The 115,343-nt window shown below is 47.3% G+C and carries 92 protein-coding genes, 1 tRNA gene and 1 riboswitch (2 of these 94 cut by a window edge); of the genes, 61 read left to right on the top strand and 32 right to left on the bottom strand.

Annotated elements, in window-relative coordinates; genetic code table 11:
• The 15 genes in view from gmd to DXN05_RS15320 are tightly spaced (at most 27 nt apart) and all read left to right on the top strand, a layout consistent with a single transcriptional unit that may run on beyond the window.
• A protein-coding gene (gene gmd, locus DXN05_RS15390) for a GDP-mannose 4,6-dehydratase (protein WP_116848160.1) crosses the window boundary here: on the top strand, positions 1-623 show its 3' portion. It extends 475 nt beyond the left edge of the window; only the last 623 of its 1,098 coding nucleotides appear in the window; the start codon falls outside the window, past its left edge; its stop codon occupies positions 621-623.
• Between the two features lie 19 nt (positions 624-642).
• A complete protein-coding gene (locus tag DXN05_RS15385; RefSeq protein WP_116848159.1) occupies positions 643-1,773 on the top strand; it encodes a glycosyltransferase family 4 protein in 1,131 nt (376 codons plus the stop codon).
• A 10-nt stretch (positions 1,774-1,783) separates the two neighbouring features.
• On the top strand, positions 1,784-2,959 hold the full coding sequence (locus DXN05_RS15380) for a glycosyltransferase family 4 protein (protein ID WP_116848158.1): 1,176 nt from the start codon (positions 1,784-1,786) through the stop codon (positions 2,957-2,959).
• Positions 2,960-2,981: 22 nt separating this feature from the next.
• A complete protein-coding gene (locus DXN05_RS15375; protein ID WP_116848157.1) occupies positions 2,982-4,067 on the top strand; it encodes a CgeB family protein in 1,086 nt (361 codons plus the stop codon).
• A gap of 10 nt (positions 4,068-4,077) precedes the next feature.
• Entirely contained in the window at positions 4,078-5,034 is a 957-nt protein-coding gene (locus DXN05_RS15370) for a glycosyltransferase (RefSeq protein ID WP_116848156.1), read from the top strand.
• 2 nt (positions 5,035-5,036) lie between these two features.
• Positions 5,037-6,104, top strand: coding sequence for an acyltransferase family protein (locus DXN05_RS15365; protein ID WP_116848155.1), 1,068 nt, complete (start codon positions 5,037-5,039; stop codon positions 6,102-6,104).
• A gap of 13 nt (positions 6,105-6,117) precedes the next feature.
• Positions 6,118-7,101: a glycosyltransferase family 2 protein gene (locus tag DXN05_RS15360; protein ID WP_116848154.1), complete on the top strand. Its 984-nt coding sequence runs from the start codon at positions 6,118-6,120 to the stop codon at positions 7,099-7,101.
• Between the two features lie 10 nt (positions 7,102-7,111).
• The gene (locus DXN05_RS15355) at positions 7,112-8,614 is read left to right on the top strand and encodes an MATE family efflux transporter (RefSeq protein ID WP_158559270.1); all 1,503 of its coding nucleotides are present in this window, start codon (positions 7,112-7,114) and stop codon (positions 8,612-8,614) included.
• 3 nt (positions 8,615-8,617) lie between these two features.
• Complete coding sequence (locus DXN05_RS15350; protein ID WP_116848152.1) at positions 8,618-9,169, top strand: putative colanic acid biosynthesis acetyltransferase; 552 nt, start codon at positions 8,618-8,620, stop codon at positions 9,167-9,169.
• Between the two features lie 19 nt (positions 9,170-9,188).
• Positions 9,189-10,172 carry an acyltransferase gene (locus DXN05_RS15345; RefSeq protein WP_147313934.1) on the top strand — a complete coding sequence of 328 codons (984 nt, stop codon included), beginning with the start codon at positions 9,189-9,191 and terminating at the stop codon, positions 10,170-10,172.
• A 4-nt stretch (positions 10,173-10,176) separates the two neighbouring features.
• Entirely contained in the window at positions 10,177-11,622 is a 1,446-nt protein-coding gene (locus DXN05_RS15340; protein ID WP_116848150.1) for a hypothetical protein, read from the top strand.
• A 26-nt stretch (positions 11,623-11,648) separates the two neighbouring features.
• Positions 11,649-12,779 carry an XrtY-associated glycosyltransferase XYAG1 gene (locus DXN05_RS15335; RefSeq protein WP_116848149.1) on the top strand — a complete coding sequence of 377 codons (1,131 nt, stop codon included), beginning with the start codon at positions 11,649-11,651 and terminating at the stop codon, positions 12,777-12,779.
• Between the two features lie 27 nt (positions 12,780-12,806).
• Entirely contained in the window at positions 12,807-13,676 is an 870-nt protein-coding gene (locus DXN05_RS15330; protein ID WP_116848148.1) for a glycosyltransferase family 2 protein, read from the top strand.
• A gap of 3 nt (positions 13,677-13,679) precedes the next feature.
• Complete coding sequence (locus DXN05_RS15325; RefSeq protein WP_116848147.1) at positions 13,680-14,822, top strand: acyltransferase family protein; 1,143 nt, start codon at positions 13,680-13,682, stop codon at positions 14,820-14,822.
• A gap of 24 nt (positions 14,823-14,846) precedes the next feature.
• Entirely contained in the window at positions 14,847-15,962 is a 1,116-nt protein-coding gene (locus tag DXN05_RS15320; protein WP_116848146.1) for an acyltransferase family protein, read from the top strand.
• On the opposite strand, the gene DXN05_RS15315 is transcribed toward DXN05_RS15320, so the two are convergent.
• Complete coding sequence (locus tag DXN05_RS15315) at positions 15,955-17,580, bottom strand: DUF1800 domain-containing protein (RefSeq protein ID WP_116848145.1); 1,626 nt, start codon at positions 17,578-17,580, stop codon at positions 15,955-15,957. The two genes, DXN05_RS15320 and DXN05_RS15315, sit on opposite strands and share 8 nt — an antisense overlap.
• 312 nt (positions 17,581-17,892) lie before the next feature.
• Between DXN05_RS15315 and DXN05_RS15310 the strand changes: the two genes are divergently transcribed.
• From DXN05_RS15310 to DXN05_RS15295, 4 genes are all read left to right on the top strand, one after another.
• Positions 17,893-19,134 carry a WcaI family glycosyltransferase gene (locus tag DXN05_RS15310; protein WP_116848144.1) on the top strand — a complete coding sequence of 414 codons (1,242 nt, stop codon included), beginning with the start codon at positions 17,893-17,895 and terminating at the stop codon, positions 19,132-19,134.
• A 450-nt stretch (positions 19,135-19,584) separates the two neighbouring features.
• On the top strand, positions 19,585-22,440 hold the full coding sequence (locus DXN05_RS15305; protein WP_116848143.1) for an Ig-like domain-containing protein: 2,856 nt from the start codon (positions 19,585-19,587) through the stop codon (positions 22,438-22,440).
• Positions 22,441-22,474: 34 nt separating this feature from the next.
• Positions 22,475-23,440, top strand: coding sequence for a type IX secretion system membrane protein PorP/SprF (locus tag DXN05_RS15300; RefSeq protein ID WP_116848142.1), 966 nt, complete (start codon positions 22,475-22,477; stop codon positions 23,438-23,440).
• A gap of 33 nt (positions 23,441-23,473) precedes the next feature.
• Positions 23,474-24,667 carry an OmpA family protein gene (locus DXN05_RS15295; RefSeq protein WP_158559268.1) on the top strand — a complete coding sequence of 398 codons (1,194 nt, stop codon included), beginning with the start codon at positions 23,474-23,476 and terminating at the stop codon, positions 24,665-24,667.
• A 113-nt stretch (positions 24,668-24,780) separates the two neighbouring features.
• Here DXN05_RS15295 and DXN05_RS15290 read toward each other — a convergent pair whose 3' ends face one another.
• The gene (locus DXN05_RS15290) at positions 24,781-27,606 is read right to left on the bottom strand and encodes a TonB-dependent receptor (RefSeq protein WP_116848140.1); all 2,826 of its coding nucleotides are present in this window, start codon (positions 27,604-27,606) and stop codon (positions 24,781-24,783) included.
• Between the two features lie 152 nt (positions 27,607-27,758).
• Between DXN05_RS15290 and DXN05_RS15285 the strand changes: the two genes are divergently transcribed.
• Positions 27,759-29,114, top strand: coding sequence for a PQQ-dependent sugar dehydrogenase (locus DXN05_RS15285; RefSeq protein WP_116848139.1), 1,356 nt, complete (start codon positions 27,759-27,761; stop codon positions 29,112-29,114).
• Between the two features lie 498 nt (positions 29,115-29,612).
• Here the strand turns inward: DXN05_RS15285 and DXN05_RS15280 are convergent, their stop codons facing one another.
• The gene (locus DXN05_RS15280) at positions 29,613-30,737 is read right to left on the bottom strand and encodes an epoxide hydrolase family protein (protein ID WP_116848138.1); all 1,125 of its coding nucleotides are present in this window, start codon (positions 30,735-30,737) and stop codon (positions 29,613-29,615) included.
• A 326-nt stretch (positions 30,738-31,063) separates the two neighbouring features.
• Here DXN05_RS15280 and DXN05_RS15275 point away from each other — a divergent pair, with 326 nt between their 5' ends.
• From DXN05_RS15275 to DXN05_RS15240, 8 genes are all read left to right on the top strand, one after another.
• Positions 31,064-31,636: an RNA polymerase sigma-70 factor gene (locus DXN05_RS15275; protein ID WP_116848137.1), complete on the top strand. Its 573-nt coding sequence runs from the start codon at positions 31,064-31,066 to the stop codon at positions 31,634-31,636.
• A gap of 16 nt (positions 31,637-31,652) precedes the next feature.
• Positions 31,653-32,636, top strand: coding sequence for a FecR domain-containing protein (locus tag DXN05_RS15270; protein WP_116848136.1), 984 nt, complete (start codon positions 31,653-31,655; stop codon positions 32,634-32,636).
• Positions 32,637-32,643: 7 nt separating this feature from the next.
• Positions 32,644-34,368, top strand: a complete 1,725-nt coding sequence (locus tag DXN05_RS15265) for a carboxypeptidase-like regulatory domain-containing protein (RefSeq protein WP_116848135.1) — start codon at positions 32,644-32,646, stop codon at positions 34,366-34,368.
• A gap of 139 nt (positions 34,369-34,507) precedes the next feature.
• A complete protein-coding gene (locus tag DXN05_RS15260) occupies positions 34,508-35,581 on the top strand; it encodes a hypothetical protein (RefSeq protein WP_116848134.1) in 1,074 nt (357 codons plus the stop codon).
• Between the two features lie 87 nt (positions 35,582-35,668).
• Entirely contained in the window at positions 35,669-37,951 is a 2,283-nt protein-coding gene (locus DXN05_RS15255) for a TonB-dependent receptor (protein WP_245975221.1), read from the top strand.
• Between the two features lie 4 nt (positions 37,952-37,955).
• Positions 37,956-38,753 carry a DUF4249 domain-containing protein gene (locus DXN05_RS15250; protein WP_147313933.1) on the top strand — a complete coding sequence of 266 codons (798 nt, stop codon included), beginning with the start codon at positions 37,956-37,958 and terminating at the stop codon, positions 38,751-38,753.
• Positions 38,754-39,090: 337 nt separating this feature from the next.
• Positions 39,091-40,857, top strand: a complete 1,767-nt coding sequence (locus DXN05_RS15245) for an ABC transporter ATP-binding protein (protein ID WP_116848131.1) — start codon at positions 39,091-39,093, stop codon at positions 40,855-40,857.
• Positions 40,858-40,867: 10 nt separating this feature from the next.
• Positions 40,868-42,640, top strand: coding sequence for an ABC transporter ATP-binding protein (locus tag DXN05_RS15240; protein ID WP_116848130.1), 1,773 nt, complete (start codon positions 40,868-40,870; stop codon positions 42,638-42,640).
• A 164-nt stretch (positions 42,641-42,804) separates the two neighbouring features.
• On the opposite strand, the gene DXN05_RS15235 is transcribed toward DXN05_RS15240, so the two are convergent.
• The 3 genes from DXN05_RS15235 to DXN05_RS15220 all read right to left on the bottom strand — a co-directional run bounded on the left by DXN05_RS15235 (position 42,805) and on the right by DXN05_RS15220 (position 46,286).
• On the bottom strand, positions 42,805-43,356 hold the full coding sequence (locus DXN05_RS15235; RefSeq protein ID WP_116848129.1) for a ferritin: 552 nt from the start codon (positions 43,354-43,356) through the stop codon (positions 42,805-42,807).
• A gap of 742 nt (positions 43,357-44,098) precedes the next feature.
• The gene (locus DXN05_RS15225) at positions 44,099-44,725 is read right to left on the bottom strand and encodes an SRPBCC family protein (protein WP_116848127.1); all 627 of its coding nucleotides are present in this window, start codon (positions 44,723-44,725) and stop codon (positions 44,099-44,101) included.
• Positions 44,726-45,041: 316 nt separating this feature from the next.
• Entirely contained in the window at positions 45,042-46,286 is a 1,245-nt protein-coding gene (locus DXN05_RS15220) for a DEAD/DEAH box helicase (RefSeq protein ID WP_116848126.1), read from the bottom strand.
• Positions 46,287-46,474: 188 nt separating this feature from the next.
• On the opposite strand from DXN05_RS15220, the gene DXN05_RS15215 reads away from it, so the two are divergent.
• From DXN05_RS15215 to DXN05_RS15205, 3 genes are all read left to right on the top strand, one after another.
• Positions 46,475-49,123, top strand: a complete 2,649-nt coding sequence (locus tag DXN05_RS15215; RefSeq protein ID WP_116848125.1) for a zinc-dependent metalloprotease — start codon at positions 46,475-46,477, stop codon at positions 49,121-49,123.
• Positions 49,124-49,472: 349 nt separating this feature from the next.
• A complete protein-coding gene (locus DXN05_RS15210) occupies positions 49,473-50,804 on the top strand; it encodes a sensor histidine kinase (RefSeq protein ID WP_116848124.1) in 1,332 nt (443 codons plus the stop codon).
• A 46-nt stretch (positions 50,805-50,850) separates the two neighbouring features.
• A complete protein-coding gene (locus DXN05_RS15205; RefSeq protein ID WP_147313932.1) occupies positions 50,851-51,285 on the top strand; it encodes a c-type cytochrome in 435 nt (144 codons plus the stop codon).
• Between the two features lie 301 nt (positions 51,286-51,586).
• Here the strand turns inward: DXN05_RS15205 and DXN05_RS15200 are convergent, their stop codons facing one another.
• Positions 51,587-51,832, bottom strand: a complete 246-nt coding sequence (locus DXN05_RS15200) for a YtxH domain-containing protein (RefSeq protein ID WP_116848122.1) — start codon at positions 51,830-51,832, stop codon at positions 51,587-51,589.
• A gap of 240 nt (positions 51,833-52,072) precedes the next feature.
• Between DXN05_RS15200 and DXN05_RS15195 the strand changes: the two genes are divergently transcribed.
• Positions 52,073-52,348, top strand: a complete 276-nt coding sequence (locus DXN05_RS15195; protein WP_116848121.1) for a PLDc N-terminal domain-containing protein — start codon at positions 52,073-52,075, stop codon at positions 52,346-52,348.
• Positions 52,349-52,523: 175 nt separating this feature from the next.
• Here the strand turns inward: DXN05_RS15195 and DXN05_RS15190 are convergent, their stop codons facing one another.
• Together DXN05_RS15190 and DXN05_RS15180 are read right to left on the bottom strand one after the other, a co-directional pair.
• Positions 52,524-53,741 (bottom strand): BamA/TamA family outer membrane protein, encoded by a 1,218-nt coding sequence (locus DXN05_RS15190; protein WP_116848120.1) that lies wholly within the window; start codon positions 53,739-53,741, stop codon positions 52,524-52,526.
• Between the two features lie 828 nt (positions 53,742-54,569).
• A complete protein-coding gene (locus tag DXN05_RS15180) occupies positions 54,570-55,436 on the bottom strand; it encodes a helix-turn-helix domain-containing protein (RefSeq protein WP_116848118.1) in 867 nt (288 codons plus the stop codon).
• 156 nt (positions 55,437-55,592) lie between these two features.
• Between DXN05_RS15180 and DXN05_RS15175 the strand changes: the two genes are divergently transcribed.
• The 3 genes from DXN05_RS15175 (at position 55,593) to DXN05_RS15165 (ending at position 58,922) form a co-directional block, all read left to right on the top strand.
• Entirely contained in the window at positions 55,593-56,846 is a 1,254-nt protein-coding gene (locus tag DXN05_RS15175) for a family 16 glycosylhydrolase (protein ID WP_262511510.1), read from the top strand.
• A 272-nt stretch (positions 56,847-57,118) separates the two neighbouring features.
• Positions 57,119-58,015 (top strand): omptin family outer membrane protease, encoded by an 897-nt coding sequence (locus DXN05_RS15170; RefSeq protein ID WP_116848116.1) that lies wholly within the window; start codon positions 57,119-57,121, stop codon positions 58,013-58,015.
• A 19-nt stretch (positions 58,016-58,034) separates the two neighbouring features.
• Entirely contained in the window at positions 58,035-58,922 is an 888-nt protein-coding gene (locus DXN05_RS15165) for a glutamate--tRNA ligase family protein (protein WP_116848115.1), read from the top strand.
• Positions 58,923-59,100: 178 nt separating this feature from the next.
• Here DXN05_RS15165 and DXN05_RS15155 read toward each other — a convergent pair whose 3' ends face one another.
• The 5 genes from DXN05_RS15155 to DXN05_RS15135 form a co-directional block, all read right to left on the bottom strand.
• On the bottom strand, positions 59,101-60,114 hold the full coding sequence (locus tag DXN05_RS15155) for an amidohydrolase family protein (protein WP_211330066.1): 1,014 nt from the start codon (positions 60,112-60,114) through the stop codon (positions 59,101-59,103).
• A 142-nt stretch (positions 60,115-60,256) separates the two neighbouring features.
• Positions 60,257-61,747: a DUF1254 domain-containing protein gene (locus DXN05_RS15150; RefSeq protein WP_116848114.1), complete on the bottom strand. Its 1,491-nt coding sequence runs from the start codon at positions 61,745-61,747 to the stop codon at positions 60,257-60,259.
• A gap of 39 nt (positions 61,748-61,786) precedes the next feature.
• Positions 61,787-64,198, bottom strand: a complete 2,412-nt coding sequence (locus tag DXN05_RS15145; RefSeq protein ID WP_211330065.1) for an arylsulfatase — start codon at positions 64,196-64,198, stop codon at positions 61,787-61,789.
• 261 nt (positions 64,199-64,459) lie between these two features.
• Entirely contained in the window at positions 64,460-64,795 is a 336-nt protein-coding gene (locus DXN05_RS15140) for a DHCW motif cupin fold protein (RefSeq protein ID WP_116848113.1), read from the bottom strand.
• A 410-nt stretch (positions 64,796-65,205) separates the two neighbouring features.
• Positions 65,206-65,279: transfer RNA gene (locus tag DXN05_RS15135), tRNA-Asp, on the bottom strand.
• A 442-nt stretch (positions 65,280-65,721) separates the two neighbouring features.
• Here DXN05_RS15135 and DXN05_RS15130 point away from each other — a divergent pair.
• The 3 genes from DXN05_RS15130 to DXN05_RS15120 all read left to right on the top strand — a co-directional run bounded on the left by DXN05_RS15130 (position 65,722) and on the right by DXN05_RS15120 (position 69,127).
• On the top strand, positions 65,722-67,020 hold the full coding sequence (locus tag DXN05_RS15130) for a Gfo/Idh/MocA family protein (protein ID WP_116848112.1): 1,299 nt from the start codon (positions 65,722-65,724) through the stop codon (positions 67,018-67,020).
• Between the two features lie 63 nt (positions 67,021-67,083).
• Positions 67,084-67,974 (top strand): sugar phosphate isomerase/epimerase family protein, encoded by an 891-nt coding sequence (locus DXN05_RS15125; RefSeq protein ID WP_211330064.1) that lies wholly within the window; start codon positions 67,084-67,086, stop codon positions 67,972-67,974.
• A gap of 130 nt (positions 67,975-68,104) precedes the next feature.
• Positions 68,105-69,127 carry a glycoside hydrolase family 43 protein gene (locus DXN05_RS15120; RefSeq protein ID WP_158559267.1) on the top strand — a complete coding sequence of 341 codons (1,023 nt, stop codon included), beginning with the start codon at positions 68,105-68,107 and terminating at the stop codon, positions 69,125-69,127.
• 7 nt (positions 69,128-69,134) lie between these two features.
• Here DXN05_RS15120 and DXN05_RS15115 read toward each other — a convergent pair whose 3' ends face one another.
• Positions 69,135-70,031: a pirin family protein gene (locus DXN05_RS15115; RefSeq protein WP_116848110.1), complete on the bottom strand. Its 897-nt coding sequence runs from the start codon at positions 70,029-70,031 to the stop codon at positions 69,135-69,137.
• Positions 70,032-70,482: 451 nt separating this feature from the next.
• On the opposite strand from DXN05_RS15115, the gene DXN05_RS15105 reads away from it, so the two are divergent.
• Positions 70,483-70,734 (top strand): hypothetical protein, encoded by a 252-nt coding sequence (locus DXN05_RS15105; protein WP_116848109.1) that lies wholly within the window; start codon positions 70,483-70,485, stop codon positions 70,732-70,734.
• 68 nt (positions 70,735-70,802) lie between these two features.
• Here the strand turns inward: DXN05_RS15105 and DXN05_RS15100 are convergent, their stop codons facing one another.
• The 3 genes from DXN05_RS15100 to DXN05_RS15090 all read right to left on the bottom strand — a co-directional run bounded on the left by DXN05_RS15100 (position 70,803) and on the right by DXN05_RS15090 (position 73,800).
• A complete protein-coding gene (locus tag DXN05_RS15100) occupies positions 70,803-73,187 on the bottom strand; it encodes an ABC transporter permease (protein WP_116848273.1) in 2,385 nt (794 codons plus the stop codon).
• 105 nt (positions 73,188-73,292) lie between these two features.
• Complete coding sequence (locus tag DXN05_RS15095) at positions 73,293-73,454, bottom strand: hypothetical protein (protein WP_211330063.1); 162 nt, start codon at positions 73,452-73,454, stop codon at positions 73,293-73,295.
• Between the two features lie 67 nt (positions 73,455-73,521).
• Positions 73,522-73,800 (bottom strand): hypothetical protein, encoded by a 279-nt coding sequence (locus tag DXN05_RS15090; protein WP_116848108.1) that lies wholly within the window; start codon positions 73,798-73,800, stop codon positions 73,522-73,524.
• An 82-nt stretch (positions 73,801-73,882) separates the two neighbouring features.
• Between DXN05_RS15090 and DXN05_RS15085 the strand changes: the two genes are divergently transcribed.
• The 5 genes from DXN05_RS15085 (at position 73,883) to DXN05_RS15065 (ending at position 79,237) form a co-directional block, all read left to right on the top strand.
• Positions 73,883-74,761 carry a hypothetical protein gene (locus tag DXN05_RS15085; RefSeq protein WP_147313931.1) on the top strand — a complete coding sequence of 293 codons (879 nt, stop codon included), beginning with the start codon at positions 73,883-73,885 and terminating at the stop codon, positions 74,759-74,761.
• Positions 74,762-74,763: 2 nt separating this feature from the next.
• Positions 74,764-75,465 carry a hypothetical protein gene (locus tag DXN05_RS15080; protein ID WP_116848106.1) on the top strand — a complete coding sequence of 234 codons (702 nt, stop codon included), beginning with the start codon at positions 74,764-74,766 and terminating at the stop codon, positions 75,463-75,465.
• Between the two features lie 229 nt (positions 75,466-75,694).
• A complete protein-coding gene (locus DXN05_RS15075; RefSeq protein ID WP_116848105.1) occupies positions 75,695-76,372 on the top strand; it encodes an HD domain-containing protein in 678 nt (225 codons plus the stop codon).
• A complete protein-coding gene (locus DXN05_RS15070; protein ID WP_116848104.1) occupies positions 76,338-76,880 on the top strand; it encodes a Pycsar system effector family protein in 543 nt (180 codons plus the stop codon). Before DXN05_RS15075 ends, DXN05_RS15070 begins: the two co-directional genes overlap by 35 nt.
• A gap of 32 nt (positions 76,881-76,912) precedes the next feature.
• Positions 76,913-79,237 carry a tetratricopeptide repeat-containing sensor histidine kinase gene (locus DXN05_RS15065; protein ID WP_147313930.1) on the top strand — a complete coding sequence of 775 codons (2,325 nt, stop codon included), beginning with the start codon at positions 76,913-76,915 and terminating at the stop codon, positions 79,235-79,237.
• Between the two features lie 40 nt (positions 79,238-79,277).
• Here DXN05_RS15065 and DXN05_RS15060 read toward each other — a convergent pair whose 3' ends face one another.
• Positions 79,278-79,958 carry a metal-dependent hydrolase gene (locus DXN05_RS15060; protein ID WP_116848102.1) on the bottom strand — a complete coding sequence of 227 codons (681 nt, stop codon included), beginning with the start codon at positions 79,956-79,958 and terminating at the stop codon, positions 79,278-79,280.
• Positions 79,959-80,145: 187 nt separating this feature from the next.
• Positions 80,146-80,547, bottom strand: coding sequence for a winged helix-turn-helix transcriptional regulator (locus DXN05_RS15055; protein WP_116848101.1), 402 nt, complete (start codon positions 80,545-80,547; stop codon positions 80,146-80,148).
• A gap of 72 nt (positions 80,548-80,619) precedes the next feature.
• Between DXN05_RS15055 and DXN05_RS15050 the strand changes: the two genes are divergently transcribed.
• Positions 80,620-81,258, top strand: a complete 639-nt coding sequence (locus tag DXN05_RS15050; protein WP_116848100.1) for a short chain dehydrogenase — start codon at positions 80,620-80,622, stop codon at positions 81,256-81,258.
• Positions 81,259-81,459: 201 nt separating this feature from the next.
• Here DXN05_RS15050 and DXN05_RS15045 read toward each other — a convergent pair whose 3' ends face one another.
• The gene (locus DXN05_RS15045; protein ID WP_116848099.1) at positions 81,460-81,861 is read right to left on the bottom strand and encodes a winged helix-turn-helix transcriptional regulator; all 402 of its coding nucleotides are present in this window, start codon (positions 81,859-81,861) and stop codon (positions 81,460-81,462) included.
• A 260-nt stretch (positions 81,862-82,121) separates the two neighbouring features.
• Here DXN05_RS15045 and DXN05_RS15035 point away from each other — a divergent pair, with 260 nt between their 5' ends.
• Positions 82,122-82,934, top strand: a complete 813-nt coding sequence (locus tag DXN05_RS15035; RefSeq protein ID WP_116848097.1) for an MBL fold metallo-hydrolase — start codon at positions 82,122-82,124, stop codon at positions 82,932-82,934.
• Between the two features lie 476 nt (positions 82,935-83,410).
• Here the strand turns inward: DXN05_RS15035 and DXN05_RS15030 are convergent, their stop codons facing one another.
• Positions 83,411-84,418, bottom strand: coding sequence for a DUF481 domain-containing protein (locus DXN05_RS15030; RefSeq protein WP_116848096.1), 1,008 nt, complete (start codon positions 84,416-84,418; stop codon positions 83,411-83,413).
• A 236-nt stretch (positions 84,419-84,654) separates the two neighbouring features.
• On the opposite strand from DXN05_RS15030, the gene DXN05_RS15025 reads away from it, so the two are divergent.
• Both DXN05_RS15025 and DXN05_RS15020 read left to right on the top strand, forming a co-directional pair.
• On the top strand, positions 84,655-85,050 hold the full coding sequence (locus tag DXN05_RS15025) for a hypothetical protein (protein WP_116848095.1): 396 nt from the start codon (positions 84,655-84,657) through the stop codon (positions 85,048-85,050).
• Positions 85,051-85,307: 257 nt separating this feature from the next.
• On the top strand, positions 85,308-85,556 hold the full coding sequence (locus tag DXN05_RS15020) for a hypothetical protein (RefSeq protein WP_116848094.1): 249 nt from the start codon (positions 85,308-85,310) through the stop codon (positions 85,554-85,556).
• 49 nt (positions 85,557-85,605) lie between these two features.
• Here DXN05_RS15020 and DXN05_RS15015 read toward each other — a convergent pair whose 3' ends face one another.
• Entirely contained in the window at positions 85,606-85,986 is a 381-nt protein-coding gene (locus tag DXN05_RS15015; RefSeq protein ID WP_116848272.1) for an acyl-CoA thioesterase, read from the bottom strand.
• 67 nt (positions 85,987-86,053) lie between these two features.
• Positions 86,054-88,378: a 5-methyltetrahydropteroyltriglutamate--homocysteine S-methyltransferase gene (gene metE, locus DXN05_RS15010; RefSeq protein ID WP_116848093.1), complete on the bottom strand. Its 2,325-nt coding sequence runs from the start codon at positions 88,376-88,378 to the stop codon at positions 86,054-86,056.
• A 174-nt stretch (positions 88,379-88,552) separates the two neighbouring features.
• Positions 88,553-88,748: riboswitch (cobalamin riboswitch) on the bottom strand.
• 206 nt (positions 88,749-88,954) lie between these two features.
• Here metE and DXN05_RS15005 point away from each other — a divergent pair.
• The 3 genes from DXN05_RS15005 (at position 88,955) to DXN05_RS14995 (ending at position 93,551) form a co-directional block, all read left to right on the top strand.
• The gene (locus DXN05_RS15005) at positions 88,955-89,590 is read left to right on the top strand and encodes an alpha-ketoglutarate-dependent dioxygenase AlkB family protein (protein WP_116848092.1); all 636 of its coding nucleotides are present in this window, start codon (positions 88,955-88,957) and stop codon (positions 89,588-89,590) included.
• 134 nt (positions 89,591-89,724) lie between these two features.
• A complete protein-coding gene (gene katE / locus DXN05_RS15000) occupies positions 89,725-91,908 on the top strand; it encodes a catalase HPII (RefSeq protein ID WP_116848091.1) in 2,184 nt (727 codons plus the stop codon).
• Between the two features lie 185 nt (positions 91,909-92,093).
• Entirely contained in the window at positions 92,094-93,551 is a 1,458-nt protein-coding gene (locus tag DXN05_RS14995) for a DUF3943 domain-containing protein (protein WP_116848090.1), read from the top strand.
• A 158-nt stretch (positions 93,552-93,709) separates the two neighbouring features.
• Here DXN05_RS14995 and DXN05_RS14990 read toward each other — a convergent pair whose 3' ends face one another.
• From DXN05_RS14990 to DXN05_RS14970, 5 genes are all read right to left on the bottom strand, one after another.
• Positions 93,710-95,878, bottom strand: coding sequence for a TonB-dependent receptor (locus DXN05_RS14990; RefSeq protein ID WP_211330061.1), 2,169 nt, complete (start codon positions 95,876-95,878; stop codon positions 93,710-93,712).
• Between the two features lie 74 nt (positions 95,879-95,952).
• Complete coding sequence (locus tag DXN05_RS24495) at positions 95,953-96,276, bottom strand: hypothetical protein (RefSeq protein ID WP_147313929.1); 324 nt, start codon at positions 96,274-96,276, stop codon at positions 95,953-95,955.
• A gap of 176 nt (positions 96,277-96,452) precedes the next feature.
• Entirely contained in the window at positions 96,453-97,676 is a 1,224-nt protein-coding gene (locus DXN05_RS14980) for an OprO/OprP family phosphate-selective porin (protein WP_116848088.1), read from the bottom strand.
• Positions 97,669-98,256, bottom strand: a complete 588-nt coding sequence (locus tag DXN05_RS14975; RefSeq protein ID WP_147313928.1) for a hypothetical protein — start codon at positions 98,254-98,256, stop codon at positions 97,669-97,671. Before DXN05_RS14975 ends, DXN05_RS14980 begins: the two co-directional genes overlap by 8 nt.
• Before the next feature lie 401 nt (positions 98,257-98,657).
• Positions 98,658-100,268 (bottom strand): arylsulfatase, encoded by a 1,611-nt coding sequence (locus DXN05_RS14970; protein WP_211330060.1) that lies wholly within the window; start codon positions 100,266-100,268, stop codon positions 98,658-98,660.
• 404 nt (positions 100,269-100,672) lie between these two features.
• On the opposite strand from DXN05_RS14970, the gene DXN05_RS14965 reads away from it, so the two are divergent.
• From DXN05_RS14965 to DXN05_RS14925, 8 genes are all read left to right on the top strand, one after another.
• Positions 100,673-101,440 (top strand): OmpA/MotB family protein, encoded by a 768-nt coding sequence (locus tag DXN05_RS14965; protein ID WP_116848086.1) that lies wholly within the window; start codon positions 100,673-100,675, stop codon positions 101,438-101,440.
• 238 nt (positions 101,441-101,678) lie between these two features.
• Entirely contained in the window at positions 101,679-102,590 is a 912-nt protein-coding gene (locus DXN05_RS14960; RefSeq protein ID WP_116848085.1) for a DUF6515 family protein, read from the top strand.
• Positions 102,591-102,633: 43 nt separating this feature from the next.
• Entirely contained in the window at positions 102,634-103,068 is a 435-nt protein-coding gene (locus DXN05_RS14955; RefSeq protein WP_147313927.1) for a hypothetical protein, read from the top strand.
• A gap of 40 nt (positions 103,069-103,108) precedes the next feature.
• Positions 103,109-103,705 carry a hypothetical protein gene (locus tag DXN05_RS14950; RefSeq protein WP_116848083.1) on the top strand — a complete coding sequence of 199 codons (597 nt, stop codon included), beginning with the start codon at positions 103,109-103,111 and terminating at the stop codon, positions 103,703-103,705.
• Between the two features lie 284 nt (positions 103,706-103,989).
• Entirely contained in the window at positions 103,990-105,831 is a 1,842-nt protein-coding gene (locus tag DXN05_RS14945) for a mechanosensitive ion channel family protein (protein ID WP_116848082.1), read from the top strand.
• Between the two features lie 867 nt (positions 105,832-106,698).
• Positions 106,699-107,739, top strand: coding sequence for an HAD family hydrolase (locus tag DXN05_RS14935; protein ID WP_116848080.1), 1,041 nt, complete (start codon positions 106,699-106,701; stop codon positions 107,737-107,739).
• A 104-nt stretch (positions 107,740-107,843) separates the two neighbouring features.
• The gene (locus DXN05_RS14930; RefSeq protein ID WP_116848079.1) at positions 107,844-108,320 is read left to right on the top strand and encodes a hypothetical protein; all 477 of its coding nucleotides are present in this window, start codon (positions 107,844-107,846) and stop codon (positions 108,318-108,320) included.
• Positions 108,321-108,537: 217 nt separating this feature from the next.
• On the top strand, positions 108,538-108,834 hold the full coding sequence (locus tag DXN05_RS14925) for a hypothetical protein (RefSeq protein ID WP_116848078.1): 297 nt from the start codon (positions 108,538-108,540) through the stop codon (positions 108,832-108,834).
• Between the two features lie 156 nt (positions 108,835-108,990).
• Here DXN05_RS14925 and DXN05_RS14920 read toward each other — a convergent pair whose 3' ends face one another.
• The 3 genes from DXN05_RS14920 to DXN05_RS14910 are packed head-to-tail and all read right to left on the bottom strand — an operon-like array spanning position 108,991 to position 112,453.
• On the bottom strand, positions 108,991-109,716 hold the full coding sequence (locus DXN05_RS14920) for a DUF2490 domain-containing protein (RefSeq protein WP_116848077.1): 726 nt from the start codon (positions 109,714-109,716) through the stop codon (positions 108,991-108,993).
• A 14-nt stretch (positions 109,717-109,730) separates the two neighbouring features.
• The gene (locus DXN05_RS14915) at positions 109,731-111,002 is read right to left on the bottom strand and encodes a BamA/TamA family outer membrane protein (RefSeq protein WP_116848076.1); all 1,272 of its coding nucleotides are present in this window, start codon (positions 111,000-111,002) and stop codon (positions 109,731-109,733) included.
• Positions 110,999-112,453 (bottom strand): hypothetical protein, encoded by a 1,455-nt coding sequence (locus DXN05_RS14910; protein WP_116848075.1) that lies wholly within the window; start codon positions 112,451-112,453, stop codon positions 110,999-111,001. The genes DXN05_RS14915 and DXN05_RS14910 overlap by 4 nt, the downstream gene beginning before the upstream one ends.
• Before the next feature lie 559 nt (positions 112,454-113,012).
• Here DXN05_RS14910 and DXN05_RS14905 point away from each other — a divergent pair.
• Complete coding sequence (locus tag DXN05_RS14905; RefSeq protein ID WP_116848074.1) at positions 113,013-114,545, top strand: arylsulfatase; 1,533 nt, start codon at positions 113,013-113,015, stop codon at positions 114,543-114,545.
• Between the two features lie 137 nt (positions 114,546-114,682).
• Positions 114,683-115,343, top strand: the 5' portion of a protein-coding gene (locus tag DXN05_RS14900; RefSeq protein WP_116848073.1) for an AAA family ATPase. The gene runs 299 nt beyond the window's last position; the window shows 661 of its 960 coding nt (coding positions 1-661); it begins with the start codon at positions 114,683-114,685; the stop codon falls past the right edge of the window.

The following is a 115,343-nucleotide window of genomic DNA, read 5'->3' as shown; positions in this document are numbered from 1 at the left end:
CAAAATTATATGCCTACTGGATTGTGGTGAACTATCGCGAAGCCTACGGCATGTACGCATGCAACGGCATCCTGTTTAACCATGAAAGCCCGTTGCGCGGTGAAACTTTTGTTACCAGGAAAATTACCAGGGCAGTGGCTGCCATTGCGCTGGGCATGCAGGATAAACTTTACCTGGGTAACATGGATGCTAAACGCGATTGGGGACATGCCAAGGATTATGTGAGGGCTATGTGGATGATTTTGCAGCAGGAGAAGCCGGAAGATTTTGTGATAGCAACCGGTATTACTACCTCGGTGCGCGATTTTGTAAAAATGGCTTTTGCTGAAGCCGGAATTGAAGTAGCATTCAAGGGCGAAGGCGTAAATGAACGCGGTTATGTAGTATCATGCAGCAATAGCGAGTTTATGCTTGAGCCGGGTAAGGAAGTGGTATCTGTTGATGCTGCATACTTCAGGCCAACTGAAGTTGATCTTTTGATCGGTGACCCGTCAAAAGCGAAACAAAAGCTGGGATGGGAACCTGAGTATGATCTGGCTGCAATGGTTAAAGAAATGGTTGCTGCAGATATCATTACATTCAGGAAGTCAGGAATAACACAAATGGAACATTTAATCGGATAGTTCCGGGATAAACAGCGCAATGGCAAAGAAGAGAAAGGTGCTTTTTGTATCGCTTGGCACATTTACCCAAACAGGAGGCATAGAAAAATTTAACCGGTGTTTTCTAAAGGCATTGCACGAACTGCAGGATGAAGCGGATATGCAGGTGCAGGCTTTTTCCCTGTACGACGAAAATGAGAACAGTAAATATTTCCCGGCACAGGCCTACCGTTATTTCAGCAGGAGAAAGACTGCTTTTATTAGCGCAGTATTAAAAGAAGCCTTATCGGCCGACATCGTGTACATCGCACATGTAAATCTTGCATTTCTTGGTATACTGGTGCGTTTGGTACGGCCTGCAGCCCGTATTGTGGTGATAACACACGGCATTGATATCTGGACCCCTCTTGATGCGGTAAAGAGAAAACTGCTGCAACGGTGTCACAAAATTTTAACCGTTAGTCATTATAATATTGACAAACTGGTTCACCTGCAAAAGGTTGATGCTTCCAAAATTGAAGTTTTTTATAACACAGTTGATCCTTTCCTGGCGCTGCCCGAGAATTTTAACAAGCCTGTACAATTGCTTCAACGCTACCAGCTGAATGCTGACAACCCCCTGATTGTTTCGGTAGCACGTTTAAAGGTGACCGAAAAGTTTAAGGGGTATGATACATTGCTTGAAATACTGCCATCGCTGAGTGCAATTCATCCCGGTATAAAATATATGCTGATTGGTAAGGCTGAAGCAGCAGAATTACAGCGTATAAACGAGCTGACAGTAAAGCATGGTATACAGGACCGTGTAATACTGACGGGCTTTGTGCCGGATGAAGAAATAATGGACCATTACCTGCTGGCAGATTGTTTTGCAATGCCCAGTAAGAAGGAGGGATTCGGCATTGTATTTATTGAAGCCATGATGTGTGGTTTGCCGGTAGTTGCCGGCAATAAAGACGGCAGTGTTGATGCACTGCAGAATGGCAGGTTTGGACAATTAATCGATCCCGATGACAAGAATGCAATCAGGAGAGCCCTGGTGCATGCGCTTGAATACTCCGGAAAAGATTCGCATAAAACTGGCAGGGCGTTGCAGCAGGAAGTATTTAATCAATTCGGTTTCCCGGCATTTAAGCAAAGATTGTTGACATCTATCAGGGAGATGAAATAGAAATAACAGCATGAAAAAGATAATCTTTATCAACTCTCACCCCATACAGTATTTTGCACCGCTGTATAAATACCTGGCTCAACAGGATGTTCCCGTAGAGGCATGGTATTGCTCAGATGCCAGTATCAAGGGTATTGACGACAAGGGATTTGGCGTTAAAGTGAAGTGGGATATACCATTGCTGGAGGGATATGCTTCCCGTTTTTTTAAAAACCATTCCTGGAAACCGTCACATTTCAACGGTTTTTTTGGGTTGATAAATCTGGGTATAATCAGGCAACTGAGGAAAGAACCCAAAGCTATTATAGTGGTGCATGGCTGGGCGTATTGCACACATTTCCTGGTATTAATGCTTGCCAAACTGATGGGGCATGAAGTGTGTTTACGAAGTGAAATGCCTTACAACCAGGAATTAATGAAAGCAGGAATTAAACAGCGGATCAAGCGCATGGGATTGAAATACCTGCTGTTTCCAAGAATACATAAGTTCCTGTATATAGGAACGCAGAACAAGCGTTTTTATGAGAGCTATGGTATAGCTGAAAATCGTTTGTTCTTTTGCCCGTATAGCGTAGACAATATGCGTTTCCAGGCAGAAGCGGCAACATTGGCTCCACAGAAAATACTGTTGAAAGAAAGCAAGGGCATACCAGCAGGTGATAAAGTGATCATTTATTCAGGCAAATACATTGCCAAAAAAAGACCGCTGGATATTATCAACGCCTTCCTGCAATTGAACAAACCAGGTGTTTGGCTCATCATGGTAGGCGAGGGAGAGCTGCGCGGTGAAATGGAAAAATTATTGCAGGCACATGAATCAAAAAGAGTGATACTGACAGGTTTCATCAACCAGTCGGAAATAGCCCGCTACTATACACTCGGTGATGTATTTGTTATGTGTTCTACCATCGGGGAAACCTGGGGGCTTTCTGTAAACGAGGCAATGAATTTTGGATTGTCTCTGCTTATTTCCGAAACTACGGGCTGCTCTATAGATCTTGTGCAGGAAGGAGCCAACGGGTTTGTATTTAAAACAGGTTCTGTAGATGATTTGAGCAACAAGTTGCAACGGTTGTTAACCGCACTGGAAAAAGACGAAGCGGCGTTCAGGGAAAAATCATTGAAAATCGTAGATAAGTATAGTTACAAGACAATTTATAGCACGCTTAAAGCACATGTAGTTTAGTGGCTGAGTAAAACGGATAAATATGCAGGCATATAAAAACAGCAAAATACTCTATGTGGGAAACCTGTCGAAAACAGGTAATTGTTACAGGCGCATGCTTCAGCTGGAGAAGCTCGTAGATACGGTAGATGCCATTGACATAGTGCCGCATATCTATGCTTCAGGTTTATTTACCCGGTTACACTATCATTTGCAAATTGGCCCGGGCATACGCAGCCTTAATAAAGCTTTCAAAAAAAAGGTCAGTGAGCAGAAGTATGATATTATATGGATTGATAACCGTAGTTATATTACTGCATCTAGTCTTGCTTATGCCAAAAAAACGCATCCCGGTACGGTATTGATGAGTTTACTTATAGATGATCCTTTTGGCGAATTTACACGCGGATGGAAAATCTTTTTACAGTCATGCAGGCGTTTGGATTGGGTGTTTGTACAGCGCCCGCAAAATGTCCAGGAGCTTAAGAATATCGGCGCTGTTAACGTTGATTTTTGTTTTCGTTCATTCGATCCTCAATGGGCCAGGCCGTACGCGTTTTCTTCGAAAGAAGAGCGCAATAAATACAGGCATGAGGTTGGCTTTATTGGAACTTATGAAGAACAGCGTGCAGAATATATTGCTTATCTCATCGAAAAAGGCATTAAGGTAAAAGTGATTGGAAGCGACTGGCTCGGCAAAAATCATTGGGCAACGATAGCACCCTGTTATGCAGGTGCTGCTGTGTACGGAGATGAGTATGCGAAATCGCTGAGCGGCTTGTCAATTGCATTACATTTTCTGCGACAGGGCAACCGCGATCAGCAAGACAGCAGGACTTTTGAAATACCGGCCTGCAAAACATTTATGCTTGCACAACGGACACCCCTGCATGAGCAATTCTTTGAAGAAGGGAAAGAAGCTGTTTTTTTTGACACCAAAGAAGAACTGTTAAACAAGATAGACTACTATCTGCAGCACCCGGCAGAGCGGGAAGACATTGCTGAAGCGGGATACAAACGCAGTTATGCAAGCGGATATGATCATTTAAGCAGGCTGGAAAACATCCTTAAAAAGATAACAGCCGTTACAGAAGAACACCTGGTTACCCAAGACATAAATAAGATATAAATAAGTAAGAATGATATCTGTTGTAATGCCTGTTTATAACGGCGCAGCTTATTTGTACGATTGCATTCAATCCATCTGCAATCAAACAGAAGGCGAATTTGAATTGGTTATTTCTGATGATAATTCAACTGATGAGACCAGGCAGATTGTAGCAGGATTTACTGATTCCAGGATAAAATATATTGTTAACCAGGGCGAGCGTGGAATATTTCAGAACCTGAATAATGCAATTCAGCATAGCAGCAGAAATTATATCCAGATATTCAACCAGGATGATATCATGGAACCCGGCATGCTTGCTGCGCAGGTTGCCTTGTTGCAGCAACACCCCGAGGCTGGAATGGTGTTTTGCCGGAAATTGTCAATTAATGAATCCGGTGCTGTTTTCAATAACCCGACAGCCCGTGTAAATCCGCTTCCACAGGTTATTGGCCGTGAGGTTGCCTACCAGTATTTTACTGCGTTCGGTTGTTTCCCCGGCAATCTTTCACCTGTAATGTTAACACGTAAAGCATGGGAGCAAACAGGGCCATTTGATGCGGCATATCATTATGCCGGTGATTTTGAATACTGGTTTCGCCTGTCTGACAGCTGGGATATTTGTTATAACGAACAGGTTTTGTGTAAGGTGCGCACACACAGTAAAAGGGCAAGTGCCGTATTGGGCACAAAAGATCTTAAACGTACCGAACAGCTTTTTAAAATTAATACGCAGCTAATCGCCCGTTACCCATCCGGTCCTTTGCAGAACCATGCTGTATCTTATGTACAGCGTACCGTGGGAATTTATAACCTGCATTTACTCGTAATGTTTGTTTTGCGGAGAAAATGGGCACAGGCCCGTGCAGTATTGCCTGTATTTACCGGTACATTCAGTATTACGGAATTATGGTTTAAATACCTGCGCTACAGAATAGTAAAACAAAGAGCAGCTGATTACCCTATTTATCCTAATATCAATAATTAGCAATGGAATTTAGTAAGCTGTTAAACGCAATAAGTCCGGGAAAGTTCAGGCTGTTGCTGGCCTTTATAGTTGTTGTTTACCACATGCACATGGCGAGCTTTTTAGGTATCGGTCATTATGCTGTATATGTCTTTTTTGTATTGAGCGGGTACTGGATTTTTAAAATGTTTAATGAAAAATATAGTCAGTACGAGGATGGTTACAGCGTTTATTTGCGTAGCCGGCTTTTTCGCCTGATGCCCGTTTACTGGCTGGTGTTATTCGCGGCAGTAGTACTGTTTTGCTTATTTAAAGATCCGTCTTATGGCTACAATAGTTTGATGCATCTTAATATTGCAGAAATTGCTACGAAGAATTTTTTTGTATTCGGACTTAACACTATCGGCATACGGTATATAGGGTCGGCATGGTCGCTTGACGTAGAATTACAGTTTTACATTGTTGCTCCCTTGCTGCTTCTATTAGCCAGGAAAATCAATATTATTAGTGTATTGGTCATTTCAGTGGCCTTATGGATAATACTGTACAGACTGCCTGAAAGCTTTCAGGCTAATGGTTATTTCTTCTTTTATCTTCCTTATTTCCTGATTGGAGCAGCTATTTACCTGCTTAATATTTATTGTTCTGAAAAAACGGCTATTGCCGGACTGGTGTTAGCAGGAGCGCTTGTGCTGGCGAATTACCTGGTGCCATTTGTACGCAATAATTATATGCTTAACAGAGATGCAGTGCTGTTTGGATTTAATTATCACGAAGTACTTGTATCGGTTTTAACCTGTTGTACCATTCCCTATGTAACCAGGAATGTACGACTTAAACCTGCAAAAAAAGACGGCCTGTATTCTTCCATGTCATATGTTATTTACCTGCTCCATTGGCCTTTAAACCTGATCTGCTTACGGCTGGCGAAAGGAAAATCTTATTTGGCAACAGGCATGTATCTCCTGGGTTATTTAATTATCTGCATAGCGCTTACTTATGTGATCAGTGCATTTGTAGATAAATATTTTGAAGATAAGAGAAGGCAATGGTTACTTACAAGAAATGCCAAATTAAAGCTGGCAGTTTAAACCCCTACTTTTCATGATAAACGATACTACAATAGTCGTATTAACTCCGGTTAAAAATGAAGCATGGATACTGGAGCGATTTTTACAGGTAACGTCTCTTTTTGCAGATTTGATCATTGTAGCTGATCAGCTTTCTACCGATAATACGAAGGAAATTACTGAACGCTTTTCCAAGGCTTTATATGTACTGAATGATACGCCGGAATATGATGAGGAATACCGGCAGCATTTGTTGATTAATAAAGCAAGGGAACAAGTGAAAGGTAAAATGTTGCTGCTTGCCCTGGACGCAGATGAATTGATTACTGCAGATAGCATCGGGCACACAGAATGGGTCAATATAGCAGCGCAGCAGCCGGGCACCCGCATTATGATGAAGAAACCTGATATTCTTCCGGGGTTTAGAGAATACCTTGATTATCCTGAATATTTTTACCTGGGGTATATTGATGATGGTGCAACACATAAGGGTAAAAAGATACATAGCTCGCGTCTCCCGCCTTCTGATAAAACGTATAATGCAAACGGCATCACTTTCATGCACTATGCACAGGTTCGTGGAAAGGAATATAAGTCACGTCAGCGTTTGTACAGTGTTATTGAAAAAAATAATGCAACATCATCACTGCAGTTGCGGTACAGGAAATATTCCAGAGCATTACAGCGTCGTGGTGCTGAAAAGATGATTAAAACGTTTCCTGAGCAATGGTTAAAGCGCTTCAGGGATGAGCAGATTGACATCGAACAATTCACTTCTACGGAGCTGAATAATTACAATAAGCAGCTGCTTGCATTTTTCACCGAACAGGGTTCCAGGAAATATTGGTGGGAAGACATCTGGTATGTTGACTATGAAAATATTATTGAAGAATTTAAAAAAGACAATGATGTATTTCCCGGTCTTCGTATAGCATACCCGCCGTTTTATGTAAATGTGGCAAGACGCGCTTATATAAAAGCATTGGGTGGAATTTTGAAACTGAAGAAAAAGATTTAAACATTAGCAGGTGAAAACTTTAGCGCATAGGGCTATGGCGAGCTATATCCCGGCATTTATACTTTTTGTTTTAACATTTGTGCAGTCCATTGTGCTTGTGCCTGTTTTCCTGCAATACTGGGGAAGTGAGAAATACAGTGTATGGCTTACTTTGTATGCATTTATCACGCTGATGCGTACACTTGACCTGGGGCATCAGAACTATATAGGAAACGAGTTTTCGAAGCTTTATCACAGCGATAAGCGTGCGGCTTCGGGTTTGCTGGGGTCCAGTGTTCGGGTGGCTTTACTGCTCGGTGTATTTGAATTGCTTGTTTATGTGGTTATCTGTTTATGTGGTTATCATAAAAGTGCGGTAGGAATTGATCTGCAACAATACCATGTATCTGACGGGATCATTGCTTTTTTGATCATGTGGCTCTTAACCGGTAGTGTAGGGGGATTGATTACCAGGATGCTTTACCCGGTTGGAAAATATAGTGTTACCAACTATTTTGGTTTGCTTATTAAGGTTGGTGAACTGGTAGCAATATTGGTGGGCGTGTATCTTAAATTGTCTATCAACCAGCTTTGCATTGTGGTAGCTTCTACCTGGTTTGTTTACAACGCGTATACATTTATTGTAATACGTAGAATTATGCCTGATTTTTTTCCATGGTGGAAAGATGGTTCGTGGAAAGCCGGGTTTAATAACCTGAAGAAATCGGTTGTACTCACATTTAACGGTTTTATTGAACAGTTCAATACCAACGGCCTCATCCTGCTTGTTTCACATACTGCCGGCCTGCTTGTTGTTCCGGTGTTTACTACAGTGCGTACTGTTGGTAATACATTTATGCAGGTGTCTAATCTGATGCTTAACCCGCTGGCTCCGGAGTTGGTACGTTATTACGTGAAGGGGGAAAAGGAAAAAATCATCGCCACCATAGAGGCGAACTGGTTTATCACAGGCCTGATTATTAATGTACCGGTTATACTGATCCTTCCTTTTCTCGAGTTCATATACACCTGGTGGACAAAAGGAAAACTGCCATTTAACCCGGTGCTATTGTATACGATTTTACTTAGTATAGCAGTGGTTAATTCCGGGAAATCTTTTGTTACGGTTTTAACCAGTATCAATGAATTGAAATCTGTTTTAATCATAACCATCTGCAGGTTTATCCTTACGTACGGGTTTAGCATTTTGTTGCTGAAGTATTTTGGTTTAAGCGGTTTGGGTGTATCGATGCTGGCTGCAGAAGTAGTGAGCTCGGGCTATTTGCCAGCCAATTTTGTATATAAATTACTTGGCCTCAAAGCAAACATTTTGCAGAATAAAATGCGCCTGCTGTCAATACTGCAGATTATTTTGCTGGGTGCCGTATTGTTTGCGCAGTTGGTATGGCCGGGCCTTAAAGTATTCATATTTGCGATAGGGTTTATAACAACCATAAGCATCAGTTTGCTGCAATGGAAAGGACTTGATGCTGATGTTCGGAAGCGTTTAATATCACTTGTCAGGAAAAAGTAAACTATGGACAAAAAGATTCAGCAGCTTTCTGCGTTTTCTCAGCCGGCAGATTTTAGGGGCCGGCCAGGATGGATGGTGCAATTATGGTGGCTAACATGGTTTTTCTTTTTCAGAACATCTCCGCAGTTTATGTTTGGATTCAGGAGATGGCTGTTGCGCTTGTTCGGCGCGCAGATAGGCAAGAAAGTATTAATCCGTCCTTCCTGTAATATCACTTATCCCTGGAAGCTCACAATCGGCAACTATTCCTGGGTAGGCGATGAGGTGGTGTTGTATACACTGGGACCAATTACAATAGGCGATAATGTAGTAGTGTCGCAGCGTTCTTATATATGTACCGGTTCACATGATTACCAGGCGGTAGCATTTGACATATATGCTAAACCTATTGTCATAGAAAATGAAGCGTGGCTGGCTACAGATGTTTTTGTGGCACCGGGTGTTACAATTGGCATGGGCGCTGTAGTAGGGGCCAGGAGCAGTGTTTACAAGGATATGCCTGCCTGCATGATTTGTATTGGCAACCCTGCAAAACCGGTTAAATCACGTATTTAAACGCAAAATGAAACAAACTATGCAAGCAGAAACGGTGGCTAGATACGAAAACGTTGATTTTGCAAAAGGAATACTGATTTACCTGATGGTGATTTTTCATATTCACTATGTAGGTAATTTAACAACAGCCATGCAAAGTATTACAGCTGCTGTTTACGCTTTTCATATGCCTGTGTTCCTGATATTCAGCGGCGCTTTTGCCGGCTTCGGGAAAAACTGGAAAATACAGATCGCCAATGTGGCAAGGAGAGTGTTTATACCTTATGCTATTTTTGAAACAATTTACCTGCTAAGTCTTTTTATCTGCAGTAAGCTCGGATTGCAGTTTGCTAATTCATTTAACGATCTTTCGGTGACGGGTTTATTATATAAAATTACATTCGACCCGTCAGGCGCTTACTGGTATCTGCATACCATTACCATAGGTTTAATTATTGCTCTTGCAGTAAACCATTTCCTGGGTTCAAATAAAGTAAACGTACTTGCTGTAACCGGCCTCTGTTACTGGCTGGTGTCGCTTGTTATCCCAAGGGTTCGTTTTGCAGACAGCATGTTTTTATTAATTGGGATGTCGTTTCAATTCTATAAAATAGAAATAAAATCCAGCTGGTTCGCGATTGTGCCCATGGTTATTGTGATTTACATCGGGTTGCCACAGCTTGTCATCAATTCGCTGGAAGGCGTTACCATAACACTGCTTGCCATATCTGTTTTATACGCTTTGTTCGATCTTACAAAGAACACGCTGTTTAAGCGCTATATGTGTTTTGTTGGTAAAAACACCCTGATGGTGATGCTGGTGCATCCCATTTTTCTGAATATTTGCCGCCTGTTTTACCCGGCTGTTTTAAAAATAGATCCTACCGGCATCAGTTACCTGGTTGTTGCTGGTGTTATCACAGTAGGAGTGTCGGTATTTATAGCCAGAATTTCAGATCAGTTTAAAATCAGCACTTTGTTGTTTGGCCGTCCTGTGTATGTTTCAATGAGTGAAAACCAGTAACGTTATGATCTTCGTTTTTTACATTATCGGATGTTTGTTGTTTAACCTGGTGTTCAGTCATTTTTTTACAGAGCAGGTAACCTTTTTTATATACAGCATAACGAATATTATTATCAGCATTCATTTTTCCTGGCGCCTGTACAGGAAAAAAGGAAAGAGCGCGTTTCTGCATCCCACTGTGCTTGCTTCTTTCATCTTTTTCACGCTTAGTTTTGGTATCACTGATCTTGCCTTTATTTCATGGCAGGATGGGCCACCGCCAAGCAGCTGGCTTAACGATTATGTGGGACAATCTGGTTTTTTATATGGAAATGAGGCACTTTTCTGGTCTATTATCGCCCATCTGACCATGTGGGCCGGTTGCAGCTACATACCTTGGCAAATCGCTATGCGGGAGTGGCTGGCCAAATCGAGGCTGATGAAAAAACTGAATGAGACAAACAACATCAGGATAAGAACGGTTTTTTGTTTGTATATCACCGCAGTGCTGGTAAAGCTGCTTATGATCTCGATGGGCATTTATGGCATTACCGGAAACTCCGATGCACTTGCAAAATACCAGGACGTTAAGGGGATTTTAAAGATTATTACAGCCTTGAGTGATGTGTGTTTCTTTTTGATTGGGATACACTATTTCTCACTCGGAAAGAAAAAATCTTTGCTGATTATACTGTTGATTGTTGAAGTATTTTTCGGGGTAATGGCAGGTTTTAAAAGCCAGCTGTTCATGCCATTTGTATACATGGCCTTCAGTTATTTCTATGTACACCGGAAAATCAATTACTGGTATATGATCATGGTTGTTGTGTCTATTGAAGCTGCCTACACATTTGTACAACCCTTCAGGCAACAGGTTTACAACGATGATATAGATAAATATTCCGTTACCGATATTCTCAATGCATACGCGCTGGCACAAGAAAATAAAGAAGAGCTGGGGCGTAATAACAAAGATGAATCTACTTTTATCCAGGTAATCAACAGAACCAATCTCACAGGAGCTGCCGCACTGGCCTTTCAGTATTTTCACCAGAAAGGCACCATTCCTGAATACAGGATACAGGAGCGTATCTACTTTTTCCCGATGATGCTTTTTGTGCCGAAGGCGGTATGGGGCAATAAACCGGAAAACAATCTCGGTACAGTTACCAACGTGAAGGTATTTGGCAAGCCGCCTGATGCTACCGCAGCCGTGGATATTTCCTGTATAGGTTTTGAATTACTGGGGTGGGGGACAGTGATTGTAATTATCCCCATATTCTTCCTGGTAGGCGTCATTCAGCAATTTCACAGTGAGCTGATCTATTCATATGGAAAAGCAGGCCTCATCATTTATCTGGCCAATCTTATTCCCAACTACCAGATTACAGAGTTCTCTTTTTACATGATATCTATTTGCAGGGGTTTCATTGTGGGGTATATCACACTGAAACTATTTCTAAAAAAATAACAGTAACGCAGAAGAGGATAAATAGCATGGCATTGAAAATATTGCACATAATTCCGTCGTACAAGCCCGCATATGTGTACGGAGGGCCAATGTACTCTTGCTCGGCATTATGCGAGGCATTGGTAAAACAGGAGCATGATGTAACGGTACTAACCACCACTGCTAACGGCACGGAAGAATTGCCTGTTAAACCCGGCGAGGTGCAGGTGGTAGATGGAGTAAAGGTGATTTACTGCAAACGCATTACCAAGGATCATACACATTTTTCGCCACAGCTGCTCAGGTACTTATGGAAACATGTGCGTGGGTTTGATGCCGTACACATTCACTCCTGGTGGAACCTGGTAAGTGTATTTTCATTGCTTATCTGTGCAAAGAGAGGTGTAAGGCCGGTGTTTTCTCCCCGCGGCATGCTGAGTACTTACACGCAGGACACGAACCATTCTATTGTTAAAAAATGGATTCACCGTTTTGTCGGCAAGCCATATCTGTCAAAGACAAAGTTCCATGCAACTTCAGGTGCGGAATCTAATGAAGTTGCAGCGCTTTTTCCCGGAAGCAGTGTAACCGAGATCTTCAATTTTGTAAATATACCGGTTGCTGCCAGCCTCTCTCCGGCATCTTTTAACAAGCCGGTTCGCATTTTGTTCTTAAGCCGGATAGATCGTAAAAAGGGCATTGAATTGCTATTGCAGGCATTGCAGCTGGTTACCTTTCCGTTCGAACTGAATATTGTAGGGCCGTCAGAAGAAACTTACCTGGCATCGTTACAGCAGCTGGCTGCTGAATATCAGCTGCAGCACAAGGTTAAATGGTGTGGTCCTGTATATGAAAACAAGTTTTCGCTGATACGTTCGCACGATTTACTTGCATTGACCTCGTACAATGAAAACTTTGCCAATATTATCATTGAATCGCTCTCTGTGGGTACGCCTGTGCTTATTACTGATATGGTGGGTCTGAGCAATTATGTTGAGGCCAATAACCTGGGCTGGGTATGCGGTGTAGATGTACAGCAGATCAAGGCAAGCCTGGAGCAGGCTGTGTCAGATACTGCAAACAGGAATGATATCAGGCACCGGGCGCCTGCAGTTATTGCACGCGATTTCAACGCAGAGGTGCTGGTACAGCATTATATTGATCTATACAAGGCGTAAACATTAAACCTATCAACCCTTACAGGCATGAGCTTGGTAACTGTTATTATTCTTACCTATAACGAGGAACTGCATATAGAAAGATGCATCCGCAATCTTCAGAAAATAAGCAGTCACATTGTACTCATCGACAGCTGTTCAACAGATAAAACCTGTGCAATAGCCACATCGCTGGGTGCAAAGGTGTACGAAAATCCATGGCCGGGCAGCCACTCTATACAATTTAACTGGGCGCTTGAAAACTGCACATTCGATACTGAATGGTTAATGCGTATGGATGCGGATGAATACCTTACGGATGAGCTGATCGATGAAATTAACCGTACGCTGCCTGCAACACCTTCCGAAACGGGTGGCTTCATTATCAAACGCCGGGTAATATTCCTGGGCAAATGGATAAAGCGCGGTGGTTTCTATCCGCACAGGCTTTTGCGTGTATGGCGCAACGGATACGGTAAACTGGAAGAGCGCTGGATGGATGAACACGTAGTGCTGTCAAAAGGTAACATTGCGCACCTGCAATATGATATGGTTGATCATAATCTTAATAACCTCACCTGGTGGACCCAGAAGCAGAACAATTACGCCAACAGGGAAGTACTTGATCTTGTAGATATTCAGAATCGCTCTACAGCTGCAGCAAATGTTGCTGCCAGCCTTACGGGTGAACAGTTTTCAAGGAAAAGATGGCTGAAGGAAAAGGCGTACAGCCGTATTCCCCTGTTTGTTCGGCCGCTATGTTATTTTTTCTTCCGGTATATCCTGCTGCTAGGGTTCCTGGATGGCAAGGCAGGGCTGGTGTTTCATTTCCTGCAAGGTTTCTGGTATCGCTTTCTGGTAGATGCCAAGATGCTTGAGTTGCGTATGGCTGGTTTAAAGAGATCCGAAAAAAAATAATGTATGCAGTCTTCTGTTTCTTCAACTTCACCTTTGTATTTAACCCGCTTTATAGCAGCCTGCATGGTACTGGCGTATCACTCCGCACCGGTCTGGTATAAAGCGACCTATGCTGATATCACCAAATGGGGAGAAGCAGTGAATTACTTCTTTTTTATCTCCGGCTTTGTAATGCTTCTGTCTTGTCAGCGTTACCTGCAGAACAATGCAAATCTGAAACAGTTTTCAAAAGTAGATTTCTGGATAAAGCGTATTGCACGCATATACCCGGTATATGTCCTGGCGCTTCTTATAATGGTTTGTTATCATTATTTTGTAGCTTTTTCCATACCATCCATACCATCGAGGTTTCCAATGGAAGTACTGGGCCTGCAACGCTGGGTATATGCAGGTTCCATTAATTCACCCGGCTGGTCTGTATCCTGCGAGTTCCTGTTCTATTTCCTGTTTCCTTTCACACTTGCCTGGTTGTGGTATACGCCGTTAAAAAAGCTGGTGCTGCAGGTAACGGGATTGTTCCTGCTCAACGTTGCAGTTGCATTGTTTATGAACCAGTACCTGATGCCTTTGCAATCAGGCAAGCTGGTGCATATGCTTATCAGCACTGTTTACGGGCATCCGCTTTTTAAATACACCATTTTCCTGGCTGGTAATGTATGCGGCATCATTTATATCCGCTATTTACAGGCAAGGTCTTTTAACCAATACCTTGTGGCTGCAGTATTGCTGGCATCACTGGCGAGCATCTTATACTTCCTGCATCATATTCCCGGCGACAGCCCGCTTATTGCATCAGGAATGCTAACGCCTTTGTATTTCATTTTTGTGGTAAGCCTTTGCAAGCTGGAAGGCCTGTTATTACGCCTGCTGTCTGCCCGGCCATTTATTTTCCTGGGTGAAATCAGTTACGGAGTGTACATCTTCCAGTTGCCTGTGTGGTTTTTTGTTACGCACTTTACCGGAGTGCCGATTCTGCATCATGCATTTGCACATATTAGCGGATTTACCGGGTACGCGTGTATACTCATCCTGTTTGCTACAGTTGTATATTACCTGTACGAAATGCCTGCAAAAAACGCAATACTTAAATGGTATACGCAAAGCAGGGAAAGAAGGCAAGAAAAGCTGGCACCCGGTATATCATAAAGATTGGTCAAAATAAAATCAGGAATGGCTAAAATTTCAAAGCTTCACAAACTTGATGCATTGCGCGGTTTTGCTGCATTGTATGTAATAATGCATCATGTTTGTCAAAGCAGCACATTTGCATACAAGAATTTCAGGTTCCATGGATTGCGCTTGTCGTCTCTCTTTGGATTTGGACAGGAAGCGGTGATCATTTTTTTCCTGTTGTCAGGATTTGTTATTGAATATTCATTTACGAGGTCAACAGACAAATCTTTTGCAGACTACTTTGCGAAACGTTTTTTCCGCATTTATATTCCGCTTTTCATTATATTTTTATGCAGTTACCTGGTAAAGTCATGGGAAGCTTCGCAATTACTTAGTGCGGATTGGCTTACACTTGCAGGCAACTGTTTGATGCTGCAGGATCTGCCTGCTGCCAGGGCGCATGTATTGTTTAGCCCTTATATGGACAATTCACCGCTGTGGTCGCTGGCCTATGAGTGGTGGTTTTATATGATTTACTATGGCATTTACCGTTATGTGCCTGCTGCAAAGCAATTCAGGTTTGTTTTCGCGTTGGTTGCATTGGCTGTTGTAACGTACCTTTTTTACCCGTTTTTTGTTAACCGTATCTTGCTTTACCTGGGAATATGGTGGTGTGGTGTAGAACTGGCAAGGCTGTATATTAAAGGTGCTGTAAGTTTTAGTAAGGCGTGGCACTTGTTTGTTATGGTTGCTGTACCTGGTGTCATCATTGGGCTATATAGTTATTGGCTGGGCTATATGGCCGGCGCAGAACTGTCTCCCGGAAGAACGCCGCTGCTCGAACTAAGACATTTTTCTTTTACCGCGTTGAGCCTGGCAATTGCTATTGGCTGGCACCGGTTAAAATGGATAGGGTTTAACCGTATATTCGGGCCTTTTACCATATTCTCGTCTGTTTCCTATGTGCTGTATATCGCGCATTACTTTATTGCTGTTAATCCGGTGTACCTGCAGTTTATCGGTAACCCGCTGTTAAGATCGCTGGTGGCTTTACTGCTGCTGTTCGGGTTTTCGTATATCATAGAATTGCAGGTGTACCCACGGGTACGTAAAATGCTGCAAACCGGCAGTAAGCGCAACAATACTGCCGGCCTGCAGCAATCTTTCAGATAAGGTGATAGTTAGGCATGCGCAGTAAATATTTATACAGTTCTTCCAGTTTGCTTTGCACATCCTTGGTGTTGGCGGTGTCTGAAGGTTGCTGCTGCAGGCGTTCCCAGGCCTGCGTCCAGTAATGATCAGCGGTGCCGCTCTGCAGGTTGCCCAGCAGAATCTTGCTTTTAACATAGTCCTGCTGCTCTGCCGGCAGTCCGTTAATGAAAAAGTATTGGGCAAGCTCTGCAATCAGGCTGTTGGGGTCGCCCGGATCAGACAGTGTTTGTGTAAGCTTCAGTACATCTATTTTGGTTACAAAGTTGTTTTCTTTGATGCCCGTGGATACAATTTTTTCAACAAACTGGTTGCGTGCAGGCAATGTAACAGAGTTGATCCACAATTTATCATATTCCGGTGCCTGGTAGTAGGCTGGCCATCCTGCCACATTCGGCGGCTGTCCCAATTGCTGCTGCTGCAGTGCACAGGCTGATTGCAGGTTGTACAATACATTGTACCTGCCGGCAAGATCAGTCGGAATAGGAACACGGCATTCACGCAAAAGTCCGATGGTAAAGTCTGCCGGGCTTTTGATTATCCCGCCTCTGTTGGCTTTGTCAAAGAAATGCTCGCTTGAAAAAAGCGCCAGCAATACAGGTTGTATATTATAATTGTTTTTCCTGAAAATGGCAGCCAATGGCGCGATGATGTTTTTTTCAGTAACACTGTCTATCTCGTGGTAAATAAAAAAACGATAAAGCTTCCGGCAAATAAACAGGGCAACTTCGTGTTGTGCGCAGATCATGTCGAGCAATTCATCTGTTTCCTTTTCACCGTCCGGGCCCTTTTGCCCTTTGATCACTTTGTTCCCGTAAAATGAAGAAAAATGTTTGTCGCCGTTATCGTGTTTATAGGAAACAAACTGGGTAGTGGCAGCATTGGTTCTGTAATCTATAATCCAGCCGGTTAGCACACGGGCTGCTTCTTTGATATCTGATTCTGTATAATGCGAGCCTGGGCCTTTGCCAATGGCAAACAGTTCCTGCAACTCGCGCCCATAGTTTTCATTGGGAGATACATTGGTGTTGCTATCGCCATTCAGGTAATACAGCATAGCAGGATTGCAGGTAATCACTTTCAGGAATACCCTGAAATTAGCCAATGCATGTGTTCGCAGCAGCTGGTTGTACTGGTAGCAAAAAATGGCCTTTTGAATAATCCTTGTTTCGGTTGCAAAATGATTGTGCCAGAAGAGCACCATTTTTTCACGGATGGTGCGTCGCTGGAAAAACATTAGCTCAAACCACCATGATTGAAACGAGTTGCGTCTTAAACCATTTGGGTTGTTCTGATCACCGGTATAGGTGGGTGCATCAATCCAGGTTCTGCCAAAAGGCACATCCGGGTCATTGTTTTTACCGCCATAGCTGTAGGCATTGAGCGGTGGGCCAGGTAACGCTTCGTTCGTGTAAATCAGTTCCTGTAAGCTATCATGCATCCCTTTTGCCATGAAATAATGGATATCTTCCTGCGTTGCGCCAAACATGGTTCTTTTAAGAAGATGCTGTACTGTATCATGATCCCATGGGCCCTGGTAGGGCTTCAGTCCGCTGGTTACTGCTTTGCTAGGTGATCCCATAAAGGTTTAAATATTGAATGGTTGATTGGATTAAAGATAGATTCATTCTTATTGCGTATAAAAATTTGAGGTCTTTTATTTTTGCATTTACTTTGTTTGACAGGTCGCTCGCCAATTAGTTAAATCCAATCCTTTAAAAAGCAGAATCATGAAGTTGAAATATTTTAAGTCGTTAGACGGTGTTAAAGGTATTGCCGCATTGCCGGCGATGCTATTTCACTTTTGGGCCCGGGCTGTTTTGCAAAACATGTCTTCACCTGCATAGTCCGCCTTATTACTTTATCTCAAACGAATGTCCCTAAATCCATAATAATGAAAAAACGCATACTGCTTGTGGGAGGTAATTTTTATCCTGAAACAACCGGGATAGGTAAATACAATGGTGAAATGATTGACTGGCTGGCAAAGCAGGGACATGAGTGCACGGTTATTACCACCTTTCCATACTACCCGCATTGGAAAGTGCAGCAACCCTATGACAGGCGCTGGTTCTGGTACAAAAGCGAGGTAAGGGATGCCCTAACCGAAGGCGGTACCAAAGTGAAGATATACCGTTGCCCGCATTATGTGCCTGCCAACCCGAGCGGGGTAAAGCGTATGATGCTCGATTTTTCATTCAGCCTTTCTTCTTTTGTAAAGCTGCTGCAACTGATCCCTGGTAAGAAGTATGATATGGTGATCACCGTAGTGCCGCCATTTCATCTTGGGTTACTGGCGGTACTGTATAAGCGTTTGCGCAAGGCAAAATTCTTTTATCATATACAGGACCTGCAGATAGAGGCTGCGCGTGATTTAAAAATGATCCGCTCAGAGAAGGTGGTAAAAACACTGTTCAGCGTAGAAAAATATATTCTTGACAGGGCCGATACAGTTAGCAGTATTTCAGATGGCATGATCAAAAAGATACGCGAGAAGGTAAAAAAGGAAGTGACCTTTTTCCCTAACTGGGTAGATATTTCATTGTTTCATCCGCTGGAAGACAAGGCCGCGCTGAAACAATCTTTTGGCTTTGCACCTGCTGATAAAATAGTGCTGTACTCCGGCGCAATAGGAGAGAAGCAGGGACTGGAAGCAATTATACAGGTGGCTGCACAAATGCGTGCTACACAAGGTTTAAAATTCCTGATATGCGGCTCAGGACCGTATAAGGAAAAACTGCAGAAACTGGCAGAACAGCTGAATGTGAACAATGTGATCTTTTTTCCCTTGCAGCCGTTTGATAAGTTCAATGCATTTCTGAACATGGCCGATGTGCACCTGGTTATTCAGAAAGCACAGGCAAGCGACCTGGTAATGCCTTCCAAACTAACCACCATCCTTGCAGTAGGCGGGCTTGCGGTGGTTACGGCGAATCCTGACTGCAGTTTGTATGAGCTGGTAAACAAGCACCAGATCGGTATTTTAACCGAAGCAGAAAACTCAGCAGCGCTTCAGAAAGGTGTTCAAACAGCAATTGAAAGTAACCATACAGCTATCCATACAAATGCCCGTAATTACGCTGAAAAGTATCTTTCTATCGATAATGTACTGAGTTCCTACATTACTTCTGCCTAAAAATTGCTTTAATTAAAAAATAATATTTACTTTTGGTTTATTAATTTTAGTTATACCCTGAAGATACCTGAACCCTTGCCTGCCTACGTGTGTTGATATAAGTTACATCGACTTATTGTGAAAAGGGTGAAATTGTTGAATAATATAGCTGTTATGCTATTGATGAAATAAACCCTTAAACTATGAACTGACCAGTTTGCTCCAGATTACCCTAACCCGTCTCCTCGCCACCATTTTCCATTTTATTTTTAAGAGGTACGGTTCGAATATAGCAAATGCACAGGCATTAAAGCCTTGCTGCGGCTTGTTTGTACATCAAATATGCCGGTGCTGTAACCTATGTAAATACAGAGAAGTAATAATCCATTTATCCATATTTGAATAACCAAAAAGAAAGCAGTGTGATTGAGTAAACAGTGATTGAAAACCCTAAACTTAATTCCCAATTTTATGGTTATTTCCATTAAAGAAAAAGGGACAAAACAATATATCGAGTGTTTGTTTTCGCTCCGTAAGCTGCGTATGTCAGGTCTTGCGGCATTATTGTTTATATTCTTTTTTGGTTGCGCTAACCTGGCAACTGCACAAACCGATGCAGCAGATCATGTTTCACCTGCCGAGCAGCAGGAGGAAGCTGTTGCTAAGGTTGCTGATGACGACCTGTTTTACGCAAACAATGTCACGTTTGTATACGATGGTTTATATGCTGTAAATACTGCAGATGGTGTAGGACAGATAAAGTTGCATGTACGTGTAACAGACGCCAGCGGCAATCCTGTTGCGGGCGTTCCGGTTACATTCAGCGCAAGTCCTTCAGGCAATGTAACCATTATAAAGAATGATGCTGCTACTGATGCAAACGGTTACGCTTATGTGGCCTACAGCAGCACAACACCGGGTATAGTAAACATCAGCGCAAATGTGAACGGCACCAGTGCAAACGGCGGTACGCCCATTCCAATTACCTTCACCAATATTGTTGATGTAACAAAGAGCAGTTTCGCGATAATCAGCAACAATGCCATTGCCAATGGCCAGGCTACGGATATTGCTGAAGTGCGGCTGGTAGATGCTAATGGAAACCCACTGGTGAATGTGCCTGTGAGCTTTTCAACGAGCGATGGAGCTGATGGAAGTGGTACCGTTAATTATACCAACAGCCAGGGTATTGTTCAATTTACGCAGACCAATAAGAAAGTTGTTACCTTATCACTTGCTGCTACGGTGAACAATATTCCTATTGGTGCTACAGATAACTGGGCTTTTGTGGCTGATAAGCCGGATGTGGGTTCAGGTGGCGGCGATGTGCCCCCAGGCTCTAATCCCGGTGACGGTGGAACCAATCCTCCCGGTGGTGGCACAAACCCCGGTGGTGGAACCAATCCTCCTGGTGGCGGAACGAATCCCGGTGGTGGCACAAACCCTCCTGGTGGCGGAACGAACCCCGGTGGTGGTACAAACCCTCCTGGCGGCGGAACGAATCCCGGTGGTGGCACAAACCCTCCTGGCGGCGGAACGAATCCCGGTGATGGCACAAACCCTCCTGGTGGTGGAACGAATCCCGGTGGTGGCACAAACCCTCCTGGCGGCGGAACGAATCCCGGTGGTGGTACAAATCCTCCTGGTGGCGGAACGAATCCTGGTGGTGGCACTGATCCTGGTGGTGGCACTGATCCTGGTGGTGGTACAGGTCCCACCAATCCCAGCACAGGTGGCTCTTGCGGCAAAACAACCTTTACGCTTTCTGCGGCATCACAACAGGCAGATGGCACCAGCGTGGTGTCTGCTACTGTGGTGCTGAAAGATCAATACGATCACCTGATCAGCGGTGTTGATGTATCGTTTTATGTACTTCAAAACAACCTTGTACATTTCCTGAATGGCCCGGTTATTAAAACCGATGCCAATGGCGCCGCCACACTGAACATTGTTAGCTATAAGGCAGGTACGCTCGATTTGTTTGCCACTGTAAACGGCAGCGTGATTAAGGTGTGTAATGACAATGATGCCAGGATTATATTCCTGCCTGGCCCGCCGGATCTTGACAATGACAGCACCTATCTCAAAGGCATTATCACTACCGCCCTGGCCAACAATACCGATGCAACCAGCGCTGTAGCACATATTGTTGACAAACTGGGCAACCCTGTTTCCGGTCAAACAGTAACTTTTTCTTTTGTAGATAAAACAGGCAAGGCTTCTTTCACCACCGGCGCTACTGCTGTAACCGACAGGTATGGCAATGCTTATGCAGGTGTAAAAAGTGCTGCCATCGGCGAAGCTGATCTTTCTGCCACTGTATTGATCGGTGCTGCACAACAGGCCATCAAACACGGCTATCCTACCATACCGGTACCATTGTATTTTGTTTCAGGTACACCGGATATAAACAACGATTCTACTTATATTATTCCCGTAATTGATAATGCTACGGCTAACGGGCTCGATATTACGCGGGTAAAAGTACACGTTGTAGATGCCTGGGGTAATGTGGTGGCGAATGTTCCGGTAAACTTCAATAAAACAGACACAGCCGGCCGTTCAATATTTGCCAACAACAACAACATTATCTATACCGATGCCAATGGTAATGCGTTTATCGATTTAACCAGCCTGGCAGCAGGAAAGGTTGATGTTACCGCCAACATTGTTATCAATGAAATAGCCGTAAACATTATTCATGGCAGCCCGGCTGCAGTATACTTTGTAAATATTCCCGATACGGATAATCCTGAAACATTGCTGCAGGTGGTTATTCCCAGGGCAATGGCAGATGGTATGTCGAATACGAGCGTAAAGGCACACGTGGTTGACCAGGATGGTAACCTGATGCGTTTTGTGCCGGTGTACTTTAATATATCAAAAGGACAGGGCAGGATTATTACGCCGCAGCCGGTGCCTACCGATGTAAGTGGTGACGCTTATATCCTGATCAACAGTACAACAGACGGCAGTGTAAACATTGTTGCCGCAGCGGGTACCAGGGATATTAAAAACGGAAGTCCTGCATTGGTTCAGTTTACCAGGCCGGATATTTATGTACCGCGTGCGTTTACACCTAATGGCGACGGGGTGAACGATATTATCAAACCCATTGTGGTAGGTGTTTTCAAGCTGCAGATATTCAGTGTGTACAATCGCTGGGGTAACCTGGTATTCCAGAGTGCAGATGCTGTAAGTAAAGGCTGGGATGGCACTTACAAAGGTGCACAACAGCCCAATGAAACATATATATGGGTAGCGCAGGGACTGGATGCTGCCGGCACATCGGTGCAGCGGCGTGGTATGCTTACCCTGGTAAGATAAAAATGCCGGATGCAGGTAATATAAAATATCCATCATGAAAATCGCAGGTTTAAGTGTATTGATGCTACTGGTTACAGGTATGGCCTATGCGCAGGAAATTAATTTTTCCCGCGTGCAGGACATGACGGTATGGTACAATCAATCACTCAAAACAGACAAGCAGAATACCGTAAAGCTCAATTACCGCAACGTATCGTACCAGGGATTAATGGCGTATAACAGCGTTGCGGCTATGATAGATATACCGCTTATTAAAAAGGTAAACAGGGAAGAACCAGACAAGGGCTACTTCAGCCTGAGCGGTGCAGTTGCTTCCGATAAATCGAACCAGGGCATATTCAGCAACACGGTTGGACTGCTGGGCCTGTCTTATGCTTTACCGCTGGGTGATGAGGAAACCTATGCTGCTGTTGGGTTTCAGGGCAGCTATTACCAAAGCCGTTTGAATACGGTTAACATGGACGGTGCTTTTCCCGACCAGTTTGACCAGTACGGACCCATTACCGGTGCACAGAGTAAAGACAATATTGCCGGTAACTGGGCTTACTATTATTTTAATTTAAACACAGGAATTTCAATTTTTAGTAACGGAGAAAATAATAAATGGTATATTGGCGCTTCAGTAATGCATGTGAACCAACCTTATACCGACCAAAAAAAACTGTCTAACTCCAAGCTCAGTCCGCAATGGTCTTTCCAGGGCGGGTACACTTATATTACACCGGATAAAAACGAGGCTTCTTTTCATGCCACACTCAACTGGCAGGCACAAGCCTATAAACATTTTTTTAATGTGAACTACATCAAATCGCTGCCCGGCATACAGGGTGGGGTAGGCTGTGGTTTATCATACAGGTATAATGACGCAGTTATACCCGACATCGAAATCAGGTACAGCAACGTAACCATTGCTGCTTTATACGATATCAACGTATCAGATATCCACGCTTCCGGGTATCAGCGCAACGGGATAGAGCTTGCCTTGAAATTGGATTTTTAATGCAGAAACCGAGACAAGTGTAATATGAAAAAAATGCGAAAAGTGTTATGTATGGCTGGCTGCTGCCTGCTGCTGGCAGTGGCTTCCAAAGCCCAGAATGAAGAAGGTGAAGAAACCCGAACCTGGGATAAGCGATGGTTTTTAGCCCCGGGTTTAAAGTTACAGGCACAGGATTTCGCTTTCCTGGAAAAGAACAGGATGGGGTACAAATCAAATGCAAATACATTGCCGCTAAAGGCACGTGGTAACGTGTCAGCGGCAATTTCTGTTTATAAAAATCTTAGCTCGCGCTTTGCTTTCAGTGCCGATGTGGGATATGATTATGGCAATGTAACCAATGATAAAGTGCAGATTGCAGATGCATTGGCAAAATCTTACAATGCTCTGAACGCTTCGGTATACTTTCACCTGCTGAGCGCACGCTTTAAACTGCAGCCCTATATTTATGGCGGCTTTAACGCGCTGGTACACGACCAGGCTTTTATGAGCATCCCTGCCGGTGCAGGTGTTAAATTCAATGCCCGCGGTATTATGCTGTTAGGCCAGGCTGCTTACGGGTTTAAGGTAAACCAGAATATTTCCAACACCATGATTTATTCACTGGGTGTTTACCTGCCAATCAGCAATAAAAAGCTGCAGCCGCGTAAGAAGCCTGCTGATAAAAAAGAAACAGGTACCGGCGGTAACGGTGCACCAACCAATGTGTTCGTGGTAATGCCTTCAAACGATTCATTGTTTAAGGTGCTGCAGGGAAGACTGGACGACCTGAGCAAGGCTGTCGCTGCAGGTGGCAGCAATGGTAAAAATGGTAACGGACGCAATGGCCTTAACGGGGAATCTGAATACAGTGAAGGAACTGATTCACTCGGTAACCCGCTGCCACCATCTATCGCGAAGTTTATTATTTACTTTAACTACGATGAGCATACCTTGCTCTCCAGCGCGTTTAATGTGCTTGACCAGGTGGTGTATCGCCTGAAGCAGGATAACACGCTGTTTGTGGATTTGATCGGTTACACTGACCTGTATGGTTCACAGGACTATAACCAGCCGCTGTCTAAAAAACGCGCAGAGATAGCTTACAACTACCTCGCAAGCCGTGGTATTCCGCAAAGCAGGATGTTCTTTAACTACTATGGTAAAAAGAACCCGATTGTGAATACACAGAATAAGAAAGACGACTGGCAGAACAGGCGTACGGAAATTATCCTGTACAGGAAACATTAATCACCGCAACTTACAACAGGTAATAAAATACAATCCCCTGGTACCGTTATGGCGCCAGGGGATTTTTATTTGTACCAGGGCTGGTTTCTTTGGTAATAAACCCGGTAGTGCTTTTACAGGTTAATTACAAAGCGGGTGAATAACCGGATGCCGTTAAAGCCCATCTGTACTGCATCCCAGGCCCCGCCGGTTTCACCGTCGTAGGCTGCATACTTGGCACCTTTTACATAACCCAGGTCGGGGTGCACGTTAAAAATATTGTCTGCACCTACAAACCAGGTAACACCTTTTGCCAGTTTATAACTTACATAAGCATCGGTAACCAGTTTGCCATTGTAGTTAAACAGTTCGGGTACGGTAACATCGGGGTTGGCGTCGAGCGGTACAATGGGGTTAATGCCCTGGCCTGCATAATCGCCTGTCCAGCCGTAACCCAGCAGTTTAATCCTGCCGAAGTAAGTAAGATGGGTGCCCACGCTGAATTTGTTGATGCTGTAGTCGATGGTGCCGCCCAGTTTAACCGGCGGTGCAGAAGCAAGAATGTAGCGCTGCTCCCTGTCACTGAAAAATTCCTGGCGGTGCAGATAGCTGTCGTTCAGTTTCTGCGGCACATTGATCTTGTCTATTTTCATGTGCTGTATGTTGCCGGTAAGCAATACATGCAAACGCTCCCTGTTGCTGAATTTATGGTTGTAGTCAAATACCAGGTCAACGCCGATGTTGGTGGTGTTGACAGCATTGGCAAAGAACTGGGCATTGTCGATATGCAGGGTTTGCAGTGCATTGATAAACTCTGGGTCGAGCGTGCTGTCGCCTGAGCTGAACTGGCCCGATAACACAATACGGTCTTTCACTTTTACATAATAACCATCTACTGTAATGGTGAAGTCAGACACGGGTTTCCAGGAGAAGCCGAGGCTGGCGTTGATGGATTTTTCCTGTTTCAGTTCTGATATACCGGCTGCCCTGGTAACGGGGTCGAAGTTGGGGGCTATTTTTACTTCGGTAATGTTGCCGCCCTGTACATTGGTGAATTGAGAGCTGTAGTTGATCTGCTGCAGCGATGGTGCACGGAAACCGGTACTCACCGATGCACGTACGTTAAATTGCTGCGCCAGTTTAATACGTGTGGCCAGTTTGTAGTTGCTGGTAAAACCAAAGTCGTTGTAATTCTCCAATCGCACAGCAGCGCCCAGTAACCATTTTTTGGTGATATCCAGTTCTGCATCTGCAAAGCCTGCTATGTTAGAGCGGTTGGCGTTGGCTACATCGGTTGGCCGGTAGCCGGGAAAACCCTGTGCGCCGGTGGCCTTGATAAAGTTGGGATCGTAGTTGGTATACGATGATTGTTCGCCGGCTTTTATTTTATATTGCTCGTAGCGGTATTCTGCGCCCAGTGCCAGGTTCAGGCCTTCTGCCACATCCATCTGTTTGTCGAAGGTGATGTTGGTGGTGTTTTGCAGGAAGCTGAATCCGCCGTCATCAAAATGGGTTTGACCACTTCCGGCAGATGCGTTGAATGTTTTGTCTCCATAAAAATGAAAGTCATTGCGACCGAAGGTGTTGCTGAAATCCCAGGTCCAGTTACCGGCTGTTGTGCCTTTTAAACCTGCAGCAACAGATACATCGCTGATATGTGTTTGTATATGCGGATCGTAGATGGTATCGTTAGGCTCACCATCGGGCGATTTTACGCTGTACATGATGCCTGGCACATAAATCACGTTGCCGTTTGCATCAGTGGGAAAGCGGTCGTCGTGGCCGCTGGAAGACGGGTTGTAGCCATGCAGTGTGCGGGTGTAGGCGAAGGCATCGGATGATTTGTAGTTGTATCCGCCGAATGCATAGAAGGTGGTTTTGCTGGTGCCGAAAGGTATTTCCATATTCACCATACCGCCGCCAGAAGTAACTGATCCATCGCCATGCGCTCTTCTGCCTGTATTAATGGGCAGGCCGGTTGCATAACTGGTATCGTTGACCTGCCGGAAGGTTTTGCCCTGTGTAAGGAAGTTGCCTGAGAGGTTAATGAATCCGCCGTGCCTGCCGATTGCCACACCATCATTAATGCCAAGTGAAAAAGTATTGCCGTCAATGCTGTTGCTGTAGCGGTACTGGCCCATAGACCGGGAGAAATAGGTATTGTATTTATGATCGTAATAACCCGAATAACCGGCGTTTACATTGAGATGGTTTACGTCTTTTTTCAGGATGATATTGATAACACCGGCAATGGCATCTGAACCATATTGCGCAGAAGCGCCATCGCGCAGTATTTCCACGCGGTCTATAGATGCTTCGGGTATGGCGTTTAAATCGGTGCCTGAATTACCGCGTCCGCGCGTACCAAACACGGCAACAAATGCGGTCTGGTGGCGGCGTTTGCCGTTTACCAGTACAAGCGTTTGATCTGGCCCCAGGCCACGTAGCGTAGCAAGGTCAATCTGGTCGGCGCCGTCACTGCCGCTTTGTTTGTTGTAGTTGAATGATGGTGCTGCGGCATTGAGTACTGAGGTAAGATCCATTTTAGCAGTGGGCAGGGCAGCCTGGTTTACGCTGATGATATCTACCGGTACCGGTGTTTCTGTTTTGGCGCGTCCGCTGCCGCGTGTGCCTACGAGAACCACCTGGTTTAATTCGGTAACAGCTGCTACAAGTTGTATGTTCAACTGGGTTTTTCCCTCCACATGTACCAGTTGCAGGGCATAACCTACATAACTTATTTCCAGTACATCTGTGGGGTTTACCTGCAGGCTGAAATAACCATTCTTGTCAGTTGTGGTGCCGCCCCTGGTATTGCTGCGTTTTACACTTACGCCCTGCAGCGGGGTGCCTGTTGCCGCATCGGTAATAGTGCCTGATAGTGCTGTTGTTTGTGCGCTTGAAAAGTTGCCAGCAAAAAGGCAGATGGCAATGCCCATGGATAGTAGTAGTCGTCTCATACATTCGCAGTTTGTATAATTTACGTTTTTTGGCGTATAAAAGCGTCATTTTCTTGCTGAAAGGCTGTGCTGCATGTCTTTCGGCGGGCACACGTTCTTTCACTAACAATTGCATACGGTACATGTTTTGTATTGGCAAAAGAAAAACACCTATGCAAAGCATCCTTTTGATAGCCTGTACGGCTGTAACGCTGACCGTTTGCAGTTGCCAGTCATCACAGAATAAGACACAGGCAGCGGCCGATTCCGCTGCTGCCAGTCAGCCGCCGCAGCGAATAAGCACCGGAGAAGGAGATACGGTTACACTGCCGCCGCCATTCCAGTCAAAATCAGTCAAAAACTTCAGTCATGTGATCAGCTGGCCGCAGGGACAAATGCCTGTTGCGCCGCCCGGTTTTACCGTAAACAGGTATGTAGTGAATATTAAAAGCCCGCGCTGGTTGTATGTATTGCCGAATGGCGATGTGCTGGCCGCACTGGCTAATACGGAAAGCAAGGGTATCAAGGCTGTGAAAGACATTACCAGCGGTAAAATAAAATCGGAACACACCGATCAGAGCGCTAATGTGATACTCCTGTTCCGCGGACTGAAAAATGGTGTACCTGAAGTGAGGGATACGTTTTTAACAGGTCTCAACCAGCCGTTCGGCATGTTGCTGATCGGTAATAATTTTTATGTAGCAAATACAGATGCTGTGTGGCGTTACCCATATACCAGCGGCCAAACAAAGATTACTGCAAAGGGGCAAAAAATTATGGATGTGCCGCCTGCAGGTTATAACAATCACTGGACACGTAACATTATCACGAATGCAGACCAGTCGAAGCTATTTGTTACAGTAGGTTCCGGCAGTAATGCCGGTGAGCATGGTGTTGATAAGGAAGTACACCGCGCGAATATCTTACAGGCCAATCCCGATGGCAGTGATGTGAAAGTATATGCCAGCGGACTGCGTAATCCCAATGGCATGGCGTGGGCGCCCGGCACCAATACGTTGTGGACGGTAGTGAACGAACGTGATGAATTGGGCGATGACCTGGTTCCTGATTATTTTACCAGCGTAAAAGAAGGCGGGTTTTACGGATGGCCGTTCAGCTATTATGGTCAGCATATTGACCCGCGTATTCCTGCAAAGGAACAACGGCCTGATCTTGTAAAAACAGCACTTGTGCCCGATGTGCCGCTGGGGTCACATACCGCGTCGCTGGGACTTGTTTTTTACACGGCAAAAGCCTTTCCTGATAAATACCAGGGCGGTGCCTTTATTGGGCAGCACGGCTCCTGGAACCGGTCGCAGCTGGCAGGTTACCGTGTGGTGTATGTACCCTTTAAAAACGGGAAGCCCAGTGGCAGGCCGGAAGATTTTTTGACCGGTTTTATCGGCGATACTGCAAAGAGTGAAGTATATGGGCGCCCGGTGGGTGTGGCTGTCATGAATGATGGTTCTATGCTGGTGGCAGATGATGCGGGGGATGTTATATGGCGGGTAAGCGCTTCCTCAAAATAAACCCGGCTATGGCAAAACAGCAGCAGGTTACCAGGGTACTGTGCTGCTGCTGTTGATTGTTTGTACCCCGTGTTTCAGTATACTGCCTGTACATATTACCGTAGTGCCTTCGTGTAAACCTTCTGAAACACAGGGCTCAGTCAAAAATAAAAACCGCTGCAGCATGGCCTTGCTGCAGCGGTGATGTATGATTACAGAAATTTAATCAAACCTTTTTAACAGTTGGCACGGATTTCCTGCCTTGAAATGCGTGTACTTAAGATAGCGCTTTACCGGGTCAGTAAGGCTGCAGGCAATGGTACGTTGCCCGCTTACTGAATCTGTGTAGGCGCATCTTTTTTTCTGAGAATAATAAGCAGTTCCAGTATAATCAGCGCATACACAATCATTCAAATCAAGGCCGCACTACAAGCACAATGCCTGCACCAAAACCATAGGGCAAAAAAGAAACAATAATGCCGGAAGAAAGCCAAACAGGAAACATCGGGTATTTTGTTGCTACAGGTTGGTAAAGAAACGGGTAATATCATCTGCCAGCAGCCGTGGCTGCTCCATGGCTGCAAAATGGCCGCCTTTGTTAAAAGTGCTCCAGTGTTGTATATTAAAAACGCGTTGTGCCAGGCTGCGGGGCGGGAAATTGAGCTCTTGGGGAAACTGCGCAATGCCGGTTGGCGTTTTTATTTTTTCGCCGGGGTTAAGCTGGAAGGGCGACTTGCTGTTTTCGTAATACAGGCGTGTAGAAGAGTGGATGGTTTGCGTAACCCAGTACAGGGTTACGGTGGCGAGCAATTGTTCTTTGCTGAAGCAGTTTTCAATAGAGCCTCCGTTATCGCTCCAGCTATTGTATTTTTCTACAATCCATGCACACAGTCCCATTGGTGAATCATTTAATCCGTAGGCAAGCGTTAATGGTTTGGTGGCATGTATATGTGCATAGGCTCCCTCATCGGTAACCCATTGCTGTTGCCGTTTGCGGTATTCATTTTCTTCATGGGTTAACTGTTCGCCTTCGTTTAAAACCGGCAAACAGGAAGAAGGGATATAGTTGAGGTGCAGTGCTTTTACATATTGCGGATAGCTTTTGGCGAGCGCGATACTGATGCCTGCACCGAGATCACCTCCCTGTGCACCAAAAGCGGTATAGCCCAGTTTCAGCATAAGCTTGCACCACAAATCGGCAATGCGCTGGCTGTTCATACCGGGTTGGGTTACGGCAGGAGAAAAGCCAAAGCCGGGAATGGAAGGTATAATGAGGTCAAAAGAAAACTGTGGATTTTCTGTGAGCAGGGGAATCAGCGGCATCATCTCCATAAACGATCCTGGCCAGCCATGGGTAACCAGCAAAGGGAAGCTTTTGGCACCTTTGCCCTTGATGTGCATAAAATGCAGCTGGTGGTTGTCAATATCTGCAATAAAATTTGGGTAAGCGTTGATGTGTGATTCTGTTTTGCGCCAATCAAAACGGTGCAGCCAATAATTGGCCAATGCCTTCATGTAAGCCATGCTGCTGCCATAATGCCACCCGCTTTCGGGTATTTCATCTGGCCAGCGGGTAACACTAATCTTCTGCTTCAGGTCTTCCAGCAAGTCTTGCGGAATCCTGGCAGTAAAAGAACGTATCATACTAATTTTTAAACGGGGTGTTAATGGACGCCGTCAAGTTAGTGCTAATTTCTTGCAAAAGCCAGTTGCACATGCAAAAAAACGCTATATAAATCACTGTAATTAAATCGATAGCGAAACATTGATTTGTTGCAGCGCCAGGATGATCACAAATAGGTGCACAAGGTGAAATATCCGGGTGATATGGTGCATATTTGCCGGGGAAGGAATGCGTATAAAAAAATATAGCATTGCCGTAGGGGTAAAAGGATTACCGTTTGTCATTACCTTAAAGGAAGGCATTGACGGAAGCTGTTATATTTGAGCGTAAATATCAAACCGTACGAATGGAATTGCATGCTACGGATACAGTAGCCGTTTTATACGATAAGGGTGAATGGGCATTTGAGCAGGCTTTTAAGCAACACTTCAAGGCACTGCATGCATATGCCTGCACCATTGTGCGCAATGATGCTACTGCAGAAGAGCTGGTGCAGAATGTGTTTGTGCGGCTGTGGGAAAAATCAGACCGCATCGATATCAAACAGTCGCTTGCTGCCTACCTCTACCGCTCGGTATACCATGAAAGTCTGAACCACCTGAAACACCAGAAGGTAAAAACCGCTTATCAAACTTATTCATCGTATCATATGTCACCCAATACAGAAGGTGCTTCCAGGAAACTGCTATTGCGCGATCTTGAAGAGAAGCTGGACCAGGCGCTGCAATCGCTTCCGGAACAATGCCGCACCATTTTCCAGATGAGCCGGTTTGAAGAACTGAAGTATCACGAAATTGCAGGGCGGCTGGGCATTTCTGTTAAAACCGTGGAAAACCAGATGGGTAAGGCATTGCGGCTGTTAAGACTGAAGCTGGTTGATTTTTTACCTATGCTGCTTTTATTCCTCCTGAACCTGTAAACCGTACGCATTGAAAATGGAATCATCCGATATTATTGACGAGCTGCTGGTAAAATACCTGCTGGGCGAAGCTTCTGCTGCAGAGCGGCAGCAGGTGGCGCAATGGCTGGCATTATCAGACAACAACCAGCGTTATTTTCAGCAGTTCGAATTAATCTGGCAGCAAAGCAAACAACTGGCTGCCACCAGTGAAGTAGACGAAGAAGCTGCCTGGCAACGGTTTAAACAACGCCGCAGCAAGCCCGCGCAGGAACAGCCTGCACCGGTAAAAAACATGCGGCAATGGCTGCGCCCGCTGATGGCGGCTGCTGTGTTACTGCTTATTTCAACAGGTGTTTGGCTATGGCATGCCTACAACAGCAACCGCCTGCTGAACCTGTATGCACAGGATGCCGTAGTAACCGATACACTGCCTGATGGCTCAATCGTAACACTGAATAAACAATCATCTATTCATTATATGGCGCATTTTACAGGAGGTGAGCGCGCCATCACGCTTTCGGGCGAAGCTTTTTTCAACGTGGCCCCGCGTGCAGACAAACCCTTTATCATTTACGCCAGCGATGCCGTGATAAAAGTGTTGGGTACATCGTTTAACGTGCGCACCAAAGCGCGCGAAACGGAAGTGATTGTAGAAACCGGCAGCGTGCAGGTAAGCAAACACCAGTATGCCGTACAGTTGCAGCCCAATGAAAAAGCCCTGGTATCTGACGAAGATGTAAAACCGCTGAAACAGGTTAACAGTGATGAACTGTACAATTATTATCGCACCAAAACATTTGTCTGCAATAAAACGCCCTTATATAAACTGGTAGACAAACTGAACGAAGCATACAATGCCCATATTGAAATAGCCGGCAGTAACCTGCGCAACCTGCAGCTTACCACCACATTTCATAACCAGTCATTAAACGAAATCCTGGAAATAATCAGGCAAACATTTCAGCCTGCTGCCAGCCTTAGCATTGTGAAGGAGGGAGATAAGATTATTATCAGGTAATACCCGGATGAGTGATCATTTGATGAATGTAGTCTGTCGCCTGCTGTTGCTGGTGCTTTTGGCACCGGCCGGCCGTGTTTGCGCACAATCTGTTTTAACAAAGGATATTGTATTACACGCAGAACAGCGACCGCTTGGCGAGGTATTGAACAGGCTGGGGAAGCAGGGAGGCTTTTACTTTTCGTACAACAGCATCCTGCTGAATGCAGACAGCCTGGTGAATTGCCATGCCGTGCATGTACCTGTTAAAAATGTGCTGGACGGCTTGCTGGGCGGGCGTTTTGAATACCATGAAACACCCGGGTACCTCATTTTGCTGCCCGCTGCATCGGTACGTGAGCATTGGTTTTACATCAGCGGTTATGTGACGGATAAAAACTCAGGCTCTTATGTTTCGGGGGCCAGTGTATACGAAACGCAGCAGCTGGTATCGGCACTCACCAATGACAAAGGTTATTTCAGGCTGCGTTTACGCGGGCGCTATGCAGCGGCCACCATTAATGTAAGCAAGGATATGTACCAGGATACCGTGCTGCCTGTTGCAGCAGGGTACGATCAGCAATTGCAGCTGAGCATTGTACCGGCGCCTGTTGCCGAGTTAACGCCTGTGGTGGTAACCAAACATGTGAAAGTGGAAAAGACCTGGCTGGGCCGGTTCTTTCTCTCTTCCAAACAAAAAATGCGCAGTCTTAACCTCAATAGTTTTTTTACCACCAAGCCCGTGCAAATGTCAATTACACCGGGTCTCAGCACGCACAATAAAATGGGCTCACAGGTAGTGAACAAGGCTTCCTTAAACATACTGGGCGGGTACACGGCCGGTTTGGACGGCGCAGAAGTGGCCGGACTGTTTAACATCAGCCAGCGGAATGTACGTTATGTGCAGCTGGCCGGTTTATTCAACGTAGTGGGCGGGCATGTATATGGCGTGCAGGCCGCGGGTTTCAGCAATACCGTACTCGATTCACTGAATGGCGTGCAGCTGTCCGGTGGTTTTAATATCATCAAAGGCAGTATGGGCGGTGTGCAGGCAAGTGGTTATTACAACCATGTATCTTCCAATACACATGGTGTACAGGCTACAGGTATTGTGAATATTGCGGGTGGTGAAGCACATGGCGTACAGCTGGCAGGTATAGCCAACATCGGCCGCAGATTGGTGAACGGCGTACAGGTGGCAGGCATACTCAATTACACACACAAACTGAAAGGTGTGCAGATAGGGTTGATCAATATTGCCGATACATCGCGCGGTTACAGTATCGGTTTAATCAACATCAGCAAAGTAGGGTATCACCAGCTGCTGGTATATGCGAATGATGTTACCAATGTAAACCTGGCCTACCGTGCAGGTAACAAAAAGCTGTACAGTATTTTACTGGCAGGTATCAATACCACTGCAGGTAAAAAAGCATTTGGCTTCGGTTACGGACTGGGCACCGGTTTTTACTTCACACCTGCATTTGCGCTTACGCTGGAAGCCACCGCACAACAACTGTATCTCGGCAGCTGGAACAACCTTGCCCAATTGTACCGTGCACATGCTGCATTACAGTACCGTATTGCAAAAAACATTGCCCTTTTCGCAGGGCCTGCGTATAACTTTTACCACACCGAAAAACCGCAAACTGCCGAAGGGTACAAATACTTTCCCCTGCGTGAGCATGATATTACCAATGGCAAAGGGCTGTTCACCTGGACGGGCTGGCAGTTCGGGATTGCGTTGTTCTAGAAAGGTTCAATTGTTTCATTGTTTAAAGGTTTAAAGTGTGATGTTCGTTATTCCTTTCTGCTCTTTAAAAATAAATTTACCTGCGGCGTAGGGGGAAAGTATCCATTGCTTGTCGAATTACTCAAACAAAGCAACAGCAGTGGAAAAAAGAAACATACCATTTTACACACGCAATAGTAAGGCAGCATTACTCGTTATAGGTTTATGCATTGGCTTATCATTACACGCACAAAAATCAGCACCGGCGCATGTTGGCCTGGTGTATCCCATCAGTACGAACGGTACGGCAGCGCCGCAATACAGCAACGGCTTTTCATTACATGCCATTGCAGGCGTATCGCGCACAGAGCGTAATGTAGCGCTCGCAGGCTTCTCCAATATTATACTCGACAGTGCCAGGGGGCTGCAGACTTCCGGTTTCTACAATCATATCGGCAATACGGCGAAGGGCGTAACGCTGGCCGGTTTTGCCAATTATACCAGGCACCAGTCGAACGGCGTGCAGGGCGCAGGCTTTCTTAACCTGTATGGTGGCGGTAAAGGGCTTGCAATGGCAGGCTTTGGCAACATTGTTACAGGCAGGCATGCGCAGGCAGCTTACAAAGGCGTACAGCTGGCCGGTTTTATGAACAGGGCAGGAGATGTAAACACCCAGGTGGCAGGGTTTATCAATATTGCACGCAAGGTAAAAGGCGTGCAGCTGGCAGGGTTTATCAATATTGCTGACAGCAGCGATTACCCTATCGGCATTGTGAACATCATTAAAAACGGCGAAGGCTATATAGGCGCTGCCATTACAGAAAACTACACCGGGTTAATCAGCTTCCGCTCCGGCGGCAGGGTGCTGTATGGAATACTTGGACTGGCGTATAATTTCAGCAGTGAGAAAAACAGGTATGGACTGGAGGCTGGTTTGGGTGCGCATTTGGTACGTGCCAAACAATGGCGCCTGAATACAGAGTTATCCAGCACCTGGCTAACTGATTTTAAAGGCGGCGATTATTTAAACGGCGCGCTGCGTATACTGCCATCGCTGCGTGTAGCGAAAAGTGTAGCGATATACGGCGGGCCAACACTCAACTTTGTAGCTGCAACCATTACAAGAAACAGCGACCTCAGTACACACTATTTCTGGCATAAAACAAGTGGCGATCATATTTACGGTTTATATTGCGGCGTTATGGGCGGGGTACAGATTGCCATTTTCCAATAAACAAAACCAGTTCTGTTCAATTAACCAGTTCTTATGCGAAAAGCAACGATCACACCAGTTCTTATCATGTGCATCATTACGTTTTGTATGGCTGTTGTTTCTCCCGTACTGGCACAACAGCGTTACACCATCAGCGGTGCTGTCCGATCGAAGAAATCGGGTGAAAGCATTATCGGTGCAACGGTAACCGTGCAGGGAAAAAACACAGGCGTAGTAACCAATGATTACGGATTCTTTTCACTTACCCTGCCACAGGGCAGGTACACAGTAATTATTGCAGCTGTGGGTTTACAGGCACAACAGATTGAAGTAGACCTTAACAAAAACACGGAGCTCAACACGCAGCTGCAGGAAGAAAGCAATACCCTGCAGGATGTTACCGTGAGCGCGCAAAGCAAAGGCCGCAGCATCAGCAGCACACAAATGGGTGTGGAGCACCTCTCTATCAAGGAAACCAAAAACATTCCCGTACTGCTGGGTGAACGCGATGTATTAAAAACCATGCAGCTGCTGCCCGGTGTAAAAGCCGCAGGCGAAGGTAACAGCGGGTTTTATGTGCGTGGCGGCGGGGTAGACCAGAACCTGATTCTGCTGGATGATGCACCTGTGTACAATGCATCGCACCTGCTCGGTTTTTTCTCAACGTTTAATGCAGATGCCATTAAAGACGTAACGCTGTACAAAAGCGGCATGCCCGCACAGTACGGCGGCAGGTTGTCTTCTGTGGTAGACGTGCGTATGAATGATGGCAACAACCAGGACTTCCACGTAAACGGCGGTATCGGTTTAATCTCGGCAAAGATTGATGCGGAAGGCCCGATAGAGAAAGATAAATCTTCTTTCCTGGTAACAGGACGCAGGACTTATGTAGATGCGTTTCTCAAGCTCAGCAACGATTCTACCATCAACAAAAACAGCCTGTACTTCTATGATCTGAATGCCAAGCTCAACTTTAACCTCGGCAAAAACGACCGCCTGTATGTATCCGGTTATTTCGGCAGGGACAAGCTGGGCTTCAACAATGTGTTTGGCTTAACCTGGGGTAATGCCACCGGTACCGTTCGCTGGAACCACAACTTCGGATCGAAGCTGTTTGTGAATACATCGGCCATATTCAGCAACTACAACTACAATATCGAGATCAACGACAATGGCAGCGATTTCAAGATATTTTCACAGCTGCGCGACTGGAACCTGAAGCAGGACTGGCAGCTGTACCTGAACCCACGCAACACCATTCGCTTTGGCTGGAACAGTATTTACCATACCATCCGCCCCGGTGAAGTAACCGCCACATCCGGTTTGCATGATACCAGTTTCCAGAACAGGTATGGCTGGGAGAATGCCGTATACCTGAACAACGACTGGAAGGTAGCGCGCAATTTTAACCTCTCGTATGGTATGCGCTTGTCTGTTTTCAGTGCGCTGGGCAAGGGTAATTTCTATGATATAGACCACAATGGTAAAATACTCGATACGACTTACTACAACAGCGGCGCTATCGTAAAAACCTATGTATATCCTGAACCAAGGCTGGCATTGAGTTACCAGTTCAACAGCAGCTCTTCTGTAAAAGCATCGTATGTACGCAATACGCAGAACATGCACCTGCTCTCCGGATCAAGCGCTTCGTTGCCAACAGACAAATGGATTGTGACCAACAATATCATTAAACCCGAGATCTCTGACCAGTTCTCCGTTGGCTACTACCGCAACCTGAAAAACAATATGTATGAGTTAACAGTAGAGGCTTACTACAAAACCATGCAGCACCAGATTGATTACCGCGATGGCGCTGATATTTATTCAAACGACGCGATTGAAACACAGCTGCTGTTTGGCAGGGGCAGGGCCTATGGTATTGAGTGGCTGCTGCGTAAAAAAGCAGGCCGTTTTACAGGATGGGTAAGCTATACACTGTCTAAATCTGAAAAACAGATCGACGGTATCAACAACAACCAGTGGTACAATGCCAGGCAGGACAGAACGCATGATATTGCCCTTGTTGGTATGTACCAGCTCAATAAAAAATGGTCCTTATCTGCCAACTGGGTATACTACACCGGTGATGCCGTTAGTTTCCCAAGCGGCAAATACAAAGTGGATGATCGTGTAATCTTTTATTACACCGAGCGCAATGGTTACCGCATGCCGGCCTACCACCGTCTTGACCTGGGTGCAACACTGCAGCTGAAAAAGCATAAGAAATATTCTTCTGAGCTTTCATTCAGCCTGTACAATGCCTATGGCCGCAAGAATGCTTACGTGATCACTTTCCGCGAAGCCAAAGACAACCCGCAGCGTACAGAAGCGGTGCAGACTTCTTTGTTCAGCTTTGTTCCATCTGTTTCGTATAACTTTAAATTCTAAGCAAGTGACCAGAAATACATTGATAGGAATGGCTGTATGCCTGCTCTCCGGTGCAGCAGCCTGTACCAAGGTTATTCATACCGATTTGAGAAGTGTACCTGCAAAGTATGTAGTGGAGGGTAATGTCACCAACCTGGCAGGTCCGTATACAGTACGTATTACACAAACCAAAAACTTCGAGGAAGACAATACATTCCCCGGCGTAAGTGGCGCAACTGTTACCATTACAGATGTACAGGCTGCTTTCACTGAAACACTGAAAGAAGTAAGTGCAGGTGTGTACCAGACGCAGCAACTGCAGGGTAAAATAGGCAGTACTTACCAGTTGCAGGTAAACGTGGGTAGCAATGTATTTACCGCCAGCTCTACCATGCCGAGGCAGGTGCCGCTGGATAGCATTTATGTATTAGACCAGGCGCTGTTTGGTAAAATAGCCAAGGTGATTGTGCCTGCCTATACCGATATACCGGGCCAGGGGGATAATTACCATTTTGAACAGATCATCAATGGCAATGTGGACAAAACCATCTACTATGGCAACGATGATTTTACCGATGGTGAAACCAATACGTTTTCCCTGCGCCGCAACGATCCTGACAGTACGCTGCATGTGGGCGATCATGTGGTAATTGAAATGCAGAATACCGACAGGCCGGTGTACAACTACTTTTACAGCATGGATCAGTCGGCCACGGGCGAAGGCAATGGCATACCTGCCAACCCGGTTACCAATATTACCGGTGGTGCGCTGGGTTATTTCAGTGCATATACTTCACAGTCTAGGGCGATCACGGTGAAATAGCATCAATCGTGAAGTGAATAGTCACTAGTGAATAAAACAGCCGCCGTTGCCGGTGTCCCCACCGGCAACATTCGCTGCAATCATCTCGATTGTCGATTCCCGTTTAGGCATTTTTTGTCCGAAGGACTTCTTCGGTAACATATAATACAATGCTGCGCCTGCAGCTTTCTTAAAACCGGCGGCTGGTGAACACTGGCTGCCGGTTTTTTGTTATCCAGTAAATGGCTTCCTCTTTTTCCGCAAAAAGTAAAATATTTCTTCTGTTCATTCGTCCAACTTCATAGCCGGGGTGTACTTGTTTTTTTGACAAGATGCTTTGCCTGGCGTAATTTGGCATATGCGTAAACAAAAAGGGCAGGCAGCTCCCGCTGGAAAGTCCAAACCGGGTATCTTCAGCTTGCTGAAACCTTACAGAAAAATGCTGGTAATGCTGGTGGTACTGGCCTTGTTCAGCAACGGTGTAAACCTGTTATTGCCCGGCATTATTGCCCGCGGTATTGACAGCTATACGGCCGGTACCTATGTGCTCAAACACACGCTGCTGTGGTTCCTGGCTGCAGCGCTGTTTATTTTCGTGGTCACTTACCTGCAAAGTATTGTACAAACCTATGCATCTGAGAAAGTAGCGCGTAACCTGCGTACGCAACTGGTTGATAAAATCTCCCGGCAATCTTACGTGTTCATTCAAAAGGCCAATCCATCCAAACTGCTCACCAACTTAACCAGTGATGTGGATGCGATTAAAATGTTTGTTGCACAGGCCATTGTTTCCATCACTTCTTCCATATTCGTGATTGTAGGCGCCAGCATTCTGCTGCTGAGCATTAACTGGCGGCTGGGGCTGGTAGTATTGCTGCTGATACCCATTATCGGTATTACGTTTTTTATGGTATTGCGCAAAGTGCGCGCGCTGTTCAAGCGCAGCCGTGAAATCATTGACTGGTTAAATAAGGTGATCAATGAAAGCATACTCGGCTCTATGCTGGTGCGGGTGATTAATTCGCAGCAACTGGAGTATGATAAGTTCCTGCGTGCCAACACAGATGCGCGTGATCTTGGTTTGTCTATCCTGCGTTTGTTTGCAGCACTGATACCGGTAATACAATTTACCGCGAACATGGCCATACTGGCGATACTTGCGCTGGGCGGCCATTTCGTAATATCCGGCAGCATGTCGCTCGGTAATTTTGCTGCCTTTAACAGCTATCTCGTTATCCTTATTTTCCCGATACTGGTGATTGGATTTATGAGCAATGTGATTGCGCAGGCAACTGCATCATACAATCGTCTTGTAGAGATACTGGATGCGCCCGATGTTAAAGATACAGGCACTATTGCCGAGCCATTGAAAGGGGCTGTTGCCGTTGAATCGGTAACGATTAACTATGGTGGCAAAAAAGCACTGAACCAGGTTTCGTTTGAAGCGGCACCAGGCAGTAAAACAGCGATCATTGGTCCTACTGCGGGTGGTAAATCACAACTGCTGTACCTGCTGGCTGCATTGATTCAGCCGGATGAGGGGCGCATTACCTATGATGGTCATACCATTGCCGAATACAATAAGGAGCGCCTGCATGCGCAGCTGGGACTGGTTTTCCAGGATAGCATCATCTTTAACATGAGTGTGCGGGATAACATCGCCTTTAACAGCAGCGTTACCAGCGAAGACCTGCAATGTGCAATTGATACCGCTGAATTAGGCGATTTTATTGCTTCACTGCCGCAGCAGCTGGATACAGTTGTTTCGGAAAGAGGCTCCAGTTTGTCTGGCGGACAAAAGCAACGCATTATGCTGGCCAGGGCGCTGGCCATTAACCCGCGCGTATTGCTGCTGGATGATTTTACCGCGCGTGTTGATACACAAACCGAGCAGCGTATTTTGGACAATGTTCGCCGCAACTACCCGGGCATTACACTGATTTCGGTAACGCAGAAAATTGCAGCCGTAACACATTACGAGCAGATTATACTGCTGATGGAAGGAGAGGTGATTGCCAAAGGCACACATGAAGAACTCCTGGCATCCTGCCCTGAATACATCCAGATTTACCAGTCACAACGCAGCACCAGTCATTACGAAACCGTTCAGAACGGCGTACTGTAAAAATAGTTACATGAACAACCAGTCATACGATTTAAACCAGCTCTCAGCATCGGCGCCGGAGAAGAAATCCACCATTGCCGTGTTGCGCAAGCTGTTTGCACTGATCGCAGAAGAAAAAGGCAAGTTATACCTGGCCTGCCTTTTTATTATCATCAATGCACTCATCAACCTGTCTGGCCCGCTGCTGGTGGGTTATGCAATTGACCACTATGTGCAGCACAAGGAATACCACGGGTTGCTGGTAATATCCGGCTTTCTGCTGGCCATGTACCTGGTGGGTTTCTGCACCAGTTATGTGCAAACACGTTTAATGGGCGGGGTTGGACAGCGTTTGCTGTTTCAGCTGCGCAATGCCGTGTTCCGCAAGCTGCAGGAGCTGCCGGTGGCTTTCTTCAACCAGAATAAAGCAGGTGATCTTATCTCCCGCATCAACAACGATACCGATAAACTCAACCAGTTTTTTTCACAGTCACTCATGCAGTTTGTAGGCAGCCTGATTATCATGATCGGTGCAGGCATTTTCCTGCTTAGTATTCACATTGAACTGGGTAGTGCAGCCCTTGCGCCGGCATTGCTGATAGTGGTATTTACAAAGCTGGCATCGCCCTGGGTAAAACGCACCAATGCACTTAACCTGAAAAGCGTAGGTGGCATGAGCGCCGAAATACAGGAAAGCCTCAACAACTTTAAAGTGATCATTGCCTTTAACCGGCGTGACTATTTCAGGGAACGTTTTGAACAGGTGAATACGCAGAACTATACCACGGCCATGAAAGCAGGCGTTGCCAACAATATATTTATGCCGGTGTATGGCCTCTCTGCCAACCTTGGCCAGGTAGTGGTGCTGGTAATGGGTATTTACCTAATTGCTACCGGATCGTTTACGGTGGGTTTGCTCATCAGCTTCCTGGCATACGTTAACAACTTCTACAACCCGCTGCGCCAGCTGGCTGCGCTGTGGGCTAATTTCCAGGTAGCCATGGCAGGGTGGGACAGAATTTCCCAATTGCTGGCGCTGGAATCGAACCTGGAAACCGTGCAGGATAACAGTTTCCCCGTGCAGCCCGCGCTGCTTGAATTTAAAGACGTAAGCTTCGGTTATCCCAATGGCAAACCGGTACTGCACCATATCAGCTTTACACTGGAGCGTGGCAAAACATATGCATTTGTTGGCCCCACCGGTGGTGGTAAAACTACTACCGCTTCACTCATCGCGCGTTTGTACGACCCCACCGAAGGCAAAATAATGCTGGAAGGAAAAGACATACGTTCTTACGACGCCACTACACGCGCCACTACCATCGGGTTTATTTTGCAGGAGCCCTTCCTGTTTTCAGGTACAGTGCGGGAGAATATCCTGTATGGCAATGAGCAATACCTGGATTATACCAATGAACAACTGGTACAGGTAGTGCATGACGCCGGACTGGAAGCCCTGCTGGCGCGTTTTGACAATGGGCTGGACACAACGGTAAGCAACAGCGGCGACAGCATCAGCCTTGGCCAGAAACAGCTGCTGGCGTTTATGCGCGCGGTGTTGCGTAACCCATCGCTGCTGATACTGGATGAGGCCACGGCCAACATTGATACCGTAACAGAACAGCTGCTGGAAGACATCCTGCGCAGGCTGCCTGCTACCACCACCAGGGTGATCATCGCGCACAGGCTGAATACCATTGAATCAGCAGACGAAATATTCTTTATCAACGCCGGTGAAGTAAACCGCGCAGGCTCCCTGCAGGATGCAATGCACATGCTGTTGCAGGAGAAGCGGCAATCGTGAATTTTGAGAGCCATCGAGAATCGAGAATCGACAGTCGATTCACCTTCGCTTTGCCCGCGGCTGTGTCCTCACAGCCGCATCTGCACAAAGGCTAAAAGCTAATCGCTATCAGCTACTTACAGCTATCCGCTACCAGCTTGTAGCTCGAAGCTCGAAGCCGGCTGTTACGGGTTATCCTGTGATTTGTCTTCTGCAAGTTCTGCGTCATCGGGTGTTTTTTCGAGGTCGCGGTCAAGTGCGTATAGGGCATCGCTGCTGGCTTGTGCGCCGCCGGCAATCTTGATTTTATCGAGCAGGTTAATAGCCAGTGTTTCTTCTTCGGTTTGTTCTTTTACAAACCACTGCATAAAATTCCAGGTGGCCCAGTCTTCTTCCGTAAAGCTCTGTTTCACCAGCTGGTAAATGCCCTTCGTATTGTCCAGCTCCTGCTGAAATACTTTTTCAAAACAATCCTGCACATGCAGCGGGTCAGGACCAGGTTCGGGAATGGCGTCTATTTTAACACGCGCGCCTCTTTCAAGAATGTATTCGAGAAATTTCATCATGTGGTTGCGTTCTTCTTTGGCATGCCTGAACAGGAAGTTCGCAATGCCGTCGTATCCTTCACTCTGCGCCCAGGATGCGTAAGAAAGATAGATCTGTGAAGCATGTGCTTCCTTGGTCATTTGTGCATTAAGGGATGCGGTGATGGAGGGTGACAAGCGGTTTGTATTCATAAGTTACCTTTTACCGGGCTGTAAGGGAAAAATCGTGCCATGGCGGGAAAGATGGTTCAATTGCGGGATGGTTGGATGGTTGCATGGCTTTGCAGAATATGTGTAACGCACCAGCCCCACAAAAAACGGGCTATGCAGTTCCTCCGGGTGAAGAAACAACAGGCCTGATCCATTATTCTACAGCTATGGTTGAAGCTATTCCACACTTTGCCGTTCCGGGAAATGCAGTAAAAAAATCACAGATAATTAATGTACTGATAAATAGCCGGCTTATTCTTTCTGTTGGCATACATGAAATCTGGTACGGTTTTGCTACTGTTATCATCAAAGAACGGTGATTCTCTACGTTGAAACATATCCCACAACTTTCCGTAAAAAAGAAAGAAGCAGGATAAAAATAATAAAGAGATAAGCGTTCAAAAAAAGGTGTGTTCCGCAAGGAGTACACCTTTCATTGTTTTGGGGATACCCTGCGGGGTGTAGGCGTGTTCGGGAATCGAGAATCGACAGTCGGGGCCATCTAAGCAAATCTTTTGCGGCTTTGTTCCCTTGCGATCCTTGCGTGAAATTGATAAGTGCAAAAGCCCGAACGATGGTCGAACGATGCTAGAGCGATGGTATCTGTTGCCGTGGCAGGCGGCTTCAGCGCGTTAAAATGCGCTTTGATCTTCGCTTAAGATTTCAGCGTTTTCCGCGTATTCTGCGAGCAACCAACCTCGCAGCTCTGCACAGGAATATCTTGCTATGGCACGTACACCGTGTCTTTCCTGGCGCTTCGCAGGGAATCTATCTGGCGGTTCAGGCTGTCTACCTTGTGCAGCATGGTGTCTTGCTGAACAAGGGGGTATTCGGGTTCGGCAGCCGTGTATTCGTCGAGGTTCCTGAGGCTGGCATCCATCCAGGTGTTGAAGCGTTTGCGCCAGCTGTTTGCATATACTTTATTGAACCAGTTGCTGATCACCACATCAGAGGTCCAGATAACGCGGGTGCCGTTACCGGTGTTTTCTACCAGGAAGCTGTTTCCCGCAACACCGTATTTTTTATAGGTAATGGTGGCCCTGAGCTGACCAGGCTCCTGGGTCGATTCAATTAAAACATCGCCTTCACCATAATCCGCTACATCACTGCTCCAGTTTAAACGTGCACCCGAACCTGCAGCCGGACCATTATACGTGATGGTTGCTCCCGGATCGGAGCGCAGCCATTCCGCCCATTTTTTCCATTCATTGGTATTGCTCAGGGCACGGTATACCACCGGTTGCTTTGCTTTCAATACCATGGATTTTTCGAGGTGGATAGTGCCGGGAAGGAAATAAAATACAGTGCCGCCTATGATTATCAGGATAATAAGTACCAGCAGGAATCGCATATGGCTATAGTTTGGTTAGATGTGGGTGAGTAATCCAAATACTGTACCGTGTCAAAAGGGGTATTTGAGATAGATGGTTGAAATGGGTTGATAGTTATATGGTTAGGTGTCGTTGATTGAAGTTGTAGTTAAGAATAAATGAGGCGATATCGGCTGTAACGCGCATAATAAACGGGGAAGCCTTAAACGTCAAACATAAAACGTCAAACCTTCAACTTTCAAACATAAAAAAAGCCCGTAAAATGTACGGGCTTTTGAATGATGTAGCTGCAGGCAAATAAGCGTTAACAGCTGCAATGTATTTAAAATGAGTTGTTTACGGTTTCCTGTTACCAGAGTGGCGTTTGGGGCCACCCTTGTGATGAAACCGGCGTTTGCCGCCTCCGCCGCCACTGCCGCGACGCACATGAGGCGTGTATTCAGGGGTAGGACCGAATTGCTCCGGTACCTGTGCCTTTGTAACGGCATGTCCCAGTAATTGCTCAATACGGGCAAACTTGTTTTGCTCTTTTTCTTCAATAAAAGTATAGGCAGTACCTTCTGTTGCTGCGCGGGCTGTACGGCCAATGCGGTGTACATAATCCTCGCCGTCGTTCGGTACGTCGTAGTTGATAACCAGGTCAATATCTTCAATATCAATACCGCGGCTTAAAATGTCGGTAGCTACCAGGATGCTGAGTTTCTTGTTGCGGAAATCAACCAGTACCTGCTCGCGTTTGTCCTGCTCCAGGTCTGAGTGAATCTGGTCAACCGGCAGGTTGGCTCTTTTCAGCTCGGCGGTTAACGCTTTTACATTCTGTTTGCGGGAACAGAATACCAGTACGCTGGAGAAATCACCATTGGTGAGCAGGTATTTTACCAGGGGTATTTTCTGTGGTTCGTACACCACGAAAGCTTCCTGTACTATTTTCTCCGGTGGCTTGGAAATGGCGATACTTATTTCAACTGGGTTCCATAAAATGCTGGCTGCCAGCTTCTTGATCTTGGGAGGCATGGTCGCTGAAAACAGCAGGTTCTGCCTTTCTTTGGGCAGGTAAGAGATAATGCGGTTAATATCGTCGTAGAAGCCCATGTCCAGCATGCGGTCTGCTTCGTCGAGTACCAGGTATCTCAGGCCGTCCAGCTTTACGTAACCCATGTTCAGGTGGGCAATCATGCGGCCGGGGGTGCATATCACCATGTCAACCCCGTGCGACAAAGCTTTTTTCTCTGCAGAAAACAGCGATCCGTCGTTACCGCCGTAAACAGCGATAGAGCTAACAGAAGTAAAGTAGGAGATAGCCTCCATAGATTGGGCGATCTGCACGGCCAGTTCACGCGTAGGCACAATAACCATGGCGTTGATTTGCTGCGCATCGTGCGGCTGGGTAAGCAGTTTATGAATTACGGGCAACAGGAAAGCGGCTGTTTTACCGGTGCCAGTTTGCGCAAAGGCAATAATATCCCTTCCTTCGATGATAGGGGGAATTACCTGCTCCTGAACCGGGGTGGCGGTTTCATAACCCATCGAATCGATCCCATCCATTAACCGTTCATCAAAACCAAATTCTGTAAAATTCAATGTATCTGTGCTTAAATCTTTGATGTAATACTGGTAAAGATAATGATTTGGCCGGAAGATGCACGCAGCGCAGGCAGATTAGCCCGCATGTAACGCTGCCTGCCCGATATACACTTTCCGCCATTTATCACAAGCTGATGTATGCATAGGCGCAATCCCTTATATTTAGCCAAAGAAAATAACTGTAAATGAAGACTACCCTCGTCACCTGTACCCTTATTGCGGCAGGCGCATTGCTGGTCAACAGCACCCATGCGCAAACATTGCCCGCCAACGTAAAAAAAGCATTGGCCGATACCGCCAAATCCGCTGCCGCCAGCGCCCCTAAAAAGACTTCCATTGCCGATAAAACCAAAGGCAACAAGAAAATGGAAGGACTGTTTACCGTTTACCTGGATACTGCCAATGGCAATACACAGATCTTCGTAAGCAAAGGCCAGCTGGGAAAAAAATACATCTACCAGAGCTTCTCTGAGAATGGCCCGGCTTCATTGGGACTGAACAAAGGCACTTACCGCGACAATGCGGTGATCTGTATTAAAAAGTATTACGACAGGCTGGAATTCCAGCGCATGAACACCAATTTCTACTACGATCCTGCCAACCCGGTAAGCAAATCGGCTGATGTAAACCAGCCTGAAGCCATCTTCCTCACAGAGAAAATTGTGGCAGAAGACAGCACCGGTTACCTGGTATCGGGCGATGGCCTGTTTATGGGCGAAAAGCTCGACCAGATAAAGCCAACCTTCCCGCCCGGTATTCCGCCGGGTGCCGTGTTTAACCTGGGCGGTTTAAACCCCGGTAAAAGCCAGCTGGTGAAAGTGCGTGCTTACCCGCTTAATACCGATGTGGTGGTGGATCTCGCGTACGACAATCCCATGCCTTTTAACGGTGGCGGAAAAGACATTGCTGATGCGCGTTTTAACCGTATCCGCGTACAGCATTCCTTTCTTGAACTGCCTGAAGACAATTTTAAACCAAGATTGGATGACCCGCGTGTAGGTTTCTTTACCGAAGAAGTAACCGACCAAACCAGCATATCACCCACACCTTTCCGTGATATGATACACCGCTGGAACCTGGTGAAAAAAGATCCTTCCGCTGCGCTCAGCGAACCTGTTACACCCATTACCTGGTACATTGAAAACACTACGCCTGTTGAATACAGGGATGTGATTAAAGCTGCCGGTGAAAAATGGAACGAAGCTTTCGAGAAAGCCGGTTTCAAAAACGCCGTGGTAATGAAAGTGCAGCCGGATACGGCTACCTGGGAAGCTGGTGATATCCGTTATAATGTAATTCGCTGGGTAAGCTCACCGTACCCTGCCTATGGCGCTTACGGACCCAGCTTTGTAAACCCGCTGAGCGGTGAAATACTGGGTGCCGATATTATGGTAGAATGGTACAGCGGCAGCTTTACACCGGTGTACGATGAAATATTCAACAACCCCGGAAGTCCCGCTATGGCTGGCAGCAACCTGCCGCTGAATGTAACCACCGCTACCTTTGCAGGCGCAACACAGCCCGCACAACAGGCTTTGGCCAACAGCGCCAAACCTGAAATGTGCAATATGGCTGCTGAACTGAAAATGCAGTTCCTTACTGGTGTTACCGCGCTGGAAGCGGCAGGTGCGCCGGACAACGAATTAAAGGAAATGCACAAACAGTTCCTGTATTACCTGATACTGCATGAAATGGGGCATACCATGGGCTTAATGCACAACATGAAAGCCAGCCAGATGCTGAGCCCTGCAGAAATCAACAATACAGAGATCACGCACAAACTGGGCTTACAGGGTAGCGTAATGGATTATCCTGCCATCAATGTAAGTCTCGACCGCAGTAAACAGGGCGATTACTACACTACCAAGCCTGGTCCGTACGATTTATGGGCCATTGAATTTGCCTATACACCTACTGCCAGTGAAACAGAAGAAGCTGCTTTCCGCAAACGTATACTGGCGCGCAGCAACGAACCCGGACTGATGTTTGGCAATGATGCCGATGACATGCGTGCAGCAGGCAAGGCCATAGACCCACGTGTAAACGTGAACGATTTAACCAGCGATGCCGTAGGTTATGCCGACGACCGTTTTAAACTGGTGAACCTGTTAATGGGCAAACTCAAAACCAAGTATGCCCGCCCGGATGCAAGTTATGCCGAGCTGCGTGCGCGGTACAACCTGCTCAACGGTCAGCGTAACTCCATGATTGCAGCAGTAAGCCGTTACATTGGTGGTGTGTACATCGACCGCAGTTTTGTAGGCGAAACAGGTGCCACCAAACCGTATACACCGGTACCGCTGGCTTACCAGAAAAAAGCCATGGATGTGCTGGCCCGCAATGTTTTTGCACCAAATGCCTTTGATGCAGATGCACAGGTAATTCCTTACCTGCAAACACAGCGCCGCGGTTTTAACTTCTTCAGCACAACAGAAGATCCCAAGGTAACCGCTGTATATAACACACTTGCAGTTGGCGCCATTTCGCACCTGCTGCATGCACAAACCCTGCAGCGTATTACAGCCACCCGTTTGTACGGCAACCAGTATACTGCAGTAGATGTGCTGAACGATTTAACCAGGGCCATCTTCGATGCAGATATCAACGGCAATGTAAACGTATACCGCCAGTACCTGCAAACCACCTACGTAAAAGCCCTGGCACAAATGCTGGCAGAGCGTGGCGGTTATGATGATATTGCACAGGCAGCAGCCCGCAACACGCTCAAAAAGCTGAAAGCAAAACTCACTGCCACACCTGCAGCAAATGAAGAAGTAAAAGCACACAGGGGTAACCTGGTGTTTTTAATTGATGATGCTACTACGGTAAAATAGAGGTGCAGCGATATACCAATCGCAGTACATTAATTGATATAACACAAAGCCGTGCAGCCCGTTTCAACTTAATGGGGGCACGGCTTTTTTAGTTATTTTTACTCCTTGTTTCTGGCTGTAATTTATTTCCTGATAACCTGTAATAGATGAAATAAATATTAATATATGATCTGCGTCATACAAACGGGGTGGGTTGTTTGGCACGGCATTCATTTTATAATATATTTGTCATCCTTAAAGAATAATCCACTTTTTATCCTATAACAACTACTGCAAATGCAACTTCTATAATTCAACCCAATAGTATCCGTAACCATTCTCTGCTTCTATTCATGCCCTTGAACAATCCATGACCTTATATTTATTCACTGCCATCGATAAAGCGTACCGCAAAGATTTTCAGCAAACCGTGCGGTTGCAGAACCTGAAAGTAACGGGTTGGCTGGCGCGTTTTGTTGGGGTAACCTGCCTGCTGTTGTTTGCTTCGGCGCTGGTGATTAACTATAATAAAACATTACCGGGTGTGTGGCAATATTATGCCAAGGTTTTGCTGTTCCTGTTTTGTACGGCGTTTGCCTGCATTACCACCATTGCACTGGTACAACGCAAAACAACGGCTGAGAAGCTGGTACGGTATCATTTTATCACCTTATTGTATTCCCTGCTGTTTATTACCGGTTGTATGTGGTTCACTTTTGTGCAGCCCAATAACCTGCGCAGCACGCTGGTGATGATGGTGGTGGGTTTGGTGGTGATTAGTGTATTGATGGTATTCAACTGGCGCGAACTGCTGCTGATTGCAGGCACCTGCGGAACGGTGTTCGTTGTAGCCTGCCAGCATTACCAGGTGATGTATACCCTGCAGGTATTCAGCTTTTTTGTGCTGGCCTTTATTACCATGGCTTTTTTACTCATCGCACGCATGCTGTATTCGTACCACGTGAATTATTATTTGCAGATACGCATTATTGCAGAGCAGAATAAAGTCATTGCGCAGGTGAGCGACGTAAAGTCCGACATACTCGCCCAGGTAGTGCACGACCTGCGTAACCCGGTATCAGCCATACGCGCAGTGCTGGGCTTACTGAACGATTACCCGCATTCTGAAAAACAGAAAGAAGAATATGTGCACTGGATGCAGCAAAGCTGCGCACAGGCCGAGATTATTATTGATGAGCTGATTAATGCAGCAAGGCAAAAGAACATCAGCGGACTGCAAACACAATGTGTATCGCTCAACGAATGGCTGGAAACCATTTGCGACCAGTGGCAGCGCCGTTTGCCGCCGGAGAAGCAGCTGCAGTTAAAGCTGCCCGGTAAAGCCGTGCATGGCAATATCCATACAGCCAACCTGCAGCGCGCTGTAGACAATATTATTCACAATGCGGTGAAATTTACACCTGCAGAAGGCAATATTACCCTTGGACTTAACCGCTACCACAGCGGCGTGCGTATCACCATTGCCGATAACGGCATCGGTATTCCTGAAGCCCTGTTACCTACCTTGTTCGACCGTTTTTCTGCCTCCGGCCGTGCAGGTGTTGCCAATGAAAGCTCCAGCGGCCTGGGCCTGCATGTATCCAAACAGCTGATAGAAGCGCATGGCGGTTCACTTACGGTTACCTCGCATGTAAATGAGGGATCAGTTTTCAATATCCATCTTCCTTTCAGCATCCTGTAACAGCTGCTGGCATCAGTATTGTACTGCATGGGGTATGACACAGCCTATGATAACAACAGTTGCAGCATTATTTGCCCTGGCAATACTGGCCTGTAACAACCCCGCGCCCAAAACCGGCGGTGGCGGCACACTTTCACCCGCAACAGACAGCCTGGTAAACAGCGGTGGCCATTCAGCAGATGAAGCCGTTCGTGATGGTGCGGTACTAATTACGCGTGCAGATTGTTTTACCTGCCATGCCATCGAGAAAAAAGTGGTAGGCCCATCCTATAAAGATATTGCCCGCAAATACCAGCCCCTCGAAGGCAATGTAGACAAACTGACTACCGCCATCATCCGCGGCAGCCGCGGCATATGGGGCGATGCCGCCATGACCCCACACCCCAACATCTCCCATGAAGATGCCCGCAAAATGGTGAACTATATTTTCTCACTCAGGGATAATCTGCCGGTACAGGATACGGTGCGTATAAAGCAGTAGAAGCAGCTATTAGTTGGTAGCGGTTAGCTGATAGCCAATAGCGAATGGTGGTTAGCTATAGCGATTGGCTGATAGGATTAGCAGTTAATACAGTAAGCTCGTTATAAGCTTAGCCTGGATAAAAGCAAACAGCCAATAAACTGCAGCCAGAAAGAAGCTGAATAGTTATTAGCTGTTAATAGTAAAATAAGCAAGCTACGTTACGTTCCTCGCTAAGATCAACGTTAAACATCAAACGTTAAACCTTAAACGCACGATAAAAACTCGTAGCTAAAAAAAGAGCGCCTGAGCGCTCTTTTTTTTAAAGGGCTTGTTCCTTCACCTTATTCGTTACATTATGTAAATGTTCTTTTCCTTTTTTAATGGTGGCTGAAGCCTTGTCGCTTAAAGAAGCCAGGTGGTCTCTTATTTCATCGCTTGCATCACTGGCAGCATCTTTTACAGAAGAAAGAATTTCTTTGCCTTTTTTGCTTCTGAAAAAAATGACACCGGCTGCAACTACAGCTGCGCCAATGGCTATACTAACGGCGAGTTTCTGGTTACGCATATGCTATTGTTTTTTTAATTACGAGATGAGCGTTCTGTGATTGGTATGACAAGTATTGTGCCACTGCAAAACCGCAACAGCACCTCGCTGTAGCTTTACGCCGCTGCCATTGCTGCTTTTGGGGAGGGTATTCCTCAAGCTGCCCGGCACCGCAAACCGGCGCGGTAGTAAACGGGTTTCCGGTACGCTTAAACCTACCGCGGTATGCACTTTGTTTTATCCTAAGCAAAACCTGCTACCATGAAAAATACATTTTATTACGCGCTGCTGATATTGGGGACCGCCGGGATGTTAACAGGATTTTATGCCATTGACATGGACGCTACCTGGCGTTACCTGCTGGCCAATTCGGGTATTGTGCTGCTCACTATTTTTTATATCGCCACAGTTTTGCGCATTTACCGCGACCGTGATTTGCTGCCTGCCCGCAGAACCTGGTTGTTCACCACGCTGTTGCTGCCGGTGTTCGGAGGTATCCTTTTTTTGATTATGCAGCAGGAAGAAGCGCTGGACTAGTTTTATCAATCAATACCTCAACATTGTTGTAAAAACATCAAATTCAGTATGTTAAATATGAAAAATTTCATGTTGAAGGCAACAATTGGCCATACATTTGTGTCTATAATGTTGGAGAAATTCTAACTAAGTTTTTGTTAGGCCGGGTTATTTTTAGCCCGGCATTTTTGTGTCCCTAAAACACTTCGCCCAGGTTTACAAATAACCCGCGGCTGCCCTGGAAGCCCAGGCCATAGTCTATGGCAATATTGGTGTTGGAGAATTTATTGAGCTTGATACGCAGTCCGCCGCCGTAACCCACATTCAGTTTTTCAAACGAACCGCCCGGCCACTGGCTAAAGCTGTGCATGTTGGTAAACAGCACAGCACCCAGCAACCCGTTGGCCGTGATATTAAAACGGTATTCCGCCTCATCGTACAGCATGTTTTTACCCTGGAAACGGCTCTGAATGTATCCACGGCCCGTATTGTTATACGTGTCCCAGCCAAGCGAAGGCATGTCAAGATAGGGTGGGTTGCCATGAAGGGTAAACCAGTTATAGCTCCACAGAGCAAGCACCTGTTTGCCATGGTTTACGGGTATGTATTTGCGGGCGTCTATCAGCAGGCTTTGCCAGTTGCTGTTGCTGCCCAACCAGGTAAAATTATTGCGCACTACCAGTTTGCCATACCAGCCGCCGCGCGGGTTTACGGGGTTGGTGCGCGTGTCTTGCAGCAAATTCAGGGTAATGCCGCTCGATATGCTGTTTTTGCGGAAACCGTACCGGTCAAAGTCTGTTGCGCCCTTATTGGTATCCACGCCCGATTCGCTGATGCCCCAATGGTAATCGAACTGGTAACCCAATCCCGCATACCAGTTACGCCCTATGTTGCGCAGTACCGCTTCATGCAGGCGCAGGTAATTATAATTGATGGTAAAATGGTCGTTGATGGAGGTGGTGCTGCCCAAACCATAGTTCTCAGAAGGGTAGCGCAGCAGGCGCCAGTCGCCAATGAGGTTGTACTTGTTATTGTCTGTCCAGATGGTGCTTTCTGTGTTAAATAGCAGCTGGTTGTATTGTGTATAGGCCAGGTACGAGTTAATGGCAGAAATGTTCTGGCTGGGGTATTTGCTGCTTTGTATAAGCGCATTGCCGGTGATAATACCTGCCAGCCCGGTTTGCAGGGTGTATCCGAAAGCAGGGGCCACGGAAATCTGTGTGAGTTTTTTGTTGTTTTCGCCGGAGCGGATAGGGGAACCGGGTTTAAAAGCGCGCTGGATGGCATCTACAATATCCCGTTGCCGGCCAAGACTGTCAGAAGATGCATTTGATTGCGCGCTGACGGTTACACTGCACGCAAAAATGGTCAGCAATACCATACACACCCGCAAACTACTCCGGTCTGTTAACATACATATTCAATAAAACAATGATAATTGGGCTGGAAAGCACTTCGTTGGGCAGTAGGTATTGATAATCCGGCGCAAAGATAAGTCAAAACCAGGGTTTGCGGGTATTGTAACCGTTAAAACCGGGAATCGGGAATCGACAGTCGAGATGATCTTAGCAGGTATTATGCCTGTTGCCGGTGGCGATTTACACTCCAGGTGCCCATGCCGGTGTCCCCACCGGCATGCAGGTTCATGTTAGTGGCTGTGAGGACACAGCCACGGGCGGAGTGTTGGAAATGCATTGTCTCCATGAGGCCCATAGCGGTGTCCCCGCCGGCATGCAGGTTCGCGTTAGTGGCTGTGAGGACACAGCCACGGGCGGAGTGTTGGAAATGCATTGCCTCCATGAGGCCCATGCCGGTGGGCCCCACCGGCATGCATGTTCGCGTTAGGGGCTGTGAGGACACAGCCACGGGCGGAGTGTTGGAAATGCATTGCCTCCATGAGGCCCATAGCGGTGTCCCCGCCGGCATGCATGTTCGCGTTAGTGGCTGTGAGGACACAGCCACGGGCGGAGTGTTGGGAATGCATTGCCTCCATGAGGCCCATGCCGGTGTCCCCGCCGGCATGCAGGTTCATGTTAGTGGCTGTGAGGACACAGCCACGGGCGGAGTGTTGGGAATGCATTGCCTCCATGAGGCCCATAGCAGTGTCCCGCCGGCATGCAGGTTCATGTTAGTGGCTGTGAGGACACAGCCACGGGCGGAAAAAATGCATTGGAGCAAAATGTATCCCGGCTGCCGATGTCTCGATAAGCTCCCACATGCGCGAATGCGCGCAACACCCAACCTACGACACTTCCCCGGTCAGCTGGTAATCCTTCCTGAAGTGTTGCGGTGATACGGAAGCCTGGTTGGTGAAGAAGCGTACAAAGTAAGCAGGGTCATCATAACCCAGCTTGTAGCCGATTTCTTTTACCGTAAGTGAAGTGTGCACCAGCAGGCGTTTGGCTTCAAGCAATATGCGGTTTTTGATGATATCGTTGGGTGTTTGCGTACTGTACCTGGCAATGCGCTTGTGCAGTGCCTTGGGGGTAAGGTTCAGCAGTTCGGCGTATTCGGCAACGCCGTGTTTGGTCGTGTAGTTCCACTCAACCAGCTGACTGAACTTGCGTGCAAATTCCATTTCCTGTTTACTGTCGCCGCTTTCCGGTGCAGGTGCCTGGTTGGCTTCTTTCCAGATGCGTGTGCTGCGAATGATGATCTGCTTCAGCAAAATGCGCAGCATTTCTTCTGCAGTGGTGTCTTCAGCATTGAACTCGCTGGCAATTTCTTTCAGGTAAGATTGTATCTGTGCAGAGCGTTCTTCATCAAGATATACAACGGGAATATCGTACACATTGTGAAACAGGATACCATCGCACGAGACTTCTTTATCGTGTAAGGCCACGCAATAAAAATCACGGTTATAGTATAACAGCAATCCGTCGGTACCGGTTTCGCCGAGTTGATAGTATTGCCCTTCGGTGATAAAGAAAATTGCATCCTGTGCCAGTTCATACTGTTTAAAATCAATTTGAATACGGCTGCCCTTGCGTAAGAAGATTACTTTAATAAACTCCCGCAGGTTCTGCTGCGTAAGCTGATCCAACATACCTGCGGTGATGGTACTGAGCCCTATCTTTTTAAACGAGAATTGTTTGAACTGGCTGGTCATAATCGGCAAAGTTATTAAAAAGCAGGCAGCTGTGTATACCGCTGTTGCAGGTAGTAGTGGTTTGTTGGATATAGCAGTTTTTTGTTTTGGAAATACACCATTTATTCAGGAAATTAGGGAACGATTAAAGATTGCTGCCCTTGCCTCTTGTAGCTCCTGCGTGCGTTTCCTGCTGTCCCGGTTATAACTTATGAAACAAAAACCATCACTATGCTACATCTTACACGATTGCTTTGCTGCTGCCTTGCCGCAGCCTTATTTGCCGGATTGCCCGGCTGTAAAAAAGACCTGCAGGCGCAACAGTCCGCCAGCCTCACTGCGCCCCGTGCTGCTGCCGCTTACCAGTTGGTATGGGCCGATGAATTTAACGGCACCAGCGTAAACACCGCCAACTGGACTTTTGAAACCGGTCCGGGTGTAAACAATGAAAAGGAGTATTACCAGGCTTCCAACGCCAGCGTAAGCAACGGCAACCTGGTGATCACTGCCAAAAACCAAAGCGTGGGCGGCTACCCGTATACCTCTGCCCGCATGAACACCGCCGGGCATTTCACTACCACCTACGGTCGCGTAGAGGCGCGTATCAAGCTGCCTTCGGTACAAGGCTTATGGCCTGCTTTCTGGATGCTGGGCTCCAATATCGGCACCGTGGGCTGGCCCAAATGCGGTGAGATTGACATCATGGAACACGTGAACACCAACAGCACTATCTATGGCACCATTCACTGGGATGCCAACGGTCATGTGCAATACGGTGGCAACACCAGTACCAGTGTTACCGATTACCATGTGTACGCCATTGAATGGGATGCCAATGAAATTCGCTGGTATGTAGACAATACGCAGTATGCCACTGCCAATATTCAAAACAATATCAACAGTACGGAAGAATTTCACCATCCCTTTTTTATTATCCTGAACCTCGCAGTAGCAGGTGACTTCCCCGGACAAACAGTAGATGCCGGCAGCCTGCCTGCAACCATGCTGGTAGACTACGTGCGTGTATATGCACAAACTACCGGTGGCGGCAGTATTCCTTATGGACAAACTGTTACCCTTAAGGGCTTCAACAATGACTATGTAAGCAGCGAGAACGGCACACAACCTATGACCTGCACCCGCACTACTGCACAGGCATGGGAACAGTTTACCGTGGTAGATGCAGGCGGCGGAAAAGTAGCGCTGCAGAGCATGGGTAAATATGTAAGCAGTGAGAACGGTGTAAACCCCATTACCTGTAACCGCACCACTATTGGCGACTGGGAGAAATTTGACTGGGTGGTGAATGCTGACGGTACTGTGGCTTTCCGCGGTAACAATGGCAAATACATCAGCAGCGAAAACGGTACTCAGGCCATGACCTGCAACCGCACCACCGCCAGCGGCTGGGAAGCATTTCATGTGCAGTAAGGTGTTTGGGGCTACGGCGCGCGTTCGCGCATGCAGGCATTTCATCGACACATCGACAGTCGAGAATCGAGATACATTTTGCACCAACAGTTCCTATGCTATATGGTTGGTGCTCGCTACGATAGTCACGACTGTCGAAATGTCGATGTCTCGAAAATCCGGCCTCGCTACGATCACTCACGACTGACGACTGACCACTCACGAATAGGAATCGCTATGATAGTCCCGACTGTCGATTCTCGATTCTCGACGCCTTTCACTATAATTGTATTATGAAATTGACCAGCACCGCATTGTTCGTTTGTATGTTATTCGTTGCATTGCCCTTGTCTCTTTGCGCTCAAACAACCGCTGTTAACGAAGTGAGCATATACAGTGGTTACGGGCAGGGGAACTTTCGCTGGTCTATTGCGGGTAATACGCATGGGCAAAGTCCCAACATTTACTCTGAACTGAAATGGCATGCCATCGGCGGTGCTGTGCTGGGTGCGCATGTGCACTACGAAGTATGGCCCAAATGGTTGCTGGAGGCAGATTTTAACCAGGTGTTCCTGTCTACTGGTAAAGTCAGTGACCGCGACTATGCGGGTGATAACCGCACGCAGAATATTTATGATGGCCATTTCAGCGGGGCAGACGGGCACCTGCGCTCTTTCAGCGGCGGGGTAGGGTACCGGCTTATTCAGCGCAGGGGTTGGGAGTTGCAGCCGTTTATCGGTTATACCAATACACAGCAGCAATTGTCTTTAACCGATCCCGGTGGTGTATATAGTCAGCTGCACAGCACCTATCAAACCAGCTGGCAGGGTGGATATGTAAAAGCAAAGGCGCTTGTTCAGCTCAGCAAATTGTTTCAGCTGAAAGCAGGTGCCGCGCTGCGTGTAATGGCTTATGATGCCAAGGCAGACTGGAACCTGATCAATACATTCAGTCACCCCATTAGTTTTAAAGATGCGGCCACCGGCCTTGGAGCAGATATTGATGCGCAGCTTTCACTGGCTGTAACCCGGTCGCTGCATGTGTTTGCGGGTGCAGGATGGTATTACTGGAAAACAGGTAACGGCACTGATGAATTGTATCTTGCAGATGGCAGCATGAGCACCACGCAATTCAACGAAGCCGTGCGACAGGGCTGGCAGTTAAACCTGGGTTGCGCATTTCACTGGTAGTGTAAAAAAACAAAGAACCATCTATCCATCCCACTTCCATAAAACACGTATAGCGCCTACGCCCAGCGGTTACCTGCATGTGGGCAATGTATTGTCGTTTGCACTTACTGCAGCGCTGGCGCGTACAACAGGTGCGACTGTATTGCTGCGTATTGATGATCTTGACCGCGACCGCATACAACCCGCATATGTACAGGATATCTTCAATACCCTTCAATTGATGGAGATACCCTGGGATGAAGGCGCAAAAGATTACGGCAATTACCTTCATCGCTATTCGCAGGTACATCGCCTGCCTTTGTACCAGCAGGCTTTGCAACAGCTAAGAGACGGAGGGCATGTATTTGCCTGCGATTGTTCCCGCGCACAAATATTACGTGAGCGGCCGGATGGTGTATATCCCGGCACCTGCATCCACAAAAACATACCGCTGGATACACCGGGTGTAAGCTGGCGCCTGCATACCAGTGAAACAGCGCCCATACGGGTAAACACATTCAACAAAGGCATTGTAACCGCAACATTACCCGCATTGATGCAATCATTCGTAGTGCGCAAAAAAGACGGCTACCCAGCTTACCAATTGGCATCTGTGGCAGATGATGATCACTTCGGCGTAGACCTGGTGGTGCGCGGAGAAGATCTCTGGTCTTCCACGCTTGCGCAGCATTACCTTGCCACGCTGTTACCCGGCAGTAACTTTGGCAACACCGTGAGTTATCATCATCCCTTATTACTCGAAACAGCAGACCGCAAGCTATCCAAATCAGCAGGCGCTACTTCTGTACAGCACCTGCACAAATCAGGCAAAACCGCAGCGGATATTTATACTATGATAGCGCAGGCACTCGGTTACGATAGGGTAGTGCGCGACTATACCGGGCTTGGAGAGTTGATGTTAGGATGATTGCACCAACCAGTTGTGCATCATCATTGAAATAAGGAAATTCAGTACGCGCACTGGTATCAACTTTACCGGTTAAAAAATCCAGTTGGTTAAAGCCATCGAGATGTACTTTAAATGTTTTATCACCAACGGTAGTATCTTTTATGTCATGCTTATTGTATTCATGACATAGCTGCATTTAATTGTGCGGTAGTTTAAATAGTTTTTCTGCATTACCGTGAGCGATTTTTTCCCTATCCTCGTTGCTTATCGGTGCATTGTTCAAAAATTCTCTTGCATTGTTTTCCTGCACGTAGGGATAATCTACCGAGTAGATAATACGGTCGGCACCCAGCACTTCGAGCGTGAACTGGAACTGTGGCCAGGTAAACATGCCGCTGGGCGTTACATAAATATGATTTTTGTAAGTATTCAGAATGGATTGTTGCAGGTGGGTTGTCTGTTGCGGCAGCATGCCATCCATACGATACAGAAAGAACGGAACCATTTCGCCCCAATGCCCTGATATCAATTGCAGGTTGGGATACTTATCAAACACACCGGCTAAGATCATCCGGATGATTTGTATGCCCGCTTCGTTGTGCCAACCCCAGGCATAGAGTGAGAATAAAGAGGTAACGAGCGAATCAAAACCGCTGTAATATACCTTCTGCACATCTTTATGCGGATAACCCGGATGCATGTAAATAGGCACTTTTAATTCATTGGCGGCTTCCAGTACCGGTGCGAAAAAAGGATCGTCCAGAAATTTAGCGGCAGCAGCAGGGCGTCCGGCTATCAGGGCGCCTTTGAATCCTAATTCTTTGACGCATCTTTTTAATTCTTCGGCTGACGCTTCGGGGTCGCCCAGGGGCAACATGGCAAAGGCTGCGAAACGGTCGGGGTGAGCCTTAATGGCTTCGGCCAGGCGGTTGTTGGCGGCTTTTGTCAACGGGATGGCTTCGGAAGCAGGAAGAAATTGCGGTGAGTTGATATACGACAGTATTTGCATATCAATCCCTGCGGCGTCCATCCTTGCCAAACGTTCGGCTCCTGCATTTTCCAATACGCCCCCGGGCAGGTTATCGGTGGTAATTGAGGTGTACGGGACAATCGGTCCAAGTACTTTCGCCGTAGCCGCTGCAATGGCGGGATCGTTAAGATGTTCCTCTATTGTAATGAGTTTCATTTGCGCATTTAATGTACTTGCCATGATTGATATAATGTTTAAAAAGATTATTTTTTTCATGGGTATACAATTGATTTTAGGAGATGGGCTCGGTGAAGGTGTTTTCTTACAACAAAGCGAAGCAGGCCAAATTCCTGCTATGCATATCAAGGATGCCGGTTTCATCCTATTTCACCTTCACCACTGCAGGCGGCGTCCATGTATTGTTGATGACCGCTTCTTTCGGTCCGTATGCCCGTAAATACAAAGAGAAATTTCCCTTGGGTGCAGGCAGCCAGTTATCGCGTTGGGCTGGTGCATTTGCCTGCACATAAATAGTGAGTGAACCGTCGGGGTTTAATTGCAGCGTTTTGTTCTTGGTGCCGAGCGAATACCGTTTGATGTCATTCGGAACAAAAAAATGGTATTCATCATACAGCGTGAGCGACCAGAATCCATTTACAGGAGGTAGCTGATCTTTGGCAAACGTTACCGTATAGTTATTGGCGCCATTGAGCCTGTTGCCTGCAGCATCAAGATCCTGGTAGAAATACTTTGTTTCTATGCCAACGTTCACCAATATATTTGATTTGGCGATGGCTGTACGGGTAAAATAATCGGTTCCGAAAGCAGCGCAGTTATTGGCGGTTGTCCAGTGCGAGGCCAATGGTATACCCCAGTTGCGAAATTGCAGCAGCGGGCTTACCATTTCGCTTTCCGCTTTTTGTGCTTCGTCTATAATGGCCTTCTTCAATAAAGAATCTTTGGCTGCAGCGGCAATTACCGCAAGTACCTGCGCATAACGTGCTTCCTCGCCGGGCAGCGGCGGCGCATCTTTTAACACCGCAGGCAGTTCGTCAAAGAACTTATCGGGAAACACCCACCTGGTTTCGCCCGAAGCATCATTTTTCACTGGTGAAGCCAGGGAAGGAAGTGCACTCCAGTTCTGCGTTTTAGCCTGGCCATCAAACTTGTCAAGTGGGTATACATCAATACCATTGATTGTTTTTTGTATGGCAGCACGATCTTCGGGCGTATCATCCTGGAATACCCTGGGTACAACAAAGGCGGTGCCGGTCTTACTCCTGAATACCCTGGTAATACCTTTCGGTATAACGCCATTCCAGGTTGGGCCAACCAGCAGGTAAAACCCGGGCTGCGTACCATACATCTTACCAATTTGTGCAAAAGCATCTGTGCGGGTATCAACCACTTGGTACACCCAGAAGCGGTCACCAAAATCGGGCACCTGTACTATCACCGGTGTTTCATCCAATGCCGCAATGGCTGCACCATACACCACATCCTGGTTGGGGCACGCAACCCAACGTTGCTGGGGTTGTATATAGTCGTGCAGCATCGACAAATTATTGAGCGGGGCAAAAGGTATTACGCCATTCATTAAACCCACACGAGGGGCCTGTTTAAAGGCCAGTCGCCGGTTGTAGATGTTTTCCATTGGCCATGCCCAGAAATAGGCATCTCTTGCTACCGTTCTTGCATAAGCTTCCGTGATCTTCATGGCAGTATCAGGGCCGGGAAGGAACCTGCGCGTAACTGTGTCGATGGCTGTACTGTCAGTCGCGGCAGAAGCAGCTGTATCACTGGTTGTATATTTCTTTTCATTGCAGGCAAACACTATTGCCAGCAATACGGCGAGCGGTATTGTTTTGCGCATGGCAAACGGTATATTGAGATGAACTAAGATGGGTTGTTGTTATTGATCACCTTTAGCCATTTGTTGTTTCGCATCTTCCACCTGCAATTCTTCCATGCGCGTTAGGCCGGATGTGCCCAACTTAATAACGACTTTTTCTATTTTGCCCGTGAAAGCAAAGGGCAGCTTATACGTGAAGTCAACAGGCGAGCCAACGTCTTCCCCAATGTCAAGTCCTTCACCCAAACCAAACTGGATGGGGACGGTTTTTTCAAGACGCCCACCTGCAATCTCTTTGCCATTGGCTGTAATGGTTAAGCTGCCACCTTTGCCGATGCCTCCGCCGTCGTATTTGAAATCAACCGCTATTTGTGTTTTGCCCTGTGGCAAGGCTGTTTTAGCAGTGAAGGTGGGCCGTTCCTTGCCAAGATAGTTGTATACGAAGTTCACTTTCCCGTTGCGCAGGTAAAGCCCGTAACCGCCTTCCAGGCCGCCATGCGTAACAATCATACCATTGGCATTGGCAGGCACATCAATATCTGCTGTTATGGTCCATGATTTGTTTAACATAGGTGGCGAAGCAGCATCGGGCACACCAACCGTGCCCGGGTAATAAGTCATCGTGGTACGGCCTTTTATAAGGCTGGGTCTGCCCATCAGTTCACTATTCAGGCGTATAACAGCGCGCCAGTCAATCGGCAATACATTGTACTTGGCTGCCTCTACCCACCACAAGTCCTGCAGCTGGCGCAATTTCTCCGGGTTTTGCTGTGCAAGGTCATTGGCCTGTGAAAAGTCGGCATCAATGTTATACAGTTCCCATTTCTGCTTATCGGGATCAAAGTTTTCCCTGTTGGGATTCCAGGGTGCAAACGAGAGCGCAGAGGCCATCCAGCCATTGTAATAGATACCCCTGTTTACCGCCATTTCGAAGTACTGTGTACCGCGGTGGCTTTTTGCATTAACGCTGTCTTTGGGAAATGTATACGCAAAACTGAGCCCTTCAATAGGCTTTTGCTGAATACCGTTCAGTTCTGTGGGGGCAGTAATGCCGCAAACATCATAGATAGTAGGTGTAATATCTATCACATGAAGAAACTGGCTTCTTACGCTTCCCTTGTCTTTAATCCTGGCAGGCCAGTCAATGATCATCGGGTTGCGTGTTCCGCCGAAATGACTGGCTACCTGTTTCGTCCATTGAAAAGGGGTATTCATGGCCCATGCCCATTCAGCAGGAAAATGATTATAATGTTTGGGGCCGCCCAGTTCATCAATGGCTTTTATGTTATCCTGCCATTTTTCAGGGAAGCCGTTAAAGAAGAGGTTTTCGCTCAACGATCCTTCAATACCACCTTCAGCGCTGGCGCCATTGTCACCGGCAATATAAATGATCATCGTATTGTCTGCATCGGGCAGTTGTTTTACGGCATCTACTATTCTGCCCATTTCATAATCGCATTCCGCGCCGTATGCTGCAAATACTTCCATCATGTGCGCATACAATCTTTTCTGATCGGCATTCAGTCCGTCCCATGCAGGCAAGCTTTCAGGTCTTGGTGTGAGCTTTGTATCCTGCGGAATAACACCGGCTGCTTTCTGCCGTTCAAATGTTTCTTCGCGGTATGCATCCCATCCTTTGTCAAATTTTCCTTTAAACCTGGCGATCCATTCCTGTGAAACATGGTGTGGGGCATGTGTTGCCCCTGGCGCCACATACAGGAAAAAAGGCTTATCGGGCGCGATGCTTTTCACTTCCCTTACCCAGGAAATGGCATGGTCTGCGAGGTCGGTGGTAAGGTAATAGTTGGGATCAGTAGAAGCGGGAACGAGGTTATGGTTTTCGTACAATATCGGGTTCCAGTGATTCATATCACCTGCGTTAAACCCATAGAAATAATCAAACCCCAGTCCGCTTGCCCAGTGGTCGAAAGGGCCAGCCTGACTGAGCTCCCAGGTTGGTGTGTTGTGATTTTTTCCTATCCATGCGGTGGCATAACCATTCTGCCGAAGCACTTCACCCACCGTTCCGCAGCTCTTTGGTAAAATGCAGGTATAACCGTCATACCCGGTTGCAGCTTCGGTGATGCCGGCAAAAGCAGCGGAGTGGTGATTGCGCCCTGTTATTAACGCAGCCCTGGTAGGGGAGCACAGAGCAGTGGTATGAAAGCGGTTAAAACGCAGGCCATCAGCTGCGAGTTTATCCATGGTAGGCGAGGGTACGCCGCCACCGAAAGTACTGTATTGCCCAAAGCCGCAATCGTCAATCAGTATCATCAGTATATTGGGGGCACCCTTGGGCGCCTGTACCATTTGCGGGAATTGTGCCGGATCTGATTCCAGGTAGGTTCTGCCTACCTGTCCTTTAAAATGAAAATCGGGTCGTGGTAAAATGGCGGGCGTGCGCGGCGTATCCTGCGCGCGCATGTTCAGTACAGCGAAGCAGCATACCAGCAACAACAGGAGATTTTTCATAATACTTTTATTAGATGGATTGCAGGAATGGAATACAAACACTTATAACCAATGATGGAAAGCGCTTACCGGGTCTGTTACCTTAGCCGGTTGTACAAATTTGCAAAGGATGTTCGTTAGGCAAAACTATGGCCTGGTGCAGTAAATTACTAATGAAACGGAGCTGTAACGGTTACGGCTGATGATGGGACTAAACGTAAAACAGCTTCACATTTTTGTGAAGCTGTTGTGGATTGGATCGGTGTAGAATCGAATGACCAGTTACTGCAAAAAATCGCCGTCAATGATCAACAACTTAACTCCCGATGCGGTACTGGAACGATGATTGCTTAGATTGTCAGAAACCACATAGGTCATGCCCTTAGCCAATTCAAACTTTTCCCCTGTATCCAACTCACTGGTAAAGCTGCCTTCCAGGCAGTGAACAATATGCCCTTTCTTACACCAATGGTCGGCCAGGTATCCGGGAGTATAGGTAACTGTTCGAATGCGTAAACCGGGCAACTGGAGCGTGTGCCATAAAGCAGTGCCGCTGATGCCGGGATGGTTCGTAGGCGAAATAGCATTCCAATCAATGCACTGGAAAGGATGTTTCATAAGATAAAAATATAAAAAAGCGCTAAAACTAAACCACCTCTTGTATCAACTGTAGTTGCCAACAAGCCTTCTAACAAAAAGGCCGTCTCAATAGTCGAGGCGGTTTAACGCTGATATAGAACAGATGGTGACCGATCTAATTACGTCTACTTTTCAAACACATCTTTGCCGGAAAGAAACTTTAAAAATTGTTGCAGGAATGCTGCACCAGTATCAATTTTTTGCATAAAAATCATCCGCCAACTTTTGGGCAGCACACTTTCAAGGACTGGTAAAGAGGGGTAAAAGTTGTGTGCCTTTGTAAGGATAGGTAAAACCGGGTAAGGTTTATACCCAGGTAGGGCCTATTTTGAAAGTTACTCGAATAAAAAAACAAACCCGCGACCAGCGCGGGTTTTAGAAAATTTCTGCGGACCGGACGGGACTCGAACCCGCGACCTCCGCCGTGACAGGGCGGCATTCTAACCAACTGAACTACCGATCCTTATGTGATAAAACGTTGTCGTTTTGTCGTTGGGAGTGCAAATATAGGAGGGATTTTATTCAAACCAAAAAACTGGTAAAAAAGTTTTAGATTTTTTTCAGCACAGCAATAAAAATTCATCCGGCACATACACGTTCGATGGCTGTTCGTTGCAATTGAAACACAACAATGGAACAGCAGTACGTAACAATTACTGCTCTTGCGACGAAACAAAAGAAGTATGGGTATCCGGTACCAGTGCCTATACGCCGGATGATGCCACCATGAAGCAGTTCCGTAAAAAATAACCTGCTTATTGCAGCTTGCTCATCGGCCATACAATGCGGCATATGCGGCTGAATTTCCTGCGGCGGAGCTGCCGCAATATTAGGTAAGTGCAGGATGGATGGCGGTTATTTTTTGCTATCTTGGAACAATTGTTCATTGCTCCATATTTAAAAGTATGACTACTCCAACATCCGCTTCTTTCAGCCGCCGCCGGTTTGTAAAAAACATCGCTGCCGCGGGCATCGGCTTTAGTATTATTCCGCGTTATGTAATGGGCCGCGGCTTTACTGCGCCCAGCGACCGTATTACACTGGGCTTTATAGGTACAGGCAAACAGGCCCGCGGTTTAATCAACTCTTTTGCACCCAAAGCACAGGCCGTTGCCGCTGCTGATGTGGATGCACAAAAACTGGCGCTTTTTAAGTCCAACACCGAAAAGTTATATGCAGCAGGCAAGGGGCTTGCGGGTTTTAAAACACTGGATACCTATGCCGATTTCAGGGAACTGCTGGCGCGCAGGGATATTGATGCCGTTGTAATTGCCACGCCCGATCACTGGCATGCCGTGCATACCATTATGGCTGCCAACACCGGCAAACACGTGTATTGCGAAAAACCACTGGCGCATTCCATTGAAGAAGGCCGTGCCATGGTAAATGCAGTAAAACGAAACAATATTGTTTTGCAAACAGGCAGCATGCAGCGCTCTTGGAAAAACTTCAGGCAGGCGTGTGAGCTGGTGCGCAATGGCTATATAGGCGATGTAAAGGAAGTGCTGGTAAATGTGGGCAAACCTGCCATTGCAGATGATTTGCCTGAGCAGCCGGTACCTGCAGCGCTTAACTGGGATGCATGGGTTGGTCCCGCACCGTTTAAGGCTTTTAATGCAGAGCTGGCACCACCTGTAGAAAAAGATATTTTCCCCAACTGGCGCAACTACAGGGAGTATGGCGGCGGTATACTGAGCGACTGGGGTGCACATATGTTTGATATTGCGCAATGGGCGCTGGGTATGGACCGGAGTGCGCCTGTACAGTTTTATCCGCCGGATGGCAAGGAACACCAGTACCTGACCATGGTATACGCCAACGGTGTGGTAATGAAACACCAGGATTTCGGCCGCAATTTCGGTGTTCGTTTTATCGGCTCAAAGGGAACACTTGATATCAGCCGCGACTACCTCGACAGCAATCCCGCGAACATAGCCACAGCCATAATACCCGATAATGCTGTGCGTTTGTACCATAGCGATGACCATTACCAGGACTGGCTGGATGGCATTAAAAACAACAGGCAGCCTATTTGTGATGTGGAAACCGGTCACCGCACCGCATCGGTATGCTGCCTGGCCAATATCACCTACTGGCTTAACCGCCCGCTGCAATGGAACCCGGAGCAAGAAAAGTTTGTAAACGATGATGCCGCCAATGCCTTGGTGAAAGCGAACATCCGTGCGCCGTGGAAGATTGTTTAAGGTTGGATGTTTAACGTTATTTATTCCGGCGCCGGAATTTTAGTTTTATTACAACTTCAGAAAATGAAACGAAGACAGTTTATTGAAAAAGCAGGAATCATGGGTGCATCGGCTATTTTGCCCTTAAAAGGCATAGCAAGCGCACAACCCAAATATAAAATGGGGTATCAGCTTTTCTCTGTCAATGAAGAAATGAACAAAAATCCTTTGGGAACATTAACTGCCCTGAAGAAAATGGGATACCAGGATTTTGAAATATTTGGATTTGATGATGAAAAAGACAGCTACTATGGAATAAAATCTGCTGCATTTAAAAAAATGCTTGATGATTTAAATGTGTCCGCCACCAGTGGCCATTATTCGTTTGCTCCTTATTTAGATAAATCTGATGATGACTTAAGGCGATTTGTTGACAGATGTATTACAGGGGCTAAAAACCTGGACAGTAAATACATTACATGGCCCTGGATAGCGCCCGAACAGCGAACGATTGACAATTTCAAATTGATGGCGCTTAAATTAAATAAGATAGGAGAGCAAATTACAAAAGCAGGTCTTGGCTTTGCTTATCACAATCATGGCTTTGAATTCGAAAGTCATGGAGATGCAAATGGTTTTAGTATCATTACCAGTGAAACAGATCCTGCATTGGTTAAGCTTGAAATGGATATGTACTGGGTAATGAATTCATCGAAATACACCCCGGGAGAATTGATAGATGCACAGCCCGGGCGATACGTGATGTGGCATATAAAAGACATGGATAAAAAAACAAGGGACTATACGGAATTGGGAAACGGCTCAATCAATTATCTTACACTGCTGCCTGATCCTGTTAAATCCGGGCTTCAATATTATTACCTGGAGCAGGGCGGTAATTTTGCGGTTAATTCAATGACGAGTGCTGCTGAAAGCGCCCAATATTTTAAACGCAATCTTCAAAAGTATTTGTAGCAAAACCGCTGAACCGGCTTTTACTTAGTATTATATGCAAACGTTAATAAAGCAAATGAATGCCGACAATATTTCTCGTCTAATAAAGAATTGCGCAGTGGTTTTTTGCCTGATAACAGCGGGTACAGCATTGCATGCGCAAGTAAGCACTACCTTAAAACCGATCACCAAAATAACCCCCGGAACTGTATGGAAAGATACGAATGGAGAAGTGATAGAGGCACATGGTGGCGGCATAATGCAGCAGGGTAATATTTATTACTGGTATGGTGAAAATCATGCAAAAGGAGAGGGCAACAAAACGGGTATATCCTGTTATTCTTCAAAAGATCTGCTAAACTGGCACAATGAAGGTGTTGTGCTTCCCAAGGAAGCATTGCCCGTGGCGTTCAGAGACAGCGGTGCGTGTGAAAGACCTAAAGTGATTTACAACGACCGCACAAAAAAATACGTCATGTGGATGCACCTTGTTGCCCGCGGGCACCTGGAAGCGGATGCCGGTATTGCAGTTGCAGATCAGCCGGCAGGGCCTTTTAAATATCTATATAAAACAAGGCCCATAAGGTACAATTATGGTTATAGGGGAGGGAGTGCCAGAACGTATGTTGGCGACCCGGAAGAGGAAACAAAAGGCAATACCTTTCGCGACATGACCCTGTTCAAAGACAGCGATAACAAGGCTTATGTAATTTACGCATCAGAAGACAATGCTACCATGTACATATCGCTGCTTAATGCGGATTATGAAGCAATAGCAACACCTGCAGTATTAAACAAAACCTGGGTGCGTGCATTGCCGGGTGCATTCAGGGAAGCGCCTGCAGTTTTTAAAGCCGATGGCTGGTATTACATGTTTACCTCCGGAACAACAGGCTGGAAACCCAACCCGGCAAAGGTTTACAGGGCTAAAACCATGTTGGGCAAATGGGAAGACATGGGAAACCCCTGCGCAGGTGATGAACAGCAAACCAGCTTTCGTTCTCAGCCAACCTGCGTAATACCTGCGCCGGGGCGTTCAGCCGGCAATTTCATTTATATGGGCGACCGGTGGGTTGGGGAAGCGTTGGCGCAATCCACCTACGTATGGCTTCCATTTTCTGTGCCGGCAGACGGTAATATCCGGTTGCAGTTTTATAAAGAATGGAGTTTTTAGTGAGCCGTTATTTAACCTGCTTTACTGCAGCACTGGTTTGTGGCAATGGAATATAGCCTGTTTCGCCGGGGATGGTGGGAAAGCGCTGGTTGGTCCAGTCGTCTTTGGCTTTTTCAATGCGCTCCATGCTGCTGGATACGAAGTTCCAGAAAATAAAACGCTGCTCGGGAAACGGTTCGCCGCCAAACAGGTACACAGTAGTGCCTGCGTTCATGGTAAACTCGCAAAGGCTGCTTTCTTTGGCTACCAGTATGCGTTTGGGTTCGTAGGTATGGCCTTCGCTCTCTACACTGCCTTCCAGTATATACATGCCTGCCTCGCCCTGCAGTTGCTGGCCTGCGTGGATGGTTTGGCGGCTGGTGGCTTTTATTTCAAGAAAAAACAGGGGGCTGTATACGGGTACCGGTGAGGTATGGCCCAATGCTGTGCCTGCTACCAGTTTATAGGTAACATCACCTTCTGTCCACTCGGGTATTTCTTCTTTTGATGCATGGTAAAAAGAAGGCTCCATCTCTTCCTTATCACGCGGCAGGGCTACCCATATTTGCAGGCCATGCAATTGTTTATCGAGCCCGCGCAGGTAATCGGGGGTGCGCTCAGAGTGGGTGATGCCTTTGCCGGCGGTCATCCAGTTTACTTCACCGGGTTTTATTTCTACTACCATACCCAGCGCATCGCGGTGCATAATGCTGCCTTCGATCAGGTAGGTGAGGGTAGACAGGCCGATGTGCGGATGCGGGCCAATGTCCATATTGTGATGGTCATCCATACTAACCGGGCCCATGTGATCGATAAAGATAAACGGCCCAACCATGCGTTTTTCGCGGAACGGCAGCAGGCGGCCAACCAGGAAATTGCCGATATCGGCAGAGCGTTCTTCAACTATGAGCTGGATGTTAGACATATGCTTTGTGTAAAATGATGGTGCAGATACTGGTGTGAGCGTAAAGTTACCGGTTAACCCTGTGATGCGCCAATAAATATTTGTACATTAGTAAGTAACAACCATGCCGTCAGCAACTGAAATATAGGTAACCTCTGTTAAGGCATTTTGCCCGGGACTTACGGATGATGCGCCTGCTCATCACCATGGATACACCGAAGGGGTGGTTCTACCTTATTTACCGGGCATCGCAATACCAGGTACTGAAAAACAGCGCAAATCAACCGGCAATGGCTTGCCTGGCTGAAAAGGACAGAACAAACAGGCAGGTTGCTGCGCTGAAAAAGTAGCCTGGTAAATGACCGGTCATTGAGTACTCAACAATTTATCAATAACAGGTAAAATTCAGAAAAGTAAGTCAGAGCGGCATATTCAGCAGGGTTTAGGATGCCGCCGTTGATATTTGCAGATAATGCCACGTCTTTTTCATATAAGCGAAACACCGGGAATAACCTTATTTGAGCCGCGGCCTTCGCCTTCGTTCTTTGAAGGTATTGCGGGTGAGGTGGTGTTTGCCATTGAAGAAAGATTGGTGGCAGGCTATTCAACATTCATCGCTGCAGCATTCCCTTATCCGCATGCGCAACGCACTTGCCTGAAACCTGCCGCACCTGGCCGATGTTTACAAATTCATAACATGGCTTTTGGGGTCTTTAAAAGGTAAACCCCTCACTTTTGTTGCCGCGTATGTTGACTATTCACTGTTCACCGGATTTCGATCACTACCACTCACTATTCGGTTCTTAAGCTTTTTACCGGGTTGGCTACAGCGGCCTTGATGGCCTGGAAGCTGACAGTTATAATGATGATGCATAGTGCACCGGCGCCGGCAGCCGCGAATATCCACCACGATAACGATGCGCGGTAAGTGTACTGCTGCAGCCAGTCGTGCATAAACCATGCGGCCAGGGGGCCGGCAATTACAAAAGCTGCTGCCACCAGCACTACAAATTCCTTGCTCAGTAAATTCCATACATCCAGTATGGAGGCGCCCAGCACCTTGCGTACGCCAATTTCTTTTTTGCGTTGTTCTGCTACAAAGGTGGTTAAGCCAAACACACCCAGGCAGGAGATCAATACGGCCAGTAAAGTGAATATGCCGGCCAGCTTGCCAATGCGTTCTTCATCACCGAATTTGCGGGCGTATTCATCGTCTACAAACTTGTATTCAAACAACTGGTCAGGACTGTACTTTTTAATGACAGGCTCAATTTTAGCGATGGCCTCACTTGCTGCAGCGCCGGGTTTTAAACGCAGTATGGCTACATTGCCGGGATAGTTGAGCAGGGTATACACAACAGGTTTGGCTTCGCCGTACGGTGATTCCAGCACCATGTTTTTTACTACACCGATCACCTTTAAGGGTTTGCCCCACCAGGTGATAAACTGGTTGAGCGGTTTGCTGAGGTTCATGTATTTAACCGCAGCTTCGTTCAGTATCACCGCAGAAGAATCAGTAGGAAAGTCTCTTGAAAAACTGCGGCCCGCCTGTAGTTGCCAGTTAACGGTTGACCCGAAATCAAGCGATGATGTCATTACACCAAAATCAGTGGACAGGTTGGGATCCTTACCCGGCCAGCTGAACCCGCTGGTGCTGTTCCAGATACCCGTGGTAGGACTTTCTGATTCGGCAACTGCTGCAACGGTGCCTGTTTGCAGCAGCTCGGCTTTTACGGCCTCAAAATGATCGTGCACTTTGCCTGATGCCAGCGGTATGGTAAGCAGGTTTGCCCTGGAGTAGCCCACAGGTCTGTTTTTCGCATATTGTATTTGCCGGTACACGGTAATGGTGCAGATGATGAGACATACAGATACCGTGAACTGTACTGCTACCAGTATTTTGCGCGGAATGGCAGCCAGGCGTCCTGCCTTGAAAGTTCCTTTTAACACTTTAACCGGTTTAAAAGAAGACAGGTACAATGCCGGGTAACTGCCTGCCAGCAACGCGGTTACCAGTACAAAAACAATAGCTGCCAGCCAGCACCAGGCATTGGTGAACGGCAGGTGCATCTGTTTTTCGGCAACCCTGTTAAAAAAGGGCAGGCTCAGCCATACAATCAACAGGGATATAACGAAGGCCATGGCTGCCATGAGGGCAGATTCGCTGAAGAACTGCAGGATGAGCTGGCTGCGCAAAGAGCCCATTGTTTTGCGCACACCCACTTCACGCGCGCGCCGCTGACTGCGGGCTGTACTCAGGTTCATGAAATTGATGCAGGCCAGCAACAGCACAAACAGGCCAATGGCGCTAAACATGCGAACGTATTTAATGGCGCCGCCTATGTTTACCCCTTCTTTAAACTCTGAATGCAGGTGCCACTTACTCATTGGTTGCAGGAACAGGGCAGGTTTCTTCTTCTGCAGTTGTTCATTTACCTTTTTCAGTTTGGCATCTTTTATTTTAAGCGAAGCGGCCCCGAAACTTACGTTATCATTCACCTGTGCAAACAGGGTAACAAAGTTGGGGCGCCAGGGATCTTCCGTGTCTTTGAGGTCGTTGTTGGCATGATACCAGGATTTCCAGGAGGCTACAAAACCGAGATTTGCAAAGGTAGAGTTGGCAGCAAAGTCTTTGTATATGCCCGCCACTTTTACGGGTGGCATCTGGTCAATCTTCAGGGTTTTGCCAACAGGGTTTTCGTTGTTAAAGAAAGCCCTGGCTGCAGATGCGGAGATGAGGATGGAAGAGGGATCTTTCAGCGCATTCCTGCTGCCTTGCAGCATATCCAGTGTGAACATATCCGGCATTTCACTTTCGAAATAACCGCCTGTTGCTTTGAGCCGCTTGTCGCCGATGGTCATCATATGATCGCCCCAGTTCACGGCCATGACCAGGCTTTTAAAATCGGCTCCGTAATTGGTGCGCAGTTCATTGGCAAGCGGGTAGGGTACACTCCACCAGGTTTGCACTTCGCCGTTGTTGCTCACGTTCTGTATGACCTGCGCAATGCGGTCGTAATTTTTAAATTGCTTGTTATACGTCAGTTCATCATACAGCCAGAGTGCAATAAGCATGGCTACGGACATGCCGATAGATAAACTGGCAACATTGATAAAAGAAGATAGGCCGCCTTTCCGGAAATTACGGAACGCAACCTGGAAGTAGTTTTTAAACATGACAGCGCTGTTGATTAGCAGGTAACAGTCAATTTTGGTGCGCACTTCATAAGTGGTTTATTTTCAGTGTTATTGATGCTGCGGCGGGCAGCTTCATTTGTCCGGTTACGATACAGTAGGTGTGCGGAATGGGTTAGCCACCGCCGCTTTAATTGCCTGGAAACTGATGGTTGCCAGTGCAATGGTAATGGCCATTAATCCGCCTGCGGCAAATAACCACCAGCTGATATGAATACGGTAAGCATAATCCTGCAGCCACTGGCTCATGCAATACCATGCAAGGGGTGCAGCAATGGTAAAGGCAATGGTGCGGTTTTGATACAGTTAATGTCACCTAACGAACATAGTCGCCAAACCATTGCAGCGTGCCATACAAAACACTGCCTGTTGGCTGTAGCGGCGTAGGGATGGTCATTGCAGCATTGGGCCTGTTTTTATTGCCAGCGCAGCTTTTGGAATGTGTCCTGTTGGCTGTACTTCCTTCAGGTACGCTCCATTTCCCGTTCGTTTTACGCAGTACACTGTCGATGCCTTTTTGCAGTTCAGCCTGCAGTATGGTGATGAATATACATGAAATTTGATTGAGTAGCCAATTGCCGGCGCGCCGTTGCATTCGTCAAAAATCTCTTAACCTTTAGTTGAAAGTGTCTAATATGCACAAACTGATAAGCTATAGATTTATAAATAATCTCCCAATGGCAAAAGGCAGCTCCGGGACACTAAAATATCTCAACAACAAACTTGCAGGAGGAGCAGTAAACCAGAGAGGTAACGACTACGAGACTTGCGTAGCCATAAGCAAGCTATTGCAACTGGTAAATGCTTTTTCCGCTCAATTAAGATTGATAACTATATCAAGTCAAGTCCACGCGTTTGTTGATGACCTATATATTGAAAACCTGATACCAGGCGAAGTAACGGAAACATACCACCAGTTAAAAACTTCTTCGAAGAAGCTCTATTGGGGCAACAAATCAAAAACTGGAAGCTTACATTTCGATTTTAGTAAACAGGCCGCTTTACTAAAACGCAGGCATGTGCATTTTCAGTTGAAGCTGGTTGTTGCCAACAAGACAGTTTACAACAACGCAGTACTAAAACTTCCCCAATCACTTAAAAAAATAACAGCGGTTGAGTTATTTCCCTGGCATGATTCAATAAACCAGCAATTAAGATTAAATCCTTCATTTCGTGCAACCGCCGCTGCGTTATGCGCTTTTAGCGAAACCGATAAACTGGAATCGTTGGTTGCACATTTCGCAGGTGCCTGGGCCATGTGCCATAAGAAAAACATATCGCTGGAAGCATTCTTTGATCTTGTTAAATCCAGAGGTCTGGCATTCCTGAAATCAACCTTCCATCCGGCTCTCCACCCTCAGGCAAAGTTGATCCTCGATACTATTCCTGGCTTTCACTACCAACTTGCGCATGGCTATTTGGTTTGGAATTTTTCCTCGACTGACAAGGGGAATATTCCCCATTACCTGGATTCCAGCGAATTTCGTAATATTGAGAACGAAATACTTACACAGAAGCCTCAGACTTTTTACGACCTAGAACAAATAATTTCCTGACAATGAGAAAGTTAAGCTCATATGCTGCACAGTCTGCCGGAGTTAGAACTTTACTCGACAAGCTCGCAGATAACAATACCGGAATAGACGAATATAAGGCATCATTTTATGAACTGGGCGTGGCCCTATCATCCGTAATTTGGGAAACTCAGCACTTATTGCCAAATTTAAAGGTAACCTTAGCCTGTTCCTCAGAAGATGCTGATTGGCTTTCGAAAGGTATTTTAGATGATTTCAAGCGGCATAAAACAGATATTAACCTTGCGGTTTTTTGGAATAGCCGGACAAATCCGTTTGAGGACACAAATTATACCGTTGCTCCAATTACTAAATTTTATATAGAACCCTACGAAGAAGTAGATCTTTTAATCATCTGTAAATCTATCATAAGTACGTCTTGCGTCATTCGAACTAACTTAAATTATCTGATCGAGCGAATTGAGCCTAAAAAGATATTTATCGCATCGCCTGTTTTGTTAGCCAATTCTATAGGAAAGCTGAAAAATGAGTTTCCTCAGGAAATAAGTGACAAGTTTGATTTCTTCTATTTTGCAGAAGACCAGGATTTAAACGATAAAGGTGAAGTTGTGCCTGGCATTGGAGGTTCTGTCTATCAAAGGTTAGGGTTGGTTGATTCCCTTGCAAAAAACAAATATATTCCGGAAATTGTACGGGAACGCCGTGAGAGAATTTCCGAGAGATAAATGAGCCGATCGTGATCGATCGTAAGTTGAATAAAAATAATAACGAGCCAGCTTTTATGCTGGCTTTTTTAATACCAGCACGCAGAAGAATCAAAACGCAATACCAGTTATTGAACAGAGTGGTGAGCCCCACGCATAAATCATACAAGCATTGCTGCGATTTCTACACATTTTAGGCGGCAAATAAAAGCGATAGCCCGAAAACACGCCGCACCTTTACCAGACTATTATGCACCCGAAAAAGCTGTTAAATAAAGAAGCAAAATACGTAGCCCGCTGCTTTAAGAAGAAGGGGAAGGATAAACTGTGTTTTCACAATTTTGCGCATACGCGTTATGTGGTAAAACAGGTGAAACGCATTATCCGTGGTATGAAGCTGCCCGAAAATGATGTGTTCGTATTGCTGTCTGCAGCCTGGTTTTACGATACAGGTTATTTGTTAACCGGCGATACCGGCACTATGAGCGCCTTTAGTGCACAGGCATTTCTCGAAGATCAACCGGAAGATAAAACCATTGCACCACAAGTGGCGTCATTGCTAACAGCAGTGTACAGCAGGCAGAAACCGCAGAACCTGCCGGAAGAAATATTGTCGGATGCTGTACAGGTGTATTTGGCAAAAAGAAGTTTCTGGAAAAAGAATGAACTTTGCAGGAAAGAAACCGCCTGGCTACAACACCGCAAAATAAGCAAGGCCGAATGGATGCAGGTAACGCTCGATTTTATGGAGCACCATACCTACTACACCAGCTATTGCCGCGCTGCGCTGGATACGGCAAAACAGGAAAACCTGCACAAACTAAGGTCTAAGCTGCAGGCGGTGCAGACCGTGCAGGCTGTACAGGCAACGCCGGTGGCAGATGCCGTTGACGATGACGAAAAAAAAAAGACCGGAACCGCCAACTGATTTCGTCTTCAGGTTCATAGCAGGCAATGCACAGCGCCTGAGCAAAATGTCGGATAAAAAGGCGCACATACTCATTACCGTGAATGCCATCATCCTCTCGGGTGCGCTTTCCCTGGTGATTAAAAAGCTGGAAGACGAAAGCACGCTGATCATCCCCGCATTTATACTGCTCGCCGTAAACCTGCTTTCCGTAATGCTGGCAGTGCTGGCTACACGGCCTTCCCTTTCAAAAAGAGTACTCCCCAAAAACAAATTCGGCTACCGGGAAGTGAACCTGATGTTCTTCGGCAGTTTTTACAAACTGATGCCGCATGAATATACCGCAGGTATACGGGAGCTGGCCGGCGATGAGGAAAAGCTGATGCATGCGATGACGAGAGACGGCTTTTTCCTGGCAAGGGCGCTGGGAAAAAAATACCTGCTTTTGCGCTATGCCTACAGCGTTTTTATGGTTGGCCTTATTGTTTCCATTGTAGCCTTTGCAGTGGTGCTGGCCGTAATAGCGTAGCAGACTTGCCTATTATTGCTATTTTTACCGCCATGAGTGATGCAATGCGTGGTTGGACAGCAGGCAGGGAATGCTGCTGTTATCCCCTTATTTTACTGCTGTGGCCGGGTTTGCTGCTGTTGCTGCTATGCCAGCCTGTGCATGCGCAGACCGGGCCGGATGCGTCGGAAGATGAGCTGATGGAGCTAAGCACCGCTGCGCTCACCCGCCTGTACAACAGTACCGGTGAGGATGCGCACCGCGTAAAACTGCTCGTGATAATGGGGGAGCGCCAGACCTATAAGCCGGGCGAAAATATTGCCGATCTCGATAGCGGCCGTGCTTACCTGCAGGCTGCATTGCAACTGAATAAAAAAGTGGGTTCTGTTGAATGGGGCTACAATGCCCTGATGGAGATGGGCGCCCTGTACTATGAATATGAAAACAAAACAGACAGCGCACTGTATTGGTATAATACCGCTATTAACCTGGCCCGCAAAAACAAGGATACACGTGAAGAGGCCATGATATTGGCCAACCTAGCTTACAGAACGCCCATTTACAAAAGGGATTTCCTCAACAAGCGCCTGGAGTATTGCACACGCGCATTCCAGCTTTTTTATTCGCTGAATAAAGACGATGAAAAGGGGATAGACATGCTCAAGAATATGGCAGATTGCCATTTCAACCTGGCACAGTACGCGCTTGCAGAAAAGGAACTGAAGCAGGTATTGGACATGTACAATAAAATTCACTTCAAAAAACTGCACTTTACGTACGACCTGCTTTCTGCCGTAAGCCGCATGAAGGGCGATTTGCCGCAGGCGCTCTCCTACGCAATACTGGCGGTAAACAGCATGGAGGAAACAAAAGACAGCGTGCAGGCAGGGTATTTTTACCGGCGGATGGCGGATGCGTACGATGATATCGGCAACCGTACGGAAAGCCTGCTGTATTCCCGCAAATGCTTCGAGGCCTTTAAAAGGCAAAGCACTACCATGCTGTATCCTTCACTGGTTGATCTTGCAGGCAGGATGATCAGCGAAGGGCAGGCAGCTGAAGCCGTTAAACTGGTGAACGAAACCACGCAGCATTACCCTGTGGTGAGCGGCATGGAGGCCGCACTGGCCATTGTGCGCGGCGATTGTTACAAGGCCATGCGGCAATATGCACTGGCAGAGCAGTTTTACCTGCAGGCCCTGAACCCGGGTAACGGATCGACCAATACTTTTGATGTATATTACGACCTGGCTGATTTGTATGTGATGCAGCAAAAATATGCAGCTGCTGCCGGCCAGCTCAACTACCTGCTGGAAAAGGAGGCCATCAAATACCTGCCGCTTGCCCGCGTGCGCGATGTGCACCTGCTGTTGTTTAAAGTAGATTCTGCCACCGGTCATCCTGCTTTAGCCATCAATGAGTACCAGCAATATACCCGCCTCAAAGATTCACTGCTGAACGGTGAAACGGCCAAACAAATGGCTGGGTTGCAGATACAATACCAGACCCGCGAAAAAGAAAAAGACAACGAGCTGCTGCGCAGGCAAAGCCAGCTGCAGCAGAAAGAACTGGATAAATCGAACCAGCTGCGCCGCTTTATCCTGGCGGCTTTGCTGTTGCTGCTGTTTATTATCGTACTGCTGTACAACCTTTATAAAATAAAACAACGCAGCAACCGGCAATTGCAGGCCCAGCAAAAAGAAATACAGGATGCCTACGATGCGCTGGCCCTTTCTTTAACACAGAAAAACAGGCTGCTGGATGAAAAAGAGTGGCTGCTCAAAGAAATTCATCACCGCGTAAAGAATAACCTGCAGCTGGTAATGAGCCTGCTGAATACGCAAACGCATTACCTGCAGGATGGGGTGGCGCTCACGGCCATTAATGAAAGCAGGTACCGCCTGCGTTCCATTTCGCTTATTCACCAGAAATTGTACCAGTCCGATGAAATGTCGGCAGTAGACCTGGATGGTTATATCAAACAGCTGGTTACGTTTTTACGGGAAAGTTATGCGCGCCCGGCTATCCGGTTCGTGGTAACAGTAGCTGCGGTGGAAGTAGATGTATCGGTTGCAGTGCCGCTCGGGTTGATTATTAATGAAGCCATCACCAATATCTTCAAGTATGCTTACCCGGATGCAGCCGGTGGCACTGTACACCTCACCCTGCAGCAACATCCTTGTGCGCTGGAACTGGTGATTACAGATGATGGCACCGGCCTGCCTCCCGGCTTTGATCTGCAGCAAAGCCATTCCATGGGCTTTACCCTGATACAGGGGTTGGCAGAGCAGCTGGATGGAGAACTACAGGTAGTAGCAGGCCCCGGGCTAACCATCCGCCTTAATTTTCCCTTACCTGAAGGGCATGCTGCCTTTTAATAAAAGAGGGTGTACCCTGCGTGTTTGCATTTATATACAATTATATATCTATGCTGGTACCAATGCCGGGTAAATGAAGTGTAATCCCGGCGTTTGCAAATGCCTGAATGGCTGCTGCCTTATCCAGCTTGATAGCAGGGAAGGTGTCGTAATGCACGCCAAGCACATGCGTTACGTTTAACAGCTTTGCGGCTTCAATGGCTTCGTCAGTACCCATGGTTAATACATCGCCAATGGGCAATACTGCAAAGTTCAGTTTGGCCCACCGGGGCACCAGCTGCATGTCTAAAGTAAATGCTGCATCACCGCTGTAGTAAAAGTTACCGGCAGCTGTTTGCAAAGCAAACCCTGCAGCAATGCCAGCATAACTACCATCAGGGAAGCTGCTCGAGTGCAGCGATGCAAATGATTTGGCCGAGCCGAAATCAAAAGAAACCTGTCCGCCGGGGTTTAAGGGATGCGCTTTTTCCAATCCCTGTTTTGTGAAGTATTGGTATATCTCGAAAATGCCAACGAGCATTGCACCCGTGCGACCGGCAATCGCAGCAGCATCCAGTATATGATCAAAATGCCCGTGCGATAAAAAGATATAGTCGGCTTCAATGCTGTTGATATCTATCGCGTGCGCCAGTTCATTTCCGGAAATAAACGGATCAAATAAAATGTGCTTACCGCTGATAGCTGCAGAAAAACAGGAATGTCCGTAATAGGTAATTTTCATCTGAATGGTTTTTATTGTTAAGGAATGGCCGTTGCTGCTAATGTGTTACTTTATTTCGTAACAAGGAGTGGTGTTGTGTAATGGTGATACACGCGGCGTTGTGTTTGGTTCAGATGCGGGGAAAAGAATAGGAAAGATCTGTATCGGTGAGCGATAAGGTGTTTTTGCCCGGTTTTGCGTGCATGTATTAACCGGCACCATCCCAAAGGCAGCTGTTATCATAGGGCAGTTGTGCATGCGCCAACTGTTGTATGCCCCATTTTTCCATGGCAACGATAACTGCTATTAACGACTGCCCGGCCCCGGTGAGCGAGTATTCTACTTTCGGCGGCACGGCAGGGTATAATTCACGGTGAAGAATGCCCTCTTGCGTGAGTGTTTGCAATTGCGCACTCAGCACAGCAGGGGTAATACCTGCAATTGATTCCTGCAACTGGCCGAAACGTTTTGCTTCATTACGCAGTTCCCAGAGTATCTGCATTTTCCATTTGCCCGATAATGCAGCAATGGTGGCATGCACCGGGCAATTATTTTTCCTGTTTTCTTTTTTGTTATAAGCCTGTGTGTCAACGATACTATTGTTTTTCATACTTACTATGCTTGGACGAACGTATTTTTTATGCGGGTGGCAGTATTTTCCTTTGCTGCCTAAAACCCGTATATGAAAGTAATACTTATTGGTGCAACAGGCACGGTGGGCAGTATAGTACTGGCAACACTTTTACAAAACAGGGAGATAGAAGTGATAACTGTTTCCCGCACCGGCAAAACAGATCTTCATGCCGATATCAGCGATCCGGATGCTGTGGCAAAGCTGTTTGGTGCAACAGGATCGTTTGATGCCCTGATCAATGTTGCAGGCGATTGCTGGATTGGCCCCTTTGATGAGATGACGGAAGACAGCTGGTATACCGGTATTCGCAGTAAACTGATGGGGCAAATAAACCTGGTAATGATGGGTAAGGCATATATCAACGAGGGCGGCTCTTTTACGCTTACATCCGGCTTTCTTTCCGACGATCCGGTTAAAGGTACCATCAACTACAGCGTGGTGAATGGCGGTATCGACAATTTTGTACTGGCTGCGGCTACAGAACTTTCCCGTGGCATTCGCATCAACGCGGTAAGTCCCGGCCTGGTATTGCCGGCAGGCCATAAAGGCATGTATGCGGCAACGCCGGGTCAGTACCCGGTTTCACATGATCGTGTGGCGTATGCGTATTACAAAAGCGCATTCGGTTATTTAACAGGGCAGGTGTTTCGCGTATGGGAACCTTCCACACAATACCTGCGCAAATAGGCCTTCCCGCCGGCGCCGGCAATAAACGTGGTGATTACTTCTTTTCAGGAAGAGAATACAGGTGATGGTACAGAATATATGAACGATGCATTGCGGAAGCGTACGGCAGCAAAAGGTAGTTTCTTTTCATGTAGTAATGGTTGATCCTTTTAGTTTAACCTTGGCCGTAGGGGAGACAAAATCTCAGGAATGGCTGGATGGTTACCGGTTTGATGGTTGAGCGGCAGGTAAAATCGATGTCTCTTCCGTGCAATCATGTCCTGGTATAGCCGTGATATTGCTTTTGGCCATTTGCTGATCGCCCCATACGCGCAGGTAGTTGATAAACGGTATCAGTTCCATTCCCACCTCTGTCAGACTATAATCCACACGCGGGGGTACTTCATTGAATACCTTGCGGTGTACCAGGCCGTCTTCTTCCAGCTCACGCAATGTCTGTGACAGCATTTTGGGTGTTATGTCCTGTATAACACGGCGCAGTTCGCCATAGCGCAGCACTTTGTGGTTGTGCAGGTACCAGAGCAGCCTGCCCTTGTATTTGCCGCCGATGCGGCGAAAAGCATAGTCTACCGCGCAGATACCCGTGTTTGAATTTTTTTGCATAACGCCTGTTTTTTATGACCTGATTATCAATAATACTATGGTTTTGGTAACCAGCCTACTTAAAAGTGCCTACTTGTTTCGCTTTTCTACAGCCGGTATTTTTACGTACAAATATAGCAACATGCAAAGACGAACTTTAATGCGGAATTTATTACTGGCAGGATTTGGATATGCATTACCCCTGAACCGCCTGCTGGCCTTTTCACCAGTTTAAGCTGGGCGAACTGGATATTACAGTAGTAACAGATGGTTATATAAAAATGGCGCCGGTACAGCCCTTGTTTGCACCCGATGCACCTGCTGCCAGCGTAGACAGTATCCTGCGCAGCAATTTCAGGCCAACCGGCGAGGTAGACCTGGGCATGAATATACTGCTGGTAAAAACGGCCGGTAAGCTGATCATGATAGACAGCGGTTATGGCAGCTATGGAGGTCAGGCGAGTGGCTGGCTGCCCCAATCGCTCACAGATGCAGGATTTGCCCTCACCGATATTACCGATATTGTGGTTACGCATGCCCACCCTGATCATATCGGGGGATTGCTTACCACCAGCGGCCAGTTTACTTTTCCCAACGCCACTATTCACATGAGCGCACTCGAGCACAGGTTCTGGACGGCTGACAAGCCCGACTTGTCTAAAAGCAAATTCAGCGACAAGGCCCTGCTCGAAAAGATCATCGGCATCATCCACACTACACTGGCAGGTATTAAACCCAAATTGCAGCTGTTCGATTACAACACTACCTTACTGGGCTGCATCAAACCTGAACTGGCCCCTGGCCATACGCCCGGCCATACGCTGGTACACGTATCTTCCGGCAACGAAACCCTGGTGCATGTAGCCGACCTGGTGCATTCTGATGTATTGCTGTTCCCGCACCCCGAATGGGGCTTTTTCGGTGACAGTAATTTTGAGCAGGCTGCTGCCACCCGCAGTAAAGTACTGGCCGCACTGGCAAATGGTAAAACAAAGGTCTTTGCCGGTCACCTTGCCTGGCCCGGCCTTGGCCACGTACGCGCAAAAGACCAGGCGTTCGAGTGGGTGCCGGAGGTGTATGCGTATCCGGTTTAATGTTCAAGTGTTCAAATAGTTTAAAAGTTCAAATGGTTCAAATGGTTCAATTGTTCTCTGGAGAAGTCCGAGGCCTAACCCAATGGAACTATTAAACTATTTGAACTATTGAACTTCTCCTTGGCGTTACATTTTATAACGTTTATTCCTAATGTATCAGGTTGATTTAAAAGACATTATTATGCCCGTAAAGGACACGGGACTATGTAGTATCAAAATAATTCAATAACTATGTTGAAACAATGATTCAACCCCCTAACCCAATAGCGTTTTAACCCCTAATCTATTTAACCCTAAGCCTTGGTTTGTTTAAACCTTGGCTTTTTTTATGTCCCTGCATCAGGGTTGTAACACCGTTTCTCCGCTTATACCACTCCGCAAAAATCCCTTCGGGAAAAATTCCATTGATCTATCCAAGCAGTCTTCGCACAAGGCCAACGTTAAACATGAAACATTAAACCTTCAAACTAAAATAACTAGTTGCCAAACTCATACCCCACGGTAAAGTTGATGTTGTAGTCATTGGTTGACGATGCACCTGCCGGGGGACGGCTATCATAGTTATCATAGAAAGTAAGCCCGATGGTAAAGTTGTGGAACACTTCAATCTTCGTGCTCACATCAATTTCCAGTCGTATACGGCCCCAGTCGCTTAGTGCCGGGTACATATAGAAATCGGTTTCGAGCGACAGTTTGGGCGAGGTGTTGTAAAACCGCTTGTATTGTGACAACACCAGTGCATCCAGGTTCTTTGTATAGCCGGGTGCATCGGTAGCCTGTTCCGTATTCAGCGAAAGACCGGCAGCAGCCAGCAGCCGGTTGTGGTTATTGGCGAGAATGGTTTTACCAAAGGCGCCATTGAGCAGGAAACGGTTGGCGATACCCAGCTCCGTGTTCTCCTGCCAGCCAAGCTCCCCGGTAATGAAATTGGCTTTTTTAAGATAATGGAGATTGGTCCATTTAACATCCTGTTTGCGGGTAAGCGTACTGTCTGACAGTTGCTGGTTGCGGATAGTGCTGGCTGCAAGGGAGCTTTCAAATGAAGGAACGCGGTAGGTAACAGATCCCGAGAAATTCAGCTGCAGGATATTGCCCGACTTGGCATAACTGCACCCGGCATTTGCGCTTCCGCTGAAGCGTTTCACAAACCGGTTTTCGATATTAACCATCTCCACAATATCATCCAGTGTATAACCATGCCGCTGGAAGAAATTGCTGTCCACCTGCTCAACCAGGTGCTCGCCATGCCGCAGGGTAATATCAAATACTTTGACAGAAACCACACGGTTTACCTTTTCCCATTTGATGGAGATGGTACCCGGACCGTCCATTTTAAAGGTGAGTATGGCGAGTTTCATGCCCTTGATTTCCCCGGTAAGAATATCGCCGTTGGTTAAATAGACTTTATCATTTTTCTGACCGATGCTGTATAAACAACAAATATTCAGCAATAGCAGGCTTATATATTTTCTGATATAGCGCATGTGGGTATAGTAAAACAGCTGTGGTTTGCCGGCGGGCAGGAGCGGAGCATAAAAGTAGTTACAAAGGCAGCCTCCTCAAACCTGTAACGGTTACGAATGTTTTGCTTCACAGGCTATCCGCTAACCGCTATCTGCTAAAAGCTCTTCTGTGTATTGCGCAAAAAAATCGGTGAGTGATGTATACGGGCGGGGGCAGCAGGGTTTGTAACCCTCAAAAATTATTATCTTGCCGGCGCATGTTGCTGAAACGCCCAAAGCATCAACTGGCTTTCCGGATTTTTCTGATAAGCGCATACACCGCCTACTTTGCGGTGCATGTATGCCTGCGTTTTTTTGCCCCGCACACCGATATCGCCTATTCAGTATTCCTCAAACAGCTGAACCGCGAAATACAGCAGCAAAGAAAAAGCCTCTCCGCTTCCGATGATGTGGAAGATTTAAAAACAAGCAAGGTAGGCTGGCTGTATAAACGTTTTGCACCCAAGGCGGCTGTAGAACTTACCGGTACGCCCGTGGTACACATTACCCGTTATTTTTGTGTGGCAGGCAGCATGCCTGCTTACGCGCAACCTGCATTGTACAATCATTTCCTGCTTAGCACAGCATTGCGTGCGCCTCCTGCCATCGCTTAACATAAACGATGCATTATGCCGGCCTCCCGTATAGCGGGTTATGCCTGCATTTAATTTTATTGTAACCAATTCAGCCAAGATTTTTCGCAACCCATAAACCAACAGCCAGGTATTTTCTGAAAGCTGCGGGGCTTTGTTTCATTGTCATGTATGCATTTCACGAAATATACCTGTGCACGATTTGTCTATTGGCCACTCCATTCCTGGAGTGGCATTGGCTTTTATATTTTTCATTCAGCATTAACGGAGGATTTAACGTGAATAAAAGATTTTTCTGGTATAGTGGATCGCTGCTCGAAGCAGTTGTGCAACCTACACGCCATCAGTTTCAGTTCAGTGTGTATTGCCTGGAACCATTGTTTACCGAACTGTTCCGCGCAGAGCATATTATTATTGATATTATGAAAGTGAGCCTCGCGGCTGTTACCGGTGAGCTGTTGTTTACTGACTTTTACCAGCAGAATTTCATCAAGGCCATCAGGGAGGTGATTGAGGTTGATGCGTGAGGGGGAAAGCGTGCGGCTGCACACAAGAATAGCCGCACGGCATTTTGCGTTATGCGATTGGCGTTGGCTTTTTATTGGCATCAATGGCTACCAGGGTAAACTCACCGCTGATGGCTTTTTCCCTGCCGGTTGCGTACATCTGTTCAATAAAGATTTCCACTTTTACTTTAACGCTTGTTCTGCCAACGGTAACAACCCGGCCTACCAGTTCAATAATGGTACCCATGGCTATGGGTTTGGTAAAATCAATGCGGTCGCTGCTTACGGTTACCATGCGCTGGCGGCTGTAACGCGTGGCGGTAATAAAAGCCACTTCATCCATTAAAGCCATTGCTGTGCCGCCAAAAAGTGTGTCGTAGTGATTGGTAGAATCGGGGAATATTGCCTTGAAAATCCTGGTCGTAGAGGCCTCAACCTGTGCTTCATTCATCTTTCGCTGGTTTATGTAGGTAAAGCAGGCTGCACCGCAGCACAGCCTGCCGTCAAACTTACATAAATTATGCATGCACTTCTACCAGCTTTCGCAGTTCACGCGCAGCCTGCACCATTTCGTGCAGCGCTGCTTTTGTTTCAGGCCAGCCGCGGGTTTTCAGTCCGCAGTCAGGGTTTACCCAAAGCTGTTCTGCAGGTATTACTGCGCGGGCTTTGTCCATCAGGTCAACCATTTCCTTTTTGGATGGCACCCTGGGTGAGTGGATATCATATACACCCGGGCCAATTTCGTTGGGATATTTAAACTCCGCGAAAGCATCCAGCAGTTCCATCTGCGAGCGGCTGCATTCGATGGTAATCACATCTGCGTCCATACCGGCAATATGACTGATGATGTCATTAAACTCCGAATAACACATATGTGTATGTATCTGCGTAGCGTCTTCCACACCACTTGCTGAAATCCTGAAAGCACGTACTGCCCACTGCAGGTAAGCTTCCCAGTTTTCCTTGCGCAGGGGCAAACCTTCACGTATGGCGGGTTCATCTATCTGTATCACCTGTATGCCTGCTTTTTCCAGGTCTGTCACTTCATCGCGTATGGCGAGGGCTATTTGGGTGCAGGTTTCACTGCGTGGCTGATCGTTGCGCACAAAGCTCCATTGCAAAATAGTAACAGGGCCGGTGAGCATACCTTTCACCAGTTTCGGTGTAAGGGACTGTGCAAAGGATGTCCAGCGTACCGTCATAGGCGCAGGACGGTTTACATCGCCATAAATAACAGGCGGTTTCACACAGCGGCTGCCATAACTCTGTACCCAGCCATTTTGAGAGAACACAAAACCATTCAGCTGTTCGCCAAAATACTCCACCATGTCGTTACGTTCAAATTCGCCATGCACCAGTACATCCATATCAATTGCTTCCTGCCAGCGTATAGAGGCTTCCGTTTCATTGGCAATCAGCTCATCGTACTGCGCCTGTGTAAGATCCCCCTTTTTCCATTTGGCGCGCCAGCTACGTACTTCTGCTGTTTGCGGGAACGAGCCGATGGTAGTAGTAGGGAACAATGGCAAGCGCAATGCTTCGTGCTGTTTCACTTTACGGCTGCTGAAGGCACTGTTGCGCGCAGCGTCTTTATCTGTAATCGCGGCAACTCTTTGTTTAACGGCCATGTTATGAATAAGGGCAGATGTATGGCGGTTTTTCTTCGCCTGTATGTTTTCTTTCAGCTGTGCTGCTGCGGCCTCATTGTTTTCACCGCTTGCCAGCTGTTTCAGCGTAATCACTTCTTCGATCTTCTGTTTGGCGAATGCCATCCATTGCTTGATTTCGGGGGTTAACACCTGCTCATTTGTTTCCAGCGCCAGGTCGCACGGTACATGCAGCAGTGAGCAGGAGGGAGCTATCCAAACCCGGCCTGCGCCCAGCTGCCCAACGGCTTTACTAATCAGCGCAAGTGATGCTTCAAAGTCGTTTTTCCAGATGTTTCTGCCATCTACCACACCCAGCGACAATATGGTGTGTGAATGCGTAATATTGGCTGCCAGTATGTCTTCCAGCTGCGAAGGGCAACGCACCAGGTCGAGGTGTAATACCTGTACCGGCAGGTTCAGTACGGTAGTTAAGTTTTCGCCATAACATTCAAAATAACTGGCGAGGATAAGGCGCAGTTGCGGCAGCTTGTTCCTGATTTCCTGGTAGGTTCTGGCAACTACCTTTCTTTCGGCATCGGTAAGGTTAAGCGAGAGGCAGGGCTCATCCAGCTGCACATAACAGGCCCCTGATGCTTCCAGTCTGGTTAATACTTCAATGTATACAGGCAGCAGTTTGCTGATGAGTTCAATGCGGTTAAAGCCGGTTTCTTTTTCCTTGCCCAGCAACAGGTACGAGACAGGGCCCAGCAACACAGGCTTTGCATTAATGTTATTGCGTTTGGCTTCATTAAACTCGTTCAGCACTTTGTTGTTAAACAGCGTGAACTGCTGGTTGGCCGTAAACTCGGGCACAATGTAATGGTAGTTGGTATCAAACCATTTCGTCATTTCCATTGCAGTAATATCATAGCCGTCTTTCTGGTAACCCCTGGCCATGGCAAACAGCAGGTCAATATGTGGCAGCTGTTTGTCGTGCATCAGGTCGTGGTACCTGGCCGGTACAGCGCCTACCATCAGGCTTGTATCCAGTACCTGGTCATAAAACGAGAAGTCGTTACAGGGAACCAGTTCAATGCCGGCTTCTTTTTGTAAAAGCCAGTTCTGCAGCCGGATAGCATGACCAATTTGCATTAATTGTTGTGCAGTGATCTTACCTGACCAGTACTGCTCCGAAGCTTTTTTGAGTTCCCTTTGGCTGCCTATCCGCGGGTAGCCGAGGTTGTGTGTTTGCATGTTCAATGCTTTTAAAATGATAGAATCAGTTAAAAGCTCTTTGCTTAACCTGCAATGCCTGTGAAGAATAAGTAGAAATGAAATATATGCACACGCAGGTATTGCCGCAACCATACAATAGGGCCGGCCGGGTAGTGCATACCAGATCAACAACTGCTTCATTCCGCGAAAGCATTGTCAAATACAATAAAGGCAGGTCTCCTGGCTTGTAACATTTTTACCGTCCTTCCCATCCCGGCGGCCAGGCCCGGACAGTGGACAACAAGGGTAAAAACTGCTGCGTTACTTACAGTTGCGGGACAGCTTGTGATTTACACACAATTCCCTATTAATCCCGTGTAAAACGGGAACCTCTGTTGCTTGATACGAGATATAAAGAAAAGAACTGGCCCGCAAATTAGTTCTTTTTAAAGATTATACCATAAACAATAGCACAATGGTTGCCTTGTTCTGATAGTGGGGCCCGCTTCCGCCCGTGAACTTCAAACGTTAAACCTCCAACTTTAAACGTTAAAACCCGGCTTAGTAAAAAGCTAATATTTTTAGCATTTCATTTCCTTTCTGTATCTTTACGCTATGACACTTTTCAACGATGTCGCGTTGTTTGACGAAGGAAAAAAGCGCTTCACCGACTTCCATTTGCCCGGGGCTGACCTGCGTTTATGGGAGCAGTTTTTCGATAAAGCAACAGCAGACGACTACTACACCACACTGCGTGATACAACGCCATGGAAGCAACGCGTACGGCAGATGTACGACAGGGTAGTGCCAGACCCCAGGCTCACCGCTTTTTACGGCGGTGCCAACGGGTATGCATGGACAGAACTTTTACTGGCCATTAAAGAACTGGTAGAAGCAACGGCAGGTGTTCAGTTCAACAGGGTGCTGCTGAACTACTACCGCGATGGCAATGATTCTGTTTCCTGGCACAGCGATACATTGCCTGCAGATGGCATACATCACCCCATTGCATCCGTTACTTTTGGCGATACGCGCCTGTTCAAAGTGCGGCATAAAACAGACAAGCAGGTACCGCAACTGAGCATCCCCTTAACACACGGCAGTTTCCTGTTAATGGGCCATACCATGCAGGATGTATACGAACACCATGTACCCAAAACAAACAAACCTGTAGGCGGAAGAATCAACCTCACCTTCCGCATTTCCGAACCCGCAAAGCCGGTATATTTCGTTGATGACATCGCGCGGTAAGCCCGGCAGCAACCCCATGCTGTAGAATTGTTACACAAACAGCGCTGGCTGCGGCTTGCTTTCCGTCAACAGCAGCTCAACTGTTTACGTGGTACTAAAATTGATGCAGCTGTTGCTAAACCAATCTTCTTCGTATGGCCAAATCAACCAAAAAGGCGGGTGCCGGTGCGCCTGCCGATCCCAAGCTGCAAGACCTGCAAGCCAATACCGAATCAGGACAGGATCAGTTTCTTACCACCAACCACGGACTTAAAATCAATGATGACCAGAATTCGCTGAAGGCAGGCGACCGCGGTCCCTCGCTGCTGGAAGATTTCATCCTGAGGGAAAAGATCACCCACTTTGATCATGAGCGCATACCCGAAAGAATTGTGCATGCAAGAGGTTCTGCAGCGCACGGCTTTTTCCAGGTATACGAATCAATGGCTTCCTATACCAAAGCAGGCTTTCTGCAGGATCCGTCTGTGAAAACCCCGGTGTTTGTAAGGTTTTCAACAGTTGCCGGATCCAGGGGATCTACTGATCTTGCCAGGGATGTGCGCGGCTTCGCGGTTAAATTTTATACGGAAGAAGGCAATTTCGACCTGGTGGGCAATAATATGCCTGTATTTTTTATACAGGATGCAGTAAAGTTTCCTGACCTGATACACGCCGTAAAGCCCGAGCCTGACAATGAAATACCACAGGCCGCATCGGCACACGACACCTTCTGGGACTTTATTTCCCTGATGCCCGAATCTGCACACATGATCATGTGGGTAATGAGCGATCGCGCTATTCCCAGGAGCCTGCGCATGATGGAAGGCTTTGGTGTACACACTTTCCGGTTGGTGAATGCACAGAACGAAGCCTGCTTTGTAAAGTTTCACTGGAAACCTTTGCTTGGTGTGCATAGCGTAGCATGGGATGAAGCGCAGAAGATCTCCGGTAAAGACCCCGATTTTCACCGCAGGGATTTATGGGAAGCCATCGCAAACGGCGACTTTCCCGAATGGGAACTGGGCGTGCAGATTATACCGGAGCAGGACGAACACAAATACCCCTTCGATTTGCTGGACCCCACCAAACTTATTCCCGAAGAACTGGTGCCGGTACAACGCGTGGGTAAACTTACCTTAAACAGGAACCCGGATAACTTTTTCGCAGAAACAGAACAGGTCGCTTTTCATGTAGGCAATATTGTACCGGGCATTGACTTTACCAACGACCCGTTGATGCAGGGCAGGCTTTTTTCCTATACCGATACACAGCTCATTCGGCTGGGCGGGCCCAACTTTCATGAAATACCCATTAACCGTCCCGTTGCACCTGTACACAATAACCAGCGGGATGGACATATGCGCCAAACAATCAACACAGGCCGCACCAGCTACCATCCCAATTCATTGGGCGGTGGTTGTCCCTTCCAGGCAAAGATGGCAGAAGGTGGTTTTACTTCGTACACGGAAAGAATAGATGCGCATAAAGTGCGGCAACGCAGCAAGAGCTTCTTTGACCATTTCAGCCAGGCCACCTTGTTTTACAACAGCCAGTCTGATGCAGAAAAAAATCATTTAACAGATGCCTTAAGCTTTGAACTGGGCAAAGTGGAAACCGTAGCTATCAGGGAGCGTATGCTGGGTATTTTGTTTCATATAGATAAAGGGCTGGCCTCAGCAGTAGCCTATAATCTTGGTCTGCCTGTTCCCAAACATGAAACCATTCTTAACCACAGCATTCCTGCAGACGGTGACCCGCAGGCGTTTCAGCCGGTGCATGTAAAGCCATACCTTGATAAGTCGGCACCGCTGAGTATGGCAAACACCAGTAAAGACAGTATCAAAACAAGAAAGGTAGCCATACTTGCAGCAGACGGGGTAGATGCTGCTGCATTAACAACCGTGGTAAACGCATTAACTGCACAGGGCGCTGTGCCAGAAATCATCGCACCCAGGCTGGGCTCTATTACAGCAGAGAATAAAGAAGAAATTCCCGTGCGGAGAAGCCTGTTAACCGTGGCGTCTGTATTGTACGATGCCGTGTATGTACCCGGCGGTACCAATAGTGTAGCCTCCATTGCAGCCGACCCTGATGCCATTCATTTCTTAAACGAAGCATGGCGGCATTGCAAAGCAATTGCATTTGATGAAGCCGCAAGGCAGGTGCTCGAAGCCACCTATTTCGCAAGGAAGGTGCCGGCAAACCCTGATGCAGCAACACAACTGGAAACAGGATTAATACTGTCAGCAAACGCAGACGAACTGGCAAAAACATTCATCGCCGCCATTGCCATGCACCGTTTCTGGGAAAGAGAAAAACCACAGAAAGTACCTGCCTAGTGCAGGTTGCGAATGATAAAACCCGGATGGCGCATGAGCACTTATGCGCCATTCTTTTTGTTTTACGCAATAAAACCATTCAACCAGCATGCTTACCCTGTAACCGTTACAGTTTTGCCTTCGTTGTTACACAAACTAGTTTTGTCCAGGTTGTATCATAACCCTGTTGCAGCCTGTACAATAACATGCCCGATCAAAAACTTTCCCACCGCTTTCTGCAGTACTTTGTTTTACTGGCTGCCGGCCTCTGTGCATGGAGCATACAGGGGTATAGCCAAACAGACAGCTTAAAACGTGCAGACACCACGATACATGCAGATACCATTCGGCATACCGATACATTGCAGATACCCGATTCCGTTGACCTGCCGCAGAAAAAGCGCTTCTGGCGTGCATCCGGTGAGCTGATGCTGGCGCAGGTTATTCCATGGTCAGTGAATTATTTTATTCGCGATGCCGACTTTGCGCACATCAGCTTCAGCAGTATCTGGTACAATCTCAACCTCAGTCACTGGGAGTGGGACGATAATAAATTTGCCACCAACCAGTTTGCGCATCCCTACCAGGGCAGTTTGTACTACAGCTCCTTCCGCACCAATGGCTACAGTTTCTGGCAGGCGGCACCGGCTGCCTTTGCAGGCAGTTTTATGTGGGAAGTAGCAGGCGAAACACATCCCGGCGCACCGAACGATTTTATCAATACCAGCATGGGCGGTATATCATTGGGTGAAATGAGTTACCGCGTGGCCAACCTTGTGGTGAACGATCAGCAACGCGGGTTCAAACGCCAGCTGCAGGAAATCGCTGCCCTGGTCATTAACCCCATGTATGGCTTTAACCGCATATTGGATGGCAAATGGGGCAGGGTGCGCAGACCGGATAATCCATCACTCAAGCGGGTTACCCTGCACGGCCTGCTGGATGGAGGTATACGCCAGTATAGTGAAAAGGAAAGCGACCTGTTTAAACGTGGCAGGAACGAATGGTATGCAGGCCTGCGTTTCCTGTATGGTGATCCGTTTAAAGATTACCGCAAGCCCTTCGATAACTTCCTGCTGCAGCTGGAAGTAGGTGGTGGCGATACCGCGCACATTAACGTAGTAAAGGTGGGAGGAAACCTGTATGGCTGGCAATTGAGCAGCACTGCCAAAGCCACACATATCGGTGCTATCACTGCTAACTATGATTACTACCGCAACTCCAGCTTTTTCTACAGCGGGCAAAGCATCAACTTCAACGTGTATTCCAATTTGCCATTCAGCAGAAATGTACACCTGTACAGCCAGCTCGGCGCTGGTATCGTGATATTGGCAGCCGTGCCGGATGCTTACCTGTACTACGGTGAAGGCAGAAACTATGATTACGGTCCCGGCATAAGCTTGCTGCTGAATGAACGTTTGCAGCTGTTCCGGAAATTATGGTTCCATGTCACCTACCGCGGCGGGTGGACAAAAACCATCAATGGTAACAAATCATCTTTCTTCCTGCACGCCTTTACCTCCGAGCTGCGTTACGATATGTTCAAGAATGTATCCGCCGGCGTAGAGTGGGGATATTTCTTCCTGGATGGCACCTACAAGGATTATGATGATGTGCAAAAAAAATACCCATACCTGAAAGCAGCAGTGGGGATACAGTTTTAATGCTTGGGGATGTGCTACGCCAGTGCACTCGTCAGTGAATAGTGAATAGTCAATAGTGAATTTTGGTGAGCGTGTGCTAAGGATAGACATGCGGCTGTGGGGACACAGCCGCGGGCGCAGACGCCGTTGCCGGTGTCCTCACCGGCAACTATCCCTCCTCACCAACGTACCTTTATGCCACCATTCACCACAAATCCGTCCAGCGGCGCATAGATGTCGCGGAAGATGGGATGGGTAACGGTGCCGGTGTAAATGTTGTCGAACTTTGTTTGCCGCGTATCTGTGAAGTTTTCGAAGTTTACGAACAGGGAAAAGTGTTTCCATAACTTCTCTGCCATGAAACCGCAGGTCCAGTAGGGCTTACCGGTTGTGCCATCTGTAAGTAGCTGTTTACTGTAGTAGTAGGCTTCCAGCCCAAGTTTCCATTTGCCTTCCTGCTCATACATCAGTACATTGTTTAACCGGTGCCTTGCCGTAAGCGGATTGGCAGTTTTGGTACTGCCGTTGTTCAGTTGGGCATCTGTATACGTATAACCTATGAATAGCTTAAAGTCTTCATAACCCAGTTTAACATTCGTTTCCCAGCCCCGCGTGTTTACATAACCGGCAACATTGGTAAGGCGATAACGGTTACCCGGCGCATTGGATAGTAACAAGGGATCATTGATGCGTGTATAAAAAAACAGCTGGTTAATACTGAGGCTTACTTTGCCAAACACCCTTGTACGGTAGTTGAGGTCAAAGTTAAGACCATGTGATTGCTCCAGCCTGTTAGAATCTGCACTGATGGGCAATACATTCCTGAACTGGATGCGTTCTGTTTCTTCTGTAAAAATAGTGGGTGTTTTATAACCAAGACCACCGCCTAAACGGGAAGTGAGTTTGGATGTTAGTTTAAACAACACCGATACACGCGGCAGCAATACAAAGCCATAGTCGAACACATAGTCGCCGCGCAAACCTGCTTCGGTTTGCAGCCATGTATTCACCTTCCAGGTGTTTTGTATGAAGCCGCCAACTGTTTGCTGCGCATAATTTCTTTTAGGAAATGTATCTGCCGGAAACTCTTTGAAATTATCGGTATACAGGTTTAAACCGCCCACCCAGTCAGCTTTTGCGTGGTTGCTGTTAAATGCCAGTTCCGAATAACTGGCCAGTTGTTTGCCGTCAAACACATAGCCGGGGATGGTAATGGTTCGGTTAAACAGGTTCACTGAATTCTTTACCGTTAAGCTGTTGGCTTCATTAAATGCATGATCCAGGGTAAACTCAGTAGCCGTACGGTTGCTTTTGTTTCGTTCAAAATAGCTGTGTATGTTGTCGCCCTTGCCGTCGAGGTAGCGGATATCTCCGCCTGTTCTGTTTTCAAACATGGTGCTTACGCCGATGTTGATCTTTGTAGCCGGGTTCAGGTATAAAAACAGTTTCGGGTTAAATACATACCGTGCTGTTTTAGGGATGGCAGTAAAATCGGTACTTGCCGGTGCATAGGCACTGCTGCTGTTGCGTGATGCAAAGAGCGTTAACCCCACCTTGTTGAACTTTTCTGCATAAAAGCCACTCAGGTCAAGTCCACCGGCAGAAGTGGCATTTGCCAGGAAGTTCAGTTCTCTTTCATTGGTTGGGACTTTAGAAATCAGGTTCACCAGCCCTGCAATAGCGCCGCCGCCGTATAGTGTGGAAGCGGCTCCTTTGATCACTTCTACCTGTTTTAAATCCAGCGGCGGTGTTTGTAATAAGCCCAGTCCGCCGGAGAACCCTGCGTATAAGGGAAAGCCATCTTTAAGCAGTTGTGTGTACCGCCCGTCCAGTCCCTGTATGCGGATACTTGCGTTGGCCGATGTGGCGGAAACCTGCTGCGTTTGAATGCCGGTGCTTTCGTTGAGCATCATACGTATGTCGCCGGGTTTCATATTGCCCTTTTCCTCCAGCTCTTCGCCGCTGATCAACTCTATACGGGTAGGAATATGCTGTATGGTACGGGTGCTGCGGGTAGAGGAAACAACCACCTCATCCATCGCCTCACCGGCTGGTTGCAGGTAAATGTATACGGTATCGTTGGGGCGGGGAAAGGTGAAGGTGGCGGTATGCTCCAGGTAGCCTACAAACCGCACAGTAATGCGCTGCGGACCGTCAGCCAGATTGCTGAGCAGCGCAACGCCATTTTCACCGGCAGTTGCACCCTTGCCTGATCCTTCTGCAAGAACCGTGGCACCGGGCAGCGGTTCTTTTGAATCTGCATTTTTAACAACGGCAGTAAACCGGTGCTGGGCAATACATACGTTGCCAATGCACAGCAGCAGCATGGCCGCTACAGTTTTTATCATCTTGTAATGAATGGTTCGAATGAAGTAATAGGCCATCACAGGTAAGATGGCGCTTGTAGTACATTAAGCAGCGATCATGCAGCTTTGGGAGGCTGCCATATAGCAGGGGAGAAGTCGGCCAGCGCGGGTGCGATATAACAAGACCGCTGTTCCACTGCAAATGCAACGGGAACAGTAAGCCAGGAAACAGTATTGTCGGGAATTGTTACCCCATGACAGGCACCACACGCAAAGAACGGAGAACACGGCGCACAGGGTTTGTGACCGGCAGATACGGGTGCCTTCCCGGATGCGGCATGCACACCCATTTCCTCCATACAGCAGTCATCATCGGCACTGCAGGGAATGCCCGATAACACCAGCACGTATAGTGAAAAAAGATATAACAGCCATTTCATGGGTGCAAAGATAGCGGTTTCAGGTACATGGAACAGCGGGTAGCTTATAGCTATGCCGACGCCGTTGCCGGTGTCCCCACCGGCAACTAAGTGAGTGGTGAGTGGTGAGCAGTCGGTGATCGAAGCGGAGTGTTGCGCGGTTGTGAGGACACAGCCGCGGGCGGCGGGTAAAAGCATCACAACGATATATCCCACTGCAGCCGGAAACGCCATTGGTGGGCAGGGATGCCGCCGGTTTTGTCGTAGTTGAAATAACTGGTTTCGGCGGTTAGCTTGTTTTTATGCCCGTTGAAGAACCAGTTTGCGGCAACGGAGGTTTCTCTTTTCTTGGTTTGGTCTGCTTCTCGGTTAGGGTTGTAGCCTGCATTGCGCACGGCCAGTTCCAGGGGTTTGGGCCACCAGTGCAGGGCTTCGTGAAAAAAGTAACCTGCCTGTATGTAGTAGCCATGTAAGTTATCGGTATGGTCGTTGTTCAGTTTATCGATAATCTCTTTCCAGTGAAATTCACTTTGCCAGCTGAAGCCTTTGTACATAAGGGCTGTTTCAATATTGGCCTGCGTAACGCGGTACTGGCCCGGCTTTCCATCTTCGTACCCTTCCAGGTAACCGCCGCCTGCCTGTGAAAAACGCGTGTACGGACTTTGGTTGGTTACACCCGATACTGCCAGTACACCGGCAGGCTCCTTGTGTATTTCCAGGTCGCTTCCTTCAAAGTCAAGGTAGCGGCCCGTGAAGTTCCATTGCAGCCGGCTGAAGTACATTAAGTGGTTATCATCATTGGTAGTGCTGCCGCGACCTGTACCGGTGAATACGCCGGCCCAGTAGTTGAAGTCTGCAATACCTTTTCCTTTCAGCCTGCCGTATATTTCGGCGCCCTGCTGCCTGTCGAGTGTAAACTCGCGGTTAATCACAGAGCGGTCTACCATGGTTTGCTCGCCGCTGCTGATGCGTCTTTCACGGGTATATTCCACTTTAAACTGCCCCACCTGGAATTTCAGCCAATCCCATTTCTCAATCATGATGGTATAGTTCAATAAATTGGACTGGCTCAGTTCATATTCCCAGTAATATTTCAGCCAGGGTTTAAATGCATGGCCGCCTACTTTTAAGCGGGCGCGGTTGATGCGGAAAGCAGGTTTGGTTATACCGGTAAAATCATCAAACGTAACCGGGTCCTGGTCTTCAGGTGTAGAGAAGCGGAACTGCAAACGGCTTTGTACCTGCAATAAGAATTTATCGTCTGCTGTTTTAAATTCAAAACCCTTGCTGCCATAATGGGCAGATACTTTTTTAGACGTATCGGCAGCTTCCTGTTGCGCGCTTGTGTTATGGCAAAGCAATAGCAACAGTGCGCTGCAGGTGATCAGCTGTTTGTATAAAAGGCAGCGGCGGTTACTCATGACTTGCTTTTTTGCCGAATGCTTTGGAGATGCCGAGACCTATTGTCCAGGTATCGTAAGCATCCCAACGGAAATCGTATTGAAACACACCAAACACTTCCCAGCCTTTTCTTATCGGCGTGCCGTATTCAACTGCAAAGCGGGTGAGGTAATAGTCTTCTTCTTTGGCAAACTCGCCACCCAGGCCCAAACCAAAGCTCCAGTGTTCAGTAGGTTTGAAGAAGAATAGCATCGCGGGGGCAATGGGATAGGAGCGTTCTACCACTTCGTTTTCACTGCCCGCATTCTTTTCTACTTTAAAAGTCTCTGCCACAAAATCGGTGTGTATGCCTATTGCGAATTTGCGGGCAAACTGGAAGTTGTAATCCAGTCCCCAGTAAGGCAATACCGTGAGCTTCTTCTTGCCGTTTTCATCTATGCCGCTGAACGCATGTTCATGGCCGATATTCAGCCCGATGCTGTGTATGGGTTTAAAAACAGCTTCTTCCTGTGCATATGTTTGGTGAACGGTAAACAACAGCAACATGGAGATGAATAATGCAGGTGCAGCAACACACCTGCCGGTGGGTAGGATGTTCATAAGCCTTGTATTTGAGCAATGCAATGTGTTATTGATGCCGGCAGTGAAGCAGTTGGCCGTACGCGATTGTTACCGCCTAAAGTTAAAACCAAAACAAGCAGTATAAGCTGTAACAGCAGCTGTAACGGTTACGATAGATTCGCTGAAACACAACAACCCTGTTCTATCTGCCGCGCTGCTGTGTTAAGCGTAATTGATATTTTTTACCGCTCCGGAGGAGTCCTATGGACAAAGAAACGCAAAGAGAAAACCCGCGAAGTTCACAAAGACGCTGTTAGAAGATGATGGCTAATTACGCTGTCACCCGGATCGCCCGCGGCTGTATCCTCACAGCCGCGTATTAGTAGCTGAAGAAGGTGGCTGTGTTTCCACAGCCACCGGCACATTTTGTATACACCCCGCTATTTCGGCAGCTGAATTCCTTTCTGTTCCATGAGCTTTTTGGCTTCCTGGATGGTTCTGAAACGGTTGATTTCCATTTCGCCACTATATTGTTCTCCCTGCAGCGGCCTTGGCGGGTACTTTATATAGGTTTCTATCAGCTCGCGCGTGGCTGTATTGAAGATGGGCAGTGTCCAGGTTTTTTCGGTAAAGCCGTTCATGAATAAGTCGTAGCGCTCCTGCGGGTCCTGCCACAGATCGTAGATAGCGGGAACAGTAGCTACATAACGTTCTTCACCACGCCAGCCGAGTTGCTGACCCGGCATATCACTGCCTGCCTGCGCACCGTTATCGCCACGGGTATTGAATACGGCTTTAAACCTGTCTACCCTTACAGCACCCGGTGATAATTCAGATTCTGTGAAGTAAAACCATTTGTTGCGCAGCGGTTTGCCTTCCTTGAATAACACGTTCGACATATCATAGCTGTCAAACACCATGGGCTTTCCTTCGCGGTCGTTGGTGGGCAGTTTAGCACCTGCGAGGCTTGCAAAAGTGGCCATCAGGTCGAGGCCGCCAACGATATCATGACTGTCACTGCCGGCCTGTATCTGGCCCGGCCACCAGGCTATGGCAGGCACGCGGCTGCCGCCTTCGCGATCGGTTCCCTTAGAACCCCTGAAGGGGGTGTAACCCGCATCGGGATGTACATCCTGCCAGGCTCCATTGTCAACGGTGTAAATCACAAAGGTTTTTTCGCCGATACCCAGTGAGCGGATTTTGTCCATCACACGGCCTACATTGTAATCCATTTCCACTACGGCATCTGCATATTTTGATTTGGCAGGAGACTTGCCTGCAAATTGTTTGGAAGGCAGATTGGGCTGGTGGTTTTTCGCAAAGTTTACACACATGAAAAAGGGTGAGCTGCCTTTTGCATAATCATCCAGCTGTTTCAGCACATTCTCCGTCATGTTCATGTCCAGCTCCGCAATATTGTCTTCTGTTACTTTCGATACTTCCCTGGCTTTCTGGCCTGCTTCGCCTTCGAGTATACCGGTGGTTACCTTTTGGAAAAAGGCCAGCATCTCGGGCGACATATCCGGGTTCCAGGATGGAAATGCATAGGTGTAGGCGTTCAGGTGATACAGCACCACGTTCTGCATTTTATCAAAGCCCTGTGCAGTAGGAATGGCATAGTCAGCCTCACCCAAATGCCATTTGCCGGAGAAATAGGTTTTATAACCGGCTGTTTTAAGTACGGATGCCAGCGTCCATTCTGCTGCCGGAAGACCGCCTCCCTGGCCCTGGAAAGCCACGGTAGTCATACCGCTCCTGTTGGGAATACGGCCGGTGAGCATGGCTGCGCGGCCGGGTGTACAGCTGGGCTGCCCGTAAAACGACCAGAACTGCATGCCTTCTTTTGCCAGGCGGTCGAGGTTGGGGGTAGGCATACCGCGGCCTGCACCGCCGCCATATACACCCAGGTCACCCCAACCGGTGTCATCCGAAATAAGCATGATAATGTTCGGTTTGTCCGGGTGCTGTTTTTTCTGCTGTGCTATGCTGCCGGTAACAGACAGTGCTGTTAAAAAAACACACAACATAGAACGGTTAAATCGCTGGATCATAAGTAATGAAATTTTTCAGGTGATAAGAATGGATGGTTTATGCGTCAGGTAATATGAATACACAAGGGTGCCTGTCCATGTGCATGCGTAACTGTATGCGTATGCATATGGGCTATGGTTTCAAGCAACAGCGAATAAATACCGGTAGTGAAGTAGTTTATGTGATTGTTTATATAAAAACAATAGTATCCAGGTGCAACATAAAGTTAAAGCCAAAACAGGCAAAGGTGTTACGTAGCGGGCACTGTAACGGTTACGATCGTATTGATGGTTTGATTGTTTGCTTGTTTGATGGTTTCAGTGCACGGGTAACCGTTACAGTTTCCTTATTGCACATATAGTTTGCTAACTTGAATGCAGTATTCACGGCAAACCTTACGTACTACGCTTCAACACGCATTCATATGAATAAAATACTACCCGTTGTGGCATCATTGTTTGGTTGTATGCTGCTTGCATCCTGCGGACCAGGTAAGAAGCTCACGCAGGCCAATGCCACTATTACACAACTGCAGGCAGCCAATACACAGTTGCAGCAGCAGGTTGCTGCACGCGAAACAGCACTGGCCGGTTTGAAAAAACAGTATGATACCTGTCAGCAGCAGAATGCTGATTGCGATACTGCCATGGCCATTGTGCGGCGTAACCTGCAGGCGATTAACAATGCACTGGCGCAGGAGGGTACTTCCTATCGCCAGATACGGGAAAAAGTAGATGAATCGCTGATTGCGTTTTCGGATGCAGACCTGGGTGTAAGTTACCGGCAGGGCCTGATACATATCTCCATGAACGATAAACTGCTTTTTGGTTCAGGCAGTGTAAGCGTTAGCGAGGATGGAAAGGAGGTACTGGAAATGGTGGCAGGGGTGCTGAATCAATACCCGAAGCTTAGTGTAATAGTCGTAGGCAATACAGATGACCAACCCATCAGGGGCAGCTTTAAGGATAACTGGTCATTAAGCACGGAAAGAGCCAATGCCATTGTGCGTTTGTTCCGCGATAATTTTAATGTTGATCCTGCACGGTTAACGGCAGCAGGTCGCGGAAAGTATAACCCTGTCGGCGATAACAGCACGGAAGAAGGCCGCGCCATGAATCGCAGGATTGACATCGTATTAAACCCTGATTTGTCACGGTTGTGGGAGGTGAGGCAGGGAGGTGGTGAGTGGTGAGTGGTGAGTGGTGAGTAGTGAGTAGTGAATGATCTTAGCGAGTACTATTTCGAGAATCGAGACATCGACAGTCGGGACCATGAATCGCCAGTCGGTGCGGGTACCAATTCGGGAATCGGGAGCATCATAGCGGGTATGAAATAACACGTAGCTGTCGCGGAGGCAAAATAATCAGGCAGGCTTGCAGCTCGTAGATCAAAGCCTGAAGCTTGCAGTTCTTTACTTCAAAAACTATGTTATGAAATTGCTGATACACTACAAAGGATGGCTGCTGGTATTGCTGCTGGCGCTGTTTATGTTACAAACACCTGATGCGATGGCACAGCGGGGGCGGTCAAGGCCGGCACGTAACAACAGCAGGCCCGCAAGGCCAGCGCAGAGCAGACCTGCGAACAGGGGGAATGCCGGTAACAACACACCCAATGTTAACCGTAACAATGTTAGCAGGCCCAATCAAAACAATAACCGGCCTGCCATTAACAACAACAGCAACAACAGAACGGTTAACAGGAACAAGGTTAATGTAGACAACAGTCGCAGGAATGTAAACATTAACGTGGATAACAGTAAGAACATACGGGTGAACAATAACCGCAACACGGTGGTACGCAGGAATAACATCAACACTTACAGCAGGCCGCCGTATTACTGGGGCGGCAGGCGGTACTATGCTTACCATCCCTACTTTTATCATCCCTACCATCCCTTTGTATGGGGGCCTGTATGGCATCCCTGGGGTTTCCTGATTACCACGCTGGCCGTTACCGCTATTGTGGTGAGCGTAAACAATGCGCAGTATCATTATGACCAGGGCAACTGGTACCAACCCTCCGGTTCGGGTTATGTAACCGTGCAGGCGCCCGTTGGTGGCACAGTAACTACCATTCCTTCAAATGCACAAACAGTGGTGGTAAACAATACCACCAATTACTACTATGGTGGCGCATATTATGAAAAAGATGGTACAAAATACAAGGTAGTGCCGCCACCCGCAGGTGCTACCGTAGACAATTTGCCGGAAGGTGGTGAGGAAGTAAAAATAGGCGATCAAACCTACGTGAAAATAGGTGAAACCTATTACCAGCCCGTTCAAATAGACGGTAAAAACAAATATGAAGTGGCGCAGGTAGAAGATGGTGCAGGCAGCTGATGCCGGTACTTTAACAGCATTCATTCACTATAAATAGCAAGTCGTGAAAAATACACTATACCGCCTGTTGACAGGCGCATTGCTGCTTTGCCTGTTTTGCGCCACCGCACAGGCACAAACAGTGGTAAGAAGACCGGCAGCCGGTGCCGCAGGCAGCTGGCGTTTACTGGGCACGGTGAGTGCCAGGCACACGGCAGACCACGATGCCATTCTTGTACAAGGGCCGTATGATCATTTCCGGAGGATCAAGTTCAAAGTAACCGATTCACCACTCACCATGTATAAACTGGTGGTTACTTATGACGACCGCGCCGCACCGGAAGTAATTGCCACCCGTTTCGATATTCCCAAAGGCGGTGAAAGCAGGGTTATTGACCTGCGTGGCGGCTCGCGCAAACTGCGGAGCATTGAATTCTGGTACGAGACCAAGGGCTTTTTAAACGGCAAGGCGGATGTAACCGTTTTTGGTATGAAATAACAGGGCAGCCGGTTAGCGCCCGGTAACAAAACAAGCATGTATGAAAAAGCTGTTGCACTACGTGCGCACCACTATCCTGGGCGGCATACTACTGCTGATACCATTGCTGGTGCTGATCATGGTTATCATGAAAGCAGTACAGCTGATACGGCGCGTGTCGGACCCCATTGCTAAAAAGCTGCCTTTTGATATACAGGGTATTGGTAAAGACACCGTGCTGCTGCTGGTGTTGCTGCTGCTGCTGTCTTTCACCGCAGGGCTGTTTATGCACACCGAACTGGCCAAACGTTTAAAGAAGCTGCTGGAAGAAAAGGTGCTCATCTATATTCCCGGTTATGCTTACCTGCAAATGCTGTCGACAGATAAACTAACAGAACAACGTGATGCCAACTGGAAGCCCGCTACCATACTGGTTGATGATAACGAGGTGATTTGTTTTGTGGTAGACGAGAGCGAGCATTACTGTTCTATTTTCCTGCCCGATGCGCCGATGCCTTCTTCCGGCTCTATCTGTGTGCGCGAGAAAATCAATGTACGTTTTCTGCCAATAACGGTTTCCGAAACAATACAGCTCATCAGGCAATTCGGCCGCGGCGCCGCGGCAGTGCTGGAGGGCATGCGGGAGCGGCAGTCGTGAATGGGATACATCGAGAATCGACAGTCGACAGTCGAGACGATCTAAGCAGATATTCGTGAGTCGTCAGTCGTGAGTGGGAATACATCGAGAATCGAGAATCGACAGTCGAGACTATCATAGCGAGCATTAAATAATGCTTACTTGTCGCCGGAGGCGATAGAAACTAAACAAGCTTGTAGCTTGCAGCTTGTAGCTTGTAGCTTGCAGCTCGTAGCTTTCTTTCGGCTGCCTTCGATTGTGATTGCCGGTGGGGACACCGGCAACGGCATTTAAATGAATAAACAATGAAGCCACTCAACCATATATCCATTGTGCTGCTATGGCAAACATTGGTGCTTGTTGGCGGGGCTTTGTATGCGCAGCAGGATACAGCGGTTAAAGGAGGTGACAGCAGTAAACAAAGAGATTCCATTCACAATGTGGTGTTGGTGAACCAGGGGGCTGAACTGGATTCACTCGGCAGAAGGCTGCAGGCCGATGCTGTGCGTGAGGCGGAGCTGAAACAGGAGATCAGCCGCCTGAACAATACTGATCATGAAAAGCGGGAAAGCCTGCTGAAAGAGCTGGGACTGTTGCGCTCTGCCACATCAGGACGCAGTTTGCTGTTAAAACAGAAAGCCGATTCGCTGCGGCCAACCGTGAAGGGGTTTGGTGTGGCACCTTTCGGCGATACGCTGTTGTATGTGTATGCAAAGCTGGGCAGCTTTTCACCGCAGGAACGTGCCGCTGCCATCAGTGAACGGCTACGCAGGATTGCAGAGGATTACAGGTACAATGCAGATTCTTTTACCGTAGTACACAGCGAGCTTACCACAGATGTGGTGTATAAAACCACAACGGTTACCAGTATCGCAGACAATGATGCCTGGTGGTTTAACGATAAAAAAGATTCGCTTGCCACTGCCTATAAAAACAAGATGGCCCTTGCCGTATTGCAATACCGCAAAGAAAACAGCTGGCCAACCCTGCTCAGGGAAATACTGCTGGCTTTGTTGGTGCTGGCTGTGCTGGGCGGTGTAATGTTTGTTGTAAGCAGGCTTTTCCGCCGCACGCGCTTATGGATCATGCAACAGCAGGGCACCCGGCTTACAGGGTTTAAACTGAAGAACTACGAGATCTTTGATGCAAAGCGCGAGGTGGCCTTCCTGGTGGTGCTGAATAAATGGGTGAAGTGGATGGTGATACTGGTGCTTATTTATATTGCATTACCCATTTTGTTCGGCATATTCCCGCGAACAGAGGATTTTGCACATACGCTGTTCAGCTACATCTTAAATCCCGTAAAGCGCGTGCTGCATGCCATATGGAATTACCTGCCCAATTTCTTTACCATTGTGGTATTGGTAATTGTTTTCCGCTACCTGGTTAAAGGCGTGTGTTTTCTTAAAACAGAAATAGAAAAGGGCATACTGAAGATACCAGGCTTTTATGCTGACTGGGCCAATCCTACCTACCAGATTATACGCATACTGTTACTGGCGTTTATGCTGGTGGTTATTTTTCCTTACCTGCCGGGATCAGATTCCCCGATATTCAAAGGCATATCCGTGTTCCTCGGTGTGCTGTTTACGTTTGGTTCTGCCGGTGCATTGGGCAATGTAGTGGCCGGGTTGGTGCTAACCTACATGCGTGCGTTTAAAACCGGCGACCGTGTGAAGATAGGTGATGCGGTGGGTGATGTAGTGGAGAAGTCGATACTGGTAACCCGCATACGTACTATCAAAAATGAAATCATCTCTATTCCCAATGCTACGGTAATGAACAGTTTTACTACCAACTACAGCAGCGATGCGCCTGACAGGGGATTGATTATCCATACCACACTTACCATTGGCTATGATACGCCCTGGCAAAAAATACAGGAGCTGATGATTGCTGCAGCTGATATAACTACCTACATTGAAAAAGAGCCCAGGCCCTTTGTGCTGCAAACAAGCCTGGATGACTATTACATCAGTTACCAGGTGAATGCGTATACCAGGGAGCCCAACCGCCAGGCCACCATTTATTCCGAACTGCACCAGCACCTGCTGGATGTATTCAATGAAGCAGGAGTGGAAATTATGTCGCCCCACTATACCAGCCTGCGCGATGGCAGCAAGAGCACGATACCGCGTGAATCGTGAGTGGGAATGCATCGAGAATCGACAGTCGACAGTCGAGACTATTGCAGCGGGTATTAAATAACGTTTCCTTTTCGTCGAGGCCATGTAAACCAGGCAGGCTTGCAGCTTGTAGCTTTCTTCCAGCCGGGAGCGTGAATCGGCAATCAAGGCCGTTTAGTTAAGCGTGATGGATATTTTTTACCGCAAAGAACGCAAAGGCGAAACCACAAAGTTCACAAAGAGGTGGTTAACTAAACGACATTGAGCCGTCAATTGTCAGTCGGTGCGGGTACCAAATCGAGAATCGACAGTCGACAGTCGAGACTATCGTGTCGGGTATTAAATAACGTTTACTTTTCGCCGGAGGCGATATAAACTAAACAAGCTTGCAGCTCGTAGCTTGCAGCTAGCAGCTTTTCCCCTGCTTTTCCCCTGCTTTCCCGTAACAATACGCGTGACCGTTACAAATATGCAATGGCTGAAAGATTACGTAGTTTTAATTTCATCAATACGCTTGTTTGGGTTTGGTAATACTATAGGTTTTTTCAAATGGTTTTCGCCTGGTTTGTCCAGATCAGGCGGTTTTAAATGCATTGACACCGCAACGTTTTTCTCTCTGTCTTCAACTAAGGCAAGTAGTTTAGGGACATACACCTGGTTTATTTGAACCGGGTGTTTTTTCGTGAGTGTGCGTGATTGAAGCAGGGGTTTGGAGGGCGCCACTGGTGAATAGTGAATAGGCAATAGTGAAAGATGGCGCAGGTTTCACTCGATACGTTGGCTTACGTTTCATGCCTGCGTTGCAACCTGCTGTCACCGTTACGACTAGGGAAATTCTATAACGCTGAGTAGCTTTGAGTTTATTCAATAACTGTAAATCTACTGCATATGTTCAATGCTGTTGCCAGATTCATTGTTGCTGTTTGTATAACAGGTATGGTGCTTTGGGGCTGCAAGGGAAAAGAACAACGGGCCGGTGCCAATTATGCTGATTCTACCATTGTAACCGGCTCAAATCCTTTGTCTTCCTGGAAAGATGGAGCAGCCAAACAACGCATACTGGCTTATTTTAAAGCTGCTACCGATTCAACAAATGCCGGTTATGTACCTGTTGACAAGCGTTTGCTGGTAACCGATAATGACGGTACGCTTTGGCCCGAACAACCATTTCCTTTTCAACTCATATTCACGCTCGACTTTATCCGCGCCAATGCAGCAACACACCCGGAATGGAAGAACATACCTGTTGTAAAAGCCATTGTGGCCAATGATAAGGCAGGTTTGATGAAAGCCGGTGAACGTGGCCTGATGCAGGCGATGTTTCTCGCACACAGCGGCATGACCACAGACCAGTTTGACGCAAGTGTGCGTCAATGGATAGATACTGCGCGTGATGCACGTTTTCATAAGCGCTATACGGAACTGGTATATCAGCCAATGCTGGAACTGCTGGAGCTGGCAAAGAAACATCGTTTCAGGGTGTTTGTGGTATCTGGCGGCGGTGCTGATTTTATGCGTGTATGGGCGCCACAGGCCTATGGTATTCCAGCCAGCCAGGTCATTGGCTCATACAATGCGGTAAAGTATGAAGTGAAAGACGGTAAGCCTGTACTTACCAAACTGCCGGAGAATATACTGCCGGATGATAAACAGAATAAACCCGTTGCTATACGCCAGTTTATCGGCCAGCAACCTGTTATTTGCCTCGGTAACAGCGATGGCGACCAGGCGATGATGCAGTATACTTCGGCCAATAAATATCCCAGTCTCTGCCTTATTGTAAAACACACAGATTCAACCAGGGAATACCAGTATGATGTGCACACCTTAAGCGGCCATCTCGAAACAGCCCTCAAGGAAGCTGCCCAAAAGAACTGGCTGGTGGTGGATATGCAAAAAGACTTTGCCAAAGTGTTTGCATGGGAGTGAGTATGCAGTTTGGTGGGGAGCCATTGGTGAATAGTGAATAGTGAATGATTGAAAAACTCCTTAAACGTTAAACTTCAAACCTTAAACTTCATTAACTGCTTCATATGAGTACCGTTAACCTTAGCCCCTTAATCAGGCCGGGTATTGCTGTGGCTGTATTTCCCTTTTTACCCGGGAGCGCGCCTGCACTGCGTGATACGTTGATTGACGATTTATGCAACGCCATATGCAACATTTTGGAAAGCTATCCGCATTGCAAAGTAATTCCCTATGCCACCGCAAAGGCACTGGAAAGCGAAGCCGAAGATCTTACCCTTGCCTGCCTGCAGGCAGGTGCTGATTTTATGATTACCGGCAGCATGCGAACGCTCTTTGGATTTTACTACCTCAATATTCAGCTGGCAACAGTAGCCGGTCATGTACACCTGTGGACAAATACCCATTGTTTTGAAAATGTGACAGACCTGCACGCCATTACGATGCTGGCACGGCAGATAACCAACGGGTTATGGACACAGCTACATGTATTGTATATGGCCGGATTTCGCTGCATAGCTCAACAGGCAGGTGTGCTTGTTTAACTTGCATGCTTGTAAACATTAAACGAAATCTTACATAATTCACTGGTGTGATAAAATGCACGGTGTTGACTTTGTTTTTTTTAGTGTGTGTCTTTTAATTTGTGTCCGCTTGGGTTTGTTTATATACTATTTAATCCTATATTTTCGTATTTAGTATAGTCGCGCACTGCAATGCGTTGTCAAGGACAAGAAACTATAGTTTTTAAATTTCTAACGAATGCGACACGATTCAATTATACAAACCGGCGATCTTGTTCCGCCATTTATCATCTCCTTTTTTTACCCCTACAACGGGCAGGATACGTTAATTAAAGTTACTGCGACAGTAACCTTACATCCATGCGGTGAATATTATGCAGTGGATAATTTCGCCTCCCAATCCGGAGAACCCCTGCAGATAAGGCCACAGCAAATTGCCATTCACGACGATACATGGGTAGATGTATTAACGGGTACAGAAACGTATCTCTCCAAGATATTGGGTGATGCGATTGCAATTGAGATTACGAGATGATGGTTTGATTGTTTGATAGATCATTAACGAGATGGTTTAAGGTTTAACGTTTGATGTTTAACGTTGATATCAGCGGAGATTGGTTTGGGGTGGCTGTGGTGTGGACAGATTGTCTCGACGTGTCGATGTCTTGATTCCCGATGATTGTTGCGCCCCTTAATTCGTCACTTTTTTGCTCTTCAGGTAGGCTTTCAGTGAAACGCCGATTGCATTTACTTTCTGCACTTCGGGCTTATTGCCGAACTGGTGAAACCAATACGTTTCAAAGCTGAGTATGCGTGTTACTTTTAGTTCTGCCCCGCCGCAGATCCGCAACCGGTTGAGTTCGCCCTGCCCCAGATTGAAAAAATACTCGGCATATACATACGCCGTAAACGTGAGATAAGCGGTGTGCATGTCCCGTTCCAGCATAAAACGTGGCCGGTAACGGAATTTTACATCGCCGTCTGTAAATCGTATGTCTAGCCGGTTGCGCAGTGTGCCCATGAGTTTCCAGAGAAAATAAAAGCGGTTATTGGCCATGCCTACCAGGGTGTGTTCTCTAAAGGGATCTTTTGAGCTGGGCGGACTGGCCGAATACATGTAACCGGCCCGCAGCCATAGTGCATATACAGAGGTAGAATCCATGCCGGTTGCTTCATGCAGGTAACGGGCCTTCGTAAAGTAATCACCGAACAGGCTGAATGACCCATCGCTGTAGTCGGAGTTCTTTTGCCTGGTACCGGAAATCTTTGCTACTATCCTGTATTGATTGTTAATGCGGTAATAGGCATCGAGCTCGGGCCATAATTGTTCATTGGTGCCGCTGGTATCCTGTGCACACAGCAACACCGGGGCTGCCAGTAAAAAAATACAACAAAGCAATAGGCATATGCTTTTCATAAATATTACCTGTTTTAAAATGCTTCATTTAACCCCAGGAAAAAGCCATTTGATCCAAACCGGCCAACCGCATAGTCAATACAAATATTGGTACGTGTGTTTTTATTGAAGAGAAAGCGCAAACCCGCGCCGGCTGCAGGTTCCCAGTATTCCAGGAAACCGCTGTTCAGGTTGTTGGTGCCGCTTTGTACGTTCGCGAACACCACACCACCTACAAAGCCGTTCTGTGAAATGGGAAAACGGTATTCTGATTCTGCATATGCAAACGATTTGCCTTTAAACCGGCCGATGGTGTACCCCCTGCCACTACGGTTAAACATATCGCTGCCGGTGCCGGGTAATTCGAGGTAGGGGATTTTACCACTCAATAAAAAATTACCCCAGTACCAGAAGGCCAGTACATGGCTGGGATTGCGGTGTGACAGCGGAATGTACTCCCTGAACTCGGACAAGAGTTGTATGGCATTGGCGCTGCTGCCGATAAAGGTTTCATTCACGCGTATGCCCAAATCTGCATAGGTGCCATGATACGGCCTGTTTAACTGGTCACGGGTATTGTATTGTACATTTAGCAAGAAGCCATTGGCATTGTAGTGCGTTGTGTTAAAGCCTTCATACGTGCTATAGGTATAATGCGGTGTAATATGCGTGGAATCGAGGTTTTTGTCTTTGATATTGCTGCGCATGTCTATGCTTGCGCCGGCACCGATAAAGAAATGCGGCGCCACTTCTTTATAGGCTTTTTCAAAGAAACGGATATAGCGGTACTGGATGGGGAATACCGTACTATCGTAGTTGGTGGGTATGCCATATATAATCAGGGCATCGTGCGGCTGGTCAATCCCGGTTCCCACCCCATAGTCCAGCGTTACTATTTTAGCGATCTGCCAGTTGCCCTGGAAATTCCAGCGGTTGCCTTCGGTAAATACATTGTGCCTGAACTGGAAAGAAACAATGCCCTTGGTGGTGATATAACCGCCCAATGCACCGATAGACAGGTTGGTTGTTTTTTTATCGCCGAGATACATGCCGCCCGTGAAGTTCACACCCATCTGGAAGCCGATGCTGGGATTGTAGCCAACTGCAGGCAAAAAAGCAATGGTGCTTTTATTGGGCTTGGCTGCGTGTGACCTGGAACGAAACAACTTGCGGTAGATGTCTACTACATCTGTTTCGCTGCGTGTACTGTCTGTTTGTGCATAACAGCTGCCACAGAGCAACAGCATTGCAACACACAGGCTGTATTGCAGCAAGCGGTAAACAGGTATATGGTAATGGCGGTTCATTGACGTTTGGTTAAGAATACAAGTGAAAAGCTGAGTAGTAAACTGATGGTGCTCATGTGCATTTTGCCATAAGCCGGAATGCCTTGCAGGTAAGATTGCTCTTTGATGTTTTCGGTGGAATAGGGTAACTGGTATTGCGTATTGGTGCCGGTGCTGTATTGAATGCCTGCAATTACTTCACTGTTGTTGAATTTAAACATGGCGCCTGTAGTTACATGGTAAATGTTCCATAGCTTTTGTGCCAGTTGAAAACCGGTGCCCTGCGGCCGGTCATCGCCATAGTGATTGTCTGACCGGGCAGAAAACAATACATGAAATGCAGGCCGCAGCAGGTAGTCGAATGAGCAGGACAGGTTCAGTACCGGCTTGTTCACTGACCATGCGCGGAATAATGCAGCTGGTTGCAGGGGCACTGCACCATCCACAGGCAGAAAGGCGGCCGCGGAATTGGCGTCCAGCACTGTGTATTGTTTCAGCGAGCTGTAGTAGTTGGCGGCAACTGCCGTCTGCAGCCGGCCAAACTTACCAGATACACCCCCGCTTACCGACCACGGGTATTTATACTGTACATGCGCGCCTATCATAAATGTGTTGACGACATAGGTCTTACGGCCGGCAGTTGCCACATCTTCCACCTGCAAATTGCCCAGGTTCATATCGCCCCTGAATTCGCCATAGCTGTACAGGCGAATGGTAGGTGTAGTAACCGTTACACCTGCGCTCCATTGTTTGGCTTTATAGGCAATGCCCAGTTTTAGCCGGGACATTACATTGTTGAAATACATATCGATGTCTTGCTCTGCAGACACCAGGTTGTACCGGGTGTTCAATGGTGCATTGGGTGTAACAAAACTGTGAAACCCCTCCTGGTAAGTTTGCGTGCGGAACAGGAACTCTGCTGATGCGCCGATGTAAAAATGATCGGTCAACCTGTAACCGCCGCCCACTACCCCTGCAATTTCGGTGATATCGGTATTCAGGTGCAGATCGGCTGTATACTGCTCTGCGCCGGGGCTTTCAGTGTTGTTGATGATATCGTTGCTGCCTGAAGCGCGTTCACTGAACCGCAGGTTGTCGAGCACATGATGGTAAATGGCGTACCCCAGCTTTGCCTTTTTGTTGCGCAGCTGTATATCACCTGCCAGCATTGCCGGTATGTTGTGCAGGTAGTTGTTGGTAATATCCAGCTGTTGCCGTTTACCGGTAAAGCTGATATTGGTAAGGCTCCATGCTGCAGAGTTGAGTGTGATGCTGCTGCCGCTGCTTTGCGCCAGTGTGGCCGGGTTGCTGAATACGGCGGTGCCATCAATCTGCCTTGAAACGCTTGCCCCGCTTAAAATGGAATTCTTGGCGCCCAGTTGTATGGTTTCATACTGGTTGTCCTGCGCAAACACCCGTGTGCACAACAAATGCGCATAAACTGCGAGGATGGTTATTACTGCTTGCTGCATAAAGGTTACGTGTAATAACAGCCATGATGTTACAAGTTACTTTAGAATAGGGCATAAATGAATGTGTAACGGTCACGTGCAGCGTGAATCGTCAGTCGTCAGTCGTGCGTTGGCAGTGGTGAGTGGTGAGTGGTGAGTGGTGAGTGGTGAGTGGTGAGTGGTGAGTGACCGTAGCGGAGGCCGGAGGCATAAATACCCAACTAGCTTGCAGCTCGCAGCTTGTAGCTCGTAGCTGGCTGTTCTTGCGTAACTGTTACAGTTTGGATATGCGCAACAAGGCTGTTTATATTTGTAAAAACGTTAAAACATTTCTCAGGGGTATTATACAGTGTTGTTCATTCGTATACCTTGTTTGTCCAGGCAGGGTTGTTAATGGCCCACCCATGAGATAAAATATATGCATTGCAATTAGTGTTTGTTTCAAGGAAATGGGCCTGGTCTTTTAAGACCAGGCATTCTATGAATCGTTGAAAATATAACTGCTGTAAACATCGCTTACGCCTGCAACTACATCCGTTTAAAACCAATACTCGTTATCCCGCATTACTAAAAAGAACATATGAAATTGAAAACACTTGCGCTGTCAGGCACCATGCTGCTGTTGACGGCAGGCATGCTACATGCACAAAAGAAACCGAACATCCTCGTCATCTTTGGGGATGATATCGGGCAAAGCAATATCAGCGCTTACAGCCGTGGTGTAATGGGGTTTATGACACCCAATATTGACCGCATCGGTGCCGAGGGCGGTGTGTTTGTACAGTACTATGGTCAGCAAAGCTGTACTGCAGGTCGTGCTGCGTTTATCACCGGCCAGTGCCCGTTCCGTACAGGCTTAACCAAGGTAGGGCTGCCCGGTTCGCCGGTGGGTTTGCAGAAAGAAGATCCCACTATTGCTGAGTTTCTGAAACCATTGGGCTATATGTGCGGCCAGTTTGGTAAAAACCATCTTGGCGACCAGGATAAATTCCTGCCTACGGCGCATGGCTTTGATGTGTTCTTTGGTAACCTGTACCACCTGAATGCGGAAGAAGAACCGGAAAATCCTGATTATCCCAAAGGGGCAGAATTTAAAAAGGCATTTGGTCCGCGTGGCGTGATAAGATCAACAGCTGATGGTAAAATTGAAGATACCGGCCCATTAACGAAGAAAAGAATGGAAACCGTGGATGAAGAATTCCTGGCAGCTGCCAAAGAGTTTATGAGTGCGCAGGTAAAAGCAGGCAAGCCTTTCTTTACCTGGTTCAATTCTACCCGCATGCATATATTCACGCACCTGAAACCCGCGTCTGCCGGTAAAACCGGTTTAGGCCTGCAGGCAGACGGCATGACGGAACACGATGCCATGGTGGGTGAGTTGCTGGCCTTTTTAAAAGAGCAGGGTGTTGAAGACAATACCATTGTGATCTATACCACCGATAATGGTGCCATGAAAAACCAGTGGCCTGATGGTGGTTCCTCTCCATTCCGTGGTGAAAAAGACATGAACTATGAAGGTGCATTCCGTGTGCCTGCATTGATTCGCTGGCCGGGTGTCATTAAACCCGGCACCAATTTCACCGGCCTGTTTTCTGCAGAAGACTGGCTGCCTACACTGGTGGCAGCTGCAGGTGGTGATGCTGACTTGCCTGCGAGTGTTACCAGGGGCGCACAGGAAGGCGGCAAGAGTTTTAAAGTACATCTCGACGGTTATAACCAGGTGCCTTACCTGAAAGGCGAAACCACTACCAAGCGCCATGAGTTTGTGTACTTCGATGATGATGGCAACCTGGTGGCTTACCGCGATGATCGTTTTAAATACACCTTCAACCGGCAGGATGCAAAGGGCATGGAAGTATGGCGTGTACCCATGGTAAAACTGCGCGCACCGATAATGGTCGATCTGCTGGCCGATCCCTACGAAAATGCCCCGGATGGGTCAGTTGGATGGGAAATGTGGGCCATGCAGCACGCGTTCATGATATTGCCTGCAGTAGAAAAAGTAGCCAGGTATCTGGGTACTTACAAGCAATTTCCGCCGCGGCAGGCACCGGCCTCTTTTTCTATTGATCAGGTAATAGAAAAATTGCCCAAGTCGCAAATAGCGAATTGATGGATGCATGAATCGCTGGTGAGGTGCAGTCAGTGGCTAACGAATCGGCATTGAACAATGAAACAATGGAACAATGAAACAATGAAACCATTGAACCCATACATGCGCACAGCGCTTAACTACCAAGCAGTCCGCCTATGACCACACGCGAACAGGTGCTGTTGCTGAAGCAGCAGATCAGTGAAACCATTATTGGCCAGGAAGAGGTGGTGACCAAAATCCTGGTAGGGCTGCTCACAGATGGCAATGTGTTGCTGGAGGGCTTGCCGGGTTTGGCTAAAACACGTGCGGTGAAAAGCCTGGCGCAACACTTAGACTGTAAACTAAGCCGTATCCAGTTTACGCCAGATCTGCTACCGTCTGATGTTACCGGTACGGAGATTTACGAGCCGCAGGCTGCGGATAAGTTTATGTTTAAGCCGGGGCCTATTTTCAGCAACCTGGTGCTGGCAGATGAAATAAACCGTGCACCTGCCAAAGTGCAGTCTGCCCTGCTGGAAGCCATGGAAGAAAGACAGGTATCAGTAGGTGGAAAAACACATGCCATGGAGCCGCTGTTTATGGTGCTGGCTACGCAGAACCCGGTAGAGCAGGAGGGTACATACCCCTTGCCTGAAGCGCAGCTGGACCGCTTTGTGATGAAGATACTGATCGGCTATCCATCCTACGAACATGAAATGGATATACTGCACCTGGTAAGGAATGAAACAAAAGGTGCAGCAACGAATGTTGAAGTTATTCCGCAGGAGGTGATATTCGCTGCACGCAAAGAAATCAATGCCGTGCAGGTACAACCCC

It is taken from the genome of Deminuibacter soli (assembly GCF_003412455.1).
Lineage (GTDB): Bacteria > Bacteroidota > Bacteroidia > Chitinophagales > Chitinophagaceae > Deminuibacter > Deminuibacter soli.
This window is presented reverse-complemented; position numbering and strand designations above follow the sequence as displayed.

What these genes read in the sequence shown, in the direction of transcription:
- DXN05_RS15385 (WP_116848159.1), top strand. Translation starts at nt 643, where the DNA reads ATGGCAAAGAAGAGAAAGGTGCTTTTTGTATCGCTTGGCACATTTACC.
- DXN05_RS15380 (WP_116848158.1), top strand. Translation starts at nt 1,784, where the DNA reads ATGAAAAAGATAATCTTTATCAACTCTCACCCCATACAGTATTTTGCA.
- DXN05_RS15375 (WP_116848157.1), top strand. Translation starts at nt 2,982, where the DNA reads ATGCAGGCATATAAAAACAGCAAAATACTCTATGTGGGAAACCTGTCG.
- DXN05_RS15370 (WP_116848156.1), top strand. Translation starts at nt 4,078, where the DNA reads ATGATATCTGTTGTAATGCCTGTTTATAACGGCGCAGCTTATTTGTAC.
- DXN05_RS15365 (WP_116848155.1), top strand. Translation starts at nt 5,037, where the DNA reads ATGGAATTTAGTAAGCTGTTAAACGCAATAAGTCCGGGAAAGTTCAGG.
- DXN05_RS15360 (WP_116848154.1), top strand. Translation starts at nt 6,118, where the DNA reads ATGATAAACGATACTACAATAGTCGTATTAACTCCGGTTAAAAATGAA.
- DXN05_RS15350 (WP_116848152.1), top strand. Translation starts at nt 8,618, where the DNA reads ATGGACAAAAAGATTCAGCAGCTTTCTGCGTTTTCTCAGCCGGCAGAT.
- DXN05_RS15345 (WP_147313934.1), top strand. Translation starts at nt 9,189, where the DNA reads ATGCAAGCAGAAACGGTGGCTAGATACGAAAACGTTGATTTTGCAAAA.
- DXN05_RS15340 (WP_116848150.1), top strand. Translation starts at nt 10,177, where the DNA reads ATGATCTTCGTTTTTTACATTATCGGATGTTTGTTGTTTAACCTGGTG.
- DXN05_RS15335 (WP_116848149.1), top strand. Translation starts at nt 11,649, where the DNA reads ATGGCATTGAAAATATTGCACATAATTCCGTCGTACAAGCCCGCATAT.
- DXN05_RS15330 (WP_116848148.1), top strand. Translation starts at nt 12,807, where the DNA reads ATGAGCTTGGTAACTGTTATTATTCTTACCTATAACGAGGAACTGCAT.
- DXN05_RS15325 (WP_116848147.1), top strand. Translation starts at nt 13,680, where the DNA reads ATGCAGTCTTCTGTTTCTTCAACTTCACCTTTGTATTTAACCCGCTTT.
- DXN05_RS15320 (WP_116848146.1), top strand. Translation starts at nt 14,847, where the DNA reads ATGGCTAAAATTTCAAAGCTTCACAAACTTGATGCATTGCGCGGTTTT.
- DXN05_RS15315 (WP_116848145.1), bottom strand. Translation starts at nt 17,580, where the DNA reads ATGGGATCACCTAGCAAAGCAGTAACCAGCGGACTGAAGCCCTACCAG.
- DXN05_RS15310 (WP_116848144.1), top strand. Translation starts at nt 17,893, where the DNA reads ATGAAAAAACGCATACTGCTTGTGGGAGGTAATTTTTATCCTGAAACA.
- DXN05_RS15305 (WP_116848143.1), top strand. Translation starts at nt 19,585, where the DNA reads ATGGTTATTTCCATTAAAGAAAAAGGGACAAAACAATATATCGAGTGT.
- DXN05_RS15300 (WP_116848142.1), top strand. Translation starts at nt 22,475, where the DNA reads ATGAAAATCGCAGGTTTAAGTGTATTGATGCTACTGGTTACAGGTATG.
- DXN05_RS15295 (WP_158559268.1), top strand. Translation starts at nt 23,474, where the DNA reads ATGCGAAAAGTGTTATGTATGGCTGGCTGCTGCCTGCTGCTGGCAGTG.
- DXN05_RS15290 (WP_116848140.1), bottom strand. Translation starts at nt 27,606, where the DNA reads ATGAGACGACTACTACTATCCATGGGCATTGCCATCTGCCTTTTTGCT.
- DXN05_RS15285 (WP_116848139.1), top strand. Translation starts at nt 27,759, where the DNA reads ATGCAAAGCATCCTTTTGATAGCCTGTACGGCTGTAACGCTGACCGTT.
- DXN05_RS15280 (WP_116848138.1), bottom strand. Translation starts at nt 30,737, where the DNA reads ATGATACGTTCTTTTACTGCCAGGATTCCGCAAGACTTGCTGGAAGAC.
- DXN05_RS15275 (WP_116848137.1), top strand. Translation starts at nt 31,064, where the DNA reads ATGGAATTGCATGCTACGGATACAGTAGCCGTTTTATACGATAAGGGT.
- DXN05_RS15270 (WP_116848136.1), top strand. Translation starts at nt 31,653, where the DNA reads ATGGAATCATCCGATATTATTGACGAGCTGCTGGTAAAATACCTGCTG.
- DXN05_RS15265 (WP_116848135.1), top strand. Translation starts at nt 32,644, where the DNA reads ATGAGTGATCATTTGATGAATGTAGTCTGTCGCCTGCTGTTGCTGGTG.
- DXN05_RS15255 (WP_245975221.1), top strand. Translation starts at nt 35,669, where the DNA reads ATGGCTGTTGTTTCTCCCGTACTGGCACAACAGCGTTACACCATCAGC.
- DXN05_RS15245 (WP_116848131.1), top strand. Translation starts at nt 39,091, where the DNA reads ATGCGTAAACAAAAAGGGCAGGCAGCTCCCGCTGGAAAGTCCAAACCG.
- DXN05_RS15240 (WP_116848130.1), top strand. Translation starts at nt 40,868, where the DNA reads ATGAACAACCAGTCATACGATTTAAACCAGCTCTCAGCATCGGCGCCG.
- DXN05_RS15235 (WP_116848129.1), bottom strand. Translation starts at nt 43,356, where the DNA reads ATGAATACAAACCGCTTGTCACCCTCCATCACCGCATCCCTTAATGCA.
- DXN05_RS15225 (WP_116848127.1), bottom strand. Translation starts at nt 44,725, where the DNA reads ATGCGATTCCTGCTGGTACTTATTATCCTGATAATCATAGGCGGCACT.
- DXN05_RS15215 (WP_116848125.1), top strand. Translation starts at nt 46,475, where the DNA reads ATGAAGACTACCCTCGTCACCTGTACCCTTATTGCGGCAGGCGCATTG.
- DXN05_RS15210 (WP_116848124.1), top strand. Translation starts at nt 49,473, where the DNA reads ATGACCTTATATTTATTCACTGCCATCGATAAAGCGTACCGCAAAGAT.
- DXN05_RS15205 (WP_147313932.1), top strand. Translation starts at nt 50,851, where the DNA reads ATGATAACAACAGTTGCAGCATTATTTGCCCTGGCAATACTGGCCTGT.
- DXN05_RS15200 (WP_116848122.1), bottom strand. Translation starts at nt 51,832, where the DNA reads ATGCGTAACCAGAAACTCGCCGTTAGTATAGCCATTGGCGCAGCTGTA.
- DXN05_RS15195 (WP_116848121.1), top strand. Translation starts at nt 52,073, where the DNA reads ATGAAAAATACATTTTATTACGCGCTGCTGATATTGGGGACCGCCGGG.
- DXN05_RS15190 (WP_116848120.1), bottom strand. Translation starts at nt 53,741, where the DNA reads ATGTTAACAGACCGGAGTAGTTTGCGGGTGTGTATGGTATTGCTGACC.
- DXN05_RS15180 (WP_116848118.1), bottom strand. Translation starts at nt 55,436, where the DNA reads ATGACCAGCCAGTTCAAACAATTCTCGTTTAAAAAGATAGGGCTCAGT.
- DXN05_RS15170 (WP_116848116.1), top strand. Translation starts at nt 57,119, where the DNA reads ATGAAATTGACCAGCACCGCATTGTTCGTTTGTATGTTATTCGTTGCA.
- DXN05_RS15155 (WP_211330066.1), bottom strand. Translation starts at nt 60,114, where the DNA reads ATGGCAAGTACATTAAATGCGCAAATGAAACTCATTACAATAGAGGAA.
- DXN05_RS15150 (WP_116848114.1), bottom strand. Translation starts at nt 61,747, where the DNA reads ATGCGCAAAACAATACCGCTCGCCGTATTGCTGGCAATAGTGTTTGCC.
- DXN05_RS15145 (WP_211330065.1), bottom strand. Translation starts at nt 64,198, where the DNA reads ATGAAAAATCTCCTGTTGTTGCTGGTATGCTGCTTCGCTGTACTGAAC.
- DXN05_RS15140 (WP_116848113.1), bottom strand. Translation starts at nt 64,795, where the DNA reads ATGAAACATCCTTTCCAGTGCATTGATTGGAATGCTATTTCGCCTACG.
- DXN05_RS15130 (WP_116848112.1), top strand. Translation starts at nt 65,722, where the DNA reads ATGACTACTCCAACATCCGCTTCTTTCAGCCGCCGCCGGTTTGTAAAA.
- DXN05_RS15125 (WP_211330064.1), top strand. Translation starts at nt 67,084, where the DNA reads ATGAAACGAAGACAGTTTATTGAAAAAGCAGGAATCATGGGTGCATCG.
- DXN05_RS15115 (WP_116848110.1), bottom strand. Translation starts at nt 70,031, where the DNA reads ATGTCTAACATCCAGCTCATAGTTGAAGAACGCTCTGCCGATATCGGC.
- DXN05_RS15105 (WP_116848109.1), top strand. Translation starts at nt 70,483, where the DNA reads ATGCCACGTCTTTTTCATATAAGCGAAACACCGGGAATAACCTTATTT.
- DXN05_RS15100 (WP_116848273.1), bottom strand. Translation starts at nt 73,187, where the DNA reads ATGTTTAAAAACTACTTCCAGGTTGCGTTCCGTAATTTCCGGAAAGGC.
- DXN05_RS15095 (WP_211330063.1), bottom strand. Translation starts at nt 73,454, where the DNA reads ATGAGCCAGTGGCTGCAGGATTATGCTTACCGTATTCATATCAGCTGG.
- DXN05_RS15090 (WP_116848108.1), bottom strand. Translation starts at nt 73,800, where the DNA reads ATGCAACGGCGCGCCGGCAATTGGCTACTCAATCAAATTTCATGTATA.
- DXN05_RS15085 (WP_147313931.1), top strand. Translation starts at nt 73,883, where the DNA reads ATGGCAAAAGGCAGCTCCGGGACACTAAAATATCTCAACAACAAACTT.
- DXN05_RS15080 (WP_116848106.1), top strand. Translation starts at nt 74,764, where the DNA reads ATGAGAAAGTTAAGCTCATATGCTGCACAGTCTGCCGGAGTTAGAACT.
- DXN05_RS15075 (WP_116848105.1), top strand. Translation starts at nt 75,695, where the DNA reads ATGCACCCGAAAAAGCTGTTAAATAAAGAAGCAAAATACGTAGCCCGC.
- DXN05_RS15070 (WP_116848104.1), top strand. Translation starts at nt 76,338, where the DNA reads ATGACGAAAAAAAAAAGACCGGAACCGCCAACTGATTTCGTCTTCAGG.
- DXN05_RS15065 (WP_147313930.1), top strand. Translation starts at nt 76,913, where the DNA reads ATGAGTGATGCAATGCGTGGTTGGACAGCAGGCAGGGAATGCTGCTGT.
- DXN05_RS15060 (WP_116848102.1), bottom strand. Translation starts at nt 79,958, where the DNA reads ATGAAAATTACCTATTACGGACATTCCTGTTTTTCTGCAGCTATCAGC.
- DXN05_RS15055 (WP_116848101.1), bottom strand. Translation starts at nt 80,547, where the DNA reads ATGAAAAACAATAGTATCGTTGACACACAGGCTTATAACAAAAAAGAA.
- DXN05_RS15050 (WP_116848100.1), top strand. Translation starts at nt 80,620, where the DNA reads ATGAAAGTAATACTTATTGGTGCAACAGGCACGGTGGGCAGTATAGTA.
- DXN05_RS15045 (WP_116848099.1), bottom strand. Translation starts at nt 81,861, where the DNA reads ATGCAAAAAAATTCAAACACGGGTATCTGCGCGGTAGACTATGCTTTT.
- DXN05_RS15035 (WP_116848097.1), top strand. Translation starts at nt 82,122, where the DNA reads ATGGCGCCGGTACAGCCCTTGTTTGCACCCGATGCACCTGCTGCCAGC.
- DXN05_RS15030 (WP_116848096.1), bottom strand. Translation starts at nt 84,418, where the DNA reads ATGCGCTATATCAGAAAATATATAAGCCTGCTATTGCTGAATATTTGT.
- DXN05_RS15025 (WP_116848095.1), top strand. Translation starts at nt 84,655, where the DNA reads ATGTTGCTGAAACGCCCAAAGCATCAACTGGCTTTCCGGATTTTTCTG.
- DXN05_RS15015 (WP_116848272.1), bottom strand. Translation starts at nt 85,986, where the DNA reads ATGAATGAAGCACAGGTTGAGGCCTCTACGACCAGGATTTTCAAGGCA.
- metE (WP_116848093.1), bottom strand. Translation starts at nt 88,378, where the DNA reads ATGCAAACACACAACCTCGGCTACCCGCGGATAGGCAGCCAAAGGGAA.
- DXN05_RS15005 (WP_116848092.1), top strand. Translation starts at nt 88,955, where the DNA reads ATGACACTTTTCAACGATGTCGCGTTGTTTGACGAAGGAAAAAAGCGC.
- katE (WP_116848091.1), top strand. Translation starts at nt 89,725, where the DNA reads ATGGCCAAATCAACCAAAAAGGCGGGTGCCGGTGCGCCTGCCGATCCC.
- DXN05_RS14995 (WP_116848090.1), top strand. Translation starts at nt 92,094, where the DNA reads ATGCCCGATCAAAAACTTTCCCACCGCTTTCTGCAGTACTTTGTTTTA.
- DXN05_RS14990 (WP_211330061.1), bottom strand. Translation starts at nt 95,878, where the DNA reads ATGATAAAAACTGTAGCGGCCATGCTGCTGCTGTGCATTGGCAACGTA.
- DXN05_RS24495 (WP_147313929.1), bottom strand. Translation starts at nt 96,276, where the DNA reads ATGAAATGGCTGTTATATCTTTTTTCACTATACGTGCTGGTGTTATCG.
- DXN05_RS14980 (WP_116848088.1), bottom strand. Translation starts at nt 97,676, where the DNA reads ATGAGTAACCGCCGCTGCCTTTTATACAAACAGCTGATCACCTGCAGC.
- DXN05_RS14975 (WP_147313928.1), bottom strand. Translation starts at nt 98,256, where the DNA reads ATGAACATCCTACCCACCGGCAGGTGTGTTGCTGCACCTGCATTATTC.
- DXN05_RS14970 (WP_211330060.1), bottom strand. Translation starts at nt 100,268, where the DNA reads ATGATCCAGCGATTTAACCGTTCTATGTTGTGTGTTTTTTTAACAGCA.
- DXN05_RS14965 (WP_116848086.1), top strand. Translation starts at nt 100,673, where the DNA reads ATGAATAAAATACTACCCGTTGTGGCATCATTGTTTGGTTGTATGCTG.
- DXN05_RS14960 (WP_116848085.1), top strand. Translation starts at nt 101,679, where the DNA reads ATGAAATTGCTGATACACTACAAAGGATGGCTGCTGGTATTGCTGCTG.
- DXN05_RS14950 (WP_116848083.1), top strand. Translation starts at nt 103,109, where the DNA reads ATGAAAAAGCTGTTGCACTACGTGCGCACCACTATCCTGGGCGGCATA.
- DXN05_RS14945 (WP_116848082.1), top strand. Translation starts at nt 103,990, where the DNA reads ATGAAGCCACTCAACCATATATCCATTGTGCTGCTATGGCAAACATTG.
- DXN05_RS14935 (WP_116848080.1), top strand. Translation starts at nt 106,699, where the DNA reads ATGTTCAATGCTGTTGCCAGATTCATTGTTGCTGTTTGTATAACAGGT.
- DXN05_RS14930 (WP_116848079.1), top strand. Translation starts at nt 107,844, where the DNA reads ATGAGTACCGTTAACCTTAGCCCCTTAATCAGGCCGGGTATTGCTGTG.
- DXN05_RS14925 (WP_116848078.1), top strand. Translation starts at nt 108,538, where the DNA reads ATGCGACACGATTCAATTATACAAACCGGCGATCTTGTTCCGCCATTT.
- DXN05_RS14920 (WP_116848077.1), bottom strand. Translation starts at nt 109,716, where the DNA reads ATGAAAAGCATATGCCTATTGCTTTGTTGTATTTTTTTACTGGCAGCC.
- DXN05_RS14915 (WP_116848076.1), bottom strand. Translation starts at nt 111,002, where the DNA reads ATGAACCGCCATTACCATATACCTGTTTACCGCTTGCTGCAATACAGC.
- DXN05_RS14910 (WP_116848075.1), bottom strand. Translation starts at nt 112,453, where the DNA reads ATGCAGCAAGCAGTAATAACCATCCTCGCAGTTTATGCGCATTTGTTG.
- DXN05_RS14905 (WP_116848074.1), top strand. Translation starts at nt 113,013, where the DNA reads ATGAAATTGAAAACACTTGCGCTGTCAGGCACCATGCTGCTGTTGACG.